Origin of the sequence: Mucilaginibacter sp. NFR10 (genome assembly GCF_900100445.1) — a bacterium.
GTDB classification, from domain to species: Bacteria; Bacteroidota; Bacteroidia; order Sphingobacteriales; family Sphingobacteriaceae; genus Mucilaginibacter; species Mucilaginibacter rubeus.
The window spans coordinates 1-88,121 of sequence record NZ_FMTV01000012.1; the positions used below are offsets into that span (position 1 = coordinate 1).

An 88,121-nucleotide genomic window follows, 5' to 3' on the forward strand; every position below is an offset into this window, starting at 1 on the left:
TTGTTGCTGGCGCTGTTGCTCCTGTTGTTGACGTTGAGCTTGCTGGTCAGGTTGGCTTTGTGGGCGCTGTTGTTCACCTCTGGCCTGCTGTTGTTGCTGGCGCTGTTGCTCCTGTCTCTGCTGTACTTGTTGCTGCCTTTGGGCTTGCTGTTGCTGTTGGGACTGCGGACGGTTCTGCTGCTCGCTTTTTACCCGTTGATCTTGCTGCCTTTGCTGTAATTGTTGCTGACGCTGGGCTTGTTGTTGCTGCTGGCGTTGGGTTTGATTATTTTGTCTTTGATCAAGCTGTTGTTGCCTTTGTGCTTGTTGCTGTTGCAGGCGTTGCTGAGCCTGTTGCTGACGCTGAGCTTGATTGTCTCCCGGCCTTGCATTTGGCTGATTTGGGCGTGCTCCATTTTCCGGGTTAGGCCGGGCTGCCGGGCCTGGATGGTTAACCTGTACTATTTTGTTATCAGGTCTTTCGTTACGGGCAATTTGACGCAGACGGGCCGCATTATTGGGGTTGATAGTTGCGTTACCGCCGCGTCTGTTGGCGATGCCATCATTAGGGTTTTGCTGCCTGTAAGCGGCAGCGTTTACTACCCTTGCAGGTCGTGCATCGGGTGCTTTTCTTACTTCCGGACGGTAAATATTTACTGTATTATTAACTACCCTGCCGCCGCCGTTTGGCCGGTTAGCGTTGTTAATGTTGTAAACACGTACGTTACGGTTGTTGGTAACCTGCCTGATCTCGTTAATTCTTGGGCCGGCTATATAGGTACGGTTATTATTAACATAGGTGTTGTTAATAATTGTTGTTTGATGAATAATGTTAACTACCCGTGTTTGCGGCACATAATAATTATAGATATTTGGCCTGGTGATGTATGCCTGTGGCGCGCAAACCCAGTAATTGTCGGGCACATTGTAACTATTGCCAAAAGAGATATTGATACTTATACCTGGCTGTAAAGGCGCCCAGCCGTAATAACCGCCGCCGTGCCTCCAGCTTACCCATGCCGGTGCCCATTCATGGCCCGGGATCCATTCCCAGCCATAATAATCATCATAGCGCCAACGCCCATAGTGGAACGGGGCCCAGCCCCATTCATAATCGGATACCCAGGTATTGCCATAGTCGGTTACTACCCAGTGGCCCCGGGTAGCGTATGGCCTGAAATTGTCGCCGGCGTCCGGGATCCAAACGTTACCGTATTGCGGGTCGTTAACCCAGGTACCGTAAGGGTCAAGTTCGTCGTAAAACTCCTGGTCGGATACATAGCCTCCTTCCTGGGCTTTACTCATGTTTGGTGCGGCAAGCATTATTAAAAATGCTATTAAGCTAATACCGCATATTTTATTAATAAATTTCATAATAATGTATGTTTAAGATGGCCTGTCACATTGGTGTTGCTGAATGTATGACAAGCAGAAGTATAAAACGTTTAAAGCAAAAATTGTTTTAACGAGTTAATGCGAACAGAGCCAGTGTAATTATGGGGATAAAATTTTATTGCTATCTTGTGTACCGCGCTTAAAAATTAAATAATTTTGCTTCCTGTTTTATAAACTATAACTATGAGCACAATAACTATTCCACGCCTGGATCTGAATACCTATATAAACGGCAATGCCGATGAACGCGAGCAATTTTCGAACGATATCGGCAAGGCTTTTAACGAAACAGGATTTGTTACCATTACTAATCACGGTCTTAGTAAAGAATTGATAGATAGGCTTTACGACCAGGTTAAAACGCTGTTTGCCCTGCCCGATGCAGTAAAACAGCAATATGAAATCCCGGGCTTAGCAGGCCAGCGCGGGTACACCGGTAAAGGCAAGGAAACGGCAAAAGGTTTTAAAACCCCCGACCTGAAAGAATTTTGGCAAATTGGCCAAACCGTAACTGATGACGAGGTGCTGAAAGCACAGTACCCGGATAATGTAACCGTTAATGAGCTGCCCGAATTTAACCCAACCACCATCGAAGTTTACAAAAAACTGGAAGCAGCAGGTAAACATTTGCTCCGCGCAATTGCCGTTTACCTCGAATTGCCCGAAAACTATTTTGATGATAAAGTTCATAACGGTAATTCAATACTTCGCACCCTGCATTATTTCCCTATAACCGATCCTGATTCGGTGCCCGATGATGCTGTACGTGCCGGAGCCCACGAAGATATTAACCTGATCACCCTGTTAATAGGAGCCAGCGCCGACGGTCTTGAACTGTTAACCCGCGATAATACCTGGTTCCCGGTTAAAGCTTATGGTGAAGACCTGGTAGTTAACGTTGGCGACATGCTGCAGCGTTTAACCAATAACAAGTTAAAATCAACAACCCACCGCGTAGTAAACCCACCGCGTGAGCTGATGAAGTTCTCCCGTTTTTCCGTGCCGTTTTTCCTGCACCCAAAATCGAACATGGATTTGACAAGTCTTGATTCATGCATTGATGAGCAACATCCTAAGCTGTATTCTGATATTACCGCAGGCGAATACCTGGATGAGCGCTTGAGGGAAATTGGTTTGAAGATGTAATGCAAAGACACGTTTATAACAACAAAAGCCCTTTCAATTTTGAGAGGGCTTTTCTATAATATCTTTCCCAATGATACCCGAAGAGAAACCTCACCACCCATTTAACGAAGATTTTTGCATTTACCTTGAATATCATTTATCAAAGACATTCAGAAATTTTGAAGATAATGAAATAAGACGTTTTTGGTGCGATGGGGTGGCAATGCCATTTGTTGATGAGCAATTAATGGCTAAAAGCGTTAATGACATCCGCAAAATTATAACAAAGGCTTGGATTGGTGCAGACGGGCAAGGGGAGTATGAAATGACGATAAATTTCGGCCCGAAAGCGCTTAGCTGGTATGCACGGGGATTGGATCTGAAAGAATGTGTTCCGTCTGAAGAATCTTTGGATTGGATTACGTTTGCAAGAGATGAAAAGAAAATTGAGTTGCGGATTCTATAACTTTATCATGATACGGAAGCGCATGGCATCTTCATAACAACAAAGCCCTCTCCAAACAGAAAGGGCTTTCACATTTTATATAGGTAGATGATATAAATTTACTTAACAAATACTGCTTTTCCTTCAACACTTTCCCCGGCAGCTTGTCTTCTTTTATATAATACAAAGAGTGCGGTTGCTAATACCCCGATAATTCCCTCAATACAAACAGCCCTGCGTGGCCCAAGCTCATTGGCTAACCAACCGGCCATCAAACTTCCCACCGGGATCATGCCCTGGTAAGCCATTACATAATAGCTGATAGCCCTTGCCCGCATAGCCGGGATAGCATGGGTTTGGATATAGGTGTTGATGGCCGATGTTTGCGCCATCATACCAACCCCGGTAAATACCATAAATATTAAAGCAAAAGGGAGTTTGCCTGCATAGGCCACCATCAGCACGCTTGTACCAAAAATAAGACTTGCTATCGACATGATCTTTACCAGGTTTTTATTACTCTTCAGGTTAGCCAGATATACAGCACTAATTACTGAGCCTAAACCAGCTGCGCTCTCAAACCAGCTGAAGGTTTTTGCATCGCCATTAAAAAGATCTTTGGCGAAGATTGGCATCAGTGTATTAAATGGTATCACAAACAGGCTGCTTGCAGTAAGCATCAGGATCATGCTGCTCAGGTCGCTGTCACCGGATACGTATCTGAAACCTTCCTGTAATTCTGTCCAGATACTTTTTTCTGAACGGACAGGCACTATGGTGTTTAGCTTCATCATAAATAAACAGGTGAGCACAGGGATATAGCTCAAAAAGTTGCCAAAGAAACAAACATCCTCACCAAAAGCACTTAGTACGATGCCTGCAATGGCGGGGCCCGCGATGCGTGCCAGGTTGGTCATGGTTGAGTTTAAGGCGATGGCATTAGGCAAATCGGCCTTGTCATCAACCATATCAACCATTAGTGATTGACGGCAGGTAACGTCAAAGGCGTTTACAATGCCCTGCAACAGGCTGAGGCCAATAATAGCGGGAATATTATAGATTTTGAAAAAGATCATGAACGCAAAAGCACCGGCTTGAAGCATGGATACTACCTGGGTAATAACTAAAATGCGGTAACGGTTATGCCTGTCAACAATACTGCCCGCATAGGGTGCCAATATTAATGACGGGATCAGGCTCACAAAACTCACAATCCCTAATAAAAGGGCCGAACCGGTGAGGCGATAAACCAACCAGCTCACTGCTGTTTTTTGCATCCATGTGCCAATGAGGGATATTGACTGACCGTAAAAAAACAGCTTGAAATTACGGTATTTTAAAGAGCGAAACACATTCATTTGTTCAATTCATAACAAAAGCAAATTCAGGGGAGTACTTAATGCAAGACTATTGAATTGTTTTATGTTGCAAATATCGCCCATATCAATACATTTGTAAAATAGATTGTTTTAATAGGATTGATAGATAAAAACGATTGATTATGGAATTGCGTCAATTGCAATACTTTGTTAAAGCTGCCGAAACCATGAACTTCACTGAGGCAGCAGCTGCTGTGTTTATAACACAAAGCACGTTATCACAGCAAATCAAACAACTGGAAGAGGAACTGGGCATGCTGCTGTTCGACAGGATTGGCAAGCACGTACGGATCACTGAGGCCGGTCATGTATTTTTAACTCATGCCCGCAAAATCCTTAACGATGTGCAGCGGAGCAAGCAGGCCATCAGCGAATTGCAGAACGCCACCATTGGCGAGTTGAACCTTGGCGTTTCATATGCATTTACTTCTTTGTTATTACCCGCGTTGGCACCATTCAGTACAAAATACCCCGGTATCAAAATCTTTATCACCTATGGCAGCCCGGAAGAATTAGAAAAGAAACTACGCCTGGCCGAACTGGATATGATCCTCGCTTTCCACAATGAAAGCGACGACGAAGACCTGGAAATGCAGGAATTGTTTAGCTCGAGCGTGGTCATGGTGGTATCTAAAAATAATCCGCTGGCCCAACTCAAAAAAGTAAGTTTGGAAGAATTGGCTAAGCTTGACCTCATCCTGCCGGGAAAAGGCTTCAGTTCGCGCGATTTTATCAATGATCTGTTTAACCGTAAAAAGATAGTGCCCAATATAAAAATCGAGCTCAATGATGTGCATTCATTATTAGCCTTGGTTGAGAACGGCCATTGGGCAACTATCCTGAATGAAAAAGCTATCATAGGCTGGAATAAAGTTATCGCCATCCCCATCGAATCAAAAGATATCAAAAGGCAATCATACATATTATGGCAAAAAGGTGTTTACCGTAAAAGGGCAGCTATTTTATTTATTGAGGAATTGATGAAGGTGATGGAGAGTGAGTAGTGAATATTTACGCATGATATATCTTTAACGGGCTATAAGCGATATAATAATCTGTTTATATTTGAGTTATAATCCGATATAAACCTTATCTATGAGCCTTAAATCAATTTTTTACCAGATATTACTATCTGTAATATGTGTTCAGCTCTTTGCCGCGTTTCGGCCTGATCAGCACAAATCAATTCATAGTCAAGCAACGGAAAACGGCTCTAAAGCAACGATTGTATTCCGGCTTAAAGCCCATGAGCAGTTCAGGCTCGAGTATATGAACGCTTTTTTGGAAGCAAAGCAACTCAAATTTATCAATCCCGGGGAAAAGGATACTGTAATTATACGTAATGTAACAACAGATATTCCTGTTGCCTTAACAATGACTTTTTTTGAGTTTGGAAAAGATAAAAGCACGAAAGAAAGAAAGTTTTCAGTACTTGCATCGCCTGGAGATACATTGAATTTATCATTAACAAGCCAGGGATTTCTGAATACAGAAAGATTAAAAAAAGGAATTGTATTATCCAACGATTCTATTTCATATTATACCAACTATACTACTGCGCCCGGCGGCAAAGCAGTATCCTCCAAGAATGAACTTTGGAAATCTTTTTATACAGAATTTAATAGAAAATTTCGAGAAGAAACGGATAGGATCAATGGCCTTTTGGCTAATTTTCAAATAGATTCATCAGCATTTGAGCAACTGACAATCAACTGTAAACTTCATTATTACAAACGGTTGTTTAATTGGCTTTATGAGGGTAATGGCCAATACTTTGAGCCTGCTTTACCTGTACTTTCAAAGTTGAGTGAGGATATCGAGCATGTTTTAAATAGCCCACACCTATTTTTGGCCGAAGATTTATTGAGTGTGATTGACGGCTACGTCAGGCTCAAAATCATTAACAAAGGTGAGGACTATGTTAATGGCATTACTATATATAAAGAAGCATCGGCAGCTAATTTGGGCAGGTTTAAAGCCAGCTATCTTATTATTTGTTTAACTCATTCGCCGGTAAAAAAAGGAGCTGAATTTGGCGAAATAATAAAGGACTACAGGAGAAAGATGGTTAATACAGCCTATTTGATACATCTCGATAGCATTATGAGTAACATTGTGGATGGCAAGCTGATTATAGCAAATGATATGTTAGTTGATTTAAAAGGAAAAAAAACATCATTGAATCATCTGCTTAAATCGAAGAAACAGTTTTACATATTGGATTTTTGGGCAAGTTGGTGTTCGCCCTGCAGGGCTCAATTGCCTGTGATGGATAGTTTAAGATCTGCATTGAGAAAAAATGCTGTTGAGGTAATTTCGATTAATCTCGATCAAAAAGAAGCATCCTGGAAAACCGCATCCCTGGCCGAAAAAAAACATCTTGGAATAAACAATTATCACCTTGGTGCGGCAACTAAATCAGCTATTGTGCGCCAGTTAAATATATCATCTATTCCGCGATATGTGATTTTGGATAACTTAAAAATAATATCGTCAAACTTTTATCAACCCACAGAGCCCGGTTTTATTGATGAGTTGAAAAACTTAATAATGGGAAGTAGATAATATGATTATTGAAAATGTGCAGAAAAATTTTCAATCACTTTTCTTGGTAAAAAATACCCCAAGTACACCGCCCAGTATCGCCTCAAAATAAGGCAATATCTTGCTGGTTTGTTCAAAGGAATCTTTGGCATATTGCTGACCGTGCTGAAATTGATCTTTAGGGATCATAACCAAAACCACCAGGAGGAAACCTATATAAAAAATGCTTACCAACAATGATAGCCTGTAAAAGAAAATATCTATTTGTGCATTGTCGTATTTGTTTTCCTGACTATAAGCCACTATAAAACCTGTTGTAATGAGAGTGAGGTAGGGGACAAGATGCTGTAATAACCATGATGCAATATCTGTAATGGTCTCTTTACCGGTCATCTGCCATAAAATTACGTAAATCAAAAGCAATGCGGATGAACAAAACCAAACTGTTGTTAGCTTTTTCTGGGCTTTATATTTAATGATCGAGGCCATAATCAGGGTTGTAAGCTTTCGGCTATATGTGATTTTTGGAGATGGGTTTGAGCATTGAACCGGGGTGATAACAAAGGTGACAAATGCGTGTTGGCCTCCTCCGATTTAAATTCATAAACAATTACAGTGCAATTATATCCCGGCTTAAAAGGTTTCTTTTTAATGGCATCCGGTAAAACATTGGCTGCCATACGGATCCATTCCAGTGCATTGCCTGCGGTTACAGGTGTGCTGGTTGCGTTAAATGGCACATCCGTTACCAAAAAAGCGAAAACCCTGAAATATCCTTTACGGGGAGCAAAAAAATCTAACAGGCTCATACTTTGGTACCGCCCTTCAGAAAAACGGTCACTGCCGCTAACGGAAGTAGCATCGTCATTAATTTCTTCTACTTTGGTAACTACTACAAAGCCATCAGGAATAGCGTAGTACCCAACGTCACCATAATTGCAATTTGATGAAGTAATGGCTCTATAGATAATGTTGCTTGCATCGCCTAATAACTGGCAGCTGCTAAAAATCGCATCGTCAAGTACCGCATAAGTATAACCTGAGGGCGGAGGAAAAGGGAAAGACTTAATAGGGGCAACTGCTTTGTCAAAAGCCACCATCAGGGTATCCTGCGATAACGCCTGGAAATTTTGTTTTTGATCGGTAGTGAGCAGTTGACTGGCTTTTTGCCGGGTTTCAGTCTGTAATATCATTAAACTACGTTCAGATACAACAGGCGACACCCGTCTTAGGTCGTTTGCTTTTATTTTATAAGCTCTTAATAATGAATCAAGCCTTCTTTGCTGTTCTGTTGAAAACGCATAACGGGTGGGCATACGGCGCATAATAACCTGAGGAGTAGATTGCGGCCTGGGGCGGCTGATTATTTGTGCAAAGGCCAGGTTGCTCATGATACATAAATACCAAAGCAATGCACTTTTAAAGAGGTTCATACCAATTACTTTAAGGTTAAACTATTTGATAGAAACTAATGGTGCCGTTGTAACATATAAGGCAAAAGCTTTATTCAAAAGGCTGCCTGTAGCATACGGTCCAAATATAAACGGTGGTATTTTAAATAACGTAAGTAGTTTTACTCAATATGGTAAATGTGAGCGCGTAATTTTACCTGAATCAGGCGGTTGATGGTCAGTGCATTAAGGGGACTGATTACTTCTTCATTTCTTCCTTTACCGCCCTCAAAAACTCATTAGGATGTTTGGAGCCGATGATATAAAGCAGGCCATCGCGATCTGTAAGGTGGATAGCTTCGTTGCCTGATGTGAAAAAGCGGATGGTACCTTTGGTGTGCAGGTTATAAACCGGGTTGTTGAAAAGATAGCGGCTATAGGTACCTTTTTCAGCCTTGACAATGCTGTTCAAATCTATTTTTACCAGTTTGGTTGTCCATAAGCCATCGAGCATAACGCTTTTGTTTTCTACACGGGTGCGAAAATGCAGCAGGAACCCCATAATAATGGAAATAATGATGATGGCAAAACCTACAACAACCAGTAAATCGCCGTTTCGTTCACGTTCGTCGGTAAAAAAGTAGGCAGCAAAACAAAACATGGCTAAAACCAGGCGTATGGTTAGCGGTATAAATTCCCGGCCAAGGTATTGTTTTTCGGTAAAAACGGATTTATCGCTCATGTTAGTTTAAACAGTTCGAAGATAGTAACTTTTTTAGTGTTATCACTCACTTTATACCTTTCATCGGGGCGATAGCCGCCAACCCACATAATTTCGCCATTGCCATTTACCAGGATTGGGATTTCTTCCTTTTGGTGCAGCGGCACTTTTTGATTAATAAAAAAGTCGCTCAGCTTTTTTTTGCCCTTCATCCCCAAAGGGAAAAAATGATCGCCCTCGTGCCAGGTACGCATTTTTAACGGATAAACTAACTTATCAGCATCAATGGATACTGCCAACGGATTATCTTTTATAATCAGCGGACTATCATCATGCAGCAGGTTAAGCTTATAAACGCCAAAATTTGCTTCATGGTCTGTGGCATTGATAATAACTTCGGACAGGTGGGTCGCTGTTTTTTGTTTGAGAATGATGTTTTCCCTGTCAAGCAATAAGGTATGTGTTCCGGACTCAAATACCCGGCCCGGATGTTTATCAAGTGAGGCAATGAGATCGTCGATGGTAGTTTCATTAAAACCGTATTCATCCAGCAGTTTAAAAAGAAGCAGCCGTTTGGGGTTTAGGTTTTTTACTTTCGTAATGGGCAGGTATGTAAGGTCATTATGTATCTGCGGCAACGCTTGCCTTAATTCATCAAGCTTAAGTTCAAGCAATAGTTCCAGGTCACGGAAATGGAGCAGGTTGTTTTCAAATGTTTTTTCCAGCGATGGGTTCAGTTCCTTCAGCTTAGGTACTACTTCAAGCCTGATCTTATTGCGGGCATATTTTGCCGAGGCATTGGAACTGTCTTCAACAAAAGCTAAACCTTCGGCACTAACAATTGTCTGTATCTCCGTGCGGTTAAGAAAAAGCAGAGGCCGTACCAACCTGCCGTTTTTGGGCAAAATGCCGTGCAGGCCGGCAATTCCGGTACCGCGTGTAAGGTTTAACAATATTGTTTCGATAGTATCGTTTTGGTGGTGAGCAAGCGCAACAACCTCATAACCTGATTGCTGACCGATGGTTTCAAACCACTGATAACGCAAATCGCGGGCTGCCATTTGTATGGATACCCTGTTGTCTGCGGCGTATTGCTCTGTATCAAAATTAACAGTATGAAAAGGTACACCAAGAGCTGTGGCGAGGTCACGGCAAAAGGCCTGATCGCGCAGGGCTTCATTACCACGCAGTTGAAAGTTACAATGGGCAATACCAAAATCATAACCCGCGGCTTTAAGCAGGTGTACCATTAAAACCGAATCGATGCCGCCGCTTACAGCTGCCAGTATTTTGGCAGCAGGCGTAAATAAGCTGTTTTGCTCAATAAAATTAACAAACTGATTAACTGGCAGCATTCATCAAAATTATTAATTTAATAACCCCAACAAAAAACTAATTTTGCCATTGTGAGGAAATACGTTTTATGCTTTTTGTTTTTGGCGATGGCAACTACAGCCATGGCTCAAAAAAAATCAATTGTAAACCTGATACAATCTGAACGAAGCACCGGCGGAAAAACGGCTAGCGGCAAACAGCTGATTAAGGTATATAAAGGTGTGTTTAAGCAGGATTACTCTATCCTCCGGTCGGATAGTGCTTACTTTTATCCCAGCGATAATGCTTTTGATGCTTTTGGTAATGTAAACATAAACCAGGGCGATACGCTGAACATATTTTCGGATAAACTGAACTATAACGGCAATACCAAAACGGCCATCCTTACCGATAATGTTAAAATGGTTGACCGTGATGCCACACTAACCACTAATTATCTTACCTATAATACAGCCAGCCGCATAGGCACTTATACAGGCGGCGGAAAGTTGGTGAATAAGGACAATGTGCTTACCAGTAAAAACGGTTACTATTTTGCTTTTAGCCGCGACTCATATTTCAGGTACGATGTGGTGCTCACCACACCCGATGCTTTGATAAAAAACGATACCCTTAAGTATAACACGGGTACGCGTATTGCCTATTTTTTCGGCCCAACCAATATTTACGGCACCAAGGATAAAGATACCCTGTATACCGAGAACGGTTTGTATAACACCGTTACCGAGCAGGCGTATTTTGGTAAAAAAAACTCATACAGACAGGGTACCAAATCATTAAAAGGTGACAGCCTTTTTTACGATAAGCTGAAAGGCTATGGCCGCGCGGTAAAAAACATCACCTTCGAAGACAAGGAACAAAAAGTAACCATTAAAGGCGACCTGGGTACTTATTACAGGGCCGAAGAAAAAACTGTTGTTACCGAAAATGCTTATGTGGTACTGATCTCCGAGCAAAAGGACACCAGTAAAACCGATACCACGGCAAAGCAATTACCCGCTGCAAATAAGAATGCCAAAGCGGCGGCCAAAAAAGTAACTGACCTTACTAAAATTGCTAATGCTATAAAACCTGATAGCAACCGCAAAGCCCCGGCCAATACTATTCCCGTTAAACAACCTTTTGCCATAGGTAAAAAGGATAGTGCCAATGTTGATATGGCGACTACGCTGGTACAGGGTGCTTTAAAAAATAATAAAGATGCTAATGCCGATGCTTTGATAAAAGCGGCAACACAGGCCAAAAAAGGGAACGAAAAGCTGATCGATTCGGCACTGAAGGCGGTGGCCCCAGCATTAAAAAACAATAAAGATAAAGCGAATATAAAAAACATAGGCAGCCTGGCCGGGGTGGCCGATGCTATTAAGCCTGGGGTTGCTAAAGTAGCAGGAAAGCTTATCCCCGTAAAAACAACTGTGGCGCCGAAGGATACCAGCCACATCAAACGCGATTCGATATATATGACTGCTGATACCATTGAAACGCAGATCATGACCTATAAAAACCAGAAAATTTACCAGGAACGCCAGCGTACTTTACGCGATACTACGTTGAAACAGCGTAAACTGGCGGCTGATAAAAAATCGTCAAAGTTCCTCACTGCTTATTATATAAAGGTGCCTAAAGATACAAGTTATTTTCACCGCGATTTTTTTGGAAAGCCTAAACCGGTAAATGATTCATTACAAAGGAAAAAGGACGCGCTCGCTGTCGCTAAAAAAGCAAAGCAGGATAGTATATACCGTGAACAAATGCAACGCGACCCGGTTTTTAAACAATACCCGGTTAATTTGAAAGATACGGCACGTGTGCGGATGCTTATTGGCCATCACCACGTTAAGATCTTTAAATCAGATCTGCAGGCTAAATCCGATTCGGTATTTTATAGCAACAGCGATTCTACCATGCGCATGTATGTAAACCCGATTATCTGGACACAGGGTTCGCAGTTGAGCGGTGATACCGTATATATGCAAATGCGCCATAAAAAGCTGGATAATATTGAACTTTTTCCCTCGGCATTTATCGTAAATATTGAAAAGGATGACTCAACGCATTTTAACCAGGTGTCGGGAAAAAAGATGCGGGGATATTTTAAGGATGACAAGCTTGACCAGATGTATACGTTTGGCAATGCCGAAACCATATATTTTCAACGCGACAGCGGCAAGGTTTCGGGCATGCAGCGTTCATTAAGCAGCCGCATCCGTACTGTTTTTAAAAAGAACCAGGCTACGGATATTTACTTTTTAACCAAGCCCGAAAACAGGTATATCCCTATTGACAAAGTAAAGGAAGACGATAAGATATTGAAAGGCTTTTTATGGAAACCTAAAGAGCGTCCAGCATCAAAAGAAGATATCATTAAAAAGCACGGTAAAAAAGCAGCATCGACCAAATCGCCGGCAAAAAATGCCCCTGCTAAACCCGGAACTGTTAAGCCGGGGCTAAACCTCAAAACTGATAGCCTGAAAGGGCCGGGATTAAAAAATATGCAGGATAGTACTCTAAAAGTTGATACTGGGAAGAATAATACGATAAAATTTAAAAAGGATACTATAATCAGAAATTTTGCACCAAAACTGCCTGGAAATGGGCAGAAAAAGGACAGTATTGTTAACAAAACGCCATCTGTTAAGAAAAACTGACCCAAAATGAAAAAAAAGTAACATTTTTTATCAAAAAAATTAGTCTACTAATTCTATAGTGCTTATATTTGACTAATTGTTATTATCGTTCTAACCAATTAGTTCTTTATGATAAATAATGAGGTCAGTCAACTTAAATTTAAAAAAGAGACAGCCGGCGGGCTATCTCTTTTTTTCTGCCTCATTTTAAAGCATGTTTAAACAACTGTTTTATTTTTCAATAAAGTAAACATCATCAATCGTGGTATGTTATCTCAATAAACAAACTGCCATGATCGATCAAAAAGATACCACACCGGCCGCGAAAGATGGGAAGTACGAATTCCTGATCAACTACTCAGAACGTGAGCTTACCTGCCGTGTTGAAAAAGAGCAAAATAAGCTGCATGTTTTTATTGATAACAACATCAATGCCGAACTCGAGTTACAGCCCGACGGCAGCCTTACCCAGGCCAGCGGCAACGCCCTGCCCGAATCAACCATCGAGTTTATTAAAAAACACATTATGGAGGGGTAGGAGAATAAAACTGTTGCTAAACTTGGAGATGGTATTTATAAAGGCTCTCGTTAAATTCCCGTAACATATTTGAAACCGCTTCTGTCAGCAGGTAAGCTTCGGGCGAAAGCGGGCAGAACAATGGTGGCCAAGAGCGCAGGAAAGGGCATAGCAAGTTTTTGCAGAAGCGGGAGCCGGTGAAGTCAGGGCAAAATAATTGCGGCCCGTGGTTCTGCCCGGTTTGCAGGGCAAGGCCTTGCGCGCAAAGAAGCCTATCTGCTGACTTGATTTATTCGCGAAGTATTTTGTTTTATAGGTGCTCATGAGCTCACTTGGCTCGGTTTTGATTCTTTTTATCAAGAAAAAGAACAAAGCCAATCCGCGGCGATTGAGCGGGCCAATGTAACTTGGATACCGCAGCAGCCCTTACATGCCCCCAACAAGCATCTTCCAAAAATTTTCGGTTTTAAAATATTATTCGTTAATCTTGAACGGTATTCTTAACCAGGTAAATCCTGTGCGCTGTTCCAATTATCGGCGCTTTATTATATATACATTTTATGAACAAAACTAAAGTAGCCATACTGGGTGCCGGTTTTATCACCGATATTCACATGGAATCATACCATCGTTTCATTCCCGAAGCTGATGTTGTGGCCTGCTATGCCCGCAAGCCCGAAAAAGCCGAAGCCTTTGCCGAAAAATATCACATAGCCCAATGGTTTGATGATATTGATAAACTGCTTGCCGAATCGGGCTGCGAAGTGGTAGATATCTGCTTACCAAACTACCTTCATGCCGAAGCTACCATCAAAGCCGCGAAAGCAGGCAAGCATGTTATTATTGAAAAACCGCTTGCCGTTACGCTTGAGGAGGCCGACGAAATGATTGCCGTATGCAAGGCCAACAACGTGAAACTGATGTACGCTGAAGAGCTGTGCTTCGCACCCAAATATGAGCGGGCAAGGCATTTGGTAAAAGAGGGCGCCGTCGGCGAGATCTATATGCTGAAGCAGGGCGAAAAACATTCGGGTCCGCATTCGGATTGGTTTTATAATATCAATTTTTCGGGCGGTGGGGTGATCATGGATATGGGCTGTCATGCGTTAGGCTGGTTTAGGTGGATGCTGGATAATGCCAAGCCTAAAAGTGTGTATGCCAGCATGAGCACGGTGCTGCATAAAGGTCGTACCAAAGGCGAAGACAATTCAGTAATTATCGTTGAGTTTGAAAACGGGGTAACTGCCGTGGCAGAAAACAGCTGGGCGAAACATGGTGGGATGGATGACCGTTGCGAAATCCATGGCCTTAGCGGCGTTATTTATGCCGATTTGTTTATGGGCAATGCAGCAGTAACATACAGCCGCGATGGCTATGGTTACGCCATGGAAAAATCGGATACTACACAAGGCTGGAGTTTTACCATTTTTGAAGAGGCTTTTAACCAGGGTTATCCGCATGAGCTAAAACATTTTATTGATTGCGTACAGAACAACAAAACCCCGCTTGTAACCGGGGAAGACGGCAGAGCTGTGCTCGAACTTATCTATGCAGCTTATGCTTCGGCAGGTGCCGGCAAAAAAATTGAGCTGCCATTTTCGGCAAAGATTGATAAACCTGTAAATCTTTGGCTCGATAATAAATAACAAATGAAACTACATACATATCCTGATTATAATACCATGTCGAAGGCGGTGGCCGACCTGGTAGTTACCTTGGTTAACCAAAAGCCGGATGCGTTGATCTGCTTCCCTTCCGGTGATTCGCCAACCGGTATGTTCAGTTACCTGGTTCAGTATGCAAATAACGGACAGGTTGATTTTAGCCGAACCAACTTTGTGGGACTGGATGAATGGGTTGGCCTCGACCGTACTAATGATGGCAGCTGCACTTATTTCCTCGAAAAGCACTTTTTTACGCCGCTTAATATTTCGCCCGGTAAAGTAAAGTTCTTTAACGCTGTGGCTGATGACCTGGATGCCGAATGCCAGGCCATGAATAAACATATTGATAAACTTGGCGGATTGGATATGATGGTGGTTGGCGTTGGGCTTAACGGACATATCGGTCTTAATGAACCCGGCGCCGATTTTCATTCTTATGCGCATCATTCGCCTTTAGCACCGGTTACTATAGAGGTTGCTCAAAAATACTTTACGACCGATACTGTTTTAACCGAAGGTATTACACTTGGCTTACGGCATTTGGCCGAAGCTGCTGTACCGGTGCTGATAGCCAGCGGAAGTAAAAAAGCACCAATTATTGCTGAGGCATTGCAAGGATGTGTTACCAACGATGTACCGGCATCAATATTTAAAACGCTGCAAAATGCGCAGATATTTATGGATGATGCCGCGGCCGCACAACTGGAGGCTTAAAGCTAAAGACTGAAGGCAAAAATTTAAAGCTTTCAGCTTTATAAAACCTATTGACAATTAAACAGTTTATTAACCATAACCAATTGTAACCATGCCTCAAGACCCCCAAAAAGCTAAAGATCAGTTTACCTATGATGCTATAGTGATAGGCTCAGGTATTAGCGGCGGATGGGCAGCGAAGGAGCTTTGCGAACAAGGTTTAAAAACGCTTGTACTTGAACGGGGCCGGGATGTGCAGCATATTAAGGATTATCCAACAGCAACTATGGATCCCTGGGAGTTTAAGCACCGGGGCGAAATGACGAAGGATTTTCTGAAAGACAACCCACTGATCAGCAGAGCTGCCGGTTATGGTGAGGACGATGCCCATTTCTTCGTAAAAGATAAAGATCATCCTTACATACAGGAAAAACCGTTCGACTGGATCCGAGGTTATCAGGTTGGTGGTAAGTCGCTTACGTGGGGGAGGGCTTGCCAGCGATGGAGCAAGTTTGAGTTTGAAAACCCGGCCCGTTTTGGTTACGGCATTGAATGGCCTATTAGTTACGATGATGTGGCTCCATGGTACTCACATGTAGAAAAATTCATAGGCGTTTGCGGTAATAAAGACGGCATTGAGGCTATGCCCGACGGGGAGTTTTTGCCTCCTTTTGATATGAACGCAGTGCAGGAACATATCAGCGAAAAGATAAAAGAAAACTATCCCGACAGGCACCTGGTACATGCCCGCTGGGCGCATATTACTGAGCCGAAGCAGATCCACATAGATCAGGGGCGCGTTAAATGTATGGCACGGAACCTGTGTATGCGCGGCTGCCCCTTCGGTGGTTATTTTAGCTCAGTGAGTTCAACGCTGCCCTGGGCCAAAAAAACGGGTAACCTCACTATACGTCCCTTTTCGGTAGTGCATTCAATTATTTATGACGAAAAGCTTGGCAAAGCTACTGGGGTAAAAGTTATCGATACCAATACCAAAGCGGAGTTCGTGTATAAGGCCCGGATCATTTTCATGAATGCTTCGGCATTGAATACTAACCTCATCCTGCTCAATTCAAAATCAGAAAGGTTCCCGAACGGGCTTGGCAATGATAATGGCCTACTGGGTAAATACATCGCTTTTCAAAATTACCGGGCATCGGTAACGGCAGATATGGATGGTTTTTTAGATCGATATTATTTTGGCCGTAACCCAACCGAGCTGATCCTGGCCAATTATCGTAACCTGCACAAACAGGAAACCGATTATAAAGGTGGCTTCACCACGTTTATGGGTGCATACCGTAACCGGGGACCAAAAGAAACTGGCGAAGGCGAGATAGGAGGGGCTTACAAAGATTCGCTTACAGAACCGGGCGGATGGAGTGCTTACATGTACCTGCAGGGCGAAACCATACCCAAGGAAAGGAACCATGTGCGTTTAAGTACAAAGCAGAAAGATCAATGGGGGATCCCGCTGCTAATCACTTCGGTTGAGTATGATGATAATGATGAGCGCATGATCCAGGACTTTTTAACCCAGACTGCTGATATGTTTGAGAAAGCCGGCTGTACCAATATTCAAAAGCACGAAAACAAACAGGCGCCGGGTCTTGATATCCATGAAATGGGAGGGGTGCGCATGGGGAAAGATCCAAAAACATCGCTGCTTAACCAATGGAACCAGCTCCACTTGTGCAAAAACGTGTTTGTGACCGATGGCGCTTGTATGGCGACTACCGGAAACCAAAGTCCTTCAATTTTGTATATGGCTTTAACGGCCCGTGCTGCTACTTATGCGGTGGGTGAATTCAAAAAGGGAAATCTTTAAAACTTACTAATTAAACATAACACCAATGAACAAGGTATTTTTAATAGCATTAACAGCCATCGCCATAAGCGGCTGCCATTCATCCACCCCAAAAAACTATAATAACGACAGCACCGTTGTTGCCGATACCAACAAAAAAACGGCGGTCACAACTACTGGATTTGAGCCATTATTTGATGGTAAAACTACCGACGGCTGGCATGCGTATGGTAAACCGGCACCGGGTTTGGCCTGGAAAGCAGAAGATGGTGTACTGCATCTTGACGCATCGCAAAAAGGCGACTGGCAAAGCAAAAACGGCGGCGACATGGTTAGCAATAGTGAATATGAAAATTTTGACCTGAAGCTGGAGTGGAAAATTTCCAAAGGCGGCAACAGCGGGATCCTGTTTCATGTTAAGGAAGATACTACTAGATATAAATACAGCTACTTTACCGGCCCCGAATGCCAGGTTGTTGATAACAAGGAGAACGAAGACGGCAAACTCATCAAGCACCGTGCAGGTGATCTGTACGATCTGATCTCCATATCAAAAGAAGTAGTTAAACCTGCCGGCGAATGGAACCAGGTGGAGATAGTTTGCGATAACAGCAAGCTTGATTTTACTATCAATGGCGAGCATGTATTGTCAACTACGCTATGGGATGATAACTGGAAAAAACTGGTAGCAGGTAGTAAGTTTAAAGAATGGCCCGATTTCGGCACCTTTAAAACCGGCCACATCGTATTGCAGGATCATGGCGCTGATGTGTGGTACAGGAATATTGAGATTAAGAAGTTATAAGGCTTGTCCATGACTAAATCGTCATTATTGTGAGTTGGAAAATTTGACGTGTGAAGACTTACGAAGTTTCTGAAACTTCGTAAGTCTGGATTCTACAACTTGACGATATATTTCATCCCTGCCTCTTGTTTCCTGGGCATCTCGTGTCTTTCCTCACCTCAATACCGGAACATTAATGTAGCTATCATTAAACCATTTTATTTGCAGTGGTTCTTTAGCATCGCTGATAGTTTCGTCACTTACATTTTTTCCCGTTCCGTAGTTAATCTGCTCAAAAGGGCTTTTGTTGATATTGAGCAGGATCACAATACGGCTGCCTTTGCTGAATTGCCTGCTGGTGATATAGCTGTTAATAAAAGGGATGCTTTCCATTTGTCCCGGTTTTAACAAATGCCTTTTCTCCGGGTTTGTAGCATAACTCGCCCTGCCCATAAAGTAGGTAAGGTAAAAGTATTTTCCGTAGGGCATTTCTTCAAACATCACTACGTGGTAGTCCATATCTTTTTTATTGATGATGGTTTTTAAAACCCCCGAAAAAGCTCCGCTTATAATTAAAGGTTTTGCGAGCGGAGCACTTTTAAAAACAATGCTGCTACCCGTATTCAGCGTGTCATAAATAAGCTGGTTTAAAAAATAATAGCTGCTGATACTATCCCGTCGGGCAAAGTTGACGGTTTGTGAAGCGAAAGCCTTGTTTAACGGCTTAACCGGATTTAACCGGGAGTTATCCAAATAAAACTTCAGGGTATCGTTACTCATTTGCTTTAATGAAGGCACATGTTTCCACTCGTTGCTGCTCATAACTTCAAAGTTGAATTTATTCTTCAGGATAGCAGGTTTGGGTTTGTTTTTGAAGATATAATCAAACCATTGGTAAATAATTTCGTGAATATTGATCCGCGCCGCATCATCAATGCGGTAACCATTAAAAACCGAATCGGGATGCCCTTGTGAACCGAAATGCCCGTAGGGGCCGATGATGACATAGTGGTTGGCGTTATGATTATATTTAAGATGTTCGCGATAGTAATACATGCCGCCAATTTGCCCGCCATCGTAGTAGCCGGTAGTTGTTAACACGGGTATGTTGATATCTGCAAATTCTTTTTTATAAGGGATCATATCCTGCCAGTATTGATCATAAGTGGGGTGTGCTATCCAGTGCTTGAACATGTGGTTAACTCCGCGGCCGGTAAGGCTATCAAGGGTATGATAAGCTAAGCCTGCATTATACCATTTCCAGTACAACTGGTTCCATTGCGGACTGTTGTAATCTTTTTCATCCAGGAATTTATTGTTGCTGGTGTAATAAGTCCACGAAAAAACGAAGCTCATTTGCACATTATTGGTCATGGGTACGTCAAGCCCCGGTGCTACCGCGGCCGATGGTACAATGGTTTTAAGCGCCGGGTGAAGCTTCTTTGTAGCAGCCCATTGTGTAAAGCCGTTATAGCTTCCGCCGTACATGCCAACCCGGCCATCGCTCCAGGGTTGTTTGCTGATCCAGTCGATCACATCGTATGCATCGCGGCCGTCGGTTTCATAAGCCAGCGGCTCACCGGGACTGTTCCATTTGCCGCGGGTATAGGCAAATACACCAACATAACCCCTGTCTGCAGCTTCCTGAATTTTTAATGAATCTGTTCGTCGGGCATAAATGGTAAACTGGAAAATAGCTGGCAGCTTTTCGGTTACGCCTTTTTTGCGGGCCACCATCACGGTAACAAATGCGCCGTCACGTGTTTTTAGCAATACGCTATCCTGAAGGTAAGATCCCGTAGCTTTTTTGCATTGTGCCAATGCCATGCTGCCAAAAACAAAGCATAGCAATAGCAGGGAGAATAATTTTCTCATCATTTTTAATTATTGTAATATGTAATGGTTGATCTACTTATTTGCTGCCCAGTGCCTGAATTTTGCCGATTGCCGTTCGGATACTTCCAGTTGAGCACCTGTACTAAGCGTTATTTTTAAACGGCCATCCACCGTTGTTATGGTTTGGATGTATTGCCTGTTAACAATTTGCGCACGATTGATCCTGAAAAAGATATTGCTGGTCAATTTATCTTCCAACTGGTTAAGAGAGCTTTTCAGGAACACCGTTTTATCGCCCAAAAAGATCCTTGCATAATTATCCATCGATTCAATAAGGTGTACAGAGCTCCACTGAATGAAATGATATTGCTGACGGTCTTTCACAAAGATCTGCCCGGCAGGATCTGCTTTGCTTAACCGCTGCCTTGCCTGTACTATGGCTTTTTCAAATCTTTCATCGCGGATAGGTTTTACGAGGTAATCAAGCGCACTTACTTCGAAAGCTTTAACCGCATATTGGTCATAAGCCGTTGTAAATACCACCGGTGGTGCTTTCTCTAACGATTCCAGTAAGTCAAAGCCTGATTTTTCGGGCATCTGAATGTCTAAAAAAAGGAGGTCTGGGGTTTCTTCGCCTATCATTTTCAGGGCATCGTCGGCATTGGTGGCTTCTCCTGCAATTTCAAAGTCTGGGTAATTGGCCAACAGTCGCCGTATTTCATTTCTGGCAGCGCGTTCATCATCAACAATCAAGACCATTATCTTTTTCATGAAACAGGAATTTTAATGGTTGCCGTTACTATGCCATTTGTTTCGCTAATGGTAAAATGGGCAAAGTCTTTGTATTGTAATCGCAAACGCTCAGTTAGGTTTTTAAGGCCAAGCCCGCTGCTATCGTCCGTCGGATTTAACCGGCCGGGATTACTTACGGATATTATCAAATTATCATGATCATTAATAAGTTGTACCCGAATGAGCCCACCTTGTTTTTGCTGACTGATGCCATGCTTTATAGCATTTTCAACAAGCGTTTGAATACACAAGCGGGGAATAAGCATACTATGATACTCATCGCCCGCTTCAATGTGATACTGTAGCCGCTCTTCAAGCCGGAGTTTTTCCAGTTCGAGGTAATCTTTAACAAGTTCCAGCTCTTCTTTTATGGAGATCATTTGTTTGTCGCCGCTGTAAAGGGAGTTCCGCAGCAGATCGGCCAGCAGGTCGATTGCCCGTCTTGCCGATTTGGGATCATCAATAACCAAAGCTTTAATGTTATTTAAAGAGTTGAATAAGAAATGCGGGTTAAGTTGTGCCGAAAGGTTGTTAAGCTGCGCATCGCGCGTAATAACCGCCAGCCGGGCATTTTCTTGGGCTATATTGATTTCGCGTTTTGCATAGTGGTATAAATGATAAGCCAGTAGCCAGATCGACATCAATCGTACCCCGGCCACAAAAATGCTATCGCGATAGAAATCAAAAAAATCGCCGAACGGTTCCGAAAACCCCGGTTTAAACCAAACCCTGAAAAGGTAAACCTTTGAAACAGTTACAAACAGGTAAACCAACCCCAATACGACGACTGCGGGTACTAACCTGGGTAATAATTTGTTTAATCTGAGGTTTTGCCAGCCCAATTTTACAGCGAAGCGATGGTAAAGGTGGGTTATGGTAATATAAACTGCAACATCGGTAGTAAATTGAAGAATGCTTAACCACCAGTTAAAGCCCGGCTGATTGTAGCCGGTATATCCCCAGTAAAGCGCCGCAACCGACCAGCCAATGAGCTGACATTTCCAATAAAGTGATATAGTTGCTTGTTGTTTCAATTTGCTTGCTGCCGAATTATTATCAAAGCAACAAAAACTATTATATAGTTAAAAGATAAAGTACATGAGTGCAGGTATTTAGGGGATGAGCGCGGGAAGAGAATCGAGACTTTTAGACATAAGAGCCAGGAATGTTATGACCTGTAAAGCCTTCACAGATTTGTAACTTTAAGTGGGTTACTTCTTAGGGACTTTAAGTTTCTTCTCTCTCTTATTATCAGATACCATTTTTACAATGGTTTTACCCTGGGTTAGCTGTTTGGCATCTTTAACTTTTGCCAGCGAATTTTGCCAAGCCTCATCAACCAGTTTTTTTATTTCCTGCTGCGGAAAAGCTTCAATATCGTTCACCAGCAAATAGCGGTACTGCTTGCCTTCGCCAATAAGTATTTTGTGCGGATCGGAAAGTTCGGAGCCCCAGTAAAAGCCGAAATGAGTATTGTAATTGCCCCCACGGTACAGGGCAAACGAGCAAAAGATATGGCTCATTTTTTCGGTAGGCGACCAGCCCACGGCCAAAGCATTGTAATTGTCATAAATAAGTTCGTTGGCCTGAGGGTACAGATCCCATATAAAATCGCGCAGCCATAAGGCACGTTCCCGCACTTCGGATGGGAAGGTTCTCATAAAGGAAAGCAGATCGGTAACCTCTTCTTTCGGCATAGTATAAATGTACAAAGAACTCGCCTGAACCAGGATGGCAGTCAGAAAAATTAATTTCTAATTCTATTCATCAATATCCGGCCCCTTGATCTTGTTACGATCAACACCACCTTCAAGTGATAACAAAAACGCAGGCAGCAACGTAAGGTTACTGATCATAGCCACCAGTAAGGTTATAGATAATAGTACGCCCAGGGCAACGGTGCCGCCAAAATTTGATATCGCGAAAATACCGAACCCAAAAAACAGCACCGTAGCAATGAAGATCATGCTCACCCCGGTTTCGCGAATGGTATCTGAGACTATTTGCGAGATGCTCTTTTTGCTATGGCGTAATTCATGACGGTAACGGGTAATGAAATAAATGGTCTGGTCGGACGAGATACCCATGGCAATACTGAAAATCAATATAGTTGACGGTTTAAGCGGGATGCCAAAAAAGCCCATAATACCTGCCGTGATAATAAGAGGAATAAGGTTTGGCACCAGTGATATGGCAATCATTCTTATACCCCGGAAAAGGATCCACATTACGCCCGCGATAAGTACAATAGCCCAGGCCAGGCTTTCATATAGGTTTTTCAACAGATAGTTAGTACCCTTTATAAATATGATGCTCGAGCCGGTTAGCTCAACATGAAACTTTTTCGGGTTAAAGATCGAATCGATGCGTGGCTGTAATTCGGCCAGTACCGTATTCATTTTTTTTGAACCGGCATCAACCATTTCGAAGGTGACACGGGTAACGCGGTGGGTGCTGTCGAGATAGGTTTTTAGCAAACCGCTTGTACCTTTGCCTGAGTTGCCCGCATAGTTAAGGATAAAGTTTTGCTCCAGTCCGTCGGGCAGGCGGTAATATTCAGGATTGCCGCCATAAAATGCCTGTGTGCTGAATTTCAACACCTGGATCAATGATACCGAGCGACTAAATTCAGGGTAGGAGGAAATCAGTTTTTCCAGTTTCTCCACCTTGCGGATGGTGGCTAAGTTCATTACGCCGTTTTTGCGTTTGGTATCGATGCTAACCTCTAAAGGAAGCACCCCGTTAAAATTCGATTCAAAAAATTTAAGATCGTGCAGGGTGTCGTTGCTTTGGGGCAGGTCGTCAACCACATATCCATTGATATTAATCCTAACCATACCAACAATGGCAATGATGACCAATACTGCTGTGGTTAAATAAATGGTTTTACGTTTGGTATGCACCAGCTTATCTAAAGTGGCCAGCAGCCCATCCATCAATTTACTGTCTTTAATCCCGGTTTGGCTTGCCTTTGGTGCAGGCAGAAAACTGAATATAATAGGAACCAAAATAAGGCTCAAGGCAAAAGTTCCCATGATACCAATTGAGGCTATCAAACCAAATTGGGTAAGCAACTCGCTATTGGTAAAGCATAATACGCCAAAGCCAATAGCCGTAGTAACGTTGGCTATAAAGGTGGTGATACCTGCTCGCTCAACGGCAACCTCCAAAGCAGCCATTTTATTGCCGCTGATGCCGTACTCATGAAAATACTTATTGAGGATAAATACACAGTTAGGGATACCGATAACCACAATAAGCGGCGGGATGATGCCGGTTAAAAGTGTCATCTCGTAATGCATCATTTGCAGTACGCCAAGACTGAATATTACACCCAATATCACGATCAGTACCGGGAAAATAACCGGGAATACAGATCGGAAAAACAGTAGCAGGATAAGGCCGGTAATAGCCACTGAAAGGCTCAGGAATAATGAAAACTCATGGGCCACCAGGTCGCCAACCACGGTACGGATAAGCGGTAGGCCCGAATAGTGTACTTTGATATTATGCTTGTTTTCAAATGTCTGCCCAAGCTGGTTGATCTTTTTAATGATGGGCACGCGGAACGGCGTGTTGATGATCTTATCATCAAAAGTGATGGCCATCAGGGTGCTCTGGCCATCGTTACTTACAATCAACCCCTTATAAAATGGCATGGAAGCAAGTTGTTGTTTTACACTATCAACAGCCGCGGCGGTTTGCAGCGGACCGGTAACCAAAGGCTTCAGTACAAATTTATGCTGCAGGGTATCTTTTTGAAGATCATAAATATTTGCCGCCGAGATTACGGCTTTAATCCCTTTTATTTTCTTTAACTGTTCGCCAATCTGGTACCAGTCGTTAAAAACATCTTTATCAAAAATATTGGGCGATTTAATGCCAATAACCATCGATGAGGCATCCTGCCCGAAGGTTTTCTTAAACTCGGAGTAGCGGATAAATGCCGAATCGGTAACCGGAAGTACTTTGCCGCCATTGAAGGTGATTTTTACCTTCGACGCCTCGTAGCCCATAAAGGCACTCAGCGCTAAAACGCAAATAAAAATTATCAGCCTGTTTTTAAGAATTGCAGAAGCTATATGTTTCCAGAACATTATTAACGTGATATATAAGAGAGAGGCGCAAAACTACAAAAAATGCGTTATCTGCCTATTAATGATAGTGATAATGTGACAATGAGTTAACGGGTAACGGGTTATACATTATTACCTGATCTGCTTGCGGCGTTTAGTGTTCAATTTTTTTAGGGGTGAACACTTGTTGTTGTTTTATAAAATATTGGCCTTGATAATCAGTGTGTTATATTTTGTTGGATTGGCTGTTTTGGGGCTTTTGAACAAGTTGGTGTTGATAATCAAGGTTTTGTGTTTTGGTAAAAGAAAAAGTTGAACACCGGTTTTTTTAAAAGTTGAACACTTGTATTATGCCCTTTGCTATGTTAATATTGGCACTAATAACAATGGTATGGACACTGTAAATGCGCTATCCGCATTTGCACCTAAACTTTGTATTTTTGAACATGAAAAGGTTGATACGCAGTTTTGGTTTTGCGTTTAAGGGTTTGGGGTATGCTGCTAAAACACAGCCTAATTTCAGGTTTCATTTGGTGGCCGGAACGATTGCTGTAATCCTGGGCTTACTTTTTCAGATCTCAACCGCCGAATGGCTTTGGCTCATGGCCAGCATCGCCGTAGTGCTTATTACCGAATTACTCAATACTTCACTCGAAACACTGACCGACCTGGTTTCGCCTACTTATAACGAAAAAGCGGGGCATGTAAAAGATATAGCTGCCGGTGCTGTTGTTGTGGCTGCATTGTTCGCGCTGATAACCGGGATAGTTATTTTTTTACCGAAGATCATTTTATTGATAAGGCATGCTGCATAAAACCCGGGGAATCATATTCAGGGCTACCGATTACGGCGAAAGCAGTGTGATCGTACAGATCTTTACCGAGAAATTTGGTCTGCAATCGTACATCATTAATGGTGCTAAAAAGCCCAAGGCTAAAATAAGTCGAAACATGCTGCAACCCCTGCATTTGCTCGACCTGGTGGTTTATCACAAAAATACAGGCAGCGTGCAGCGCATTTCCGAATTAAAGAATGCGCCGGTACTGCTGAGTATTCCTTATGATGTGATTAAGAGCTGTATAGCCATATTTTTGAACGAAGTGTTGTACAAAGCCATAAAACAGCAATCGCCGGATGAAAACTTGTTCGATTTTATTTTCAGCGCTATTGAATGGCTCGATCACCAAACCGAAAGTGTTGCTAACTTTCACCTAATATTTTTAATCCACCTAACCCGTTACCTCGGTTTTTACCCCGACCGCTACATGGCGGGTGAAGCTGATTATTTCGATATAAAAAATGGACAATTCACCCGCTATAAGCCCGAGAGCATTTCCTATCTCTCGCCCCCGCATACCAATAATTTTCGATTAGTATTGCAAACCAGTTTTGAAGATATGCACCTGCTTAAACTAAGCAACGATGAACGCCGCTACCTGGTGCAAAAGCTGCTGGAATATTACGCTATGCATATCGAGGGCTTTGGCAATATCAAATCGGCAGATGTATTGGAAGAGGTGTTGGCGTAGGGCCGGCTCTCGTTACTCTCCTGCTGTCCTGGCTGAGAAAATTGGGATCTAAAGGTGAAATGGCATCTTCAACATGTCATTGCGAGGAACGAAGCAATCGCACGGAGGCAGGTAACAGCTGTTGTTATAATGAACTTACATCGTCGCGCTCTTGGCCGCGCGGAGCCAGGTACTTTTGTCTTGATACAAAAGTACCCAAAAACCGAGTGAAACGAGCTCATGAGTACCTATTAAAACATATACTTAACGAATAAATCAAGTCAGCAGGGAGGCTCTTTGCGCTCACCCACTCCACAACCCGTCACGCCGGCCTTTGCCCTGCAAAACGGTCAGAACCACGGGCTGCAATTATTTTGCCCCGCTTCGCACACACATGTCCAACGCTTCCGCAAAAACGTGCTATGCCCTTTTCCTTCGCTCAAGGCCACCATTGTTCCGCCCGTTTCGCCCAAAGCTTACCTGCTGACGAAGAACGCCTTTTTTAACATGTCATGGGTAGGAACGAAGTATCTTCTTCACCCTATATGGCGGCCCCGCATCTTGAAAAGATTCTTCGTTATCTTTCAGAATAACAGGTAGTTTAAAATTTATCATTGTTCCATTTTATCGTCCAATTTCTCCTTCCCATCCGTATTCTTCATCTATTCATCGATAAAACTTGCTATTGTAAAACTTAATTTTTACTATTGTGTAATAATGACACAAAGAATATATTTTCCTTGCTGTTATTATCGCCAATTAGCCCCTTTAACCTATTTAATTTTAAAAAATGAGAACGAGCTACAAACTACACGTTGCTTTAGCATGCGTTTTATTTGCCGGTGGTATTCACCAGGCGGTACAAGCCCAAAGCAAAAGCCCTGCCCCACAATTAAGCGCAACAAACGTAAAGCAGATTGTTGCTGCCATGACACTCGAAGAAAAATCGAAGCTTGTTGTGGGAATGGGTTTTAAGATGCCGGGCGTACCGCCGCCGGTAAAGGGTAAAAAGCCCGAAGCTATTGATATAGGTGGTTTTAAATTGCCACCCTCTGATCCGGATGCTTACAATATCCCCGAAAAAGTTCCCGGGGCTGCCGGTCGCACGCATGCTATTCCACGTTTAGGTATCCCGTCTATCACGGTATCTGATGGTCCGGCAGGTTTGAGGATTGAGCCTATCCGCAATGGCGATAAATCAAAAACGTATTATGCTACGGCGTTCCCGGTTGCCACCTTGCTGGCCTCAACCTGGGATACACAATTGGTAAATAAAGTAGGCGTTGCCTTTGGTAACGAAGTGCGCGAATACGGTGTGGATATTTTGCTGGCGCCGGGCCTCAACATTCACCGCAACCCGCTCGGCGGCCGAAATTTTGAATATTATTCTGAAGATCCTTTAGTGGCCGGCAGTATGACCGCTGCCATTGTTAACGGTATCGAATCAAACGGGGTAGGTACTTCTATTAAACACTATGCGGCTAACAACCAGGAAACCAACCGTAACTCCATTAACACCATAGTAAGCGAGCGTGCCATGCGCGAAATATATCTGCGTGGTTTTGAGATTGCGGTGAAAAAAGCGCAGCCATGGACAGTGATGTCGTCATATAACAAACTGAACGGCACTTTTACCTCCGAAAGGCGCGACCTGCTCACTACCATTCTTAAAAAGGAGTGGGGCTTTAAAGGTTTTGTGATGACCGATTGGTTTGGCGGTAAAGATGCCGTAGCACAGATGAAAGCAGGCAACGATCTGTTGATGCCGGGTAACCCAACCCAATCTGATGACATAGTGGCTGCTGTAAAAAGCGGGAAGCTTAGCGCACAACAGCTTGATGCCAATGTGGAGCGGATTCTGAATGTGATAGTTCAATCGCCTACTTTCAAAAAATATAAATACTCTGATGCGCCAGATTTAGCCGGTCACGCTGCTGTTGCCCGTGAAGCTGCGGCACAAGGTATGGTACTTTTGAAAAATGATGACCATGCGCTGCCATTTGGTGCCGGCAAAAGGATTGCAGTGTTTGGCAATACCTCGTACGATATTATTGCAGGTGGTACCGGCAGCGGTGATGTAAACAAAGCATACACTATTTCATTAATGCAAGGTTTGGCCAATGCCAATTTTAAGCTGCAGGAAACGCTTTCCAATAATTACAAAGCGTACCTCACAGATATGAAGGCCAAACAGCCAAAACCTAAAAACTTTTTTGACCATCCCGCACCAATCCCCGAAATGGATGTGAACGCTATCGTAGCTGAAGAAGCTAATGGTGCCGATGAAGCGCTGATCACGATAGGCCGTAACGCGGGTGAAGGCGCCGACCGTAAATTGGAAAGCGATTATTATTTAAACGATGCCGAAAAAGGATTGATCAATGGTGTTGCCAGTGCGTTTCATGCTAAGGGTAAAAAGGTAATTGTTGTGCTTAACGTAGGTGGTGTTGTTGATGTTACCGCCTGGCGCGATAAGGTAGATGGTATTTTATTAGCCTGGCAGCCTGGCCTGGAAGCTGGTAACGCTATTGCTGATGTGCTGAGCGGCAAGGTAAACCCATCGGGCAAATTAGCGACTACTTTCCCTGCCGATTATAAAGATGTGCCATCGGCTAATAACTTCCCCGGTACGCCCGAAGGTAAACCAACACAGGTTATTTATGAAGAGGGTATTTACGTGGGATACCGTTATTACGATGTCGCTAAAGTTACCCCGGCCTATGAGTTTGGTTATGGCTTGTCATACACTAATTTTAAATTCAGCGATCTGAAATTGAGCTCAAAGGTTTTCAAAAACATGATCACTGCCTCGGTTACTGTTAAAAATACCGGCGATGTAGCAGGTAAAGAGGTGGTTCAGCTATATCTCGCGGCTCCTAAAACGGATCTGGATAAACCGGAAGATGAGCTGAAAGCTTTCGGCAAAACCAAATTGCTGGCCCCCGGTCAATCGCAAACACTGACGTTTACGATCAAAGCAGCAGATCTGGCTTCGTTTTATACCAACAGACAGGCCTGGATAGCTGATGAAGGAAGCTATAAAGTGAAAATAGGTTCATCATCGCGTAAAATAGAGGAAGCGGCATCTTTCAGCCTGGCTAAAGATATTACTGTTGAAAAGGTAAACAAAGCGCTGCTGCCCGAACAAACCATAAAAGAACTAAAACTAAAGTAAAACCAACCCCGGCCTCTGCATATTTTTTGCAGGGGCCTTTTTCTTTAACCCGAATCATGAATGATTATGGCCAAACCAATTAAACTGATAACCTTGCTGGCTCTGTTGCCGGCAACTGCTGTTATAGCGCAAAACAAATGGACAGAAAGAAAAGCAGGCGATATTGCTTTTGTTACCAATACAGGTGGGCAAAACCTGGGTTATGCCACCACATCGGGCATAAAAATATTAACCGTTGATGGCTTTGCTTTTAAAGACCTGAACAAGAACGGCAGGCTGGATAAGTACGAAGACTGGCGGTTACCTGTTGATGAACGCGCTAAAGACCTCGCCTCAAAAATGAGTGTTGAACAAATAGCAGGTTTAATGTTGTACAGCCGTCACCAGCCAATCCCGGCGGCAGCGGGCGGGCCATTCGCCGGTACTTATAACAATAAAGTTTTTGCTGAAAGCGGTGCCAAAGCGTCTGACCTTTCCGATCAGCAAAAACAATTTTTAGCTAAGGATAACGTAAGGCATGTGCTGGTAACCTCGGTGCAAAGTCCCGAAATAGCCGCGCAATGGAATAACAATGCGCAGGCGTTTGTAGAAGGCCTGGGTTTGGGCATTCCCAATAATAACAGCTCCGATCCCCGCCATGGAACCGTGGCTACCGCCGAATATAATGCCGGTGCGGGTGGTGCCATTTCTATGTGGCCCGGTTCGCTTGGAATGGCTGCTACCTTTGATCCTGAGGTGGTGAAAAACTTTGGCCACATTGCAGCGCAGGAATACCGGGCTTTAGGTATTTCAACAGCACTTTCGCCGCAGGTTGATATTGCTACCGATCCGCGCTGGGCGCGTGTGAGCGGTACTTTTGGCGAAGATCCGCAGTTAGCTGCCGATATGGCCCGTGCTTATATTGATGGCTTCCAAACTTCGGCCGCTGAAAAGGAAATTAAAAACGGCTGGGGTTACAACAGTGTAAACGCTATGGTTAAACACTGGCCTGGTGGCGGTGCAGGTGAGGGCGGCAGGGATGCGCATTATGCTTATGGTAAGTATGCGGTTTACCCGGGCAATAATTTTAAGCAGCATTTGATCCCTTTTACCGAGGGCGCGTTTAAGCTGCAAGGTAAAACCGGCATGGCTGCAGCCGTGATGCCTTATTATACCATCTCATACAACCAGGATATCAAAGACCACGAAAACGTGGCCAACAACTATAACTCCTACATTATTAACGACCTGCTGCGCAAGAAATATAAATACGATGGCGTGGTTTGTACCGATTGGCTGGTTACCGGCGATGAAACCACGGTAGATTCATTCCTTTCGGGCAAATCATGGGGCGTGGAGGGCCTTTCTATAGCGCAGCGCCATTACAAGGTGCTGATGGCGGGTGTTGATCAATTTGGTGGTAATAACGAAGTTGCCCCGGTTGTTGAAGCATACCAGATAGGCATAAAAGAACATGGCGAAGCGTTTATGCGGGCAAGGTTTGAGCAATCGGCAGTGAGGTTATTGCGCAATATTTTCAGGACTGGCTTGTTTGAAAACCCTTACCTGGAGCCTGAGGTTTCCAAACAAACTGTTGGCAAACCCGAGTTTATGGATGCAGGTTACCAGGCGCAGCTTAAATCCATAGTGATGTTGAAAAACAAGGCTAATATATTGCCTTTACAAAGCGGCAAAACGGTATATGTACCTAAAAAATTTACTCCGGCTGGCAGGAACTTTTTGGGAATGGAGACACCTGAAAAATTGGAATATCCTGTGAATATGGAAACTGTTAAAAAATATTTTAAAGTAACCGATAACCCTGATGAGGCCGATTATGCATTAGTGTTTATTGCCAGCCCCAATAGTGGAGGGGGGTATAGCAGTGCCGACGCTAAAAACGGAGGAACAGGATATGTACCAGTCAACCTGCAATACGGTGCATACACGGCCACCGATGCCCGCGCTACCAGTATAGCAGGTGGCGACCCGCTGGAGAAATTTACCAACCGTACTTACAAGGGTAAATCAAGCACTGCTATTAATGTTACCGATTTGGCTATGGTTACCGATACTTATGCCAAAATGAAAGGGAAGCCGGTTGTTGTATCTGTTAATATGAGCAACCCGATGGTATTTGCTGAATTTGAAAAGGACGCCAATGCTATCATTGTTGATTTCGGCGTGCAAGGCCAGGCCTCACTTGATATCATGACCGGTAAAGCCGAGCCATCTGCATTATTACCGCTGCAAATGCCGGTGGATATGAAAACCGTTGAAGCGCAGTTTGAGGATGTTCCTCACGATATGAAATGTTATGTTGACGAGCAGGGCAATAAATATGATTTCGGTTTCGGCTTAAACTGGAAAGGGGTTATTAAAGATGGGCGTGTGGATAAGTATGTGAAGAGTGTAGTGAAGCCGTAAAGGCGCGTCTCCACTGCGTCATGGGTAGGAGTTAAAATACGGGTCTCTGAAGGAGAAATAACATGCTCCATCGTCATGCCGAATTTATTTCGGCATCCCACAGGACAGGTAGTCGCTTTGCTTAGCATGGCTGCTTAGCGAGTGGGGTGCTGAAACAAGTTACCCATGACAAAAATAAAAAATGGGTCATGGGTAGCCCGTCGAAGCATAGTGGGCAGGCCTCTGCGCGCGAGTCTTCGACAGGCTCAGACTGACAGGCCGTCTTTTGTCACCTTCAGAGTCCACGGGTTTAAACACTCAGCATGACAAATGTTCGTTATAATTCAGACTTACGAAGTTTTCAAAACTTCTTAAGTCTTCTGCTTTTTATTTGGAATAATAAGGTGGAAAAACCAGATGATCTCACTTCACAACCCTTTTAGCATTATCCTTTACAAAAGTATCCCAGCCTGAATATGATTTTTTACTTCCAGCCTTACCCGAACCTGTAGGGATCCGTTGAAATGAATGGCAAACAGCTACAGCCAAACCATCGGTAGCATCCAGAAAATCGGGGGTTTCCTTGAACTTTAACAGGCTTTGCAGCATGGCGGCTACCTGTTCTTTGGTAGCGTTTCCGTTACCGGTTATGGATTGTTTTATTTTACGGGGAGCGTATTCGGTGATCTCTACATTGCGCGATAATGCGGCGGCTATGGCCATTCCCTGGGCGCGACCGAGTTTCAGCATCACCTGTATGTTTTTGCCGTAAAAAGGGGCTTCAATAGCCAGGCAATCGGGGTGGTAGTTATCTATAAGGGCAACGGTTTTTTCGAAGATGCGCTGCAGCTTAAGCATATGATCGTCGGTAACGGGCATTTTTACTACCCCCATAGCAAGCAGCTCAATTTTAGGGCCGGTTTCCTTTAGCAGTCCGTAACCCATAACGGCTGTGCCGGGGTCGATACCTAAAATGATCCTTTCCTTTAAATTTACCACCTGCTGCATATGGCTCAAAGGTAACTAATCAAACTAAATTATTTAGCAATACATCCATATATTGCTCCCGGCTTATCATCCTTGCTCCAAGCGATTCGAGATGACCGGTGTGTACCTGGCAATCGATAAGCTTGTACAGCCCTGTATTGCACAGATAGATGAGCGCTGTTTTTGAAGCGTTGCTGACGCGGGTAAACATACTCTCCCCACAAAAAACAGCACCAACATGTACGCCGTACAGGCCACCTACCAGCTTGTCATCCTGCCATACCTCAACCGAATGGGCATAGCCTTCCAAATGCAGGCGATTATAAGCGGATATCATATCGGGCACAATCCAGGTGCCATCCTGCCCTTCACGCGGAGCGGTTGAACAGGCTGTTATAACATCGTTAAAGCAGGTATCAACGGTAACCTTCAGTTTGCCGGAGCGTAATACCTGCCGCATGGATTTGGATATTTTAAGCTCATCAGGATATAATACAAAACGTTCATGAGGCGAATACCACAGGATGGGTGTATCATCGCTATACCAGGGGAAAATGCCGTTTTGATAGGCCAGCAATAACCGTTTGGTACTCAAGTCGCCGCCAACAGCCAAAAGCCCGTCTGGTTCGGCCAGATCGGGCTTTGGAAATATTAAACGTTCGTCGAGCCTGAATATCATCAGGCGCAAATTTATGCTTTACGGCGGATCACCAGCTTTTTATTTTGGGCTTTGGCTATCGCATCCAGATAAACCTGCAATTCGGTGTATTTGGCGGCGGGGATCACATGGTTTTTTAAGTTGAATTTGGTAGTGCTTACCACCTGGTTTTTAGTTGCGTCATAAACATACCTAACATCATAAGTGCCGTAAGTAAATTTAAGGCTTTGATCGGCAGGCAAAGCATCAATTTCAAAGCCAGCAGGCAAATCAATGGTGGTAACGCATGTTTTTAACATGGGAATTTCAAAGAAAAAATCGCTTTTTCGTTTTTCAAGTATGGGTACGGTTGTTTTCCACAGATCAAAAACACGGGGTTTGTAAAACTGCTTGTTGCCCGCCGATACATCGCAAAATTTATCGTACTCCAGCTCAATGTCCAGTTCTTTTATGCCGTCTTTATCTGTTGATGGCTTGAACTCAAAAAGTGATGGCTGCTTCATGTTCAGCATCTTAATCAGTACCTGTTTTTGCTCGTCGGTTTTTAAGGCGGCTATACCCAGGTAATCATCGCGGTATTCACCTGTGCTTAAAATTTTAAGTGTTGCCTTTGCGCCGCCATCCGCGTCAAGTACCACATGTGCTTCGCTATTAAATTGGTTGTCAATATCTGTACTGCGCGGAGTTTTAACCAGTTTGCCTCCATCTTCAGTTACCAGCAGGGCGTACCTGTTTTCGGTAAAAGGCCCGAGCTTGCCAAAAGGCTTTTGCATATTGGTACACTCAAGCCAGGTAGTATCACCTTTAAAAGGTACACATAAAATAATGTGATTAAAGGGATCGCTTGGAAATGCAGGATCAGCGGGCTCTTCGTTTGAGCCTGCGTTTATTATGGCATAATACGATGGAATATCAGCTGCCTTTAATAAGGCATACATGTAGTTTGATAAGGCCTTGCAATCGCCATACTTTTTCTGGTCGACAAATGTAGCCGGGAATGGCTTTAAACCTCCAATGCCGAGCTGGATACTTACATAGCGCATGTTTTGCTGCATGTATTGGTATAAAAACCGGGCTTTCTCTTTGTCTGTTTTAAAGTCGGCCGTCATTTTTTTAACCTCGGCTATCCGTTCCGGACTAAGCGAGCATACGTCTGCATTGAGGGTCTGCAGCCATTTGCCAAAATTTTGCCAGGTGCTGATATCGCCGGGAATACCACCAAACTGGAATGAGTTTGCTGCAAACATGATCCGCGGCATAACCTGCCATGATTCAGCATCGTCTTCGGGCTTTATAGCTTTTAAATTTTTTACATGCCAGGTGTACTTTTCAAACTCTCCGGCAGGTGTTTTTTCGGGCTTGATGGTAGTATTCTTATTCATGTACCTGAAGCCTACCGAAGGATTGACCAGGACAGTATACTCCGCGTTTTGGACGGCCCGCTCGGGCCGTTGAATTTCCCATTCGCCCAAATCGAGATAGCTGTTCATGTCCTCCTCAAAAATTACCTCAATAGTAGTTGGATATGCAGATATCGGATGTTTCATGGCCAGCATCCGGTCGTCCGTTACAATCGAGATCCCATCGGTAGCGGCATAATCATAAAAATCGCTCTTGTGATATTTTTTTATCATCGTTCCATCAGCGTTGTAAACCAGCATTTGCACGTTATCAACACTGCTGAATTTTTTATCGTAACCCAGGCCAAGTTGTGCGGCGGCATCACCTTTTTCATTTAAAACAGTAATGATGGCGTGATGCTTTAGCGTCATTTTACCAGCTGCTTTTACGGTAACCTCGTCTGAAGAATACCGCACAACTGAATTTGCTTCTCCCTTTAATGAATCGGGGATGGTTGATGCTATATAAAATTCTTTCGGGAGATTTTTATCCTGTCCATAGCTTTTGATTGATAAAATGACAATGCCTGCAATAGTTAGCAGCCTGTAAAAATATGTAGTGCTCATGTTTTCGATCAGGCTTTTTTAAGTACTATCTGCTCAGTAAGCATATCCTGCATTTGTTTGTAGAACTCTCTCAGCTCAGGATAACTTTCTTTTTCGTAAAAAGCCTTTTCGTATGATATAACATATCGCACTACAATCATTCCATCCTGTTCGGCAATAAAACGTTTAAGGCTTATACTTTGATCGGGCATAACCATGCGTATGCTTTTTGGCAGCGCATCAACTTTATAACCTGCCGGAATTTTGTAGGTACCGTTTATCTCATACCTGTTACGATGCCCAAAATCAATATCAGTAGCGCGCTTTTCGCTCAGGAAAGGGTTGGTACGTATAGGGGTAAAAAGGTTGGGGTTAAAATATATATATGTTCCGTCGGAACCGGTGAGCTCCAGGTCAAAAGCTATATTTTGTACCAGTGGTAGGGTATCTGACTCCATATCCTTCATTTTTAATGACGATATTTTAAGGTTATTGTCGTTGGCCTTTATGTAGTCGATATATTTTTTTTCACCATCGGTTTTATAGCGTTCAACACTGCTTATTTTGTGGTAGCTGAAGCTGCTGATATCTGCAGTTCCGGTCATTTTGCTATCCGCCTTAATGTCGGCATTGATCATGACCACCTGCCTGGCCGGAGCTGCTTTTGTAATATAAAGCATATCGTAAGCGTTGGCCTGCTTATCGATATACAAACCCGATGAATTCAATAGCATATCGGGTGTTTCATTATATAAATTGTATTTGTTTGTAGCATCAAGTATGTACTCTTTTGTGCTATCAACAGGAATATAAACCACTGCACGGTTAAACTGCGAAAGCGAGGTGTTGAAGCGGTTCACTTTTCCATGTTCGCGGGTGCTCACGATCATAGGGTAGATTTCCTTAATGCCTGATTGTTTAAGCAGGTGGTATAAAATAATATTTACCTCGGCCGAATTGCCCGTTTTCTTTTCCCATGCCCGGTAAGTACCATCGTTGGTATACCAGCGGTCAACGCCATCCCATTTCATGAGGGTTTTTACCTGGTTAAAAACGTAAGCTATTTTTTCATCATCAGTTTTAAAGGTTTTAGCTTTGGTGATAATAGGCTCTTCGTCTTTTAATTTACGTTTTAACTGGCCGCCAAAATCTTCATCATCGGCAATAATGCCGCCCACTTTAGCCCAGGTATCTGAATATGACTTGTAAAAGCCATAGCTTGATTTTACAGAAGTAAGGTTAAACTGTAACGACATGATATTGTCGGTATATGAGCGCATGTAAGGCTCATCATGCAGCGAAGGGATGTTTTCCATAACCCTAAAATCTTTTTCATCATTATATGATAAAGGATTTGTGCCGGGCATGGTGCGGGCTTCTGAATCATGGGTTGCTTTTGAATAAGGCATCCAAACGTGGTTCACCGTGCGGAAATACAACAGATCGGGAATAGACGTATCCAACTCGCTGTACCGCACCGGTATTTTTTGCTGAAAATCCCACGACGGGAAATTGCTTATCGAAACAGTATGATATTTATACTTGTATTCAATTACCGACCCCGCTTTAACGTTGGGCATTGAAAATACAATGGCATTGCGTACCTTATCAATGGTTTGGGTATAGATAAGTTTTTTATCCAGTTTGGTTATTTCGGGCTTTCCGTTAACCAGGTTAATGGTTTCGGCTTGCACATCGGTAATATATTCCAGCCGGTTACCGCCGTAATATTCAATACGGATGTTGGCTTCATCTTTACCATTATCGTTAAAAATCTTGATCCGTTTGTGGTACTCGCCGCTAATGTCAAATGAACTATCGTAATAAACATCGCCTTTGTTAAAAAGAACTTCGGCATTGGCATCGGGCTCAAAATCGCATTTGGCCATTTCAAGGTCGGCAATTTCAATTTTGCCAAAAGGTAAAACTTTAGAAGGGGGGGCGGTTTTTTTTTGAGCGGTAACCGGTAACGCAAATAGGGCTGCTCCAAGCAGCAGTAAGAGCCTGTTCATCGTGATGAGGTTTAATCACATCAAAAATAACAATTACCGGAATATTTAAAAGCAAATTTTTTTAGTCATTTTAATTTAATTTTTCATAATGAAAGTTCCTGTCATGAATTTATTCCCGCGTATGTTATTTTGACATTAAAATTTTATTTCATAGCCCCGTTTACGTACATTTATTTAACTGGCATTTGGATTGATATACTGTAATTAATGAAACAAAAATTTTATGATACTGCTGTGAAGCAGGAAAAAGCGGTACTTGTAGGTGTAATAACGCCCAATGAAACCGACGAGATTGAGAAGGAACACCTGGAAGAGCTCGAGTTTTTGGCCAGCACCGCGGGAGCGTTAACGGTGAGCCATTTCACTCAAAAACTACAGCGCCCGGACAGGGCAACTTTTGTTGGCTCAGGTAAACTGGAAGATATTAAAGCCTACGTTAAAGAAGAAGAAATTGATATAGTTATTTTTGATGATGGCCTTTCGCCATCGCAACTGCGTAATATTGAGAACGAACTGCAGGTAAAGATCCTGGACAGGAATAACCTCATCCTGGATATTTTTGCAAGCCGTGCCCAAACAGCACAAGCTAAAACGCAGGTTGAGCTTGCCCAATTGCAATACCTGCTGCCCCGCCTTACCCGTCTCTGGACCCACCTTGAACGCCAGAAAGGTGGTATTGGTATGCGCGGCCCGGGCGAGTCGCAAATTGAAACCGACCGTCGTTTGATCCTGAATAAGATCTCACTGTTAAAGGATAAACTAAGGCAGATAGATAAACAGAACGAGACCCAGCGCAAAAATCGCCATCAGCTTGTACGTACAGCATTGGTTGGTTATACCAACGTAGGTAAATCGACTATCATGAACATGATTGCCAAATCGGAAGTGTTTGCCGAAAATAAACTGTTTGCTACACTGGATACCACCGTAAGGAAAGTCGTGATTGAGAACCTGCCCTTCCTGATGTCGGACACGGTAGGGTTTATCCGTAAGTTACCGCACCATTTGGTTGAATGTTTTAAATCGACGCTTGACGAAACCCGAGAAGCCGATATCCTGATCCATGTAGTGGATATTTCGCACCCAAATTTTGAAGATCAGATCCGTACGGTTAACGAAACCCTCAAAGATATCGGCGCTATTGATAAACGCATTATTACTGTGTTTAACAAGATAGATGCCTTTAAACCCGAAGATCACCAGGTACCACATCAGGAAGAGCCATTAACGCTGGAAGACTTTAAACAAAGCTGGATGGCGAAGAACAATGCACCAGCCATATTTATTTCGGCAACTAAAAAGGAAAATGTGGAGGAGTTCAGGGCCTTGCTTTATAAGGAAGTGAAGGCTATACATACTGAAAGGTATCCTTATGATGCTTTATTGTATTGATAGCTGATTGGATAGATATAAACAAAAGAGGGACGCATTTTGGTGAGTCCCTCTTTTGTTTTTGGAAGCAATGCAGTTAGACTAATCAGTCAAAAATATACCCTGCTTCACCTCCGGTATAATCCCTTTCTCCAATGCAGTATCAAACATCAGGTTAATAGCTTTACGTCCTTCCTCGCCAAGTTCAATTGAGTATTGGTTTACATAAAGTTCGATGTGTTTATACATCACTTCTTCGCTCATTTCCTGGGCATGTTGTTTAATAAACGCTAAACCGGATTTTGGATTAGCAAAAGCAAACTCCACCGATTTACGCAGCACCCGGTTAATTTTATGCTGAACATCCAACGGTAAATTGCGGTTAGCTACAATGCCACCCAATGGAATTGCACAGCCTGTACGTTTTTCCCAGTAGTCGCCAAGATCGATGATTTTTTTGAGGCCTTTATCCTGGTAGGTGAAACGGTTTTCGTGAATGATCAAACCAATATCTATACGGTTATCAAGCAAAGCATCTTCAATTTCTGAAAATACCATTACCTGCTTGTTGGTAGCTTCAGGAAAGGCAAGGCCTAATAAAAAGTTGGCTGTAGTATATTTGCCCGGAATGCCAATCAATGGGTTTCGGCTTCCTGATTTCGGATCGTGGATCAGGTTTTTCTCCAAATCAGAAATCGAAATTTCCAGATTCGAAATCAACAATGGCCCTACACCAAAACCCAGCGCGCTGCCCGAGTCAAGCAGCACATATTTATCAGTAACGTAAGCAAAGGCGTGGTAGCTTAGCTTAGTGATATCCAGCTCACCGCGGAAGGCTTTTTGGTTAAGCGTTTCCACATCATCATAAAATACTTCAAACTCCAGGCCTTCAGTGTCAATTTTATGGTGAATGAGGGCATCGAAAATAAATGTATCGTTAGGGCAGGGCGAAAATCCGAGCGTAAGTTTCATGCGGGTAGTATTAACTGTTAATGATCTGGCTCACCAGGTCGACGGCAAATGTATTCAGATTTTTAATGGCCAGCCCAATGTTCCAGGCCTCACGATTACGTTTCTCAACATAATTTGACACTGCCCTGATTTGCATACCCGGTACGTTCATCTGCCGGCAGGCGTAAAAAAAAGCCGCGCCTTCCATGCTTTCCAATTGCGGGTTTAACCTTTGCTGTACTTTTTGGATGGATGGCTCGTGGCCGTGCACCATATTAACGGTTATAGCCTTTGCCTTTTTCAGAAAAAAGTTTGGATAAACCTGCTCAAGCGATGTTGTGGGCAAAAAAACACTCTCGCCAAAGCCAAGCATATCAATGGGGATAAAAGCTTCGTCATCCTGTGCGCCAAGCTCAGCAAAGGTATCTTCGGTTATTTCCAGCACATCGCCTAAATGGAAATTACGGTCGAAACTGCCTGCTATGCCCAAATTGAGTACAAGATCATAGGTATGGTTGCTTAATTGCCGGGCCATGCCAAAGGCTGTTGGTACCATGCCTGTACCGGTTATCAGTACATCAACCTTATTGCCCAATTGATTTACGAGAGGGGCAACCTCAAATTTGGTAGCTGCAACAATGAGTATAAGCATATTGCATTATTTTGACGGCTAATATAAAACAACTACCCTGTTTTTGTTTTGTATATTTGCACCCACTTTTATTATGATGATACATATAACGCGCAAGGAACATTTTAATGCCGCTCACCGGATGTACCGTGAGGAATGGAGCGCTGAAAAAAACTTTGAGGTGTTTGGCAAATGCGCCAACCCCAACTGGCATGGTCACAATTACAACCTGTTTGTAACTGTAAAGGGCGAAGTCACGCACGCCACAGGCTATCTTATCGACTTAAAAGAGCTGAAGATAATTATCAACGAGTACGTTATCGAAAAGCTTGACCATAAAAACATCAATAAAGATGTTGATTTTATGGCGGGCAAAATGGCATCGACCGAGTTGCTTTGCATTGAGATATTTAACCAGTTAAAAGGACCTATTGAAGCTTACGAGGGGGTGTTTTTACATTCGGTTAAGCTTTACGAAACTGAAAATAATTCTGCCGAGTATTTTGGCGGTTAATTTTATAAAATGAGCGACTCACAATTTAGCCAGGATACCGACGATGACGATTTCGGCGGATACATTAAAATAGATCGTTATAACCAGGACCGGATTGATAGTTTGAAAGATAACTACCATAACGTATTAAAGCAAATAGGCGAAGATGCCGCACGTGAGGGCTTGTTAAAAACCCCCGAGCGCGTTGCCAAAGCCATGCTTTATTTAACCCATGGTTATGAACTTAATGCCGAAGAGATCCTGAACTCGGCCAAATTCAGGGAAGATTACAGCCAGATGGTGGTAGTAAAAGACATTGAAGTTTATTCGATGTGCGAGCACCATATGCTTCCATTTTTTGGCAAGGCGCATGTGGCCTACATTCCTAACGGACATGTGGTTGGTTTAAGTAAGATCCCACGCGTGGTTGATGTATTTGCCCGCCGTTTGCAGGTGCAGGAACGTTTAACCAACGAGATCCGCGATTGTATTCAGCAAACACTTAACCCTGTAGGCGTTGGTGTGGTAATTGAATGCCGCCACCTGTGCATGAGCATGCGCGGCGTACAAAAACAAAACTCGGTAACCACCACATCGGCCTTTACCGGCGAGTTCCTGAAAGAAAAAACCAGGACTGAGTTTTTGAATTTGATAAGTTCGAAATTGAGTTAAGAGCCCCCCGGCCCCCTAAAGGGGGAGTAAGGAGCTAATAATTATATTTATAAACCACTAAAACAATATTCCCCCTTTAGGGGGTTAGGGGGCAAGATGAAAGCATATATTTTCCCGGGCCAGGGCGCCCAGTTTCCGGGTATGGGCAAAGACCTGTACAATCAATCAGAAAAAGCACGTGAGCTGTTTGAAAAAGCCAACGAAATCCTGGGTTTCCGCATTACTGATGTAATGTTTGAAGGCACAGCTGATGACCTGGTGCAAACCAGCGTTACCCAACCTGCTATTTACTTACATTCAACCATTTTGGCCACAGTTTTGGGCGATGATTTTAAGCCCGAAATGGTTGCGGGCCACTCCCTGGGTGAATTTTCGGCCCTGGTAGCCGCAGGCGCTTTATCATTTGAAGATGGCTTGCGTTTGGTAGCAGCACGTGCCAACGCTATGCAAAAAGCTTGTGAAATACAACCATCAACCATGGCCGCTATTTTAGGCCTGGATGATTTTACGGTAGAAGACATTTGCCAACGCATAAGCGAGGTTGTTGTGCCCGCAAATTACAACTGCCCTGGCCAGCTGGTGATATCGGGCTCCATTGCCGGTATTGACGAGGCTTGTATTAAGATGACTGAAGCCGGTGCAAAACGTGCCCTGAAGCTCAAGGTAGGCGGAGCGTTCCATTCGCCGTTAATGGAAGCCGCGAGGGTTGAACTGGAAGCCGCGATTGTGGCTACCGAGATCAAAGCCCCCATTTGCCCCATCTATCAAAACATAGATGCCAAGCCCTATACCGATCCTGAACTGATTAAACATAACCTGATAGCCCAGCTTACCGGTGCCGTTAGGTGGACACAAACCGTAATGCATATGCTTGAAGATGGTGCTACTTCATTTACCGAAGTAGGGCCGGGCAACGTACTGCAGGGCCTTGTTAAAAAGGTTGATAAAACCGTCGAAACTGCAAGCGCCGCGTTACCGCAATAATTTTTAAAAGCCACATACAACATGTGGCTTTTATTTTTGTTATAGGCTTGTATTAAACAAAAAATCCATAGTATAGCAACATCTTGACTACTTCCGGAAAAATACGCCTATTGCTTGCCCTTTTAGGGCTTAGTTTGCTGCTTACGGCCGTTATTGTTCAAAAAACATATACGCCCGTAAACAGCCTTGTGCAGTCTGCCCGGATACTGGAAGATAACCTCCATAACAAAGAAGCGTTTATAAATAAACAGCTTAACGGCACCGAACGTTTTAAAAAGATGATGAACCTGCGCAATAATGAGCAGGACGCTATTAATGCTATTGAAAATTTTACCACCCAAAACAACATTTGGTTTATAACCTTAACCAATAATAAATTAAGCTTTTGGAGTGGCATAAAAGTATTGCCCGATAGTACCAATACCATTAAAGATGGTTATTCCTTTATTAAGCAGCCCAATGGGTATTATGAAACGTTCCGGAAAACGGAGGGAAATTTTTCCGTTATCTTCTTTATTCCGGTTAAGATCAATTACGCGTTCCAGAACAAATACCTTCAAAACAAATTTGCCAGGGATCTGCTCGATGATGATAACATTGATATAGCCGATTTTACAGATGTCAACGTTTATGAAGTTCATAGTAGCGATAATGATTACCTGTTTTCGGTAAAGCTTAAAAATAATGACGCCAATAATGATTTTGTTTATTATGAACTTTCATTTTGGATACTCACCGCCATTACGCTTTGTGTACTGATGCATAATATTTGCAATTACGTGGCATCAAAAGGGTATGTGGTATTATCTATCATATTCCTTGCTTTATATATTGCGTTGTTCAGGTTTGTTAACCTGCATTATAACCTGCCCGATTTTACGTATAAGCTTAGCATTTTCAATCCGGCATTTTATGGCTCAAGCCTGGTTTATCCTTCGCTGGGCGATTTTTGTATCAATATCCTGGTCATTTTTTGGTTTGTAGCCTTTGTGTATAGGCAGCGCCGCAGGTTTTTAACCAATGTGCAGAGCAAAACTGCCGGCTATGTTATTGTGGTTGTTGCTATTTTAACGCTTATAGGGGTGTCAACATCGTTATTGCGTTTGTTTCATGGCCTGGTTATCAACTCAAAAATCAATTTTGATGTAAACAATGTACTCAGCTTAACGGGGTTCAGCATATTGGGGGTATTAATGCTGTGTTTTAGCTTTTTGATATTTTACCTGCTCAATGAAATCATTTTAACCATATGTCTGAAGCTTAACGTACCCCGAACGCACCAGTTATTCCTGTTTTTGTCCGGAATTATCATGGCTACCGTCGTATTTGCCTATTTTCATGAATTTACGCTGTTTTACATATTGTGGGCACTGTTGGTACTGATAAGGGGCTATAGTTTTATTTACTATAAAGGGCAGCTTTTTGCCACATCTTTTTTAGGTATCGTGTTTATTTGTGCCCTGATAGCGGCCATTAAGCTTAATCATTTTGAAGATCTGAAAGAGCACGAAACCCGGAAAGCCCTGGTACAAAAACTGGAGATCCCGGATGATGCCACAGCCGACTATATTTTTAAAAGGATAGAAAATCAAATTATAACGGATACGGCCATAGTACGCTATTTTATCAATGGCCTGCACAACGGCGATTATCTTAAAACCCGTTTCCAAAAACTTTATTTTGATGGCTACCTGTCAAAGTACGAGTTTAAAGTTCATGAATTTGATGCCAATGATGAACCTACATCGGCAGATAAAAACTACTCGCTGAGTGTGTTTAAAGACCTCGTACTATATAGCTCATTTAAGGTATCCGACTATTTTTACCGCGAAAATGAATCATTCGGGTACCAGAATTACTTTGCCATACTGCCTGTAAATACCAGTAATAAGCAATTGGGCACTATTGTAATTGAGCTTAAATCAAAACCGCTGCAATTATCGGGCGCTTTCCCCGAGTTATTGATTGACGGCAACATAAGCCCTGAAAATGACTTTAAAGATTATTCATACGCCTTTTATAGCGATAATAAATTGCTGAGCCAGCGCGGCACCTATGTTTACTCGCTTGATAACAGGGAGTTTAAAGGCGACCTGAAAAAATACACCGAAAAAACCACGCAAAACCACAGCACTGCCTGGTACGAAAGCTTTACAACATACAATCACCTGATATACAGGCCCAGTGAAAGAAACCTGATTGTTGTTAGCAGGGAGGAAAACTCACTTTACTATGCGGTTACTTCGCTCACCTTCTTTTTGGTGGTTATACTGATATTCAGCGCGGTTATCATCACTTTAAAATGGTCATGGGCCCGCATCAAGATCTTTAACATAGCCGAAGACGGGCTGAAGATAAACTTCAGGATAAATTTTGATAAGGTATTGTATAAAACCCGCATCCAGATCTCGATGATACTGGCCGTAGTGGTTACCCTGGTGCTTGTTGGTTTTATTACTTTTTTATCCATCAGTAACCAGTACTATACCCAGCAGGAAAAAATGATCAGGGATAAAATAACCCGTATAGCATCGGCATTTGAAAACGGTCTTTTTACCCAGTATGTTGAGCATCTCAATGAGGAGAGCCAGGTTCATTTTAATGAATTGGCCAATACTTACGCAACCGATCTTACTTTGTTTGATACCAACGGTGTTCCCTTACTTACCACTCAGCCTAAAATTTATGAAAACGGCCTCGTGGCAAAACGGATGAACGCCCGTGCATTCATCTTTTTGAGCAAATTGCAAAAAACCGAGTTCGTAAACGACGAGAAAATTGGCGAACTGAGCTATAAAGCGGCCTATGCCCCGGTAACCCTTACTGCATCAAACAAAACGGTTGCCTATATCCAACTTCCTTATTTTAGTAATGAAGCCGATTACCGCGAGCGCATAAGCTCATTGCTTAATGTGATGATAAACGTTTACGCCATTGTTTTTATAGCAATTGGCTTGTTTGCCATTATTATAGCAAGGCAGATAACCGCGCCCTTAAACTTTATACAACAAAGCCTCAGCAAAACCATCTACGGTAAAAAGAACGAACACATCAAATGGTCGCGCGATGACGAGATCGGCGCATTGGTTAAAGAGTATAACAAAATGATATCGGCCCTGGAAAACAGCGCCCAGCGGCTGGCACAATCCGAACGCGAAAGCGCCTGGCGCGAAATGGCCAAGCAGGTTGCGCATGAAATTAAAAACCCGCTAACGCCGCTAAAACTGGGCTTACAACTGCTTGATAAATCATGGAAGGACAAAGATCCCAGGTTTGATCAAAAATTTGAACGTTTCAGCAAGTCATTTGTGGAGCAGATTGAAAGCCTGTCGTCGATAGCGTCGGAGTTTTCGGCATTTGCCAAGATGCCGGATACCCGCATTGAGCAGATCAATATTTTTGATATGTTGAACCAGGCAGTTACCATTTTTAAACAGATGGATAATGTGCAGATCACCTATCTGCAACCAGAGAATTCGTTCATTATCAATGCCGACCGCGACCAGCTATTGCGCTGTTTTAATAACCTGTTGAAAAATGCTATTGAAGCCACCCCTCAGGATAGGAAGTGCATCATAGATATCAATTACCTGGTAACCAGCAAAAATATCCTGCTTACCATCAAAGATAACGGTAACGGGATTCCGGAAGAGATGCGTGAAAAGATCTTTGAGCCAAACTTTACCACCAAAAGCTCCGGAACGGGTTTAGGCCTTGCATTCATCAAAAACTCTATTGAAAATGCCAACGGCAAAATTTGGTTTGAAACAACTATGGGCACAGGAACCACATTTTATTTAAGTTTACCTGCTGCTTAATAATTAAACCGCAGGTAAATCAAAGGTAAACAGCGGATTTACAATACAACACCGCAATTCACAAAAGCTATGAGCAATAACCTGGAATACAGAATTGTTAAGCCCGGTAAACCACTTTCGGATTTTGTTGATAGTTTTTGGTTTTTACGTAACCTATCGGACGCCGATAAAGATACAACAGGGTTACCCGACGGACTTATTGATATATTGCTTTTTAAATCCGCTACACAGCCTTTTAGTATTGCACAGCTTGGAGGACTAACCCAGTTTGAACAGGCCAAAGTTTCGGCCAATAGCGTAATATTCTGCATTAGCTTCAAATTGCTTGCCGTCGAGTATATTTTTGGAGAGGCCATTGCCGATATAGTAAACGGTGGCAGATTTTTACCGGAAGGCTATTGGGGGTTTACAGAAAACGATTTGCTGGATTTTGACTGCTTTGTTGAAAAAGCAACGCAAAAGATCAGATCACTTATTCCGGAAGGCATAGATGAACGTAAACGAAAATTGTTTGAACTGATTTATCTAACGAAAGGGAGGATCACGGTTAAAGAGCTTTCCGAAAAAGTGTTTTGGAGCAGCAGGCAGATAAATCGTTACTTTAATCAGCAATTCGGGATCTCACTTAAAGCCTATTGCAATATTCTTCGTTTCCGCGCCTCGTTGGAGCATATTGCAGACGGCCGGCTGTTTCCGGAAGAGAACTTTTTTGACCAGAACCACTTTATCAAAGAAGTGAAAAAGTTTTCGGGCGTTGTACCTAAAGAATTATCTAAAAACAAAAACGACCGATTTATACTATTATCGGCCATCAGGCAGAAATAATTTTGCATCGTAATTAAACGATGAAAAATTATGTTATTAGATAATAAACAGGTTGCCATAGTAGGTGGTGGACCGGCGGGGCTGGCCTTAGCAAGGCTTTTACAACTTAAAGGTGCAAATGTAAAAGTATATGAACGGGATATGGACAGAAATGTACGGGTGCAGGGTGCCACGCTCGACCTGCATGAAGGCACAGGACTGGAAGCGCTGAAACGGAGCGGTTTGCTGGATGAATTTTATAAATACCACCGTCCTGTAGCAAGTAAGATGCTGCTTGTGGATAGAATGCTCAATATTACATTTGATGACCACAATTTTGCGACTATTACCGCGGAAACCCGCCCCGAAATAGACCGCGCGCCTTTGCGGGATATTTTATTGAACTCATTGCAGCCCGATACCGTGGTATGGGACAGCCATTTCATTTCAATGGAAAGAGAAAGAAAAGGCTGGCGTTTGTTTTTTAAAAACGGATCGAACGCCTATGCCGATCTGGTAATTGCGGCTGACGGAGCCAATTCAAAAGTGCGGCCTTATTTAAGTGACGTTGAACCGGTTTATTCAGGTATCACGCTGATTGAAGGCAACATTTACAACGCTGAAAAATACACTCCAAAACTTTTTTCCTTTGCAAAAGGAGGAAAAGTAATGGCGTTTGATGACGGGCGATTTGTAGGTTATGGCACAAAAGCCGATGGCTCAATTATGTTTGTGGTGAATTTTAAAACACCCGAAAACTGGCTGGAACAAAGCGGCATTAATTTCAATAACAGAGAGGAAGTTTTTGAATGGTTTAAGAAAGATTTTGCCAGCTGGAGCGATGAATGGCATGAGTTTTTTACAAATGAGGTGGTTTGTTTCATTCCCCGTCCGCAATATTATTTCCCATTAAATCAAAGCTGGGAAACGGATGAGAGCCTTACAATGATTGGGGATGCCGCACACCGGATGCCACCATATGCAGGCGAAGGTGCTAATGTAGCATTGCAGGATTCGTTTGAACTGGCCGAATGTTTAACCGGAAATCAATTTACTGATATCAAAACAGCGATTGCCCATTTTGAAAAAGAAATGGTTGCAAGAGGAGCGGAAGCCACAAAAGACACGCTGGAAAATTCGGAGAGAATGTTTTCAAAAACTGGTTTGGCGCAAATGGCCGAATTCTTTAATCAGCACTGAATATATTAAGTCGATTAGAATAAAAAGGCTGCGGTATTCTGTTGCCATGTCACGACTTTTACCTCGTGGCCATTTGTCAATATTGCCGGGGTATCACGGCTAATACGTTCTATTGTTTGTTTGCGTAAACATTGCCGCTCGCGGTATGTTAATAAATAATGATCAGGAAATTAAAATCAGGGCAATACAGGATCTACTCCAAAAAGGTTGATCCTGAAACCCACAAGCGTAAAAATCTCGGCACTTTCGATTCAAAAGAAGCCGCAATGAAACACGAAAAAGAGATACAGTATTTTAAGCACCATTAACCTGCAATTGCTTTTCCAGGTAGTGAAACAAGGTGGTAGGCCCGTGTTGGGCGGTTGGTATTTCCGATTGCTGGCTAATGGTAAGTCTCGTCATATTAGCGAAAGATGCCGCCGCTTTTTCGGAAAAGCCGCCCTTTATCAGAAAGTCTTTCCAACCAGCTTCCGGGATAGTCACCACGTTTACCGTTTTGTGCAATAGCTTACCGAATGTTTCAGCCACATCCTGATTAGAATAGGTTTCAGGCCCTTCCAGGAAGAACAGCCCGGTCCGGTCATCCAGCATTAATTTGGCTGCAAATGCACCGATATCTGCCGGCGCGACCATGGGCAGCTTAAAGTCCGCCGGAAACAAAGTGGTCAATTCTCCCTTTTCCCGGACGGCTGGTATTGCCTGGTCAAAATTGCTCATGTAATAAGCGCTGCGGATCACTGCCAGCGGGATGTCCAATTTGGCTAAGCCCTGCTCTAATTCATACAGCGCACCGAGGTCAAAAATATGATCTCCGGGCTGTGCGCCATAGGTAGAAGCGGCGACGATCTTTTTCAGTTCCGACCCTTCAAGCGCGTTTAGGATACTGCCGATCTGTTCCCTTTCCACCGCATCGATATCTTTATCGGGAGCCGCATTCGGGTTCAGCACAAACAGGCGCTCCGCCTGTCCGAACAGTTCTTTTAAACGGGCTGTGTCCCAGATGTCTGCAACCTCATAAGCTGCCCTCTTAACAATCCATTCGGCAGCTTTAGCTGGATCATGGCCAATGATCATGACCTTTTGTTGTTTTTGCAGCAAAGCGGTCGAAAGCGCGGCACCGATATGGCCGGTTCCTCCTAAAATAGCGTGTGTGTATTTCATAACGCTATTAATTTCAATATTCATGCCGTAAAAACTTGCCAGAAGTCCGCAACGATTTTTTGTTTTTCGTCATCCCAACCGTCGGCCATTTCTACATGCATCCGCAAGGAATTGTCAAGGCATCACCGAACGATGCTTTCTGCGAAATTGCTTAAATTGGGCAAGCTGTCAAAAAGCAGCAAAGCCTATGATCAAGTATATAATTTCATTCCTGTTGTTGGCGCCAGTCGCCGTTTGGGCCCAGTACAAACCCGGATTGCTTGTACTGACCAATGCGACCATCATTGATGCAGAACACCGGGTGCCGCTTCCCCGTCAAACAGTGTTTATTTGTGATGATAAGATCAGCCTTACTTTTACGGCCGGGGAGCACACCATTCCGGATTCTGCTATAGTAATCAACCTCGGAGGGAAATCACTCTTGCCGGGCCTGGTCGATAGTCATGTGCATATGGCAACCGATCCGAGCGGTGTAGACAACCGCGCGCACACACTTGATGTGCTGAAGCGTATGCTGTGTAGCGGTGTGACCTGTGTGAGGGATATGGCCGGTGACGGACGTGTACTTGCCGGTTTGGCCCGCGATGCACGGCTCGGAGAGATCACGTCACCTGAAATCTGTTATTCTGCCCTTATGGCCGGTACCGTGTTCTTCAGTGACCCGCGAACAGCGACGTCAACAAGAGGCGGTATTAACGGGAAAATGCCCTATATGCAGGCTATCAGCGACTCCACAAACCTGACACTGGCAATAGCCGAAGCCAAGGGCAGCGGCGCGAGCGGCATCAAGCTCTATGCTAACCTGACCACCGGGCAGGTTAACCGGATAATGACGGAAGCACAGAAACAGCAGATGCCCGTTTGGGGGCATGCCTGGCTGCAGGGCGCAGGGCCGTCCGACCTTGTCCGGGCAGGACTGATCTCCATTTCGCACGTGCCGCTGCTGGTCCGTGAAAAGGCACAAATACCGGAAGCCTGGAAAAAAGCCGGGCATAACGCCGCGTATTGGGATCGGGTGACGCCTGATCTGCACGGGCTTTTTGATCTGATGCGAGCGCATCACACCATTCTGGACGCCACTTTACTTACCTACAAGGTTTGGGCAAGCCAGGATTCGGCTGCTATATGGGACTATGAGATCGGTAAACGGATCGTTGCTCGGGCTTATCGTGCAGGGGTAGCCATTTGCGCCGGCACCGATGACGACCAGGAAAAATTTGTTCCGGAAGAAATGCGCCTGTTCGTGACGGATGCTGGTTTCAGCCCTATAGATGCCATCATAGCCGCCACCCAAAACAGCGCCGCAGCCATCGGGCTACAAGGGCGAAAAGGACTCGTTAAAGCAGGAATGGATGCCGATCTGATCGTATTGGATGCTGATCCTTTGGCATCTATCGATAACATCACAAAAGTAAAATTAGTGATCAAAGGCGGCAGGATCTACAACAGGTAACAACTATAATAGCTTTTTCTTCAATATAACTTAGGCGTGGCCCATCTCTTGCTGAGTGTTTAAATCAGGGGCCTCTGAAGGTTAGATGACAAAGAGGGCCTGTCAGTCTGAGCCTGTCGAAGACTCGTGCGCAGAGGCCCGCCCGCCATACTTCGATGGGCTCAGTATGACACCCATTTTTTTAAGTTGTCATGGGTAACATAAGGAGGCAGGTTCATTTAGCTCTCTCACTCCGCCATGGATTACTAAGCGGCTTTACAAATTAAACGCACTACCTTATTGAGCTTTTGAACCCTGTTCTTTTGCAGCTTCTTTTTTTCTTTTGTCCATAATCAGACTGCCAACGGTGTAAATAAGCATCAGGAACCCAACCAATGCTGTCTCAGCTTTACTTTGCATAACACCGCCCAGCAGGCATATCGTGCCGAGGATGGTGCCATAAATAAGCGCAGGCTTTCTGCGCATGAAAATAACCATAATAAGAAATTTAAAGATTATCAATAATGTACATAGCGATCAATCACTGTACGACAAGGTCGGCTTCGGCATTGATCTCGTTGCCTGCTTTTACTTTATCCCATATGCGCACGTTGACATGATAAACCTGCCCGGATGCCATGGGCTGTGCAATTGTGATATCACCCCGTAATTCGGTTGCTCCTGCCGGCGGATAACCTTTGCCGCCTGCAAAAAGGTCGGCAGACTTGATCACCGGGTTACCTTTCTGATCGGTAACGGCCAGCATCATACCCGGATAAACTTTTCCGTCCTTTAATCCGTAATTGATGATGCCCAGGGCTGCAACGGATACACGCGTGTTTAATGATACCTTGTTGCTGCTCAATGGCGTGCCTGATGCATCAATCAGTAAAACATTCCGCACGCTAAAGCCATTGTAATTGTAGGACAATCCTGTACTGAGGTCTTTTTTGGCGCCCTTGCTAAAATTGCATGCGGTAAGCGCCGTGCAGCAATATATCAGCGTAATGATTGATAATGTTTTCATGGTGTCGGGCTGTTTTTTATTGATAGGCGATATCAGTTATTGTATGATCGACAGCAGAAGCCGGGTTGTTCGTTTCTATTCTGTCGATATATCCCTGGGCATTTTTGTGATAAGTGAGATTGCGGGTGTAGCCCGGACCTTTTACCTGTGTTGGCAAAATTTTACCTGCGTATATCGATGGGAAAGTTACGCCGCTCCCGCCGTTATCGTTAGGTACAAAGTCGCTCGGATAGTCTGCGGTGCCAAAATAATCGAATCCAAAATTGCTGCCTTTTAATGTGTTTACGTTTTCGGCCGAGAATCCTGAATAGGTTACCGTACTATCGTCATTATCGCTGATGATCCTGCTGCTTAACAAATTGTCGTTATCATCCCATGTGTAAATAAATGTCAAATGACGGACCACCCTTCCGTAATATGTACCTGTTTGGACTATTTTGGCCAGGCGGCCTTTCGCGTCATAGCTGAAGATTGAGTTATATCTTTCGTTAGTACTCGGATAACTAAGAACCGTTCCAATACGTCCGCTGTTATCTAAAGTAACATCCGTAATTAATTTATCGGCGTTATAAGGCTGTGATATCTCAAAACCGCCGGCATTATAAGTGATGATGTTATTGGCATTTCCTACGGTGGCTAATCGTTTCTGGTCATCGTAAGTGTTATTATATACGCTCCTTATGTAAGGATAAGTGATCACCATTTGCTTTACCAATGGTGTCACCTCCTGGGCGGGTGGGGTTTTGGCATCTTTTGAGCAAGATATAGCTGCCGTTGCAACAAATATTATTGCAAACAATGGTTTTGAAGTTTTCATGGTGTAAATAATTTTACCTCCGTTAGTTTTAATAATTTTTTCATAGGTAAGTCTTGTTATTGTAACCAGCGCTTTCAACAGGAAGCGCCGTAATGCCCCGGAGGCAAAATTGTTATTACAAAAAAAAGAGACTGTTGGGAAAGTTAGTTTCGCGGTTGTTACAAATCAGTTCGAAATCGTTTCATGAATAGGGCGGGTTTAGCTGTATGTAACAAAAGGTAACGGATTTGTAACATAAACATAAGTAACATCATGAAGTATCACCTTTATTTGTAGTATCCGCTATGGATGTTTGTCCACCTGTATATAATACCTATGAAAAAGATAACAAGCCTGATACTTCTGATATGGCTATGCAGTCCCAGCGTACTGGCCCGGCAGCCTGACACTGCATCGAACAACGCTGCGATACGGCAGATGATCAAGAATTATGAAGATGCATGGAATAGCCATAACCCGGAAAAACTGGCGGCCAACTACACCTCTGATGCTACCTGGGTAAACTGGTTTGGCGCCTACTATAAAGGGCGGGATGATATTTTTAGGCATTATAAGCAGGTTCATAATACTTATTTTAAAAACACCCGGTACTATACCCGGGCTGTTGAAGATATTATCTATCTTAATCAGGACCTTGCGGTTGTACACGTACGAACGGGTCTTGCCGGCGACGAACGATATCCGGGTCAAACGTTTGAGTTTCGCAGGATGATCGTCGTGGTAAAACGGGACGGTGAATGGAAGATATTTGCGGGTCAAAACGCCCAGCTTGAAAAAGGCATTAACTAATATTAAGGCCGCTCTGTTATGAATAAAGCCCTGTAGTATCTGTATATTATAATAAATATAATATATTTTTGATTATAAAATCCCGGCAGTTTTACGCAAACTTAATCTCAACATGCATCCAGCTAAATGTACCTTCGTCTTGTTGCTTTTGGCTTTGTACGGTACGGCCAATGCGCAAGACACGGTAATTCTGCATCATAAAGATTTCGGCGCCTACAATGAAATATCACTGCGTGATAAACACTGGTTCTTTCATCCTGAAATAAATAACGCAAATACACCGCCTGATGTTCGTTCCGGCGGCTGGGGGACTGTACGGTATACGGCGTTTGGCGCAGACAAACTACCCGCCGGGTGGAAAGGTATTGGCTGGTTTAATATTTGGGTAAAAGCAGGTAAGGATGTGGCAGGCCAAAAATTTGGCCTGCGCATTAATCATGATGGCGCGTCAGAAATATTTATTGATGGTGAGCCAATAGGCGGCTATGGCAAAATCGGCCACCCGGTTGAAGCAACGGAAGCCAACCGGGCACCATTGGAGATGATACCCTTTTGGTTAAAGGGCAATGCGCCGCATCTGGTAACTATTCATTACGCCAACCCTTTTGGTGTGTACCGTAATTTTGTAGGCTTTGAGGTGTTACTTACCAATTACGATTTGTATAGCAAGCGTATAATGCGTGCCCGGACGCTATATAATTTTGTGCCAATGTGTGCCGCCGCAGCTTTCATTCTTGGCCTGCTGCACTTTTTGCTTTTTCTGTTTTATCCGAAGCAGAAGCTTAATTTTTATTACGCATTGTTTGTTATGCTAACGGGCATCACCAGCGGGTGTGTATACCTTTTTTATTTAACCGCCCATCCGCAGCTGCAATATATTGCTCATTACATGATCTATAACCTGAAGGTGTTGCTTTTGTGGTGGGGGCTCATTTTGTTGTATAAGTTAGATTATGGCCAGGTACATCGCTGGCGCCAGGTTACCCTGGCGTGCGTATGCTCGGCCTATTTACTTTTTTACTTTTATAAATTTTATATATTAAAGGAAACTGATTTTCCTGATTTTTTTTCATCAGTTTTCCTGGTTTGTAATGTGGATGGCTTTATCTGTGTATATCACCTTATACGTAAAGGCAGGCGTAAGGCCTGGTTGGTTACAACGGGTGTAATGGCAGTTTTCCTGGTTTATATTTTTTGCTGGGATGATACGTTCAGCGTATGGCCTTACGGTTATAATTCAATGCGGGTATTTGTGATGAGTGCGGGCGAACTTGTTTTACCGGTTTGCCTGTCCCTTTATCTCGCGCTCGATTATGCCGGCACAAACCAGCAATTGGCCGCGCAACTGGCCGAGGTTGAAGCATTGTCGGCTTCTGCACTGTTAAAAGAAGCTGAAAGAACCGAAATGGTTGCGGCTGAGGCCCGGAAGTTAGAAGCTATTGTACAGCAACGCACAGCAGAACTAAAAGAAAAGGCAGATAAGCTGCGTGAACTGGACGCTGTTAAATCAAGGTTTTTCGGCAATATTGCGCACGAATTCCGGACGCCGTTAACGCTCATCCTCAATCCGGTTAAGGAACTTGCCGGCAAGACCGCCGATCCATCATTACTGCGGGATTACCGGATGATCCTGAATAATGCTGAGCGCTTGCTGAGGCTCATCAACCAGTTGCTTGATCTGAGTAAACTGGAGCAGGGATTAATGGAATTGTTGTACGAACCGCTCGATTTAAACGCATTGTTATTAGGCCATGTCCAAAGTTTCGAGCCGCTTGCATTGCAAAAGGGCATCACACTGCATTTCCGGTCAAACTACCGCGAACTTTGGGTAATGGCAGACCGGGATAAATTGGATAAGGTCATGCTGAACGTTATCGGGAATGCGGTAAAATTCACGGAGGTCGGCAGGGTGGAGATTTTTCTCTATCACGATGATGGGGTGCCCGGGAATCAATATGTAGTTCGCGTTCGCGATACAGGTAAAGGGATACCCAGACCAAAGCTTCCCTATATTTTCAGTCGTTTTTACCAGGTCAATTCGCCGGGCAGTCAGGCTGCAGAAGGAAGCGGGATCGGTTTGGCACTTTGTAAAGAACTGATTGAGCTAATGGGCGGCAGTATTGCGGCAAATAGCTGGGAGGGGGCATTTACCGAAGTGGTGATCCAGTTGCCTTTAGACGAAGCGGCGGGCGGTCATGAGGGTGTAGTGGAGTTTAAGACTATGAATGCAGCCGCTGAAAGCGAAGAAGCAAAACCTGATAAAACCGAGACCGATATGGACTTGATTTTGCTGGTAGAGGATCACCGGGAACTCCGGGACTTTATTGAACGCCAGCTTGCGGAGCAGTACCGGGTAATTACCGCTTCGGACGGCAAGGCGGGAATCACAATGGGTATAGAACAAATCCCTGCACTCATTATTACCGATGTGATGATGCCCGATACAGATGGTTATGAGTTGTGCGGGATATTGAAAAAAGACGAACGGACAAGCCATATCCCGGTCATCATGCTGACAGCAAAGGCCGACATAGATAGCCGTGTAAAAGGTATTCAAACAGGAGCTGATGCTTATCTTGCCAAACCCTTTGAGAAGCGCGAACTGCTGGCCCTGATCGGGAACCTGATCGGGACGCGCAATGTTTTGAAACAACATATTGCAATGCACAAGAGATGGCTAATAGAGTTGCCCAATATGCCAACGATAGAGCAGGCTTTTTTAAATAAGATAAAAGCCGCAGTTGAAAATAACCTGGATGACAACAGCTATGGAACCGATCAGCTGGCCGGGGATATTGGTATGAGCAGGATTCAGCTGCATCGAAAATTAAAGGCAATAACTGGCCGGGCCCCTGGCGAACTGGTACGCGAAATACGGCTACAACATGCACACGATCTCCTGGCGCGCCGCACAGCCACCATTGCTGAAGTAGCTTACCAGGTCGGTTTCAGCAGTCCGGCAAGTTTTTCAGCAAGTTTTTCACGGCATTTCGGTTTTTCGCCCAAGCAGGTAAATTCATTGCATTAACTCCATTATTAAGGGGGCAGGAACACTGTATGACCAGAAAAAACGAAAGCAGCTACGTTTCACTGTAACTGCTTCATCTTTAAGTAGCGGGGAGCAGGATCGAACTGCCGACCTTAGGGTTATGAACTGGCTAAAATAAAGTCAAAAAAGGTTCATAAATTACTAAAGATGAGTTTCTTTGTGATTTTTAAAAATCATCTCGAGGCCAACTTTGACCTTAAGAGACCCGCTATTGTTTAAACATTGTTTTAATAAAACGGCTAATTTTACTGGTACGGCTGGCCAGCCATTACATCAAAATTTAAGTAATGGCAACAGTAGATCTGTACATCTGGAAACGCCCAAAAAAAGACGGCAAGTTTCCAATTTCCGTGCGAATTACCATCAATCGGAAACCGTCGTACATCATGACGGGACAAAAGTTAGATAAGTTAGAACAATGGGATGAAAAAAAGCAAAGTGTCAAAAGTTCTCATCCAAACGCGGTACGCCTCAATAATTTCTTGTTGAGTGAGCTTGCTAAAGCTAACGACAAAGCTCTTGAGATGGAGACAAAAGGACAAACATCAGCAAAGGCCGTTAAGACCAGCTTAAAATCATTAGAACATAAGGTAATTTATTTTAAAGAATTTGCCGACCAGTTTTTACAGGATCAGAAAGCACTAGGAAACTATGATACTCATAGGTCAGAAATGATTCGGATAAAAAAGCTGTATACATTTGCGGGTACAGATAAGATTACATTTAAAGAGATTACTCCGGAGTTTTTACAGCGATATATTATTTTTTTAAGACAATGTAGGACGCGACGTTATAATGAAATACAAAGGTTAAACCATTAAGTGAGCGTACAATCACAAACTATTTAATAACTATTAGGACAATTTACAACAGGGCGATCACTGCTAAACGTGGAAGTCGTGACGACTATCCATTTGGCTCTAAAGGGAAAATTCCTATCAAATTGACAGGCTCTGCTAAAATAGGTCTTGATGAAGCCGAAATTAGAAAGATCGAAACGCTTGATTTATCGGAGTATTCCGAAATCTACCATCATGCCCGTAACATCTGGTTGTTTGAGTTTTATTTTGCAGGCATGCGAATAACAGATTGTTTATTACTGAAATGGAACGATTTTCAGAACGGTCGTCTTTATTACCGAATGTCAAAAAATGGACAACACGGTTCAGTTAAGTTACCTGATAAGGCCCAGGTTATTTTAGATCGTTATAGGGAATCTCAAAATGCTATCGGAAATAAACATGGACTTGTTTTCCCTTTCTACAAAAATTGGATTCGATCGATGACCGATTGGCACTGCGACGACGTATATCTGATACCGTACGTAGACTTAACAAAGCGATGACAACAATTATGAGTTTAATTGGGAGTACAAAAAACGGATCGCAACATAAAGCGAGGCATTCTTTCGCTCAAAGAGCTGAAGAGAAAGATATTCATCCAAAAGTATTGCAGAAAATGTATAGGCACGAAAGTATATTAACAACAATGATTTACCAATCTAATTTCTCATTCAAGAAAGCAGATGATGCCCTTGATATAGTTCTGGATTTTTAGGAAAAAAGATGCTCAAGAGAAAGAATGAGTCCCTTTTGGCAATCCGCTGATCGAGAAGGCCAATCTTAGAATAAACTTTTTTTACATATTACCCATTTATCAAATCGAAAAAATATAGTTTAGAGTATTTTCGGCTCTCATGCAACTCCTAAACTTATTCGGCCAAAAGTGATGTAAAATATCACTTTTGGCCGAATAAGTTACTTAGCGGCTATCATCCAACTAAGGCCGCTTTGTATAAGCATTAGTTTATTGATTGATGATTTCTACCGCTTTACTGAATCCACCTGTCGCCGTATTTTCATCGTAGATATGCAACGCCATATCCGCTTTTGGCATCCATATGCGGCCAAATTCAACTGCTGTCGCAACTGGCATAGCTGGAAATACATGTAGTATCTGATTGCCGTGCTTAGTCTTTATCTGGTCAAGCAACTTACGTACCTCCTTGCTGAAATCTTCCAAATGGATATTATTTTTAAGAAAGTCATTAAACGGCTGATCAATCGTCAGTGTGTAAATATGGGCATCCTGACCCAAAACCTTATGTACCCGATCTGGAGTAATAGTAGCGCTCAACGACACATTTAAAGCGACATTTGTTCCAGTGCCAGCGGTGTAGCTTACTGTATATGCTACCTGATCCGTGGCGTCCGCAAGGCGCCAGGTTTTTGGTGCTCTGACCGGTTGATGTATTCTCATATGCTGTATGTCGTTTAATAATACCCCCAATTTCATTAACAGTGGAATGGGTGCCAATGCAAATAATGATAAATGGGTTATCTCCTGTTTTTGTAGTCGGCCTTTCAGTTTTTCAACAAAGTGCTTTTCCAGTACGTCCAGCTCAGTTTGCCAGAAAGCGGCATCCTTGTCGCGTTGCGGGCTATTAGTCAAACTGAGGTCTATCACCCGGTCATCTGCCGGGTAGTGCGTAGGTAACAAATGATCGCGTAAACTCTCATACGTTAACACCGGTGTGTTCTGGCCGATATTCGCCTTATAGATGACCATGTGACTATGCATACCGGGTGCCATTGCAGTAAGCCGGGCAATCCGGTTCTCGTGGTTTAGCTTCATGGTAAGCAATTTAGCTTCTGAATGCCCGGCTACATCGATTTTGTCAATAAGTCGGTGATGGGTATCGCATAGCAGCATTAAATTGCTGATGTCATCGCCCAGCAAAGGTGAGCGGGGTCGCATCGCCTCTGGGGCCATTAGCTACATCGGCCACGATATGTGCAATGTAGGCTGCGTTAAAATTCCGTTTGGTAACAATGTCCTGGGCTAAGCTTTTATTACAGCCCTCGTACTGGCAATTGCCGCCAGCTTTTACCCATAATAGGTATTTATTTTTATCTGATATAGAGGAAATACTCATATGATTTCATTTAATCGGGTTGCCCCATTCTTCAATTTTTTAATTTACTGGCTGGAGGGTGGATACCCCCGCCAAGCCAGTCTCCTGAACTGAGCCAAAACTCGTAATAGTAAAGCCATTCGTATATCCAGGGTACAATTGTCTTTGCCAGTGGCATGGATGAATTCCATTCATGACCATCCGGATAATAAAGGCAGAGCCGTTGCTTCTCCGTATCATATACATGCGGGAGCTTCGTTTTTCCTTTGGCAAGCCTTAACGGAGTCATCACATATACTTGAGGTCTTTTACCTACAATGTAATCGAGCCGCACGTCATAGGTAGCACTTAGTGGTGACGGCGTTACCTGAAAATACCATGAAAGGGCATGTTCGTGGCTTGTAACAACCTTACTGCCGGAATATATGCTTTTTAATAAGCCAGCCTGGATAGCAATAGTTAAAATCTTATTCTTCTGCACCATAGAAATTATGAGGTTTAACAGCGATGCTGCCGGCGGCGGTTATTCCTACGGCGATATCGATTTTATTATTGCCCCCTTGTGTCTGCTGCCTGCTACGCTCAGCAATGGCGCTGAAGGTTTTTGTAACCAACTGATTGCCGAAGGACTTCTGCAAAGATTCGGAGATATTGCTCAGCCCTGAACGTCCAAGCGCATCAGTCACATCTCTTTGTACCTGTACCAGCCATTTTTCAAAATTGGCTTGGCGTTCAGGATAGTCTGCCCACTTATCTGCAAAATTCTCTTCATTATTGATGGGGTTGGCAATCCATTTAATATACCTTTCATGTTCCTCCGAATAGCGTTCCTCTATAAGACCCGGCATAGCGGCAACAACATTAGAAAGAGCATCTAAGATGTTTGTCTCTTTTTGATAAGCCTGGGCGGCAAGTGTAGTAATAATGATGGATATTGGCTTATCTGGGTCACCATCGAACATCATATCCCTGTGGCGTTTAAGTATCTGCACCACACGTTGAAGCGGTAGCCGCTCCTGGCTGTATTAGGGCACCGGCTGAATTGATTCGTTAAAGCTTTTGGTAAAACTTAAGGACGCACGGTTGAAGAACCAGCGACCATAACCGAACGGATTTGTTTTTAGCCAGTTCAAATGATTGGTTTCAATTTTATAATCATCTGTTTCTCGGTCTGTAATACGAAGCGCCAGTTCGTTTATTTCTGAGGATTCACTTGCCGAAAACGCTTTTTCTAACAAAATGCGGAAGCCGCTATCCACGATACAAGGCAGAATATCCATGTGATAGTTCGCTTGTTCAGAATATTCCAGCGTCCAGCAACGACGACCTTCCGGGTCTTTAATCATGGTGGCATAGGTAGCATGAGCGCGTAATTGTTCCCCAACCTTTTGTTTCAGGTCATACTGCGTCCACTTTTCTTCCTTGCCAACCAATTGGCAAACCAAATCAATGTCCAGGTCATCGTCTTCATGTATGGGCTGAATCATTGTGCCCAGCATAAATGAACCCTGCGGTAATATTTCAGGGTCGTACTTGCCGATAATCGAATCGTGTTTAGCTAAATGTAGTCCTACAGCCTGATAGCTTTTGACTGCTGCATTGTACTGGGTTTGGGTAATATCTAGGTTGTTGCCCAGTTCTTCCAGTATTTCATTAAATTGTTCTTTTTGTAAATTTGAGAGCATAGTGCTTCCTTTCTGTTAAATGTTAAAATAAACCATTGGCCGGTTAAAGAACCGGAGCGGCGAAAGGAAAGCGATAGGGAATATTTTCTTTTACTTGCTTTATAAGTAACTTTTTCTACATTTGCTCGTAAAATAAATACGGAGGGATCGAAACCTCGTCATTCGTATCGCTAACCCTTTGCGAATGAACTGAAAAATGGAAGGCCACGGAGATCACCACAAATCCAGGCCTTTTATTTTTACAGCTCTTTTGTTTTAAATAGCGAGTCTGTTTCTATTTCATATTATTCCTCCTCTTTTAAGTTAAAAAGTCCCGTTACTAATAGATGCACCTTAGTTGCAGGGTTCGTATTGGCAAAGTCCCGCCTGGCTTCAATTCTTCAATCAGATGCACTAAGGCTCCGTGTTCTATTTTAAATTCTTTTGTAATAAGAACAATACAAATATATAAAAAAAATCTACACTTGTAACGAATTTTTCGTCATAGAAAATAGAATAATTACAAATAAAATACAATTAAATTTTATTTAGAACGTTTCTATCGTTATATTTGTATTAAATTTAGACACTATGCTTATTAGATTTATCGCAGAGAACTTCCTTTCTTTTAATAAAGAAACCGAGTTCAACATGTTAACGGGCGATATCAGACGCTTGCCTGAGCATGTTTATAAATTTTCAAAAATCGACTTACTAAAAAGCGCGGTTATCTACGGTGCAAATGGAGCCGGCAAATCAAATCTGATAATGGCTATGGAGTTGCTTCAAAGCATTATTCTGGAAGAAACTATTGATATTGTTAGATCAGATTCATTTTTTCGTTTAGCAAACAACGAAAGAAAACCTATCAAATTTGAAGTGGAGTTTCTATCCGATGGTGTTGGATATGCTTATGGACTTCAAATGTTTGACAGTGTAATTCTTGAAGAATGGCTTTTTAAACTCCATTTTGGAAAAAAAGCAGATGAAATTATTTTCGAACGAAAATTGAAGAAAAATGGGCAAGGTAGCTTGAAGCTAGGTCCCAAATATTCATTAACGCCCAAAGACAAGCTTCTTGCGGAAGTTTATGAAGAAATACTTGAAGCTGACAAGCCGTTTTTGACACTCATAAAAGAAAAAAAGATAAAAGAAATACGTCAAGCCCGCACCTGGCTTGAGAAAGGCCTGCTTTTTCTTTATCCAGGGATGCAATATGCTGGACTTGTTGAGCATTTCTTAAACGATTCAAAATTCAAGGATTTTACCAACGAAATAATGGCCAGTTTTGAAACTGGCATAAAAGACATCGATGTGCAGACTATTGATATCGATCTGTTTTTTGGGGAGGACAATTCTTCAGAAAAGGAACGCATTCTAAAACGCATCAAAACTGGTGAAATTGCAAGTATTGGTGACAACAGGAGAGCAATCGCCATGATTGAAAATGGGAAAGCTGTAGTAAAAAAACCGGTTTCTTATCATGTTGATTCAAAAGGCAAAAAAGTCAAATTTGAACTATTTGAAGAATCAGATGGCACACTTCGATTGATCGATTTTATCCCAGTATTATTTGTGCTAATTAACTTTCCTGTTACAGTAATTATAGACGAAATTGATCAAAGTATCCATCCATCTCTCTTAAAAGAGTTTATTGGCAAAGTACAAAGTTACCCTAATAAGCTAGGGCAGCTCATTTTTACAACACATGAATCTAATTTGCTTGACTTGGAATTATTTAGACAGGATGAAATTTGGTTCGCGGAAAAAAACAAAGAATGCGAGACACATTTCTATGCACTAAGTGACTTTGATGTTAGAACGGATCTTGATATCAGAAAAGGTTATTTATCAGGTAGGTTTGGAGCTATTCCTTTCCTTGGGAATCTGCGAGATTTGAAATGGCAACAGCATGTCGAGAAATAAGAATAGAGCTTATAAAAAAGGTAAACCTTTCAGGGATTTCCGTAAATTCATTATTGTGGCTGAAGGGGAACGCGAAGATGAGTATTTCAGTTATTTCAAAAAAATATCTTTGCGGGTAGATGTTGAAATTGTGGAACGAGAAGGCGGAAAGTCTGCGGCCAAATACCTCTGGGATAGGCTAATGAGATACGATTATCAATATGGCATCGAAAAAGAAGATTTTGTTTGGTTCGTCTTGGATGTTGATCGGTGGCCAAAAAAGGAAATTCAAGAATTATACGATAATTGTCAACGTGAAGCTAATCTAAATGTGGGTATTAGCAATCCAAGTTTTGAAGTCTGGCTACATTATCATATTTTAAAAACTATACCTGAAGAGTTAAATACAGCTAAACGGCTAAAATCAAATCTACCTAAAATCATAAAAGGTGGGTATAATCGTGATTATTTTGCAAGTCTTATTGAAACCGCAAAGGAAAATGCATCAGTAGCTGATACAGATAAAGACGATTATTTTCCTAAACCAAGCAACACTAAGCTTTATAGTTTGGCAGAAAAATTATTACTGTTTTTAGGAAAAAACTGGAAGTAAATATTCAATACAACAGATATTGTCAAATGCATTAGGCATATTTCTTAGTTAGCAATATGGCTTTTATTATTCAGAACCGGTTAATGGAAGAGTAATAAGCTGTGTTTTAACTTGGTTTTTGGAGTACAACAGAAGGTTAACGAGCAAAATTGGGCTTAATCATGCTGTTTGACTTAGTATTGTTTTAGCAAGAAAAAAGAAAGGCAGTCACATTGTTATGTAACTGCCTCATTATCAGTAGCGGGGAGCAGGATCGAACTGCCGACCTTAGGGTTATGAATCCTACGCTCTAACCATCTGAGCTACCCCGCCGTTTTTATTTTTATGGCTCTTTTTGTGGTTAATAAAAAGAGTGGCTTCGCTATAAAACAAATGGCCGTCCCTAAAAAGGTTTGCAAATATAGTAGAAATTCGTTTTCTTTAGAAAAAATGTTTCACATTTACTTTTGTTCCTGTTTTTTTAAGTGTAAACCGAATGTCCGAAAAGAAAAAATTTACCATTGAGTACGAGATTAAGTCATCTCCGCGTATCCTGTTCAGCTTCTTAAGCGAGCCTAATGGCTTGTCTCAATGGTTTGCCGATGAGGTTAATATTCGTGACCATGTTTATACTTTTACATGGGATGACGAATCGCAAAAAGCCAAACTTTGTTCAGTTAAGGAAAACAGATCCGTACGTTTTAAATGGCTCGATGATGATGCCCAGTATTATTTTGAAATGGAAATAATGCAGGATGAGCTTACCAATGATGTAGCCCTGGCCATTACTGATTTTGCCACCGAAGATGCCATTACAGAACGAAAGCAGATCTGGGATAACTCTATCGATTACCTCATAAGTGTATTGGGCGCCTGATAAAACTTTATTTTAGCTAATTTTGTACGCTGAACTGGTTTTGCACGTTAATTGGTTTTAACTGTGCGGCTAACTGGTTTTGCCCCTGTTAATTGCAAATAGCACTAATGAAGAAGATCCACCTTTTACTCCTTAAATCGTTTATAAGGCCTTTTTTGGTTACGCTTTTCATCGTGATGTTTGTGTTGCTGATGTTGTTTTTGTTTAAATACATTGACGACCTTATTGGAAAGGGCTTTGCCTGGTATACCATCCTGGAGCTCATGATGTATAATTCGGCCACCAATGTTCAAATGGCCCTCCCGTTATCCATCCTGCTCTCTACCATCATGACCTATGGCTCCCTTGGCGAGAATTACGAGCTCGTTGCCATCAAAGCTGCCGGTATTTCATTAAGACGTGCTATGTACCCGATGATAGTCATAGTTACCATACTTAGTATTGCCGCGTTCTTTTTTTCTGATTATATGCTGCCGGTGGCCAACCTTAAATATTATTCGCTGTTGTATGATGCCCGGAAACAAAAATCGGCCGATTTGCTGCCCGAGGGGGTGTTCAGTACCAGTTTTCCCGGCTACACAATCCGTGTAAAGCGTAAGGACCCGGACGGACAGCGGTTGTATGATATCATGATCTATAAAAAAAGTGAGAAAGGTGATAATAACAATTCGGTGATCCTGGCCCGCGAGGGCACCATGTTCCGCACCATGGGCGATAAATACCTGGTATTACGTTTAAAGGATGGGGTGACATATGAAGAAACCGCTTCCGAAAATGCCACATATAATACGAGGCAGCGCCTGCTGCGGGAGCGTTTTAAGGAAACCGAAACCAAGTTTGATCTGTCGGCATTTAAGCTTACCCGTACCAGTGAAAGCGAGTTTAAGTCCGCATCTCAAATGATGAACATTAAACAGCTGAGGCATTATCTCGATTCGTCGCAACGTTCAGTGGATAGCAATGTGATGGTGAATTATAAACTGGTTACCCCATACATTAAATACTATTCAATACCTGCGCAATCAAAGGTTATTAAAAAATATAAAGAGTTTGATCCTAAAAAAGATGTTTTTCAGGGCCTTACCTTATCCGAACAGCAAATGAGCCTCAACAGTGCGGCTTCCGAAATAAGGTCGATAAAGGATGTGATCAAAAACCGAAGCGACAGGTATAAAGGCGATTCGGAAGGTATCCGCAGGTATTTTGTAGAGTATCAAAAAAAATATAACCTTTCGGTAGCTTGTTTGGTATTGTTTTTAATCGGTGCGCCGCTGGGCTCCATTATCCGCAAAGGTGGTTTGGGCTTGCCGGTAGTAGTTTCGGTGGTATTTTTCCTCATCTACTATATCATTACCACCATTGGCGAAAAATCGGTTAAGGGCGGCGATATTAACAAATACCTGGGCATGTGGATTTCTATTATCACGCTGCTGCCTATCGGTTTGTTCCTTTCTTATAAAGCGGCTACAGACTCCGCCCTGTTTGATATGGAGATTTATAAACGTTTTGTAAACCGCATGGCAGCAAAGTTTAAGCCCAAGGCAACCCGCCACGGTCATTAACGGTATATTTAATAAACGCCATATTATAAAAGCATTATCATTTTACACAAGGCCGACCCAAGTCATGGTAATATGCGTTAAATTTGATTTAGATTAAACAAGCGTTTAGGCGCTACCCAACAAGTAAGTATAGAATGTTAAACACCATACAGGAAGCGATTGAAGAAATCAAAGCAGGTAAAACAATTATCGTAGTTGATGACGAAGATCGTGAAAACGAGGGCGACTTTTTAACGGCCGCCCGCAATGCCACCCCCGAAACAATTAATTTTATGGTACGCCATGGCCGCGGCCTGGTTTGCGCCCCAATTACAGCGCAAAGGGCGCGCGAGCTTGACCTAATGCCTATGGTAAGCCATAACACCACATCGCACGAAACTAACTTTACGGTTTCTGTCGATTTGCTTGGTCATGGCTGTACTACAGGTATTTCTGCAAGCGACAGGTCAAAAACCACACTTGCGCTTATCGACCCGGCTACTAAACCCGAAGACCTTGGTCGCCCGGGGCATATTTTCCCGCTGATAGCCAAGGATGGCGGTGTACTGCGCCGTACAGGGCATACCGAGGCTGCGATTGACCTGGCCGTTTTAGCCGGTATGGAACCTGCCGGCGTTATTTGCGAAATTATGAAGGAAGACGGCGAAATGGCCCGCCTGCCCGATCTGCTGGAGATAGCCAAAGAATTTAATCTTAAAATAGTATCTATCAAAGATCTCATTGCTTATCGCCTGGAGCATGAGTCGATGGTAAGACGTGAAGTGGCTGTTAAAATGCCTACCGAATGGGGGGATTTTGACATGATAGCTTATACCCAGGTTGATACCGGCGAAAATCACCTCGCTCTGGTAAAAGGAACCTGGGAGCCCGGTGAGCCTATTTTGGTCCGCGTGCATAGCTCATGTATGACCGGCGATATTTTTGGCTCATGCCGTTGCGATTGCGGTCCGCAGTTGCATAAAGCAATGGAGATGATCAGCAAGGAAGGTAAGGGCGCTATTGTTTACATGAACCAGGAAGGCCGGGGTATTGGCCTGATCAATAAATTAAGGGCCTATCATTTGCAGGAAAACGGTTATGATACTGTTGACGCTAACCTGAAGCTCGGCTTTAAGATGGATCAGCGCGATTATGGTATCGGTGCACAGATCCTGCGCAGCCTCGGTATCACCAAAATGCGTTTGATGAGCAATAACCCTAAGAAACGGGCAGGCCTTATCGGCTACGGTTTGGAAGTTGTTGAGAATGTGCCTATCGAAATAGCGTCAAACCCTCATAACGAAGCTTACCTGCGCACCAAACGCGACAAGATGGACCATGCCATTATGCGTGATCATTGATCGTTAATAAGCTAAAAGCGAAAGGCTGAAAGCCTAAAGCGAAATAAATAATTTATAGTAAAAGGCTTAAAGCGATCTGCTTTAAGCCTTTTACTTTTTAATGTATTTGTACAGGAAAGCTTTTGGCTTTTAGCTTTAAGCCTTCGGCTCTACTGATCCTCATCTTCATCGGGCCTGGTTGCCGGTGTGGTAATTGATGATGGGATAGGAGCGGGGTTAACCGGTGCATTTTTGCGGCGGCCCTGTCTGAATATGTTCCGGATAAACTCGCCGAAGGTATCAAAGTCACGCTGGTAAACCAAACCTAATCCGTTTACATACTGTGGTGCCAGCACATCTGTAAGGCTGCTTAGTGTTACGTTGTTTAACGCCCTGTAAGAGTATCTTGCTGTTAAGTTGCCGTCACGGCGTATCTTGTATAAGGCCTCAAAGTCTTTGGTGAGGCTGTTAAATCGTTGGTTAAACAGGTTGCTGTTGCTGTTATTAAAAATATCATTTGAGCCGTTGTTGCTGAACAAGCTTCCGTTAAATGATAGCCTGCTATCAAAAAAGCGCAGCGAAGCACTTGCCTCATTGAAGGAGCGTATATTTAAGTCGAAGTTTTTAATGTTTGATTGCGATATCAGGCTGTTAAGCTTGTTAAATGCAAATTCGCTCACCGCTTCGCCGGCAGTGCCCAGCACCTGGTTGGTTAAGTTATTACTGTTTGATGTAAAGTTACGGCGAACAATAATGCTAATAGCCTGCTGGCTCCGGTTATTGGCATCGGCAAGGTAAGTGGACAGATCGTCCTTAACAGATGGATCGGTAGGGAAGTTAAAGTCAAAATCAATATTAGGCTGTAATAGAGATTTGGTCAGGATCAGCTCGGCTTGTACCAGCGTTTGCTGCCCCGAGGTAGGGGTTTGTAAACCCGCGGCAGTGTACAGCGGCGCCTTACTGGTACGTACCTCATACAGGGCTTTAAGGTTAATCTCGGCATTTGAGGGGTTACCTGTCCACCTGATGGTACCGCCCTGGCTTACTGTAAAGTTTTTACTGATAAAGTTTTTGGCAGTAAACTCAAACTTGCCCGATGATATCAAAAAGTCACCGTACATCTCAAAATCGCCCAGGCTGTTAATATTCAATTTTAAATTACGGGCAACGCCGCTGCCTTCCAGCTGGCCATAATCGGTAGCTATTTTTACAATGGTTTTTTCATCGGCGCTTAAATCAAAATTTAGGGTAACACCATTAAAAGCACGATCTTTGGTAACTACTTTGGCGGTGTCACTATGGCTTACAAATTTGATGAAATCGTAATCACTGGCGGTTGACGAGGTGTTGAGCGGTATATTGAAAACGGTACCTGCATTGGTGCTGGCTGTAATATCAATCTTCATGTTATCAACCGGGCCGTTGAAGTTAAATGTGCCTGTGCCATAAGCCGTACCATAATAAAGGTGGTTATCTTTAAACGTGGTATTCAGGGCCATCAGGTTATCGGCTTTAAGGCTTACATTAATATCCGGGTTGGATAGGTCATTGAGGTTTACGGTACCATTGGCGGTTCCGGTACCTTTGTGAATGTCTTTCAAAACCATATCCTTAATGCTGATAATGCTGTTATTGACATCCAGCTTATTATTAACCGTGTAAGCTGTTTTTAAATAATTAACGGTGAGGCCGGTGTTAACGAGGGTAACGGTGCCATTAAGCTGGGGGTTTGATGGCTTGCCGGTAAGTTTCAGGTCGGTTGAAACATGGCCTTTTATATCCGAAACAAGGTCTTTAACAAAAGGCTCAAATATAATAGCTTCGGTTTGGTTCATCTTGATATCAAAATCAAGGTTATCATCAGTCTCTTTACCAAACGAGTAGGTGCCGCCAATGTTCATGGTTTCCAGCCCGCGGTTAATGATATTCATATTAACATCGGCTTGTTTACGGTCGTTGCCAAGTGTGGTGGCCAGTTTCACGTTACCTATCAGCGTTTTGTTCATGGTAAGTGAATCAATGGTTAAATGCGAATCGATGCCCGGAGATTTGAGCACCGAGGTCAGTTTAACGTCGCCATCCAGGTAGCCCTTTAAGTTTACCCCCGAAGTGCGCGTGAGCTGGTTAAACGTACGCATGTTAAACTTCTGGAACGAGAGCTTTAACTGATCGGCGGGATTATCAGATATAAAACCATCGATAAATACTTTTTGCGGCCCGTTTGAAAGCTCAAAGCCCGATACCTGTGTTTTGCCATCCAGTAAACGGATGCGCACCTGCTCCTGGATCTTCCATTTCTCTTTTTCCAGTATCACGTCTGATGGCAGCAGTTTCAGTTTGGCCGTAGTATCGCGGCCAAATTCAACCAGACCGTAGAGGTCCAGCTGGTTAACGGCGTTTTTGTCGGAGAGCTTAACGTTAAAGTTAAGGCTGTCGTTTTTCAGGAAGTTGGTAATGTTGATATCCTTGATGAAAAGGCTGTCAGTTAGGTCAACCCGCCTCAGGGATACGTTGAGGCCCAGCAAGCTATCGGTAGTGTTTTCGTCAATAATAAAATCATGGAAAACTGTTTTGCCGTATTTAAGCGTTTTGATATAGCCCGATAACGTAGCTGTTTTCTTTTCCGAATTAAATTGACCAACGAAAGTTCCCTGGTCGGGAATTTTCAGATCGGGCAGGAAGATGGCTGTAAGCGGATCGAGGTTTTTAAGGTTCAGGTTAAAATCAAACTCCTCCGGCTTAGGCGGCACTATAGTTGTTTTTATGGAAGGGATATACTTTTTAACGATGGTTTTAAAATACGAAGGCAGGGTTGCAAGGTCATATTTGCCCTTGATGCTGCCATCGGCAAAGTCAGATTTTAAAGCGATGGTGCGGTTATTGCCTATTCCTTCTGCTGATAGGTAAAGCGAGTCAACCGCATAATTATTCCGCGGATTGACCACCCTTGCCGGGGAAAATAGGATGTTCCCCTGCAAATTGGCCAGGTCATCGCCTTTAAACTGGGTTTTAAGCAGCGTGCTTACAGTTAAAGTATCTTTGGTAAAACCAAGCTTGTTCAGGTTAGCGTCCCTGATATCGGCAGTTAAATCATAAGTTGGCAAAGCGGGATTAAGGTTAACCTTGCCTTTAAGGTCAAGCTTTATGTTCCTGTCGTTTATGGTAATATGAGCGTTGGCCAGCCTGTTTATAAAACTGCCGTTAAGTGTAAGCCTGTTATAGGTGTAGTTATTATAGGTGACGGATGCGATTTTTGCATCCACTTTTTCAGTAAGGCTTTTCAGCGCGTCGCCGCTGCCCCGTATGTTTGAAGTAAAGGTGGCCCTGCCCAAATCGCTTTGATCAAGCAGGGTGCCCAGGTCAAAAGCATAGGCGTTAACCCTGCCGCTGTAGCTTGGACGGCCATTTTTATCAATTTTAAGGTTGATGTCTGAATCAAAACGACCGAGTGCGGTTTTAAAAACACCATAAGCAACAAAATCATTCTGCGAGCCGGTAAACCTGCCGGTAAAATTAAAGTTGCCGAATTTGGAAAGTATGGCCGGAGCCTTTTCTGTAGGCGTTCCCGAAAAATGACTGATCAGGTAATCAAGGTCTTTTTTGTTGGAGGCAACCTGGTCAAATTTTAGCTCAAGGAATGCGTTATCCCAATCGGTAAGGTTGTGCAGGTTAAAATCGCCTTTAACAAAAGTGGCCTGCCCGCCGGTAATGGTCACTTTTTTGGCTTTGAGGTTGTTCACATAACCTTTGGCTTGCCCGTCAATACCCAAATCAAAACTCACTTTTTTTAATGAACTGGTAAAGTAGGCGATATCTGATGACGAAATTCGTGACGATTTAAAGCTGGCATCCATGTGTACCTTATTTTCAAAATCGTCAAAATCATCAAACGATTTAAACTTCATCCGGAAATAATCCTTCAGGTCTGATCGGGGCGTTTGAATGGCCAGGTGCTTCAGCATGATCTGGTTGGTATCGATCGTAGCATCCGATGCGAAGTGTTTTACCGTGAACCCGCTTTTTTCATGCAGGCTTAAACTTTTTATATTGGCTTTAAACAGGTGGTTCTTTAAATCCATACCCTGTATCAGCGTGCTGAAATGCTGCACATCCAGGTCGTTAAAGTTAACCCCGGCTATTACCGTATCGCGCAGGCTGTTCTTGTACCTGAAATGGAAGTTATTGATAGCGATGGTGCCAAAATTTAGCGTCCAGGGTTTGTTTTGGGTTTTTTTGGTGGTATCCGCCGAATTAAAATAATCTATAACAAATTGCAGGTTGGTAGTACTGTCTTTTTGTTTTTTGAGATAGAAGGAGCCATTATCCAGTTCGATATTGGAAAAGTTGATAGTACGGCGTTTAATACTTCTAAAAAGATAAAAACCCTCAACATCAACGGCTAATCGGGGGGTGCTTAGTAAAGTATCCTTTTTTTTATCTAAAATATAAAACCCTTCCAGTACCACCGAACGGAATGGCCTGAGGTAAAGGCTTTTAATCCCAACCTTGGTTTTCAATTCGCCGGCAAGGTAAGCTGCTGCTTTTTTGGCAGCCCAGGTTTGTACCGGCTTAAACTGAAATGTGAGCAAAAGTATGCTCAATGTCAATAAAATGAACAATACCAGGCCCAGGAATATTTTGAGTACTTTTTTAATAACTTTGCACCTTTAATTAGTGAGTTAGCGAAATAATGAGTTGGTGAATTTTCCTCTATCCCTATACAATTAGTAAGAGGGATTGGTTTGCTTCTCATTAATAAATCACTAAATTACTAAATCAGTAAATCAATAATTAATAAACACGTGCCCGTAATTTTAGGAATCGAATCATCATGTGATGAAACCTCAGCTTCGGTTTGTGTTGATGGTGTGATCATGAGCAATGTTATTGCCAATCAAACCATACACGAGGCCTATGGAGGCGTGGTCCCGGAGTTAGCCTCAAGGGTTCATCAGCAAAATATTGTTCCGGCTGTTCAGCAGGCATTAATAAACGCAAAAGTAAGCAAAAATGATATTGATGCGGTAGCTTTTACACGTGGTCCCGGACTTTTAGGTTCTCTTTTAGTGGGCGTATCATTTGCCAAAGCTTTCGCACTGGCAAAAGGCATCCCGCTTATTGATATTAACCACATGCAGGCCCATATCCTGGCCCACTTTATCGGCGATAAAAATCCCTCGTTCCCTTTCCTTTGCCTTACCGTATCTGGCGGCCATACGCAAATTGTGCTGGTGAAGGATTATTTTGATATGGAGATCATAGGGCAAACCCTTGACGATGCCGCCGGCGAAGCTATGGATAAAACCAGTAAAATTTTAGGCCTGCCATATCCCGGCGGACCGCTCATTGATAAATATGCACGCCAGGGGAACCCTGACGCTTATAAATTCCCGGAGCCGCAGATCCCGGGGTATGATTTTAGCTTTAGCGGCCTGAAAACCTCCATTCTGTATTTTATCCGCGATAACGTAGCTCAAAACCCTGATTTTGTTAGCCAGAACATGGCCGATATTTGCGCATCTGTAGAAAAACGGATTGCTACCATCTTGCTTAACAAACTGCAAAAAGCGGCACAGGCATATGGCATTAAAGATATAGCTTTGGCGGGTGGCGTATCGGCCAATACAGGCTTGAGGTTAGGACTGCAGGCCATGGCCGAACAAAATGGGTGGAACAGCTTTATCCCTAAAATGGAATACTGTACTGATAACGCCGCCATGATTGCTATAGCAGGCTATCATAAATTCCTTAAAGGCGAATTTGTAGGACAGGACGTTGCCCCGATGGCGAGGATGGCGTTTGCCCCCCAGCCCCCTAAAGGGGGAGCTATGGTGGAGTAATTTAACGTACAGATTACAGGCAGATTGGCATTTCAAATAAATAACACATTAAAACTCCCCCTTTAGGGGGCTGGGGGGCATATGAACGCATCAGGATATATTTTTTACATTGTTTTTGTTATTCCGCTAATAGCAGCGATGGTTTGGCTTATGCGCCAGGATAAGAAAAAGGGGAAGATCGGGCTTGTAGTGCTGGCGGTTTTGGTAGTAGGGGTTTTGATTTATGTTTATCTTAACCGGGAAGCGCTGAACGGCGTAAGGCCCTAAGGAGGATAAGCCTGTTTGTTGATAATCGGCTCAGCCACTCTTTATCATCTTTTCATATTCCCTGATCAACTTTTTGGTGGCCCTTGCAAGGTAGGCTGTTATTAACAGTTGCTTCAGATCGCCGGGTGATACGGTTTCGAGGCTCACCAGCATGTATTTGTAATTTTGATAATGCGGAGTGATGAAAAAGGTATGCGGATCAAGCGCTATCCATTTTTCGCGCTCGGTGGTGTAAATAGCCAGTTGCTCATCCTTTTCATGTATGTTGGCGAAGATCTTATCATTAACATAAAACGCCGGATGCTCAAAGTGCATTTTATGGGTAACACCCGGCAGCGGCAACAAGGTGCTTTTCATAAACTGAAAAAAAATATACATATCGGTAGCCATACTTAAAGTTAATAAGTTTTCTCCATGGCATCCAATAAAACAGTAATTTCGGGTGTAAAACAGGACTGGCCATGAACAGCAATAACCTCCGGAAATTATACGGCAATATCGATATCTATTTATTCGACCAGTTATTAAAAGGACGTTTTGACGATTGCCGCACTATACTTGACGCAGGCTGCGGCAACGGGCGAAACATAACTTATTTTTTGCAAAACGGCTTCAAGGTTTATGGCATTGATCAAAGTGAGCATGCTGTTGAACTGGCCAAACGGCTATCTGCCGATCTGTGCCCTGATCATTCGCCCGATAATTTTAAGCTTGCTCCTGTTGAGGGCCTGCCTTTTGATGACGGGCAGTTTGACCTGGTAATTTGCAGTGCCGTGCTGCATTTTGCTAATGATGCCGAACATTTTGACAATATGGTACGCTCACTATGGCGCGTACTGAAACCAGGAGGTTATTTCTTTGCAAGGCTTGCATCTGATATCGGCATTGAAACATTGGTACAGCCTTTGGGTAATTACCGCTACCTGCTGCCCGACGGCTCCGAACGGTTTTTGGTAAATGAAGAGATCCTGCTTGAATATACCCGTGAACTGGGCGCACAGCTTTATGAACCTATAAAAACCACCAACGTGCAAAACCTGCGCTGTATGACAACCTGGTGCATGCAGAAGCAGTAATCATAATTAATTGCTGAAGTTTTCTCTCCGTCTACATCATTTTGCTGTTCATCGATACAATGTTGCCATGTATCGACACAGTAAGTGTTAACAACAATTTCGTCCGAAATATTTGCGTTAAGCTTTCAATAATGGTTTACACAACAATTATTATTAACGCTTAACACACCACTTTATGATTATTCTGCTTTGCGGGTTATCCGGATCAGGTAAAACCACCCTTGCTCAACATGTTAAAATGAGGTTATCTGATACCGATATCCCTGTTGAAATTATTGATGCTGATGTATACCGTCAAAAGCTGTTCCCTAACCTGGGTTACACTAAGGAAGACCGTTTTGAAAATATCCGGAGGCTTGGTTTTATAGCCGGTAAATTATCCGGGCATGGCGTTGTAACCATCATCAGCGCTATAAACCCATACGATGTGATTCGCCGCGAGCTGATGGCTACTTATCCTGATGTAAAGCTGATCCATATCGATTGTCCCGTAAAAACACTGTTGCAAAGGGATACCAAAGGACTTTACAAGCGCGCGTTATTGCCCGAAGGCCATCCGGACAAGGTAACTAACCTAAGCGGTATTAATGACCCTTTCCAAATCCCGTCGTCGCCTGATTTGTATATCAACACCCATATTACCAGGCAGATCGAGGCAACCGAAATGTTGGCAGGTTTTATTCTTGACAACTATCAGCAGGAGCAAATTAAGCAACTACAGCCAGCCGGCCGTTATTAACCAAGGTATGATCAATACAACAGTTAAATTCACGCCCCGGCAAACGTTAATAATTGCGGGGATGCACCGTTCGGGTACATCGCTTATAACCAACTGGTTAAGCCGCTGCGGCCTGCAAATTGGCGAGCGCTTATGCGGCAGCGGTACAGGCAATGTTGATGGCCACTTTGAAGATCTGGAGTTTTTGAAGCTGCATGAAGAGATCCTTGATCGTAACAGTTTGGAAGTATCGGGGCTAACCGATACCCGGGATATTGAGGTGCCGCTTTATCAACTTGAAAAGATGAAGGCAGTAATTGGCATTAAACAGCAGCTTTATAACCAATGGGCCTGGAAAGACCCGCGCACCTGTCTTTTTTTGGATACTTATGCCAAGCTGTTGCCCGGTGCGCGGTACCTGGTAGTGCTGCGTAATTACCAATCGGTGGTTAGCTCATTGCTCAGGCGTGATTTTGTATCCGTCGACCAAAAGTATATGGCCCGTAAATATATTCAGCGCCAGGTATGGACTCATTTCAGACGGCCACGCAGGTTGAAAGCATTTTACCATGACCATGCCGAAAGCTATTTAAAAGTATGGATCAATTACAATGAAGCAATATTGAAAATGCTTAAAAAGCTGCAGCCCGATAATTACCTGGTAATTAATTATTCGCAATTGCTCGAAAACGACAGCGAAGTTTTTTCATTTTTAACCGGCAAATGGAAGTTTGCACTCAATTATTTCGATTTTAAGGACGTGTACAAACAGGAGTTGATGAACAAAGCAGATGATATCAGCGAGTTTGTTACCGATAAAACATTGCTGATAAAAGCAACCTACCTGCTTAAACGTTTGGGCAGCTATATGCGGGGCAGTGAAAGTTTTCCGGGGAGGGAGGGGTAGTTTTTAGCTTGCCTGATATTGTAGTCGCCGGAGATCTTCTTAAAAACCTCTCCTAAATATTTCTCATATTCCCAATTAATTCAGAGCCATTACCCTACATAGTTAGGGATTCCCTTTTTTAAAACATTATTTGTAATTAATCTAAATAAATATAACTTTGCGCCAAATCCGGGTTGCAGGTTATTAAATTTTGTGGCTCGATTAATACTGCTGATCCTTCAATCAATTCATTATTAAGTAAAATATGCATTTTACATTTACCCCTATTCTTGCTTCCGGTAAGCCGGCTATAACAAATGTATCTTCAAATCTTAAAGTAGTGATCAAAATAGCTTTTAGCTTTATACTGGCGATGCTGTTTTTAAATTACAATGCAACTGCGCAAACCGGCACAGGAACTATAAAAGGTACTGTAAAAACTGCCGATGGTAAGGCTGCGGAGTTTGTCAATGTTGTTTTAAGCAATACCAAGTTTGGTGCTACTGCCGGGCAAAGCGGTCATTTTACTATTAAAAATGTTCCCGCAGGTACATACACCGTTGTTGCAAGCTTTATTGGCCTGCAAACTCAAACCAAAGAGATTACTGTTAGTGCAGGTGAAACCACCACAGTTAGTTTTGTTTTAACCGAAGGGGCAAAAGACCTGCAGGAGGTGTATGTTAAAAGTGCCAGGCATAACAAATTCCTAAAAAAGGAAACTGAAGATGTTGCCCGTCTGCCGCTGAAAAACCTTGAAAACCCGCAGGTATACAGTGTGGTTACCAGCGAGCTGATGAAAGAGCAGATTGTAACCAGTTATGCAGATGGTTTTAAAAATATCCCGGGTACGGGTGTGCCATTAGTATATAATAACGGGCGTACCACCTTGTTATCAAGAGGTTTTGTTACCGGCAATTTTATCCGTAACAGTGTAGCAGGTTATAACTTTAACAGCATCGACCCCGCCGATATTGAAAAGATAGAAGCAATAAAAGGCCCTACAGGTACGCTGTTCAACAGCAGTCTTGCATCGTTTGGTGGTTTATTTAACCGCGTTACCAAACAACCTAATGAAACGTCGCGTACCGAAATTACTTACCAAACAGGGAGCTTCGATCTCAATCGCCTTACAGCCGATGTTAACATGCCTTTAAATAAGGATAAAACCGTATTGTTCCGCGTTAACGCGGCGCTACACAATGAGCACAGCTTCCAGGATGCGGGCTTTAATCGTGGTTTTTTTGTAGCCCCCAGCATAACCTACATCGTTAATGATCGTTTATCGGTTGATGTTGACGCCGAAATAGGTAACTCGAACGCTACTTCGGCCTACAGGCTTGCCCCGGATATCAAAGGAAAGATCTATAATGTTAAAGATCTGGGCATCGATTATAAACGTTCTTTCGGTAACAATGGGGTCGATTACCTGAGCAGGCAAATTGATCTTTATTCATTGATCAATTACAAGATCTCGGATCACTGGAAATCGCAAACCATGTTCAATAAAACTTTTTCGACTACCAAGGGCATGGTTACCGCGTTTTCCCTTGTCGATAGTAGCAAGCAGATAAAACGGCAGGTTACCCAGGAAGATTATCCTTATTATATCACTAACGTGCAGCAAAACTTTATAGGCGATTTTAAAATCGGTCAGTTCCGTAACCGCATTGTTGCGGGTTTAGAGTATTACAATCAAAAAAGCAATAATACCAACGTTACCGTAAGCACACCGGCAATCAATTACCTTAACCCGGGAGCAGCTTATAATAGTTTTACGGCAGACAAAGTTTCGGCACTTGTAGCCGCCGCCGCTCCCAAGCCCGGCGATTATGTTCAAAATAACCAAAGCTCTTACGCGGCCTATGTATCGGATGTGTTTAATATTACCGAACGCCTGAATGCCATGGCCAGCATCCGTATCGACAGGTTTGTTAACAAAGGCGCTTACACACCCGCCGATGGCAAAACCACCGGCAATTTCAGTCAAACGGCATGGTCGCCCAAATTTGGTTTGGTTTACCAGGTGGTTAAAGACCAGGTATCGTTATTTGGTAATTATATGAATGGTTTTAATAATGCTACTCCTACAGCCACAAGCTTTGATAACTCAACTTTTAAACCCCAATATGCCAACCAATGGGAAGGTGGTATAAAGGCTGACATCTGGGATCATAAAATCAGCTCGACAGTTAGTTACTATAATATTTCTGTGACTAATACCATAATGGATGATCCGGCACATACTGGATTTATTACCCAGGCAGGCACCCAGTTAAGCAGGGGCATCGAGGCCGAAGTGATCGCCAATCCTTTGAGTGGCTTCAATATCGTCGCTGGTTTTGCTTATAACGACAGTAAAATTACTAATGCAGCCCCTGGTGTTGCCAGTATTCTGGGCTTGCGTCCGGCCAACTCCGGCCCGGCAAGGTTGGCCAACTTATGGATGAGCTATCGCATTACCCACGGTAAAATTCAGGGTTTGGGTTTTGGAGTGGGTGGCAACTACGGAAGTGATTCATACCAAACCAATACCGCTGCGTTTAAATTCACCATACCGTCATATACCACGGTTGATGCCACTGTGTTTTATGATCAGCCTAAATACCGCATAGGCTTTAAGCTGGACAACCTGACTAACGAAAAATATTGGTCGTTCCGTTTGGCGCCACAAAACCCAACTCGCGGTACATTAAGCATGAGCATTAAGTTTTAAAAATAATCGCATACAATTATATATATAAGGCTTACCTCATTTAAGGGTAAGCTTTTTTTATCGCTAAAATTTATTGTTGAATGTCGCATCCCGGCGCATTTTTTCGTATCCCTTCTAAACCATACTTTACACAAACATGAAACTACATTTAACCTTGTCGTCCCTGCTATTATTGGCATGTTTTAAATTGTCCGCACAAACAAACGCTATTCAATTTGGCATCAGGGCGGGCGTAAGCGGCACCTGGTTATCCCGGACGCCCGGCACGGATGTGCAGATCCGCGATGCCGAAAAAAGCGGGTCCGGCTATTTCGCCGGGGTCTTTGCCAGCTTTAATGTCAACAGGTTTTCGTTGCAGCCGGCTATTATTTTCAATTCATTAAGCAGTAAAACTACCGAAGAAGTTTTAAGCGGAGATATTGTTTACCGAATGTACGGCAAATGGCGTTTATATTATATCCAGGTGCCGGTTAACCTGGTTTATAACATCCCGGTTCATGGCGGCAAATTTTATCTGGGCGCCGGGCCATATATTGGTTGGGCTTTGTCAGGCAGGTTTACACCGGTAAGCAACGAATCGCCGGAGCAATCCTCTCCCGCCGACTTTAGCTTCAAAGCCAAATTCGGCAATGATGACAGGAGCAATTTTAAATCTTTCGACTATGGAGCCAACGTAGTCGCCGGCTTTGAGTTTGATAACGGTTTAATGATTAATGCAGTTCATAATTTAGGGCTTGCTAATATCGAGGTTGGTAATTACCCATACAAGAAAACCAGGACCCGGAGCCTGGGCATTGCTTTGGGGTATAAATTTTAGTGAAGCTTTTTAGCTCAATTTTGCAAACCAGACCTGCCAACATGCTTGTTTTACCTTACACTCCATGTAGCAGATGTTAACCTCATTAAAAACTTTCATAGCCGAAATTTGTATTTCAACTATGAAAGCATTGGTTTTTGAGCAGGCAGGCAATGCCGCTGATGTGATACAACTGAAACATTTAGCCTACCCCAAACCGGCTTCCGGCCAGTTGCTCATCAGGGTGAAGGCCTGCCCTGTACACCCGGCCGACCTGCTTTTTATTGCCGGAAAATACCGCTATCAGCCAGTGCTGCCCCAAATAGCGGGACTGGAAGGCGCCGGTTATGTTGAAGAAGCCGGACATGACAGTATTATCTCCAAAGGTAGCCTGGTAGCTTTTAGCAAAATAGGGGCATGGGCGCAATATGTGGTAGTTGACGAGCAGGACGTGGTATTATTGCCCGATACCTTCCCATTAGCAAAAGCCGCGCAATTATTACTCAATTCGTACACCGCATATGGTTTAATACAGGAAGCACAAGTAAAAAGCGGCGACTGGCTGCTGCTTACTGCGGGCCATTCCACAGTATCGCGCATAGTGATACAGCTTGCCGCCGAAAAAGGTATTTGTGTTATAGCCACCGTACGCGATGAGGCGCAAAAGCAAGAGTTATTAGCTTTAAAAGCCGAGGAAGTAATAGTTCCTGAACCCGGTAAGCTTAAGCAGGTTATTGATGAAATTACCAAAGGCAAGGGCATCAAAGCGGCACTTGACGCGGTAGGCGGGGAACTGGCTACTGAAATAATATCCTCATTATCGCCCGGAGGGCACCTTATTGTTTATGGTTTGCTTGATCCACAGCCGGCTGCCTACCTCAACGCCGAAGTCGTGTTTAAAAACCTGGTCATTAAGGGTTTTGGTGTGAGGGGATATGTGGCTGGGCTTTCGCTCGAAGAAAAAACTCACATGATCAGTCATTTAGTACATTCCATTGGCAGGGCCGAGTTTCAGCTTTCCCCATCGGCAACTTATACAGTTGATGAGTTTGCGCAGGCTTTTGCTTATGATAAAGGGGGGAAGGTTTTATTAGCGTTTTAGCTACAAATAGTTGTATTAAATAGTTAAACAAATCGTAAATTTAGCATTAAGCGCACGGGTCTCGTACGTACCTAAATTGTTTGTTATGAAAACTATATTAATACCGGTAGATTTTTCCGACACCAATACCAATGCTATAAAATATGCAGCCGACATGGGTTGTGATATGCCGGTAAAGAAGATTATACTGCTCAAAAGTTATTATACATCGGTATATGAACAAATCCTTCCTTCGCCCGATTTTTTACTGATAAGCGCTGATGATATTGAAAATGAGCGGCAAAAAATAGAAGCTCAGCTTAAGGAGCTGATGAAAAAGCTGAAAAACCGATGTCACGAAAATATTGAGATAGAAACGGTAGTCAGCACTGAGCCTATCGTTAGGGCTATACACAATGTAGTTGAAGATCAGCACCCCGACCTGATGATAGTTGGCGGCGATATGGGGCATGAGTTAAGTATGATTGGCGAACAGATCATTGAAATAGCAAAAAGCAGCCCGGTAAAAGTACTGATCATTCCGCCTGATTGTAATTATCAGAAAATAGAACAGGCACTGGTACCCTGTGATTTGGAAGCCGTAGCCCGGCTCGGCGTTTTAAAAGGCCTTAACACGTCGCACAGCTGGCTTAACCCAAAGCTGATGCTTCTTTATGTCGATCCAAAGAAAAAACATATTGGCCGGGAGGCCGAATTTGAAGCATCGGTAAAACAACTGGTTAATTGTTATGAATGTAAGCTTCATTATTCGGAGGATAAAAATATTGTGCGGGGCATACTCAATTTTGCTACAGAACAGCAAGTACAAATGATCATTGCCCTGCCGGGCAAACACAGCTTTTTTTATAATTTAACCCACAGCAGCATAACCGAAGCCTTGTCTTTAAATGCCAGGCACCCGGTATTGATCCTTAAATAAGATTTCTAATCAGGAAATAGCTCCAATCGCGTTAAAACGGGGTATTACAGTGACCGTATCGGCGTGCTTATTGACGAAAGCGCTGTAATAAACCATTGCCCGGATAGTGCCATACAAAACATCCGCCAGGTTCATGCCGGGTAAACAGGTTCATAATGATTTAACCTCGAGGTTAAGCCGGGATAAAACCTTTCTGTTTATATTTAGTTAAGTAGTCATTTATAATTAGCTTACTTAATTAAAAGCATGGAAAATTTTACAATGCTGCAGTTTTTTGAATGGTATTACCCCGCCGGAGGCAGATTGTGGAATCAGTTAAAAAATGATGCAGAAAACCTGAAGAAAAAAGGGATCGATTCGGTATGGCTTCCGCCGGCTTATAAAGCGGCAAGCGGAGGGCTCTCGGCCGGGTACGATGTTTACGATATTTATGATCTTGGCGAGTTTGATCAGAAAGGTACAATCGCAACAAAATACGGCACCAAACAGGAATATCTCGATGCGATAGCTGCGGCGCAAAAAGCCCAGTTAAAGGTTTATGTTGATGTGGTGCTTAACCATATGGGCGGTGCCGATGAAATTGAAAAGGTGAATGCCCGCAAGGTTGACCCCGCCAACCGTAACGAGTTTATAAGCGAGGTTTACGAAATAGGCGCATATACCAAATTCACTTTCCCGGGCCGCAAGGGGAAATACTCCAAATTTATATGGGATTGGCAGTGCTTTTCGGGTATTGACTATGATGCCTATAAAAAAGAAACGGCCATATTCAGCATCCAGAACCAATATGGCGAAGGCTGGAAAGATGTGCTTGACGACGAAAACGGCAATTTTGATTACCTTATGCTTTCAGATATCGACACCCGTAACCCAAGCGTGCGGGAGGAACTGAAAAAATGGGGCAAATGGTATTTTGAAACCGCAAAATTTAATGGCTTCAGGCTTGATGCCATTAAACATATGGATCATGGCTTTTACAACGAATGGCTTGATTATATGCGCAATGAGTTTAAGCAGGAATTTTTTACTGTTGGCGAGTATTGGGCTTTCGATTTGCCTAAATTATTAAAATACATTGAGGTGACCGAAGGGCGCATGTCGCTTTTTGATACCCTGCTGCATGATAACTTTCATCATGCCTCGAGGGCCGGGAAGGATTATGACCTCACTGCCATTTTTGATAATACACTTTTGAGTGTAAAACCCGAACTGGCAGTTACACTTGTAGAAAATCACGACACCCAGCCGCTGCAGTCGTTGGAGCAACCAATCGATCAATGGTTTAAGCCTTTGGCCTATGCGCTCATATTGCTGCGTGAAGCCGGTTACCCATGCGTTTTTTATGCCGACATGTATGGCGCAAAATATACTGACAAAGGTGGCGACGGCGAAGATCATGAAATAGAGCTGCCTGTAGTAACCGAACTGGAAACCATGCTTTATGTAAGGAAAAACATGGCCTACGGAACCCAGCGCGATTATTTTGACCACCCAAATTGTGTAGGCTGGACGCGTGAAGGCGATACAGATCACGAAGATTCAGGTTGTGCCGTAGTGATTTCAAACAGTGAGGATGGTTTTAAGGAGATGGAAATTGGGGCCGGGCATGCCGGTAAAGTTTTTGTGGACTATTTAAACAAACATGACGGCGAGGAAGTAGTGATCACCGCTGATGGCTGGGCCGAGTTTAAAGTGAAGGCTGGATCGGTATCGGTTTGGGGAATTAAGAAGTAATTTCTGTTAAACGGGGTGAACATTTTATACATTTGTTCACCCCGTAATATATACGCTATGAAATACGAAGAAATCCCCCTGGTAAATAATGAGGCCATCCACAATTTTGAATTGACTGTTGAAGGCTACCGCGCTTTTATCGACTACAAAAAAAAGGACGATAAAATTTACCTCATCCATACCGAAGTGCCGGTTGAGCTGGAAGGCAAAGGCGTGGCATCGGCCATTGTTGAAAAAACATTCAACTATATCGAACAGAATAACCTGAAACTGGTGCCGCTTTGTGTTTACGTGGCTTCGTACCTGAAACGCCACCCCGAGTGGTCCCGGATATTGGCTATTGCGCCCGGTCATTAACTTATGCGCGTTTTAGTAACAGGATCATCAGGAAGATTGGGCGCGGTTACAGTTAACCATCTTCGGATAAATGGGCACCAGGTTACCGGCATTGATATCATCCCGGCCGAAACTACCAATGAACTGATTGATATATTAAATAAAGATGCTGTTTTAATAGTCACTCAAAATATCGATGCAATTATTCATACGGCAGCAATCCACGGTAAACATTATGAATTGAACTATCCGCGCGAAGCATTCATCGATGTGAATATTTACGGCACACTCAATTTGCTTAATGCCTGTATTGCTAATGGCGTTCAAAAAATGCTGTATACCAGTACTACATCTATTTATGGCGATGCGATGGTGGATGCTAACCAGGCCGTTTGGGTTGATGAAGAACTGCCTATTAAACCACGGGATATTTACGACATCACCAAGCAAACCGCCGAGCAGCTTTGTAAGGATTTTTTTTACCGCGAAGGTTTACAGGCATCGGTGTATAGAGTTGGCCGTTTCCTGCCCGAAACAGATAACCTCAAACTAAATCACCGCCTGTACCGCGGCCTCGATGAACGCGATGGCGCCGAAGGCCTCCGATTAGCTTTGGAACAAACTTTTCCTGAGTTCGAGATCTTTAATATCACCAGTAGTTCACCCTTTAAAAAAGATGAGCTTGTACAATTAAAACAGAACCCTCTCGAAGCAATAAGAAAGCATTATCCTCAGGCTGAAACTGTTTATCTATCAAAAGGCTGGGAGTTCCCAAAAAGTATCGACCGGGTTTATGTGAGCGAAAAGGCTAAACGGTATTTTGGTTACGAACCAAAGTTTACATTTGATTATCTGTTGAATAACCTTATAGCTCGTTAAAACTTCGCAAGTTTTAATCCAAAGAAAGGAAACCACTCACTTATCAACCTAATCAACCATTCACTACACTAATATGGAGAAGTACTAACCGCCGTCCACCCCCCATCAACTACCAAATTTTGACCGGTAATTTGCCTTGCATCTGGCGAAACCAAAAACAACACCGCGTTTGCCACATCTTCAACAGTTGCGGCGCGACCCATAGGGGTAATGCGGGCCCAGGTTTTTTGATATCCGGCATCTTCCATCGTGCGCTCGGTAAGGGTGGCACCGGGGGCCACGGTATTCACGGTAATTTGATGTTGTGATAGTTCAACCACCAGGCTTTTAGCCAGCATTTCAAGCGCGGCTTTCGTCATACCGTAAGCGGCAAGGTCTTGGTGGGCCTGGTGCCCCGTAACGGAGGACATGAACAGGATACTGCCCCCGCTTTTTTGTTTAACAATTTGCCTGGCTGCCCTTTGCGCTAAAAAGAAACTGCCCTGCAAATTAACATTCATTACACTTTGCAGGGATTGGGCAGGGTAATTCAAAAAATCGCCAAACAAAGTGATCCCGGCATTGGCAACGGCAATGGTAAGTTTGCCATAACGCTGTACCGCTTCATCAACCATTTGTTGTATAAAATCAATGTCCGAAGCATCGCCGGCTATCGGGTAACAATTACCGCCGAGCCCGTTAATGGTATCGGATGCCTGAACAGCCAGTTCCTCACTCAAATCATTCAATAATACATACGCACCGGCGAGACTTAGCTGTTTAGCTATTTCAAAACCTATTCCTTGTCCGGCACCGGTTACTATAGCTACCTGTCCGTTAAATTTATCAGTTATCATTTTTAGGTTGATGGTTGGTTAACTAATTGCTTGCTGTCATGGGTAGCATGTCGAAGCATGGTGGGAGGGCCTCTGCGCGCGAGTCTTCGACAGGCTCAGACTGACCGGCCCTCGCTCAAAGCTTATTTGTTATTTTGTCTCTCTCAATGCGAATCCCTTAAAACCTCACTCCCTGAGCCCCCTCTTAAAAAATCAAGATCAGCTCCCAAATGTGCTTGCTCTACATGCGTTTGGTATAAATAAGTGTATCCCCGTTTGCTGATATTGTTATTTAATGCCAGCTTTGATTTTCTTTCGGCAATTTCTTCATCACTAACCTCAAGGTGCAGTGTACCGGCGGGTACATCAAGTTTAATTATATCGCCATCCTGTACTATAGCCAATGTTCCGCCGATGGCTGCCTCTGGTGATACATGCAGTACTACCGTGCCGAAGCCGGTGCCGCTCATCCGTCCGTCGGAGATGCGTACCATATCGGTAATGCCCTGGTCGGCCAGTTTTTTTGGGATCAGCATATTGCCAACTTCGGGCATGCCGGGGTAGCCTTTGGGGCCTGCATTTTTCAATACCAGCACACTGTTTTTATCCACATCCAATGCCGGATCATTAATGCGATGATTAAAATCCTCTATATTTTCAAATACCACGGCCTTACCGGTATGCTGCATTAAGCCCGGGCTTGCCGCCGACGGTTTCATCACTGCTCCATTTTCGCAAAGATTACCTTTAAGTACCGTTATACCCGCTGTTGGGTTAAAAGGATAATCAACCGGCGCTATCAGTTCGCGGTTAAAACATTCGCTGTTTTCATAATTACGTAATATAGGGTGGCCGCTTACGGTTATAGTATCGCTGTTAAGTTGTTCATGAAGCTCTTTCATTAAAGCCGGTAAACCACCAGCATAATAAAAATCCTCCATAAAATATTTACCCGAGGGCTGCAGATTGGCCAGTAAGGGTATTTTGCGGGATGATGTATTGAAATCATCCATACTTAAATCAACCCCTATGCGGCCTGCTATGGCCAGCAGGTGAATAATAAAATTGGTAGAGCCGCCAATAGCCGCATTAACGGTGATGGCATTTTCAAAAGCCTCCCGGGTCAGGATGTCTGAAGGTTTCAGGTCTTCATGCACCATATCGACAATGCGATTGCCCGATAGGTGCGCTAATACTTTACGACGAGAGTCGGCCGCGGGGATAGCCGCATTCTCTGCCAGTGAAAGTCCCAGCGATTCGACCATGCAGGCCATTGTTGATGCCGTTCCCATTACCGCGCAATGCCCCTGGCTGCGGGCCATGCAGGCCTCGGCAGTATAAAGGTCTTCATCGTTCATTTGCCCGGTTTGATGATCGGCGAAAAAGCGCCAGATATCCGATGTGCCGATATCCCGGCCCCGGTATTTACCTGTCAGCATGGCCCCGCCCGATACTACTATGGTTGGAATATTTACGCTGCAGGCTCCCATTACCAGTGCCGGCGTGGTTTTATCGCAGCCGCAAAGCAGCACCACGCCATCAAGCGGATTTGCACGGATACTCTCTTCAACATCCATACTTACCAGGTTTCGGTACAGCATGGCAGTAGGTTTAACCAAAGTTTCGCCTAATGACATCACCGGGAATTCAACGGGATATCCACCGGCTTCATAAATGCCGTTTTTTATAGATTGGGCTAATTCCCGGAAATGGGCATTGCAGGGTGTAAGCTCCGACCATGTATTGCAGATGCCAATCACCGGCTTCCCCTGCAACTGATGTGCCGGGATGCCCTGGTTTTTCATCCAGGCGCGGTATATGAAGCCATCCTTGCCTTTTTTACCAAACCATTGCCGGCTCCGTAGCGGTTTTTCCTCCATTATATAAGATGTGTTGTGTTTTGAATTGGTTGTTTAACAAATATAGATTTCTATAAATCGTTTTAGGCATGGTAAATGAAAAGTTAGAGAAATAGTATGCCGGAGGTAGACAAGTCATCGTTGGATGAGTTTTCCGCGGTTATCTATATATAGTAGAGTTGCAAATGGATAAGTTATCTATAGTCCCGATGTTGATGAGTCCTGATTTTTGTAAGTGTTAACTGCGGTGCTCAAAACAGCAAGCTGAATGAGGGCGTTGCCTTCGGCCGGGCTATTCGCTCATACGCCTGCAGGCATTACGCTCGTTGGCCGGTACCCGCTGCTATCCCTAACGCTGGTTTTCGAG

At 43.3% G+C, this 88,121-nt stretch carries 74 protein-coding genes and 1 tRNA gene; 44 read left to right on the forward strand and 31 right to left on the reverse strand.

Annotation, left to right across the window (positions count from 1 at the left end; translation table 11 throughout):
• Window positions 1-1,353: DUF6600 domain-containing protein (locus tag BLP33_RS25320; RefSeq protein WP_090534463.1), on the reverse strand; the 1,353-nt coding region annotated here is incomplete at its 3' end.
• 204 nt (window positions 1,354-1,557) lie between these two features.
• Between BLP33_RS25320 and BLP33_RS25325 the strand changes: the two genes are divergently transcribed.
• Both BLP33_RS25325 and BLP33_RS25330 read left to right on the forward strand, forming a co-directional pair.
• Entirely contained in the window at window positions 1,558-2,520 is a 963-nt protein-coding gene (locus BLP33_RS25325) for an isopenicillin N synthase family dioxygenase (protein ID WP_090534465.1), read from the forward strand.
• 70 nt (window positions 2,521-2,590) lie between these two features.
• On the forward strand, window positions 2,591-2,965 hold the full coding sequence (locus BLP33_RS25330; protein ID WP_090534467.1) for a hypothetical protein: 375 nt from the start codon (window positions 2,591-2,593) through the stop codon (window positions 2,963-2,965).
• A 98-nt stretch (window positions 2,966-3,063) separates the two neighbouring features.
• Here the strand turns inward: BLP33_RS25330 and BLP33_RS25335 are convergent, their stop codons facing one another.
• On the reverse strand, window positions 3,064-4,302 hold the full coding sequence (locus BLP33_RS25335; protein ID WP_175490116.1) for an MFS transporter: 1,239 nt from the start codon (window positions 4,300-4,302) through the stop codon (window positions 3,064-3,066).
• A 143-nt stretch (window positions 4,303-4,445) separates the two neighbouring features.
• On the opposite strand from BLP33_RS25335, the gene BLP33_RS25340 reads away from it, so the two are divergent.
• On the forward strand, window positions 4,446-5,327 hold the full coding sequence (locus tag BLP33_RS25340) for a LysR substrate-binding domain-containing protein (protein WP_090534469.1): 882 nt from the start codon (window positions 4,446-4,448) through the stop codon (window positions 5,325-5,327).
• 91 nt (window positions 5,328-5,418) lie between these two features.
• Window positions 5,419-6,888, forward strand: coding sequence for a TlpA family protein disulfide reductase (locus BLP33_RS25345; RefSeq protein WP_090534470.1), 1,470 nt, complete (start codon window positions 5,419-5,421; stop codon window positions 6,886-6,888).
• 30 nt (window positions 6,889-6,918) lie between these two features.
• Here BLP33_RS25345 and BLP33_RS25350 read toward each other — a convergent pair whose 3' ends face one another.
• The 4 genes from BLP33_RS25350 to tilS all read right to left on the reverse strand — a co-directional run bounded on the left by BLP33_RS25350 (window position 6,919) and on the right by tilS (window position 10,334).
• Window positions 6,919-7,356 (reverse strand): hypothetical protein, encoded by a 438-nt coding sequence (locus BLP33_RS25350; RefSeq protein WP_090534471.1) that lies wholly within the window; start codon window positions 7,354-7,356, stop codon window positions 6,919-6,921.
• Window positions 7,357-7,358: 2 nt separating this feature from the next.
• A complete protein-coding gene (locus BLP33_RS25355; protein ID WP_139160073.1) occupies window positions 7,359-8,300 on the reverse strand; it encodes a hypothetical protein in 942 nt (313 codons plus the stop codon).
• 217 nt (window positions 8,301-8,517) lie between these two features.
• On the reverse strand, window positions 8,518-9,000 hold the full coding sequence (locus BLP33_RS25365) for a hypothetical protein (protein ID WP_090534476.1): 483 nt from the start codon (window positions 8,998-9,000) through the stop codon (window positions 8,518-8,520).
• Window positions 8,997-10,334, reverse strand: a complete 1,338-nt coding sequence (gene tilS / locus BLP33_RS25370; protein ID WP_090534478.1) for a tRNA lysidine(34) synthetase TilS — start codon at window positions 10,332-10,334, stop codon at window positions 8,997-8,999. Before tilS ends, BLP33_RS25365 begins: the two co-directional genes overlap by 4 nt.
• Window positions 10,335-10,385: 51 nt before the next feature.
• Between tilS and BLP33_RS25375 the strand changes: the two genes are divergently transcribed.
• From BLP33_RS25375 to BLP33_RS25400, 6 genes are all read left to right on the forward strand, one after another.
• Window positions 10,386-12,962, forward strand: coding sequence for an OstA-like protein (locus BLP33_RS25375; RefSeq protein WP_139160074.1), 2,577 nt, complete (start codon window positions 10,386-10,388; stop codon window positions 12,960-12,962).
• 271 nt (window positions 12,963-13,233) lie between these two features.
• A complete protein-coding gene (locus tag BLP33_RS25380; RefSeq protein WP_091216455.1) occupies window positions 13,234-13,479 on the forward strand; it encodes a hypothetical protein in 246 nt (81 codons plus the stop codon).
• A gap of 539 nt (window positions 13,480-14,018) precedes the next feature.
• On the forward strand, window positions 14,019-15,104 hold the full coding sequence (locus BLP33_RS25385) for a Gfo/Idh/MocA family protein (RefSeq protein WP_090534483.1): 1,086 nt from the start codon (window positions 14,019-14,021) through the stop codon (window positions 15,102-15,104).
• Between the two features lie 3 nt (window positions 15,105-15,107).
• The gene (locus tag BLP33_RS25390; RefSeq protein ID WP_090534485.1) at window positions 15,108-15,836 is read left to right on the forward strand and encodes a glucosamine-6-phosphate deaminase; all 729 of its coding nucleotides are present in this window, start codon (window positions 15,108-15,110) and stop codon (window positions 15,834-15,836) included.
• Window positions 15,837-15,927: 91 nt separating this feature from the next.
• A complete protein-coding gene (locus BLP33_RS25395) occupies window positions 15,928-17,643 on the forward strand; it encodes a GMC oxidoreductase (RefSeq protein ID WP_090534487.1) in 1,716 nt (571 codons plus the stop codon).
• A 25-nt stretch (window positions 17,644-17,668) separates the two neighbouring features.
• On the forward strand, window positions 17,669-18,427 hold the full coding sequence (locus tag BLP33_RS25400; protein ID WP_090534489.1) for a 3-keto-disaccharide hydrolase: 759 nt from the start codon (window positions 17,669-17,671) through the stop codon (window positions 18,425-18,427).
• A 153-nt stretch (window positions 18,428-18,580) separates the two neighbouring features.
• Here BLP33_RS25400 and BLP33_RS25405 read toward each other — a convergent pair whose 3' ends face one another.
• The 5 genes from BLP33_RS25405 to BLP33_RS25425 form a co-directional block, all read right to left on the reverse strand.
• The gene (locus tag BLP33_RS25405; protein ID WP_090534491.1) at window positions 18,581-20,284 is read right to left on the reverse strand and encodes a CocE/NonD family hydrolase; all 1,704 of its coding nucleotides are present in this window, start codon (window positions 20,282-20,284) and stop codon (window positions 18,581-18,583) included.
• Window positions 20,285-20,314: 30 nt separating this feature from the next.
• A complete protein-coding gene (locus tag BLP33_RS25410; protein WP_217633228.1) occupies window positions 20,315-21,013 on the reverse strand; it encodes a LytR/AlgR family response regulator transcription factor in 699 nt (232 codons plus the stop codon).
• The gene (locus BLP33_RS25415) at window positions 21,010-22,068 is read right to left on the reverse strand and encodes a sensor histidine kinase (protein ID WP_090534493.1); all 1,059 of its coding nucleotides are present in this window, start codon (window positions 22,066-22,068) and stop codon (window positions 21,010-21,012) included. The genes BLP33_RS25410 and BLP33_RS25415 overlap by 4 nt, the downstream gene beginning before the upstream one ends.
• Window positions 22,069-22,245: 177 nt before the next feature.
• Entirely contained in the window at window positions 22,246-22,731 is a 486-nt protein-coding gene (locus BLP33_RS25420; RefSeq protein WP_090534496.1) for a hypothetical protein, read from the reverse strand.
• Between the two features lie 63 nt (window positions 22,732-22,794).
• Window positions 22,795-25,131, reverse strand: coding sequence for an efflux RND transporter permease subunit (locus BLP33_RS25425; protein ID WP_090534498.1), 2,337 nt, complete (start codon window positions 25,129-25,131; stop codon window positions 22,795-22,797).
• Window positions 25,132-25,556: 425 nt separating this feature from the next.
• On the opposite strand from BLP33_RS25425, the gene BLP33_RS25430 reads away from it, so the two are divergent.
• From BLP33_RS25430 to BLP33_RS25445, 4 genes are all read left to right on the forward strand, one after another.
• Window positions 25,557-25,925 carry a diacylglycerol kinase family protein gene (locus tag BLP33_RS25430; RefSeq protein WP_090534500.1) on the forward strand — a complete coding sequence of 123 codons (369 nt, stop codon included), beginning with the start codon at window positions 25,557-25,559 and terminating at the stop codon, window positions 25,923-25,925.
• Window positions 25,915-26,640 (forward strand): DNA repair protein RecO, encoded by a 726-nt coding sequence (gene recO, locus BLP33_RS25435; RefSeq protein ID WP_090534502.1) that lies wholly within the window; start codon window positions 25,915-25,917, stop codon window positions 26,638-26,640. The genes BLP33_RS25430 and recO overlap by 11 nt, the downstream gene beginning before the upstream one ends.
• A gap of 769 nt (window positions 26,641-27,409) precedes the next feature.
• Entirely contained in the window at window positions 27,410-29,794 is a 2,385-nt protein-coding gene (locus BLP33_RS25440) for a glycoside hydrolase family 3 C-terminal domain-containing protein (protein WP_090534504.1), read from the forward strand.
• Window positions 29,795-29,860: 66 nt separating this feature from the next.
• Complete coding sequence (locus BLP33_RS25445; protein ID WP_090534601.1) at window positions 29,861-32,200, forward strand: glycoside hydrolase family 3 protein; 2,340 nt, start codon at window positions 29,861-29,863, stop codon at window positions 32,198-32,200.
• Between the two features lie 402 nt (window positions 32,201-32,602).
• On the opposite strand, the gene ruvC is transcribed toward BLP33_RS25445, so the two are convergent.
• The 4 genes from ruvC to BLP33_RS25465 are packed head-to-tail and all read right to left on the reverse strand — an operon-like array spanning window position 32,603 to window position 37,782.
• Window positions 32,603-33,187 carry a crossover junction endodeoxyribonuclease RuvC gene (gene ruvC / locus BLP33_RS25450; protein WP_090534507.1) on the reverse strand — a complete coding sequence of 195 codons (585 nt, stop codon included), beginning with the start codon at window positions 33,185-33,187 and terminating at the stop codon, window positions 32,603-32,605.
• A gap of 19 nt (window positions 33,188-33,206) precedes the next feature.
• A complete protein-coding gene (gene aat, locus BLP33_RS25455; RefSeq protein WP_090534509.1) occupies window positions 33,207-33,845 on the reverse strand; it encodes a leucyl/phenylalanyl-tRNA--protein transferase in 639 nt (212 codons plus the stop codon).
• Between the two features lie 11 nt (window positions 33,846-33,856).
• On the reverse strand, window positions 33,857-35,791 hold the full coding sequence (locus BLP33_RS25460) for a DUF3857 domain-containing transglutaminase family protein (RefSeq protein WP_090534511.1): 1,935 nt from the start codon (window positions 35,789-35,791) through the stop codon (window positions 33,857-33,859).
• An 8-nt stretch (window positions 35,792-35,799) separates the two neighbouring features.
• Complete coding sequence (locus BLP33_RS25465; RefSeq protein WP_090534513.1) at window positions 35,800-37,782, reverse strand: DUF3857 domain-containing protein; 1,983 nt, start codon at window positions 37,780-37,782, stop codon at window positions 35,800-35,802.
• A 207-nt stretch (window positions 37,783-37,989) separates the two neighbouring features.
• Between BLP33_RS25465 and hflX the strand changes: the two genes are divergently transcribed.
• The gene (gene hflX, locus BLP33_RS25470) at window positions 37,990-39,174 is read left to right on the forward strand and encodes a GTPase HflX (protein ID WP_090534515.1); all 1,185 of its coding nucleotides are present in this window, start codon (window positions 37,990-37,992) and stop codon (window positions 39,172-39,174) included.
• A gap of 81 nt (window positions 39,175-39,255) precedes the next feature.
• On the opposite strand, the gene BLP33_RS25475 is transcribed toward hflX, so the two are convergent.
• Both BLP33_RS25475 and mqnB read right to left on the reverse strand, forming a co-directional pair.
• Complete coding sequence (locus BLP33_RS25475) at window positions 39,256-40,125, reverse strand: menaquinone biosynthesis family protein (protein ID WP_090534517.1); 870 nt, start codon at window positions 40,123-40,125, stop codon at window positions 39,256-39,258.
• A 10-nt stretch (window positions 40,126-40,135) separates the two neighbouring features.
• The gene (gene mqnB, locus BLP33_RS25480; RefSeq protein WP_090534519.1) at window positions 40,136-40,756 is read right to left on the reverse strand and encodes a futalosine hydrolase; all 621 of its coding nucleotides are present in this window, start codon (window positions 40,754-40,756) and stop codon (window positions 40,136-40,138) included.
• A gap of 76 nt (window positions 40,757-40,832) precedes the next feature.
• Between mqnB and BLP33_RS25485 the strand changes: the two genes are divergently transcribed.
• From BLP33_RS25485 to BLP33_RS27590, 7 genes are all read left to right on the forward strand, one after another.
• A complete protein-coding gene (locus tag BLP33_RS25485) occupies window positions 40,833-41,249 on the forward strand; it encodes a 6-pyruvoyl trahydropterin synthase family protein (RefSeq protein WP_090534603.1) in 417 nt (138 codons plus the stop codon).
• A gap of 9 nt (window positions 41,250-41,258) precedes the next feature.
• Window positions 41,259-41,900 (forward strand): GTP cyclohydrolase I FolE, encoded by a 642-nt coding sequence (gene folE, locus BLP33_RS25490; protein ID WP_090534521.1) that lies wholly within the window; start codon window positions 41,259-41,261, stop codon window positions 41,898-41,900.
• A 96-nt stretch (window positions 41,901-41,996) separates the two neighbouring features.
• Window positions 41,997-42,884 (forward strand): ACP S-malonyltransferase, encoded by an 888-nt coding sequence (gene fabD / locus BLP33_RS25495; RefSeq protein WP_090534523.1) that lies wholly within the window; start codon window positions 41,997-41,999, stop codon window positions 42,882-42,884.
• An 83-nt stretch (window positions 42,885-42,967) separates the two neighbouring features.
• Complete coding sequence (locus BLP33_RS25500) at window positions 42,968-46,702, forward strand: ATP-binding protein (protein ID WP_139160075.1); 3,735 nt, start codon at window positions 42,968-42,970, stop codon at window positions 46,700-46,702.
• A 69-nt stretch (window positions 46,703-46,771) separates the two neighbouring features.
• Window positions 46,772-47,527: a helix-turn-helix domain-containing protein gene (locus BLP33_RS25505; RefSeq protein ID WP_090534527.1), complete on the forward strand. Its 756-nt coding sequence runs from the start codon at window positions 46,772-46,774 to the stop codon at window positions 47,525-47,527.
• Window positions 47,528-47,557: 30 nt separating this feature from the next.
• Entirely contained in the window at window positions 47,558-48,706 is a 1,149-nt protein-coding gene (locus BLP33_RS25510; protein WP_090534529.1) for an FAD-dependent oxidoreductase, read from the forward strand.
• A gap of 158 nt (window positions 48,707-48,864) precedes the next feature.
• Entirely contained in the window at window positions 48,865-49,014 is a 150-nt protein-coding gene (locus tag BLP33_RS27590; protein WP_090534531.1) for a hypothetical protein, read from the forward strand.
• Here the strand turns inward: BLP33_RS27590 and BLP33_RS25520 are convergent.
• Window positions 49,001-49,867 (reverse strand): NmrA family NAD(P)-binding protein, encoded by an 867-nt coding sequence (locus BLP33_RS25520; RefSeq protein WP_175490117.1) that lies wholly within the window; start codon window positions 49,865-49,867, stop codon window positions 49,001-49,003. The two genes, BLP33_RS27590 and BLP33_RS25520, sit on opposite strands and share 14 nt — an antisense overlap.
• Window positions 49,868-50,054: 187 nt before the next feature.
• Between BLP33_RS25520 and BLP33_RS25525 the strand changes: the two genes are divergently transcribed.
• Window positions 50,055-51,320 (forward strand): amidohydrolase family protein, encoded by a 1,266-nt coding sequence (locus BLP33_RS25525; RefSeq protein WP_090534535.1) that lies wholly within the window; start codon window positions 50,055-50,057, stop codon window positions 51,318-51,320.
• Window positions 51,321-51,596: 276 nt separating this feature from the next.
• Here BLP33_RS25525 and BLP33_RS25530 read toward each other — a convergent pair whose 3' ends face one another.
• The 3 genes from BLP33_RS25530 to BLP33_RS25540 are packed head-to-tail and all read right to left on the reverse strand — an operon-like array spanning window position 51,597 to window position 53,143.
• Window positions 51,597-51,797, reverse strand: coding sequence for a hypothetical protein (locus BLP33_RS25530; protein ID WP_090534537.1), 201 nt, complete (start codon window positions 51,795-51,797; stop codon window positions 51,597-51,599).
• Between the two features lie 43 nt (window positions 51,798-51,840).
• Window positions 51,841-52,326 (reverse strand): hypothetical protein, encoded by a 486-nt coding sequence (locus tag BLP33_RS25535; RefSeq protein WP_090534539.1) that lies wholly within the window; start codon window positions 52,324-52,326, stop codon window positions 51,841-51,843.
• A 16-nt stretch (window positions 52,327-52,342) separates the two neighbouring features.
• Window positions 52,343-53,143, reverse strand: a complete 801-nt coding sequence (locus BLP33_RS25540) for a hypothetical protein (protein ID WP_139160076.1) — start codon at window positions 53,141-53,143, stop codon at window positions 52,343-52,345.
• 315 nt (window positions 53,144-53,458) lie between these two features.
• Here BLP33_RS25540 and BLP33_RS25545 point away from each other — a divergent pair, with 315 nt between their 5' ends.
• The 4 genes from BLP33_RS25545 (at window position 53,459) to BLP33_RS27915 (ending at window position 58,538) form a co-directional block, all read left to right on the forward strand.
• On the forward strand, window positions 53,459-53,932 hold the full coding sequence (locus BLP33_RS25545; protein ID WP_175490118.1) for an SgcJ/EcaC family oxidoreductase: 474 nt from the start codon (window positions 53,459-53,461) through the stop codon (window positions 53,930-53,932).
• Window positions 53,933-54,044: 112 nt separating this feature from the next.
• Complete coding sequence (locus BLP33_RS25550) at window positions 54,045-56,960, forward strand: hybrid sensor histidine kinase/response regulator transcription factor (protein WP_090534546.1); 2,916 nt, start codon at window positions 54,045-54,047, stop codon at window positions 56,958-56,960.
• 308 nt (window positions 56,961-57,268) lie between these two features.
• Window positions 57,269-57,802: a phage integrase SAM-like domain-containing protein gene (locus BLP33_RS25555; protein ID WP_090534548.1), complete on the forward strand. Its 534-nt coding sequence runs from the start codon at window positions 57,269-57,271 to the stop codon at window positions 57,800-57,802.
• A gap of 469 nt (window positions 57,803-58,271) precedes the next feature.
• Window positions 58,272-58,538, forward strand: a complete 267-nt coding sequence (locus BLP33_RS27915) for a tyrosine-type recombinase/integrase (RefSeq protein WP_371328334.1) — start codon at window positions 58,272-58,274, stop codon at window positions 58,536-58,538.
• 249 nt (window positions 58,539-58,787) lie between these two features.
• Here the strand turns inward: BLP33_RS27915 and BLP33_RS25570 are convergent, their stop codons facing one another.
• The 5 genes from BLP33_RS25570 to BLP33_RS27680 form a co-directional block, all read right to left on the reverse strand.
• Window positions 58,788-59,615, reverse strand: coding sequence for an SAVED domain-containing protein (locus tag BLP33_RS25570; protein WP_175490119.1), 828 nt, complete (start codon window positions 59,613-59,615; stop codon window positions 58,788-58,790).
• A 91-nt stretch (window positions 59,616-59,706) separates the two neighbouring features.
• Window positions 59,707-59,916: a hypothetical protein gene (locus tag BLP33_RS27600; protein WP_090534555.1), complete on the reverse strand. Its 210-nt coding sequence runs from the start codon at window positions 59,914-59,916 to the stop codon at window positions 59,707-59,709.
• A 31-nt stretch (window positions 59,917-59,947) separates the two neighbouring features.
• Window positions 59,948-60,379 carry a type II CBASS E2 protein gene (locus BLP33_RS25580; protein WP_217633229.1) on the reverse strand — a complete coding sequence of 144 codons (432 nt, stop codon included), beginning with the start codon at window positions 60,377-60,379 and terminating at the stop codon, window positions 59,948-59,950.
• Window positions 60,363-60,860: a hypothetical protein gene (locus tag BLP33_RS27675; protein ID WP_217633230.1), complete on the reverse strand. Its 498-nt coding sequence runs from the start codon at window positions 60,858-60,860 to the stop codon at window positions 60,363-60,365. The genes BLP33_RS25580 and BLP33_RS27675 overlap by 17 nt, the downstream gene beginning before the upstream one ends.
• A gap of 60 nt (window positions 60,861-60,920) precedes the next feature.
• Window positions 60,921-61,580 (reverse strand): nucleotidyltransferase domain-containing protein, encoded by a 660-nt coding sequence (locus BLP33_RS27680; RefSeq protein WP_217633231.1) that lies wholly within the window; start codon window positions 61,578-61,580, stop codon window positions 60,921-60,923.
• A 570-nt stretch (window positions 61,581-62,150) separates the two neighbouring features.
• Between BLP33_RS27680 and BLP33_RS25590 the strand changes: the two genes are divergently transcribed.
• Together BLP33_RS25590 and BLP33_RS25595 are read left to right on the forward strand one after the other, a co-directional pair.
• Window positions 62,151-63,485 carry an AAA family ATPase gene (locus BLP33_RS25590; protein ID WP_090534557.1) on the forward strand — a complete coding sequence of 445 codons (1,335 nt, stop codon included), beginning with the start codon at window positions 62,151-62,153 and terminating at the stop codon, window positions 63,483-63,485.
• Entirely contained in the window at window positions 63,472-64,077 is a 606-nt protein-coding gene (locus tag BLP33_RS25595) for an RloB family protein (RefSeq protein ID WP_090534559.1), read from the forward strand. Before BLP33_RS25590 ends, BLP33_RS25595 begins: the two co-directional genes overlap by 14 nt.
• A 238-nt stretch (window positions 64,078-64,315) precedes the next feature.
• On the opposite strand, the gene BLP33_RS25600 is transcribed toward BLP33_RS25595, so the two are convergent.
• A tRNA-Met gene (locus tag BLP33_RS25600) sits at window positions 64,316-64,389 on the reverse strand.
• A gap of 163 nt (window positions 64,390-64,552) precedes the next feature.
• Here BLP33_RS25600 and BLP33_RS25605 point away from each other — a divergent pair.
• From BLP33_RS25605 to BLP33_RS25615, 3 genes are all read left to right on the forward strand, one after another.
• The gene (locus BLP33_RS25605; protein WP_090534561.1) at window positions 64,553-64,933 is read left to right on the forward strand and encodes an START-like domain-containing protein; all 381 of its coding nucleotides are present in this window, start codon (window positions 64,553-64,555) and stop codon (window positions 64,931-64,933) included.
• Between the two features lie 107 nt (window positions 64,934-65,040).
• Window positions 65,041-66,495, forward strand: coding sequence for an LptF/LptG family permease (locus BLP33_RS25610; RefSeq protein ID WP_090534563.1), 1,455 nt, complete (start codon window positions 65,041-65,043; stop codon window positions 66,493-66,495).
• A 134-nt stretch (window positions 66,496-66,629) separates the two neighbouring features.
• The gene (locus BLP33_RS25615) at window positions 66,630-67,835 is read left to right on the forward strand and encodes a bifunctional 3,4-dihydroxy-2-butanone-4-phosphate synthase/GTP cyclohydrolase II (RefSeq protein ID WP_090534565.1); all 1,206 of its coding nucleotides are present in this window, start codon (window positions 66,630-66,632) and stop codon (window positions 67,833-67,835) included.
• A 149-nt stretch (window positions 67,836-67,984) separates the two neighbouring features.
• Here BLP33_RS25615 and BLP33_RS25620 read toward each other — a convergent pair whose 3' ends face one another.
• Entirely contained in the window at window positions 67,985-72,403 is a 4,419-nt protein-coding gene (locus BLP33_RS25620; protein ID WP_175490120.1) for a translocation/assembly module TamB domain-containing protein, read from the reverse strand.
• A gap of 213 nt (window positions 72,404-72,616) precedes the next feature.
• Here BLP33_RS25620 and tsaD point away from each other — a divergent pair, with 213 nt between their 5' ends.
• Window positions 72,617-73,654 carry a tRNA (adenosine(37)-N6)-threonylcarbamoyltransferase complex transferase subunit TsaD gene (gene tsaD / locus BLP33_RS25625; protein WP_090534569.1) on the forward strand — a complete coding sequence of 346 codons (1,038 nt, stop codon included), beginning with the start codon at window positions 72,617-72,619 and terminating at the stop codon, window positions 73,652-73,654.
• Between the two features lie 81 nt (window positions 73,655-73,735).
• Window positions 73,736-73,921: a hypothetical protein gene (locus tag BLP33_RS25630; protein ID WP_090534570.1), complete on the forward strand. Its 186-nt coding sequence runs from the start codon at window positions 73,736-73,738 to the stop codon at window positions 73,919-73,921.
• A gap of 30 nt (window positions 73,922-73,951) precedes the next feature.
• Here the strand turns inward: BLP33_RS25630 and BLP33_RS25635 are convergent, their stop codons facing one another.
• Window positions 73,952-74,278 (reverse strand): MmcQ/YjbR family DNA-binding protein, encoded by a 327-nt coding sequence (locus BLP33_RS25635; protein WP_175490121.1) that lies wholly within the window; start codon window positions 74,276-74,278, stop codon window positions 73,952-73,954.
• A 104-nt stretch (window positions 74,279-74,382) separates the two neighbouring features.
• Between BLP33_RS25635 and BLP33_RS25640 the strand changes: the two genes are divergently transcribed.
• The 10 genes from BLP33_RS25640 to BLP33_RS25685 all read left to right on the forward strand — a co-directional run bounded on the left by BLP33_RS25640 (window position 74,383) and on the right by BLP33_RS25685 (window position 85,080).
• Complete coding sequence (locus BLP33_RS25640) at window positions 74,383-74,997, forward strand: class I SAM-dependent methyltransferase (protein WP_090534575.1); 615 nt, start codon at window positions 74,383-74,385, stop codon at window positions 74,995-74,997.
• Between the two features lie 175 nt (window positions 74,998-75,172).
• On the forward strand, window positions 75,173-75,736 hold the full coding sequence (locus tag BLP33_RS25645) for an adenylyl-sulfate kinase (RefSeq protein WP_090534577.1): 564 nt from the start codon (window positions 75,173-75,175) through the stop codon (window positions 75,734-75,736).
• 7 nt (window positions 75,737-75,743) lie between these two features.
• Window positions 75,744-76,622, forward strand: coding sequence for a sulfotransferase (locus BLP33_RS25650; protein WP_139160078.1), 879 nt, complete (start codon window positions 75,744-75,746; stop codon window positions 76,620-76,622).
• Window positions 76,623-76,866: 244 nt separating this feature from the next.
• Window positions 76,867-79,314 (forward strand): TonB-dependent receptor, encoded by a 2,448-nt coding sequence (locus tag BLP33_RS25655; protein ID WP_090534581.1) that lies wholly within the window; start codon window positions 76,867-76,869, stop codon window positions 79,312-79,314.
• Window positions 79,315-79,450: 136 nt separating this feature from the next.
• On the forward strand, window positions 79,451-80,131 hold the full coding sequence (locus tag BLP33_RS25660; protein ID WP_090534583.1) for a porin family protein: 681 nt from the start codon (window positions 79,451-79,453) through the stop codon (window positions 80,129-80,131).
• Window positions 80,132-80,252: 121 nt separating this feature from the next.
• Complete coding sequence (locus BLP33_RS25665) at window positions 80,253-81,212, forward strand: zinc-dependent alcohol dehydrogenase family protein (protein ID WP_175490122.1); 960 nt, start codon at window positions 80,253-80,255, stop codon at window positions 81,210-81,212.
• Between the two features lie 85 nt (window positions 81,213-81,297).
• On the forward strand, window positions 81,298-82,131 hold the full coding sequence (locus BLP33_RS25670) for a universal stress protein (RefSeq protein ID WP_090534586.1): 834 nt from the start codon (window positions 81,298-81,300) through the stop codon (window positions 82,129-82,131).
• A 246-nt stretch (window positions 82,132-82,377) separates the two neighbouring features.
• Window positions 82,378-83,865: an alpha-amylase gene (locus BLP33_RS25675; protein ID WP_090534588.1), complete on the forward strand. Its 1,488-nt coding sequence runs from the start codon at window positions 82,378-82,380 to the stop codon at window positions 83,863-83,865.
• 57 nt (window positions 83,866-83,922) lie between these two features.
• Window positions 83,923-84,222: a GNAT family N-acetyltransferase gene (locus tag BLP33_RS25680; protein WP_090534590.1), complete on the forward strand. Its 300-nt coding sequence runs from the start codon at window positions 83,923-83,925 to the stop codon at window positions 84,220-84,222.
• Between the two features lie 3 nt (window positions 84,223-84,225).
• On the forward strand, window positions 84,226-85,080 hold the full coding sequence (locus BLP33_RS25685; RefSeq protein ID WP_090534592.1) for an NAD-dependent epimerase/dehydratase family protein: 855 nt from the start codon (window positions 84,226-84,228) through the stop codon (window positions 85,078-85,080).
• A 68-nt stretch (window positions 85,081-85,148) separates the two neighbouring features.
• Here the strand turns inward: BLP33_RS25685 and BLP33_RS25690 are convergent, their stop codons facing one another.
• Window positions 85,149-85,916 (reverse strand): SDR family NAD(P)-dependent oxidoreductase, encoded by a 768-nt coding sequence (locus tag BLP33_RS25690; protein ID WP_090534594.1) that lies wholly within the window; start codon window positions 85,914-85,916, stop codon window positions 85,149-85,151.
• Window positions 85,917-86,059: 143 nt separating this feature from the next.
• Complete coding sequence (locus BLP33_RS25695; protein ID WP_090534596.1) at window positions 86,060-87,775, reverse strand: IlvD/Edd family dehydratase; 1,716 nt, start codon at window positions 87,773-87,775, stop codon at window positions 86,060-86,062.
• Between the last annotated feature and the right edge of the window lie 346 nt (window positions 87,776-88,121).

Excerpts from the sequence above, each read along its gene's own strand:
- BLP33_RS25325 (WP_090534465.1), top strand. The coding sequence starts at position 1,558 with ATGAGCACAATAACTATTCCACGCCTGGATCTGAATACCTATATAAAC.
- BLP33_RS25330 (WP_090534467.1), top strand. The coding sequence starts at position 2,591 with ATGATACCCGAAGAGAAACCTCACCACCCATTTAACGAAGATTTTTGC.
- BLP33_RS25335 (WP_175490116.1), bottom strand. The coding sequence starts at position 4,302 with ATGAATGTGTTTCGCTCTTTAAAATACCGTAATTTCAAGCTGTTTTTT.
- BLP33_RS25340 (WP_090534469.1), top strand. The coding sequence starts at position 4,446 with ATGGAATTGCGTCAATTGCAATACTTTGTTAAAGCTGCCGAAACCATG.
- BLP33_RS25345 (WP_090534470.1), top strand. The coding sequence starts at position 5,419 with ATGAGCCTTAAATCAATTTTTTACCAGATATTACTATCTGTAATATGT.
- BLP33_RS25350 (WP_090534471.1), bottom strand. The coding sequence starts at position 7,356 with ATGGCCTCGATCATTAAATATAAAGCCCAGAAAAAGCTAACAACAGTT.
- BLP33_RS25355 (WP_139160073.1), bottom strand. The coding sequence starts at position 8,300 with ATGAACCTCTTTAAAAGTGCATTGCTTTGGTATTTATGTATCATGAGC.
- BLP33_RS25365 (WP_090534476.1), bottom strand. The coding sequence starts at position 9,000 with ATGAGCGATAAATCCGTTTTTACCGAAAAACAATACCTTGGCCGGGAA.
- tilS (WP_090534478.1), bottom strand. The coding sequence starts at position 10,334 with ATGCTGCCAGTTAATCAGTTTGTTAATTTTATTGAGCAAAACAGCTTA.
- BLP33_RS25380 (WP_091216455.1), top strand. The coding sequence starts at position 13,234 with ATGATCGATCAAAAAGATACCACACCGGCCGCGAAAGATGGGAAGTAC.
- BLP33_RS25385 (WP_090534483.1), top strand. The coding sequence starts at position 14,019 with ATGAACAAAACTAAAGTAGCCATACTGGGTGCCGGTTTTATCACCGAT.
- BLP33_RS25390 (WP_090534485.1), top strand. The coding sequence starts at position 15,108 with ATGAAACTACATACATATCCTGATTATAATACCATGTCGAAGGCGGTG.
- BLP33_RS25395 (WP_090534487.1), top strand. The coding sequence starts at position 15,928 with ATGCCTCAAGACCCCCAAAAAGCTAAAGATCAGTTTACCTATGATGCT.
- BLP33_RS25400 (WP_090534489.1), top strand. The coding sequence starts at position 17,669 with ATGAACAAGGTATTTTTAATAGCATTAACAGCCATCGCCATAAGCGGC.
- BLP33_RS25405 (WP_090534491.1), bottom strand. The coding sequence starts at position 20,284 with ATGATGAGAAAATTATTCTCCCTGCTATTGCTATGCTTTGTTTTTGGC.
- BLP33_RS25410 (WP_217633228.1), bottom strand. The coding sequence starts at position 21,013 with ATGAAAAAGATAATGGTCTTGATTGTTGATGATGAACGCGCTGCCAGA.
- BLP33_RS25420 (WP_090534496.1), bottom strand. The coding sequence starts at position 22,731 with ATGCCGAAAGAAGAGGTTACCGATCTGCTTTCCTTTATGAGAACCTTC.
- BLP33_RS25425 (WP_090534498.1), bottom strand. The coding sequence starts at position 25,131 with ATGTTCTGGAAACATATAGCTTCTGCAATTCTTAAAAACAGGCTGATA.
- BLP33_RS25430 (WP_090534500.1), top strand. The coding sequence starts at position 25,557 with ATGAAAAGGTTGATACGCAGTTTTGGTTTTGCGTTTAAGGGTTTGGGG.
- recO (WP_090534502.1), top strand. The coding sequence starts at position 25,915 with ATGCTGCATAAAACCCGGGGAATCATATTCAGGGCTACCGATTACGGC.
- BLP33_RS25440 (WP_090534504.1), top strand. The coding sequence starts at position 27,410 with ATGAGAACGAGCTACAAACTACACGTTGCTTTAGCATGCGTTTTATTT.
- BLP33_RS25445 (WP_090534601.1), top strand. The coding sequence starts at position 29,861 with ATGGCCAAACCAATTAAACTGATAACCTTGCTGGCTCTGTTGCCGGCA.
- ruvC (WP_090534507.1), bottom strand. The coding sequence starts at position 33,187 with ATGCAGCAGGTGGTAAATTTAAAGGAAAGGATCATTTTAGGTATCGAC.
- aat (WP_090534509.1), bottom strand. The coding sequence starts at position 33,845 with ATGATATTCAGGCTCGACGAACGTTTAATATTTCCAAAGCCCGATCTG.
- BLP33_RS25460 (WP_090534511.1), bottom strand. The coding sequence starts at position 35,791 with ATGAGCACTACATATTTTTACAGGCTGCTAACTATTGCAGGCATTGTC.
- BLP33_RS25465 (WP_090534513.1), bottom strand. The coding sequence starts at position 37,782 with ATGAACAGGCTCTTACTGCTGCTTGGAGCAGCCCTATTTGCGTTACCG.
- hflX (WP_090534515.1), top strand. The coding sequence starts at position 37,990 with ATGAAACAAAAATTTTATGATACTGCTGTGAAGCAGGAAAAAGCGGTA.
- BLP33_RS25475 (WP_090534517.1), bottom strand. The coding sequence starts at position 40,125 with ATGAAACTTACGCTCGGATTTTCGCCCTGCCCTAACGATACATTTATT.
- mqnB (WP_090534519.1), bottom strand. The coding sequence starts at position 40,756 with ATGCTTATACTCATTGTTGCAGCTACCAAATTTGAGGTTGCCCCTCTC.
- BLP33_RS25485 (WP_090534603.1), top strand. The coding sequence starts at position 40,833 with ATGATACATATAACGCGCAAGGAACATTTTAATGCCGCTCACCGGATG.
- folE (WP_090534521.1), top strand. The coding sequence starts at position 41,259 with ATGAGCGACTCACAATTTAGCCAGGATACCGACGATGACGATTTCGGC.
- fabD (WP_090534523.1), top strand. The coding sequence starts at position 41,997 with ATGAAAGCATATATTTTCCCGGGCCAGGGCGCCCAGTTTCCGGGTATG.
- BLP33_RS25505 (WP_090534527.1), top strand. The coding sequence starts at position 46,772 with ATGAGCAATAACCTGGAATACAGAATTGTTAAGCCCGGTAAACCACTT.
- BLP33_RS25510 (WP_090534529.1), top strand. The coding sequence starts at position 47,558 with ATGTTATTAGATAATAAACAGGTTGCCATAGTAGGTGGTGGACCGGCG.
- BLP33_RS27590 (WP_090534531.1), top strand. The coding sequence starts at position 48,865 with ATGATCAGGAAATTAAAATCAGGGCAATACAGGATCTACTCCAAAAAG.
- BLP33_RS25520 (WP_175490117.1), bottom strand. The coding sequence starts at position 49,867 with ATGAAATACACACACGCTATTTTAGGAGGAACCGGCCATATCGGTGCC.
- BLP33_RS25525 (WP_090534535.1), top strand. The coding sequence starts at position 50,055 with ATGATCAAGTATATAATTTCATTCCTGTTGTTGGCGCCAGTCGCCGTT.
- BLP33_RS25530 (WP_090534537.1), bottom strand. The coding sequence starts at position 51,797 with ATGGTTATTTTCATGCGCAGAAAGCCTGCGCTTATTTATGGCACCATC.
- BLP33_RS25535 (WP_090534539.1), bottom strand. The coding sequence starts at position 52,326 with ATGAAAACATTATCAATCATTACGCTGATATATTGCTGCACGGCGCTT.
- BLP33_RS25540 (WP_139160076.1), bottom strand. The coding sequence starts at position 53,143 with ATGAAAACTTCAAAACCATTGTTTGCAATAATATTTGTTGCAACGGCA.
- BLP33_RS25545 (WP_175490118.1), top strand. The coding sequence starts at position 53,459 with ATGAAAAAGATAACAAGCCTGATACTTCTGATATGGCTATGCAGTCCC.
- BLP33_RS25550 (WP_090534546.1), top strand. The coding sequence starts at position 54,045 with ATGCATCCAGCTAAATGTACCTTCGTCTTGTTGCTTTTGGCTTTGTAC.
- BLP33_RS25555 (WP_090534548.1), top strand. The coding sequence starts at position 57,269 with ATGGCAACAGTAGATCTGTACATCTGGAAACGCCCAAAAAAAGACGGC.
- BLP33_RS25570 (WP_175490119.1), bottom strand. The coding sequence starts at position 59,615 with ATGAAGCTAAACCACGAGAACCGGATTGCCCGGCTTACTGCAATGGCA.
- BLP33_RS27600 (WP_090534555.1), bottom strand. The coding sequence starts at position 59,916 with ATGAGTATTTCCTCTATATCAGATAAAAATAAATACCTATTATGGGTA.
- BLP33_RS25580 (WP_217633229.1), bottom strand. The coding sequence starts at position 60,379 with ATGGTGCAGAAGAATAAGATTTTAACTATTGCTATCCAGGCTGGCTTA.
- BLP33_RS27675 (WP_217633230.1), bottom strand. The coding sequence starts at position 60,860 with ATGATGTTCGATGGTGACCCAGATAAGCCAATATCCATCATTATTACT.
- BLP33_RS27680 (WP_217633231.1), bottom strand. The coding sequence starts at position 61,580 with ATGCTCTCAAATTTACAAAAAGAACAATTTAATGAAATACTGGAAGAA.
- BLP33_RS25590 (WP_090534557.1), top strand. The coding sequence starts at position 62,151 with ATGCTTATTAGATTTATCGCAGAGAACTTCCTTTCTTTTAATAAAGAA.
- BLP33_RS25595 (WP_090534559.1), top strand. The coding sequence starts at position 63,472 with ATGTCGAGAAATAAGAATAGAGCTTATAAAAAAGGTAAACCTTTCAGG.
- BLP33_RS25605 (WP_090534561.1), top strand. The coding sequence starts at position 64,553 with ATGTCCGAAAAGAAAAAATTTACCATTGAGTACGAGATTAAGTCATCT.
- BLP33_RS25610 (WP_090534563.1), top strand. The coding sequence starts at position 65,041 with ATGAAGAAGATCCACCTTTTACTCCTTAAATCGTTTATAAGGCCTTTT.
- BLP33_RS25615 (WP_090534565.1), top strand. The coding sequence starts at position 66,630 with ATGTTAAACACCATACAGGAAGCGATTGAAGAAATCAAAGCAGGTAAA.
- BLP33_RS25630 (WP_090534570.1), top strand. The coding sequence starts at position 73,736 with ATGAACGCATCAGGATATATTTTTTACATTGTTTTTGTTATTCCGCTA.
- BLP33_RS25635 (WP_175490121.1), bottom strand. The coding sequence starts at position 74,278 with ATGAAAAGCACCTTGTTGCCGCTGCCGGGTGTTACCCATAAAATGCAC.
- BLP33_RS25640 (WP_090534575.1), top strand. The coding sequence starts at position 74,383 with ATGAACAGCAATAACCTCCGGAAATTATACGGCAATATCGATATCTAT.
- BLP33_RS25645 (WP_090534577.1), top strand. The coding sequence starts at position 75,173 with ATGATTATTCTGCTTTGCGGGTTATCCGGATCAGGTAAAACCACCCTT.
- BLP33_RS25650 (WP_139160078.1), top strand. The coding sequence starts at position 75,744 with ATGATCAATACAACAGTTAAATTCACGCCCCGGCAAACGTTAATAATT.
- BLP33_RS25655 (WP_090534581.1), top strand. The coding sequence starts at position 76,867 with ATGCATTTTACATTTACCCCTATTCTTGCTTCCGGTAAGCCGGCTATA.
- BLP33_RS25660 (WP_090534583.1), top strand. The coding sequence starts at position 79,451 with ATGAAACTACATTTAACCTTGTCGTCCCTGCTATTATTGGCATGTTTT.
- BLP33_RS25665 (WP_175490122.1), top strand. The coding sequence starts at position 80,253 with ATGAAAGCATTGGTTTTTGAGCAGGCAGGCAATGCCGCTGATGTGATA.
- BLP33_RS25670 (WP_090534586.1), top strand. The coding sequence starts at position 81,298 with ATGAAAACTATATTAATACCGGTAGATTTTTCCGACACCAATACCAAT.
- BLP33_RS25675 (WP_090534588.1), top strand. The coding sequence starts at position 82,378 with ATGGAAAATTTTACAATGCTGCAGTTTTTTGAATGGTATTACCCCGCC.
- BLP33_RS25680 (WP_090534590.1), top strand. The coding sequence starts at position 83,923 with ATGAAATACGAAGAAATCCCCCTGGTAAATAATGAGGCCATCCACAAT.
- BLP33_RS25685 (WP_090534592.1), top strand. The coding sequence starts at position 84,226 with ATGCGCGTTTTAGTAACAGGATCATCAGGAAGATTGGGCGCGGTTACA.
- BLP33_RS25690 (WP_090534594.1), bottom strand. The coding sequence starts at position 85,916 with ATGATAACTGATAAATTTAACGGACAGGTAGCTATAGTAACCGGTGCC.
- BLP33_RS25695 (WP_090534596.1), bottom strand. The coding sequence starts at position 87,775 with ATGGAGGAAAAACCGCTACGGAGCCGGCAATGGTTTGGTAAAAAAGGC.